Source organism: Pseudenterobacter timonensis (genome assembly GCF_900021175.1).
Classification (GTDB): Bacteria; Pseudomonadota; Gammaproteobacteria; order Enterobacterales; family Enterobacteriaceae; genus Enterobacter; species Enterobacter timonensis.
In genome coordinates this window covers 454,311-569,653 of sequence record NZ_FCOP01000013.1, presented here as the reverse complement: position 1 = coordinate 569,653, position 115,343 = coordinate 454,311, and the positions used below count along the sequence as shown (strand labels likewise).

Here is a 115,343-nt window from a genome sequence, read left to right as displayed (position 1 = left end):
AGCCCTCAATTCGCGACGTCTCCTTCGACCTGCATAAAGGCGAGATCCTCGGTATTGCCGGGCTGGTGGGGGCCAAACGTACCGATATCGTTGAGACGCTGTTTGGTATCCGCGAGAAGTCGCAGGGCACCATTACGCTGCACGGCAAAAAAATAAATAACCATAACGCCAACGAAGCCATTAATAACGGCTTTGCACTGGTGACGGAAGAGCGTCGTTCCACCGGGATTTACGCCTATCTGGATATTAACTTTAACTCGTTAATCTCCAATATCCGGAACTACAAAAATAAAATCGGCCTGCTGGATAATTCCCGCATGAAAAGCGATACCCAGTGGGTAATTGACTCCATGCGCGTGAAAACGCCTGGCCACCGCACGCAAATAGGTTCACTTTCGGGAGGGAATCAGCAGAAGGTCATTATCGGCCGCTGGTTATTAACCCAGCCGGAAATTCTGATGCTCGATGAACCGACGCGCGGTATCGACGTGGGGGCAAAATTCGAGATTTACCAGCTGATTGCCGAGCTGGCTAAGAAGAACAAAGGGATCATTATTATTTCATCCGAAATGCCGGAACTGTTAGGGATCACAGATCGTATTCTGGTGATGAGCAATGGCCTCGTCGCTGGAATTGTTGACACCAAAACGACAACGCAAAACGAAATTTTGCGTCTTGCGTCTTTGCACCTTTAAGATCAGGGGCTCCTCATGAGTGCGTTGAATAAAAAAAGTTTTCTCACTTATCTGAAAGAAGGCGGTATTTACGTTGTTCTTTTAGTCTTGCTGGCTATTATTATTTTCCAGGACCCCACTTTCTTAAGTCTGCTGAACTTAAGTAACATTCTGACACAGTCTTCGGTGCGTATTATTATCGCGCTCGGCGTGGCGGGACTTATCGTCACTCAGGGGACAGACCTCTCCGCCGGGCGTCAGGTTGGCCTGGCGGCGGTGGTGGCGGCCACGCTGCTGCAGTCGATGGAGAACGCCAACAAGGTCTTTCCGGAGATGGCGACCATGCCGATTGCGCTGGTGATCCTTATCGTGTGCGCCATTGGCGCGGTGATCGGCCTGATTAACGGCATCATCATCGCCTACCTCAACGTGACGCCTTTTATCACCACTCTGGGCACGATGATCATCGTCTACGGTATCAACTCCCTGTACTACGATTTTGTGGGGGCGTCGCCTATTTCAGGCTTTGACAGCGGCTTCTCGACCTTTACGCAGGGGTTTGTGGCGCTAGGGAGCTTCCGCCTCTCCTATATTACCTTCTACGCCCTCATTGCCGTGGCGTTTGTCTGGGTGCTGTGGAACAAAACCCGCTTCGGGAAAAACATTTTCGCCATCGGCGGTAATCCGGAAGCGGCGAAGGTCTCGGGCGTGAACGTGGCGTTGAACCTGCTGATGATCTATGCCCTGTCTGGCGTGTTTTACGCCTTTGGCGGGATGCTGGAAGCGGGACGCATCGGATCGGCAACCAACAACCTCGGCTTTATGTACGAACTGGATGCGATTGCGGCCTGCGTGGTGGGCGGCGTCTCCTTCAGCGGCGGCGTGGGGACGGTGCTGGGCGTAGTGACCGGTGTGATTATCTTTACCGTCATCAACTACGGTCTGACCTATATCGGCGTTAACCCGTACTGGCAGTACATCATCAAGGGCGCCATTATTATTTTCGCAGTGGCGCTGGATTCCCTGAAGTACGCGCGCAAGAAATAAGCGCAACAATAAAAAACCCGCAGCGATGCGGGTTTTTTTGTCTTTGCAGTTTATGGCTGCGGTGGCAGAAGCGCCCGGTGGCGCTGCGCTTACCGGGCCTACAAAACCGTACCGTAGGCCGGATAAGGCGAAGCCGCCATCCGGCGGATGTTTATCCACTCCACAGGACGGATAAGGCGAAGCCGCGATCCGGCAGAGGTTATCTCTTTTTCTGCAGCTCAAGCAGCTGCTCTGGCGTCACCGCCGGATAGCCCTGGGCGTTCTCCGGCACCTCCTGCAACGCCGGGATCGGCACCAGCGGGCCCAGGAAACGCGGCTCGCGTTTAAAAAGATAAAGGTCGGCCAGTGCTCCGAAGCGGGCGCCGAACTCACGTACGCGGACGCTCAACATATCTTTCGGCGAAGGCACCGCATAACACTGGGCCTGAATCCCCATGTGCAGGGCGATAAACAGCGCTCGCTCGCAGTGAAAACGCTGGGTGATGATAATAAAATCGTTCGTATCAAACACTTTACGGGTACGCACAATGGAGTCCAGGGTACGAAAACCGGCGTAATCGAGCACAATGTCCGCCGGGTCGACGCCGCCCGCGATCAGATCCTTACGCATCGTCACCGGCTCGTTATAGCTCTGCTGGGCGTTATCCCCGCTCAGCAGCAGGTAATTAACCTTGCCGCTGTTATAGGCGTTGAGGGCGCCCTGAATGCGGTAACGATAATACTGATTGATCACCCCGGTGCGGTAATATTTCGCGGTACCGAGTACCACCCCCACCTGACGGTAGGGAAGATCCTGCAAATCGTCGAAAATATAGGGGGCGGTTTTCCAGCTCATCCAGCGGTCGAGGCCAAGCACCGTTAACAGCAGTATGCCGAACAGGACAGACAGGCTGTAAAACAGACGCTTTAACATGAAGTTGACTCGTACCAAAGATGAAATTTCACTCAGGCTACTTTACCCGTTCGTTAATCGCAAGAAACGGCGGTTCGATTGCCGGGAAATTCATCGACAGGCACGGGCCGTGGGGCCCGCACCAGACTATCAGGCGAGGAGAATACGGTCGAAGCGGTCGCAGCCCAGCGCGCGCAGAGTGGCGGCGGTCGCGTCCCACTGGATAAGCGGGGCGTCGGCTTTTTCGGCCAGAATAGCGCGCTGGATATCGGGGTAGTCGTAGCCGTTTAAGCTCAGCAGGTTCAGCGCCCCCTGCAGCGGCGGCAGCGTCGGGTTGAACGCGGCATTTTCGGCGTAGCTGCCGGTAAAGATGCGCCCGTCGCGACATTCCAGCGCCACGCCGCTCGGCGACTGGCTGTAAGGGGTATGGCTGGCGTTCGCCGCGTTGACTGCCGCCTGCGCCAGCGCGTCGCCGGTCGGAGTAAAGCCGTGGTGCTGCTCATCCATCAGCAGGGTTTTGATCTCTAAATCTTTAGGCCCAAAGGCATCAGGCAGATAGTCGCGCAGGGTGTGGGGCGCACGGCCCGGCAGGTTAATGCGCAGCTCCAGCCCGCTGTTCAGCTCGTTCATAAACTGGCGGCAGTGGCCGCAGGGGGTGTAGTTGACGGTAATGGCGCTAAGCCCTTTTTCACCGCGCAGCCAGGCGTGGCTGATAGCGCTCTGCTCGGCGTGAACCGTCTGCTGCATGGTGGCGCCGAGAAACTCCATATTGCCGCCGAAGTACCAGGTTCCGCTGATGCCGCGGGCAATGGCGCCCACGTTAAAATGGGAAAGATCGGCGCGGGCGCAGGCGGCGGCCAGCGGCAGCAGGGCGAAAGCCAGCGCGTCTTCGTCCAGCCCGGTTGCTTCTTTAAGCGTCGCGACCTGCGCGGCCGTCAGCAGGGCGGGGAAATGGGTATCCGCCAGAATCGGGGCAAGGGCTGACTGCAAATTTTCGGCAAGCCCGGCAAAGGCAGTATGAAAACGTGGATGCATGGCGTTATCTCCAGGATTAATGGATCGGTAGTGTACGGAGCCGCCTGGCCTTTATATGTGATCCAAGTCTAATTATGTATGCAACTTATGAAATCGCAATGAAAATTGCGCGACGCATCGCAAATTTTAGCCCACTACGGCAAGGATCACCGGGAAGAGAAACGGCGCCACCAGCGAGGTAATAATCCCGCAGATCACCAGCGCCAGCGAGCTGAACGCCCCCTCCTGATAGTCCATCTCCGCGCAACGCGCCGTACCGAGGGCGTGGGACGCGGTGCCCATCGCCAGGCCGCGCGCCGCTTTGGTGCGAATTTTCATCAGATTCAGCAGGGTATGGCCAAAGACGGCGCCGAGGATCCCCACAAAAATCACGCATACCGCGCTGATGGCCGGGATGCCGCCGATGCTGCCGCCCACCGCCATGGCGATCGGCGTGGTGACCGATTTTGGCAAGATCGAGGCGGCGATCTGCGGCGATGCCCCCATCAGCAACGCCACCGAGGTGCCGGTGACCATCGCCACGACGCTACCGACGAAGCAGATGGTGATGATCGATTTCCAGCGGGCGCGGATCTGGTGCAACTGCTCATAGAGCGGGTAGGCCAGCGCCACCACCGCAGGCTGCAGCAGGTCGTTGAGGATTTTGCTGCCGGCGAAATAGCGCTCATAGGGGATGCCGGTGAAGAGCAGAAACGGGATAATAACCACCATCGCCACCAGCAAAGGGTTAAGCAGCGGCATCTTAAACCGCGCAGCGAGCTTGCGGGCCGCGAAAAAGACCGCCAGGGTGAGGGGCAGGGACCACCAGATATTGGCCATCATTTTTTAGCTCCTTTCTGACCGATAACGTTGCGCTCGCCGTGTACCAGATCCGAACTCCAGCTCACCACCAGAAAGACCACCAGCGTGCTGATGGCGCAGGAGACCACAATTGGCCCGAACTGCGCTTTCAGCACCGCATAATATTGCATTACTCCCACCCCAATCGGCACAAACAGCAGCGCCATATAGCGGATCAGCACAAAGCAGCCCGGATTTACCCATTTGGCTGGCAGGATTTGCAGCGCCAGCAGCACGAAGAGGATCAGCATGCCGATGATACTGCCAGGAATAGTGATCGGTAGCAGGGAAGAGAGGAAAATGCCGGCATAAAGGCAGGCGTAAATAAGCACGAATGCACGCAGGTATTGCCAGATGATATTCAGTGATTTGAGCATGGTATTCACCTCTGGTGGAATGCATTCATCATACAATTAAGACTTAAAATGTGCTACCGATCACATCATGAATTCTAAGCATACCTGATATAGATAAGCGGAACGTCGGTTATCTGGCGACTCTTCGCTGAACAATTTACTCCCCGGCCTGGGCAGGGTGAGAGAGATAGTAAAGAAAGCGACTCAGCGCCAGCGAAGGGCTGTCCGTTTTGCGCCAGAATACGCCGACGCTCCCTTTCTGCTCAATGCGCGGCAGCGCCAGAATCGAAAGCTGCCCCTGGCGGGCGTAACGCCCCGCCAGGCGTAAAGAAAGGATAGAGATCATATCGCTGCTTTGCAGGAGGTTGACGCTGACGTTCATGGAGGCCGATTCGATGGTATTCTCCGGCAGCTTCACGCCGTTCTCCACCAGCGCGTTGTCGATACTCTGGCGAATCGGCGTCCCGGTGGGCCAGACGATCCAGCGCCAGGGGGCAAGATCGTTCCAGGTCAGGCGGCTGCGGCAGGCCAGCGGATGATCGGTGCGCGCCACAAAGCAGACCGGCTCGGTGTAGAGCACCTCATAGTTGAGCGGCAGCTCCAGCGCCCGGCCGCCGATACGCCCGACCACCACATCCACCGCCCCGGACTGCAAATCGTGCAGCAGCGGCGTCATTACCTTCTCTTCGATATTCAGGTGCAGCGTCGGCATCTCAGCCAGCAGGGGGAAGATGGCCTGGGAGACGCAGTCGGTGGCCACCGGAGAGCAGCCGATCTTCAGACTGCCGACCAGTCCGCCCTGTTTAAAACGCTCCATCTCAAACTGCGAACGCTCGATATCGTTGATCAGTCGCTGCGCGTGTTGCAGCAGCAGCTTGCCCCCCTCCGAAACGCGCAGCCCCTTGCTGTGCCGCTCAAAGAGCGTAAGGCCCAGCTCCTCTTCAAACTGGGTAAGCCATTTCGACAGCGCGGGTTGGGTGATATGCATCCTCTTCGCCACCAGGGTCAGATTTCCCTGTTCTCCCAGCGCCACCAGCATCTTCAGATGATGCAGCTTCAGTTTCTGCGTCCAGTCCGCCATTTGGCATAACCTCCAGGTTATGGATGTGCATGAAAAGCCATTGTACAACTCATTTCACATGTCACAAGATGGCAACATAACAGCATAAAAAGAAACATCTTACCCTGAGCCGTTCTGGCGCAAGCGTGAACGGAAATGTGGATAACCTGCACATACCGAGGCCCTCCCTATGATGCAACGACGTGAACTACAGGCGCTTATCGACGTCGCCCCCATCGGCGCGATGCAGTGGCGCGTCATCATCTGTTGTTTTCTGGTGGTGATGCTGGATGGTTTTGATACCGCGGCGATTGGCTTTATCGCGCCCGCAATCCGGGAAAACTGGCAGCTCAGCGCAGGCGAACTGGCGCCGCTCTTTGGCGCAGGCCTGCTGGGTTTAACCGCCGGGGCGCTGCTCTGCGGCCCGCTCTCCGACAGGCTGGGGCGCAAGCGGGTGATTGAGTGGTGCGTGGCGCTGTTTGGACTCTTTAGCCTGCTGTCGGCCTTCTCTCCAAATCTGGAAACCCTCATCGTTCTGCGCTTTCTGACCGGCCTGGGGCTCGGCGGCGCGATGCCGAATACCATTACCATGACCTCAGAGTATCTGCCTTCCCGTCGTCGCGGCGCGCTGGTCACCCTGATGTTCTGCGGCTTTACCCTCGGCTCAGCGCTGGGTGGGATCGTCAGCGCCCAGCTGGTGCCGGTCATCGGCTGGCACGGCATTCTGGTGCTGGGCGGCGTCCTGCCGCTGGTGCTGTTTTTCGCGCTGCTGGCGGTGCTGCCGGAATCCCCCCGCTGGCTGGTACGTCGTCAGCGCCCGCAGACGGAGATACGCCGTACCGTGAGCGCCATGACGGGGGAAGGCTATGGCGAAACGGAGTTCTGGCTGGATGAACCGGCCGCCACTCAAAAAGGGAGTATCAGCCAGCTCTTTACCGGGCGTCAGCTTACCATCACGCTGATGCTGTGGGTGGTGTTCTTTATGAGCCTGCTTATCATCTATTTACTTTCGAGCTGGATGCCGACACTGCTGAACTATCGCGGTATCGACCTTCAGCACGCCTCCTGGGTCACCGCGGCGTTCCAGACAGGCGGCACGCTGGGCGCGCTGTTGCTCGGGGCGCTGATGGATAAATTCAACCCGTTCCGGGTGCTGGCGATAAGTTATGCGCTGGGCGCGGTCTGTATCGTGATGATTGGCCTGAGCGAAAACGGCCTGTGGCTGATGGCGGCGGCGATTTTTGGCACCGGCATCGGCATCAGCGGCTCGCAGGTAGGGCTTAACGCGCTGACCGCCACCCTCTATCCCACGCAAAGCCGCGCCACCGGCGTGAGCTGGTCAAACGCCATTGGCCGCTGCGGCGCCATCGTCGGCTCTCTCTCCGGCGGCATAATGATGGCGATGAACTTCTCATTCGACACCCTCTTTTTTGTCATTGCCGTACCGGCCGCCATCAGCGCCGTCATGCTGGCGCTACTCACCCTGGCCGTGCGTCATGTACCCGAATCGCTGCCCGTCACGGGCGCGGTGAAAAGTTAAGGAGAATAATAATGACCTCTGACGTAAAACACGATCGCCAGCAGTTCTATCAGCACATTGCCGGGCAAAACCTGACGCCGCTGTGGGAGTCGCTGCATCATCTGGTGCCGAAAACGCCGAACGCCAACTGCGCGCCCGCTTACTGGAACTATCAGGAAATACGCCCGCTGCTGCTGGAGAGCGGTACCCTGATCGGCGCGAAAGAGGCGGTACGCCGCGTGCTGGTGCTGGAAAACCCGGCTCTGCGCGGACAGTCATCCATTACCTCATCGCTCTACGCCGGTCTGCAACTGATCATGCCGGGCGAAGTGGCGCCGAGCCATCGCCATAACCAGTCGGCGCTGCGCTTTGTGGTGGAAGGGCAGGGCGCCTTTACCGCCGTTGACGGGGAGCGCACCCGGATGAGTCCGGGCGACTTTATCCTTACCCCGCAGTGGCGCTGGCACGACCACGGTAACCCGGGCGATGAGCCGGTAGTCTGGCTGGACGGCCTGGATCTGCCGCTGGTGAACTACCTCGGCTGCGGTTTCGCCGAAGATTATCCGGAGGAGCAGCAGCCGGTGACGCGCAAGGAGGGGGACTACCTGCCGCGCTACGCCGCCAACATGCTGCCGCTGCGCCATCAGGCCGGTAACTCCTCGCCGATTTTCAACTATCGCTACGACCGCAGCCGCGATGCGCTGCACGACCTGACCCGCATGGGCGAGGCCGACGAGTGGGACGGCTACAAGATGCGCTACGTCAACCCGGTTACCGGCGGCTACCCGATGCCCTCCATGGGCGCCTTCCTGCAGCTGCTGCCGAAAGGCTTCCATTCCCGCCAGGCGCGTACCACCGATAGCACCATCTACCACGTGGTGGAGGGGAGCGGCGAGGTGACCATCGGCAACCAGACCTTCAGCTTCAGCGCGAAAGATATTTTTGTGGTGCCGACCTGGCACAGCGTCTCTTTCCGCACGCCAGAAGAGAGCGTGTTATTTAGTTTTTCGGACCGGCCAGTCCAGGAAGCCCTGGGGCTGTTCCGTGAAGCGCGTTATTAATCAGGAGAAGAACAATGAGCAACTATGTATTTGAACCCCAGGCCCCGGTGGCGATTCCGGTCGCTGGCAGCGAGGAGCAGTTCCCGGTACGCCGCGTCTACTGTGTAGGCCGTAACTACGCCGCGCATGCCCGGGAGATGGGTTTTGACCCGGACCGCGAGCCGCCGTTCTTCTTCTGTAAGCCCGCCGACGCCGTGGTGCCGGTCGCCGCGGGCGAAACCCTGAACCTGCCTTACCCGGCGCAGACCGACAACTACCACTATGAGATCGAGCTGGTGGTCGCCATCGGTAAAAAAGGCAGCGACATCCCGCTGGAAGAGGCCCAGGAGTATATCTGGGGATATGCCACCGGTCTGGATATGACCCGCCGCGATCGCCAGATGGAGATGCGCCAGATGGGACGCCCGTGGGAGATCGGCAAAGCGTTCGACCTCTCCGCCCCGATTGCGCCGCTGCACAAGGTGGCCGACGTGCCGTCTCTCGACAAAGCCCCCATCTGGCTGCAGGTTGACGGCCAGGATCGCCAGCGCAGCGATATCGAACACCTCATCTGGGATGTGAAAGAGACCATCAGCTATCTCTCCGGCTTCTTCGAGCTTCAGCCAGGGGATCTGATCTTCACCGGCACGCCGGAGGGCGTTGGCGCGGTTGTGAAGGGCGAAACCATCACCGGTAACGTAGAGGGGTTAACCCCCATTTCGGTGAAAATTGTCTGAGGTGAGCGATGAAGCTGTACAGTTTTTTTAATAGTTCCGCCTCGTATCGCGTCCGCATCGCGCTGGCGCTGAAGGGCATTGACCATGAGACCGTGGGGGTCAACATCCGTATCGGCCAGCAAAATTCGCTGGAGTACCGGCGTCTCAATCCGGTGGGGCTGGTGCCTGCGCTGATCACCGATGAGGGCGACGCGCTGGGGCAGTCGCTGGCGATTACTGACTGGCTGGACAGACATTTTCCGCAGCCGCCGCTGCTGCCGACGAACGATCCGGAGCGTATGCGGGTGCTGGAGGTGGTCTACGCCATCTGTTGCGATATCCACCCCATCAACAATCTGCGGGTGTTGCGCTACCTCAGCGACGAGCTGAAGGTGAGCGAGGAGGAGAAAAATCGCTGGTACGCACACTGGATCCAGCAGGGGCTCAGCGCGGTGGAGCAGCTGCTGCGCCGCAGCGATGTCGGCCCGTTTTGTGTTGGCGCTACGCCAACGCTGGCGGACTGCTGCCTGGTGCCGCAGTGGGCGAACGCGCTGCGAATGGGCTGTGATTTGAGCGGCTATCCGCGCTGTAAAGCGGTCTATGAGGCCTGTATGGCGCTGCCTGCCTTTATCACCGCCGCCCCTGAAAACCAGCAGGATAAGATCCCGGCGTAAACGGAGAAGGAGAAAAATATGGCTAAAGTCACGCGGGCTATTATTGTCGGCGGCGGTATTGGCGGCGCGGCGACCGCGCTCTCCCTGGCCCGTCAGGGCATTCAGGTCATGCTGCTGGAGAAAGCGCACGAGATCGGCGAAATTGGCGCCGGGATCCAGCTGGGGCCGAACGCGTTTTCGGCGCTCGACAGCCTCGGGGTGGGCGACGTGGCCCGCCAGCGCGCGGTCTTTACCGATCACATCACCATGATGGACGCGGTGAACGGTGAAGAGGTGATTCGCATTGAAACGGGAGAGGCGTTCCGGGAGCACTTTGGCGGCCCCTATGCGGTGATCCATCGGGTGGATATTCATGCCACCGTCTGGGAAGCGGCCCTGCAGCACCCCGGGGTGAACTACTGCACCTCGACGCAGGTGGTGGATATCCGCCAGACCGACGACGAGGTCACCGTGTTTGACGACAAGGGCAACAGCTGGACCGCGGATATTCTGATCGGCTGCGACGGCGTGAAGTCGGTGGTGCGGCAAAGTCTGCTCGGCGATACCCCTCGCGTGACCGGCCACGTGGTCTACCGGGCGGTAGTGGAGCGGGAGGATATGCCGGACGATCTGCGAATCAACGCGCCGGTACTGTGGGCGGGGCCGCACTGTCACCTGGTTCACTATCCGCTGCGCGGCGGGAAACAGTACAACCTGGTGGTGACCTTTCACAGCCGTGAAAAGGAGGAGTGGGGCGTGCGCGACGGCAGTAAGGAAGAGGTACTCTCCTATTTTGAAGGCATTCACCCGCGCCCGCGCCAGATGCTGGATAAACCGACCTCCTGGCGGCGCTGGTCCACCGCCGACCGGGAGCCGGTCGGCAAGTGGGGCAACGATCGTATCACGCTGGTGGGCGACGCCGCGCATCCGGTAGCGCAGTATATGGCGCAGGGGGCCTGCATGGCGCTGGAAGATGCGGTTACGCTGGGCAAGGCGCTGACCGAGTGCGGCGGGGATGCGGCCAGCGCGTTTGCGCTCTATGAGTCGGTGCGGATCCCGCGCACGGCGCGTATCGTCTGGTCAACCCGCGAGATGGGGCGACTGTACCACGCGGCAGGGGTGGAGCGGCAGGTACGTAATCTGCTCTGGAAGGGGAAAACGCAGGCGGAGTTTTATCGCGGTATAGAGTGGTTGTACGGGTGGAAAGAGGATAATTGCCTGCAGCCGCGGTAGCCTGATTGCCGATGGCGTTGCGCGCGCATAGCCTTTGTAGGCCTGATAAGCGCAGCGCCATCAGGCGTTTTAGCGCACAAAGCCTTTGTAGGCCTGATAAGCGCAGCGCCATCAGGCGTTTTAGCGCACAAAGCCTTTGTAGGCCTGATAAGCGCAGCGCATCAGGCGTTTTAGCGCACATAAGCCTTTGTAGGCCTGATAAGCGCAGCGCATCAGGCGTTTTAGCGCACAAAGCCTTTGTAGGCCTGATAAGCGCAGCGCCATCAGGCGTTTTAACGCACATAGCCTTTGTAGGCCTGATAAGCGCAGCGCCATCAGGCGTTTTACCCTTCGCCGCCAGCCGCCCGCGTCTGGCAGTGGAAAGCTGCATGCAGAGGCGCTACCATAGCGCCTCTTTTTTTTCCGGGTAACGATATGCGTGTTTTACTGGCCCCGATGGAAGGCGTGCTTGACTCGCTGGTGCGCGAGCTGCTGACCGAGGTGAATGATTACGATCTCTGCGTCACCGAGTTTTTGCGGGTGGTCGATATGCTGCTGCCGGTAAAATCGTTCTACCGGCTCTGCCCGGAGCTTCACCGCCAGAGCCGCACCTCCTCCGGTACGCTGGTGCGTATACAGCTGCTCGGCCAGCATCCCCAGTGGCTGGCGGAAAACGCCGCCCGGGCGGTGGAGCTTGGTTCGTGGGGCGTGGATCTTAACTGCGGCTGCCCGTCGAAAATGGTCAACGGCAGCGGCGGCGGCGCCACGCTGCTGAAAGATCCCGACCTTATCTATCGCGGGGCGAAAGCGATGCGCGAAGCGGTGCCGGCTGAGCTGCCGGTCACGGTTAAGGTGCGTCTTGGCTGGGATAGCAGCGCGCGCCAGTTTGAAATTGCCGATGCCGTTCAGCAGGCGGGCGCCACGGAGCTGGTGGTGCACGGGCGCACCAAAGAAGACGGTTATAAAGCCGAGCGCATCAACTGGCAGGCGATTGGCGAGATCCGCAAACGTCTGACCATTCCGGTTATCGCCAACGGTGAAATCTGGGATTACGAGAGCGCGCAGGCCTGTATGCAGCAGACCGGCTGCGAGGCGGTGATGATTGGCCGCGGGGCGCTGAACGTGCCTAACCTCAGCCGGGTAATCAAATATAACGAACCCCGCATGCCTTGGCCGGAAGTCATGACCCTGCTGCAAAAATATACCCGGCTGGAGAAGCAGGGGGATACCGGCCTCTATCACGTGGCGCGCATTAAACAGTGGCTGAGTTATTTACGTAAAGAGTACAGCGAGGCGCTGACCCTTTTTCAGCAAATTCGTACTCTGCAAAGTTCGGCGGAAATTGCGCGGGTGATTGCGCAGTAACGTCAGCCGACCGCGCGGGCGCGCGGTCGGGTCCATCCTCAGAAAATCATCTTAAATACGCCGGTAACCACCAGCAGGCCGATCAGAAAGATAATTAAAATAACCCACAGTAAGATTTTCATTCCCTGCTCCGTTGCCAGTTGCACTTGTATAAAGAAAGTGTAGCAGCCTGACGGCAGGTAAAATCCATAAGCATTGTTAATACATCTAATTCACTAATTTATAACAAAAATATTTTTCTGATTGTGTGCAAGTATGACATTTTACGGATTGCCACGACTTCCTAAAAAAAAGTGCAACAGCAGGCGTATTTTGCGTTTTTCTTTTTGCCTGTGAATGCCGCTATGAAACGTTCCGCTTCTCTGCTTATTTGTCTTCCTCTCTCTTGTCTGCTTGTCGCTTGCGCGCCGGGGCACGATACGGCGCCGTCGCTCAGCAGGCAAGCTCCCGCCGCCCGAATCGACACCACGCTTATCACCCGCCAGTGGCCGAAAAACAGCTGGTGGAAAGATTTTCACGATCCGCAGCTCGACAGGCTGATCGACAAGGCGCTGGCGGACTCCCCGGACATGGCGATTGCCCGTCAGCGCATCGTGCTGGCGCAGGCGCAGGCGCAAATGGCGGAATCCGCAGACGGCCCGCGCCTCGATTTTTCAGGCGATGTGGAGCGGCAAAAGATGTCGGCTGAAGGGGTAATGGGTCCCTTCGCCCTTAACGATCCGGCTGCCGGCACCACCGGGCCGTGGTACACCAACGCCACCTTCGGCCTGACCGCCGGATGGGATCTGGATCTGTGGGGTAAAAACCGTGCCCTGGTTGAATCCCGGGTCGGGCGAGTGAATGCGCAAAAAGCGGAGATGGAGCAGGCCCGCCAGCTGCTGGCTACCAGCGTGGCACGTCTCTACTGGCAATGGCAGACCGAATCGGCCATCAGTAACCTGCTGACGAAGGTTAAGCAGGAGCAGCTGAACATTATCGGCGCCGACCGCGCGCTTTATCAGCACGGCATCACCTCCTCGGTGGAAGGGGTGGAAACCGACATCAACGCCAGCAAGACCGAGCAGCAGATTGCGGGCGTGCAAGGCAGAATGAAGGAGATCGAGGTCCGCCTGCAGGCGCTGACCAACTCGCCCTCCATTACCCTGACGCCGCACGCGCTGCCGAAGGTGGAGGCCTCGCTGCCCCCGACGCTGGGCTATGAGCTGCTGGCCCGCCGCCCGGATCTGCAGGAGGCGCGCTGGTACATTGAATCCTCTCTCAGCGAAGTCGACGCGGCAAAAGCGGCCTTCTATCCCGATGTCAACCTGATGGGCTTTTTGCAGCAGGATGCGCTGCACCTGAGCGATCTCTTCCGCTCGTCAGCCCAGCAGATGGGGGTGACCGCCGGCTTCTCCCTGCCGATTTTTGACAGTGGACGGCTGAACGCCAACCTCGATATCGCCCAGGCGCAAAGCAATCTGTCGGTGGCGAACTACAACAAAGCGGTGGTGGATGCGGTGAATGAAGTCGCCCACAGCGCCAGCCAGGTCGAGACGCTGATGCAAAAAAACCAGCATCAGCAGCAGGTGGAGTCCGATGCCGAACGGGTTGTGCAGCTGGCCCAGGCGCGCTTTAACGCCGGGATTATTGCCGGCTCCCGTCTGAGCGAAGCCAAAATCCCCTCCCTGGAGGAGCAGATCGCCGGGCTTACGCTGAAGGGGCAGTATGTGGACGCCACGCTACAGCTCACTTCCGCGCTGGGCGGCGGTTACCATCAGGGTTAAACCGCGGGCGTTATCTATACTTACCTCTTTGTACACTTCTGGAGGTAGGTATGGGAACAACGCAACGCGTGGCTATCGTCACGGCATCTGATTCAGGGATCGGCAAAACCACGGCGCTGATGCTGGCTGAACGCGGGTTTGATATCGGCGTCACCTGGCACAGCGACGAAGAGGGTGCGCAAAAGACCTGTCGCGAAATCGAAGCGCTGGGTCGCCGCGCCGAAGCCGTACAGCTCGATTTGAGCCATCTTCCCGACGGGGCGAAAGCGCTGGAGACGATTATCGCTCGTCTAGGGCGTCTCGACGTGCTGGTAAACAATGCGGGCGCCATGACCAAAGCCCCCTTCCTGGAGATGGACTTTGAGGCCTGGCGCTCGATCCTCACCGTGGATGTGGATGGCGCCTTTCTCTGCTCGCAAATTGCCGCCCGACAGATGGTAAAACAGGGCGAGGGCGGGCGGATTGTCAATATCACCTCGGTACATGAGCATACGCCGCTGCCGGAAGCCAGCGCCTATACGGCAGCCAAACATGCTTTAGGCGGCTTAACCAAATCGATGGCGCTTGAGCTTGTGAGTCACAAAATCCTCGTCAACGCCGTGGCGCCTGGCGCCATTGCCACTCCGATGAACGATATGAGCGAGAGCGAGGTGAAAGAGGGGTCGATGCCGAACATTCCGCTCGGCCGGCCGGGTTATACCCGGGAGATTGCGAGCCTCGTCGCCTGGCTGTGCGATTCCGATGCCAGCTACACCACCGGCCAGTCCTTTATCGTGGACGGCGGTTTTATGCTGGCGAATCCGCAGTTTAAGCCTGCGGAGTAACGGTTAGCCAAAGGGGGGGAGATCGCTTTAGCGGCGCTTCTCCCGCCTTTTTTCCCGGTACATAAACCCGAGCCGGATGCCCACCACGATCGCGACCGCCAGAATCACCCAGATCCAGTGTTTAAGGTGCTGATCCAGGCTGTGCAGCCAGGGACCGATCACCTCTCCGCCCGCGTACCCGATTGAGGTGAATATCAGCGCCCAGGCTAATGCCCCCACGATATTCAGCGGCAAAAAAATCTTCGGCGGCAGGCGGCTGGCGCCTATCAGCAGCGGCCCGATAATGCGAAAGCCGTACATAAAGCGAGTGCCGATCACAAACAGGTAAGGGTGGTTCTGGATAAGCCGCTGCGCGCGATGGATCTTTTTACGGTGCTTCTTGAAGCGGCCCAGCAGCCGGGAGCCGAAGCGCAGCCCCAGCAGATAGAGCACCTGATCGCCAATCATGCCGCCCAGCGCCACGGCGGCTACCACCAACGGAAAACGCAGCAGACCCTGATGGGCCGCCACGCCGCCAAGCAGGGTAATCGTTTCACCCTCGGCCATGCTGCCGACAACCAGCGCCGCATAGCCGTAATGCGCAATCAGACTGTTGATATCCATGGGGTAAACGTCGTCTCCCTGAAAAAACCAGCTTTAAGCATACACTCTCTCGTTCACGATGCGGGCAACTACAGAGGATTCCAGGCAACGCATTTTTGCGGCTGTACAAAAAATAATCTACAGCCTGCATTATACTTACCTCTGGTGCTAACCTCGCCGACAACAAGGGGGCTGTATGAACCATGTCTGGGGACTTTTCTCCCATCCCGATCGTGAAATGCGGGTCATCCGCAACGAAAACGAAACGGTCGCGCATCATTACACGCACCATGTCCTGTTGATGGCTGCGGTGCCGGTGATCTGCGCATTTATCGGTACGACGCAAATCGGCTGGGACTTTGGCGACGGCAACGTCGTCAGGCTCTCTCTCATGACGGGGCTGCTCTTTGGCGCCGCCTTCTATGGCCTGATGCTGGCCGGGGTGGCGGTGATGGGGCTGGTTATTCACTGGATGGCGCGCCGTTATCCGCAACGCCCGCCGCTCACCAACTGCATGGTTTTTGCGGGCTATGTGGCGACGCCGCTTTTTTTAAGTGGCATCGTGGCGCTCTGGCCGCTGGTGTGGCTCTGCGCACTGGCAGGGGCGGTGGCGCTCTTCTATACCGGCTATCTGCTCTTTATCGGTGTTCCCGCCTTTCTTAATATCAACAAAGAAGAGGGGCTCAATTTTTCCGGTCCCACCCTGGCGATTGGCGTCCTGTTACTGGAGGTGCTGCTGGCGCTGACGGTGATCCTCTGGGGCTACGGATACCACCTCTTTTGAGGAAAAAGCATTGCTGGCGTAAATGCCAGCAATGCAGCATTTCAACATGATTCTTCACTGGCGACATCCCGCCAGGCCCGCTATCATGCCTTAGCCAGCCTGTGTTTGCCCGTTAACGCAGGCAGCGTACGTCATCACGTGCATGAATAATTATCTGAAATCTCGCCATGCTCAAACTCCGCGTTTCACTACTTAGCCTTGCGCTGATTCTGGCTGTGCCCGTTGCCACGCCGGTACTGGCAAACACCGCTGCGGCTACCACCGCCACCCAGCCGGAAATCGCTTCCGGTAGCGCGATGATTGTCGATCTCAATACAAACAAGGTGATCTACGCCAGCCATCCCGATCTGGTGCGGCCGATCGCCTCCATTACCAAGCTGATGACCGCGATGGTGGTGCTGGATGCCCACCTGCCGCTGGACGAGACGCTGAAGGTGGATATCAGCCATACGCCGGAGATGAAAGGCGTATACTCCCGCGTGCGCCTTAACAGCGAGATCAGCCGTAAAAATATGCTGCTGCTGGCGCTGATGTCCTCGGAAAACCGCGCTGCCGCCAGCCTTGCCCACCACTATCCGGGCGGCTACGACGCCTTTATCCGCGCGATGAATGCCAAAGCGAAAGCGCTGGGTATGACTAACACCCATTTTGTTGAGCCGACGGGGCTGTCGATCCATAACGTCTCCACCGCCCGGGATTTAACCCGCCTGCTGATCGCCACCAAACAGTATCCGCTGATTGGCCAGCTCAGCACCACGCGGGAAGATATGGCGACCTTCTCCCATCCCGCCTATACGCTGCCGTTCCGTAACACCAACCATCTGGTTTACCGTAACAACTGGAATATTCAGCTGACCAAAACCGGCTTTACCAACGCCGCTGGCCACTGTCTGGTGATGCGGACCGTCTTTAACGGCAAGCCGGTGGCGCTGGTGGTGATGGATGCGTTCGGCAAATATACCCACTTCGCCGACGCCAGCCGTCTGCGGACATGGATTGAAACCGGGAAGGTGATGCCGGTGCCTGCGGCGGCGCTGAGCTATAAAAAGCAGAAAGCGGCGCAGATGGCGAGCGCGCAGACCGCGCAGAACGATTAAGCGATGATGGCCCGGCGGAAAACCGGGCCAGCGTTTATTCCGGCAACGTCCAGTCGCCCTCATTGAGGGGGCGCTGCATAATCAGCGTATCGCGCCAGTTTCCCTTCTTGTAGCCGACGCTTCTGAGCTGTCCGGCCACTTCAAATCCGTGCTTCTTATGCAGACGCAGCGAGCCGGGATTATTATGTCCGTCGCCAACTACCGCAATCAGCTGTCGCCACGGGCCCTCTTCACAGCGCGCGATCAGCGCAGAGAGCAGGGCGCTGCCAAAGCCACGCCCGGTGGTGCTGGCATCGACGTAAATCGACTCCTCCAGCGTAAAGCGGTAAGCCGGGCGGGGACGGTAATAAGAGGCGTAGCAATAACCCACCACCACGCCGCGGTAAAGCGCCACCAGCCACGGTAACCCTGCCTCAGTCACCTTCTCCATGCGCTGGCGCATTTCTTCGTCGGTAGGGGGAACCTCTTCGAACGAGGCGCGTCCGTTAAGAACATGCCAGGCGTAGATGGCTGCAATCGCGTGGACATCGTCAGGCTGCGCGTCGCGTACCTCGGTCTCGGACGCAGATAAAATATCAATGGCGGCCATGAGCTGCTTACTCCCAGAAAGAAAGGCCGGAGAGCGCTCTCTCCGGCGGGGTAAAGCTACTCTATTATGATTGTGGTAACGTTAACAATCATTTCAGTGCGGCTTTATCGTCTCTTCCATAGAGGGGGAGGTGGAGTCTGCTGAAGGCGCGTTTTCCTGCCAGTATTTCTTCTTCGTGGTTTTGCCGATGCCGGGGTTCATGCTGTTTGTCGGATCGTTTTCACGATAAAATTTCTTCAGCGTCTCCGGCGCTTCGTAGAGATGGCCGACGTTGTGCTCCGCCGGATATTGCGCGCCGCGCGCGCGCAGCAGCTCCAGCATCTCCTCTTTCAGCGCATGGGCATCCACCCCTTTTTTGACGATATAGTCCTGGTGGAAGACGTGGCACATAAAATGGCCGTAGTAGAGCTTATGCACCAGTTTGCTGTCGATCTCAGGCGGTAGCCGCTCAAACCAGTCGGTGTCGTTACGGCGCAGGGCGATATCCAGCGCCAGAATATCCTCCACCTCTTCGGAATGGACCGCCTGATAACGAATGGCGGCCCCCGCGGCGGCAAAGCGATGCAGGAAAGCTTTGCTCCCTTCTTCCGGCGTACAGGCGAAGAAATCCCCTTCGGCGGTTTTGAAAAATTCCGTCAGCCAGGTTTGCGCTTCCGCCACCCCGTCACCCGCCATCTTCAGCAGCAGGTGATGCTCGTAGCGGTCGCGCCAGCTCTTCATCCGTGAGGGAAGATGCGCCGGAAAGACATTGCCGATTTTCTGCATAAAGCGGTCGGTAAAGTGCGGCTTAAAGAGCGAGACTTTTTCCAGCATCGCATCGGTTCGCCCCTTCATGGTGAAGAAGAAAGGCATCTTGTCGGTGCCAAGCTTGTCGATCATCAGGAAGGTATCTTTCCCGTAGCGCTCGGCGATGTCGTAAATGTCCCGGTGCATATACTCGCCCGCTACCGGCAGGCTGGCGAACTGGCCGAGAATATGGCGGCGGATCTCGGTCAGTACCTCGGGCTGGTTGGTGCCGATGTAAAAGACCTGCTGATTTTTCTCCGCTACAAAGGTGTCGAGACGCACGGCAAAAACCGCCAGCTTGCCGGCACAGCCGGAAGATTCAAACAGGCGGTCCGGGTCGGCGTTATAGCGCGCGGGGGTATCGGCCTCAATGTCGCGCACCCGGGTGACATAGTCGCGATCGTGCGCCGGGCGGCCATCGTGCTGCACATCCTCGTCGCGCACCCGGTCATCATCCAGCTTGCTGAGGATCTGCTCCGGCGTTACCCCTAAGTCGATTCCCAGATGGTTCACCAGCTGAAGTTTGCCGTTCTCATCGATGCGGGCAAAGAGCGACATCTCGGTATAGGCCGGGCCGCGTTGTACCAGCGAGCCGCCGGAGTTATTGCAAATCCCGCCCACGACAGAGGCGCCGATGCAGGAAGAGCCGATCACCGAATGAGGCTCGCGACCCAGCGGCTTGAGCGCTTTTTCCAGCGAATAGAGGGTCGTGCCGGGATAAGCCAGCACCTGTTCGCCTTTATCCAGCAGGTGCAATTTATCGAGGCGCAGGGTGCTGATAATGACAATGTCGCGATCGTAGTCGTTCCCGTTTGGCGTGGAGCCTTCGGTAAGACCGGTGTTCGCGGCCTGCATCAAAATGATTTTGTCTGCGGCCACACAGGCGCCAAGAACGCGCCATAATTCCAGAAGCGTGCCGGGAAAGACCACCGCCAGCGCGTCGCCCTGGCCGGAACGGAAGCCCTTACGGTAGCGGGCGGTTTTGGCCGGGTCGGTGAGCAGGTGAGCATCGCCAACCAGGCGCGACAGTTCGCGAATGAAGAGATCGTTATTTTGCGTTCGAACAGAAGACATCTTCCACTCCTTGTGGTGGGGAAATTCTGTAAAGCATAGCGCGATTAAAGGTTAAGCGAACGCGTATTTATGAGAAAAATCAGAGTATAAACCTGCCCGCGTTGGGGTGTTTATGGCACACTGCGTTTTTCGCAAGCGTTGGCCGACGTTGCCGGCAGTTATTTGAGAGAGTAAAAACGACATGAAATGGCTATGTTCTTTAGGTGTCGCGGTGAGTCTGGCGCTACAGCCTGCTCTGGCTGACGAACGGACGGATGCGCATCCGTTAACGCCGCAGGCCCGTGACGCTTTTGTCAGCAAGCTGCTCAAGGAGATGACGGTCGATGAGAAGATCGGCCAGCTGCGCCTGATAAGCGTCGGTCCGGATAACCCGAAAGAGGCGATCCGCGAAATGATTAAAAAGGGTCAGGTAGGCGCCATTTTTAACACCGTCACCCGACCGGATATCCGCGTTATGCAGGATCAGGCGATGGCGCTAAGCCGCCTGAAGATCCCGCTCTTCTTCGCCTTCGACGTGGTACACGGCCAGCGGACCGTTTTCCCAATCAGTCTTGGCCTTGCCTCCTCCTTTAACCTTGACGCGGTGAAAACCGTCGGCAAAGTCTCCGCTTATGAGGCCGCGGATGATGGCCTGAATATGACCTGGGCGCCGATGGTCGATGTTTCGCGCGATCCGCGCTGGGGCCGCGCGTCGGAAGGCTTTGGCGAAGATACCTACCTGACCGCCATGATGGGTAAAACCATGGTCGAGGCGATGCAGGGCAAAAGCCCGGCGGATCGCTATTCCGTAATGACCAGCGTGAAGCACTTCGCCGCCTACGGCGCGGTGGAGGGGGGCAAGGAGTACAACACCGTCGACATGAGCTCCCAGCGGTTGTTTAACGACTATATGCCGCCCTACAAAGCGGCGCTGGATGCGGGCAGCGGCGGGGTGATGATCGCCCTGAACTCGCTTAACGGCACGCCGGCCGCCTCGGACCCCTGGCTGCTGAAAGATCTGCTGCGCGGCGAGTGGGGCTTTAAGGGGATCACCATCTCCGACCACGGCGCGATTAAAGAGCTAATTAAGCATGGCACCGCCGCCGACCCGGAAGATGCGGTTCGCGTAGCGGTGAAGTCCGGCGTGGATATGAGCATGGCGGACGAATATTACAGTAAATACCTGCCGGGCCTTATCAAGAGTGGCAAGGTGACGATGGCGGAGCTGGATGACGCCGCCCGCCACGTGCTGAACGTCAAATATGATATGGGGCTGTTTAACGATCCATACAGCCATCTGGGGCCGAAAGAGTCCGACCCGGTAGATACGAACGCCGAAAGCCGCCTGCACCGTAAAGAGGCGCGCGAGGTGGCCCGCGAAAGCCTGGTGCTGCTGAAAAACCGCCTCGATACCCTGCCGCTGAAAAAGAGCGGCACGGTGGCGGTGGTGGGGCCGCTGGCGGACAGCAAGCGCGACGTGATGGGTAGCTGGTCCGCCGCGGGCGTGATCGATCAGTCTGTAACCGTGCTTACCGGCATTAAAAATGCGATGGGTGAAAGCGGCAAGGTCATCTATGCCAAAGGGGCCAACGTTACCGACGATAAGGGCATTGTTGACTTCCTCAACCAGTACGAACCGGCGGTGCAGGTAGATGAACGCACTCCGCAGGCGATGATCGATGAAGCCGTAAACGCCGCGAAGCAGGCGGATGTAGTCGTGGCGGTTGTAGGGGAAGCGCAGGGGATGGCGCATGAGGCGTCGAGCCGTACCGATATCACCATTCCCCAGAGCCAGCGCAACCTGATTGCCGCCCTGAAAGCGACCGGCAAGCCGCTGGTGCTGGTGCTGATGAACGGACGTCCGCTGGCGCTGGTGAAAGAGGATCAGCAGGCTGACGCCATGCTGGAGACCTGGTTTGCCGGCACCGAAGGCGGTAACGCCATCGCCGACGTCCTGTTCGGGGATTACAATCCCTCCGGCAAGCTGCCGATCTCCTTCCCGCGTTCGGTAGGGCAGATCCCGGTCTACTACAGCCACCTTAACACCGGGCGTCCTTATAACGCCGATAAGCCGAACAAGTACACCTCCCGCTACTTCGACGAAGCCAATGGTCCGCTCTATCCCTTTGGCTATGGCCTGAGCTACACCACCTTTAAGGTCTCGCCGGTGAAGATGTCCGCCCCGTCGATGAAGCGTGACGGCAGCGTCACCGCCAGCGTGGAGGTGACCAATACCGGCAAGCGGGAAGGGGCGACGGTCATCCAGATGTATGTGCAGGATGTCACCGCCTCCATGAGCCGCCCGGTTAAGCAGCTGCGCGGCTTTGAGAAGATCGATCTCAAACCGGGTGAAACCAAAACCGTCAGCTTCCCGATTGATGTGAATGCCCTCAAGTTCTGGAACCAGCGGATGAAATACGATGCGGAACCGGGCAAATTCAATGTCTTTATCGGCCTCGATTCCGCCCGCGTTAACCAGGGCGAGTTCGAACTGCTGTAATCCCTCCCTTTTGCCCCCGCTTGTCGGGGGCAAATCTTTTCTTCACTAAAAAACCTCTCCTGCGGCTACGTTAATACGGCGATTTTCGACTACGCTTTTCACTCAAGCCTATGAAAAAGGCGGCAAAATAATGAGGAAAGCGTGATGACACTCTCAAAGGGGATGCTGGGTTCTGTGGCGCTGCTGGCGGCGCTCAGCCTGCCGTTGCTGGCAGCCGAGCCGGTAAAAGTGGGATCAAAAATTGATACGGAAGGGGCGCTGCTGGGGAATATCATCCTGCAGGTGCTGGAGAGCCACGGCGTTAAAACGGTAAATAAAGTGCAGCTTGGCACCACGCCGGTGGTGCGGGGGGCGATCACCTCCGGCGAGCTGGATATCTACCCGGAATATACCGGCAACGGCGCCTTTTTCTTCAAGCAGGAGAACGATGCGGCCTGGAAAAATGCGAAAGAGGGCTATGAGAAGGTGAAGAAGCTGGATGCGGAGCAGAACAAGCTTATCTGGCTTACTCCGGCCCCGGCTAACAACACCTGGACCATTGCCGTGCGCAAGGATCTGGCGGAAAAAGGCAAGCTCACCTCTCTGGCGGATCTGAGCCGTTACCTGAAAGAGAAGGGAGAATTTAAGCTTGCCGCCTCGGCGGAATTTATTGAGCGCCCGGATGCGCTGCCCGCCTTTGAAAAAGCCTATGACTTCAGCCTTGAGCAGAGCCAGCTGCTGTCGCTGGCAGGTGGCGATACGGCGGTGACCATCAAGGCCGCTGCCCAGCAGACCTCCGGCGTTAACGCGGCGATGGCCTACGGCACCGACGGCCCGGTGGCGGCCCTGGGGCTGCAAACGCTTACCGACCCGAAAGGGGTGCAGCCGATTTATGCGCCCGCGCCGGTGGTCCGCGAGGCGGTGCTGAAAGCGTATCCGCAACTGGACGAATGGCTGAAGCCGGTCTTCGAAAGCCTGGATGAAAAAACGCTCCAGCAGCTTAACGCCAGCATCGCGGTGGAAGGGCTGGATGCGAAAAAGGTGGCGGCAGACTATCTGAAGCAAAAAGGACTGGTGAAGTAACAGGACAGGGCTGTGCCGATAACATGTCATAACCGCGTGCTGATGCTGCTGGCGTTAGTGGCGCTGGCGGCCTGCGCGCTGCCGTTTGTGAATTTCGCCCCTAACCGGCTGGTTTCCGGCGAGGGGCGCGCGCTCTGGCAGGTGTGGTCGTTTGGCCTCGTCCCGATGGTGGCGGCGCTGGGGATTATCCTGGCGCTGTCGCTGCGGCGCGGGCGGCGGTCGCTTATCCTGACGCTTCTGGTGTGCGAACTGCTCTTTGCGCTGCTGACCTGGAGCGCCGGGCAGGCGGCCAGCCACCTCGCCAGCGTGGAGACGCCTCTCGCCCGCACCTCCATCGGCAGCGGCCTGTGGCTGTGGATGGCGCTCTGCCTGCTGGCCTGTAGCGACGCCATTCGCAGGCTGACCCGACACCCGCTGTGGCGCTGGCTACTGCATGCGCAGCTATGGATTTTACCGCTGGCGCTGCTCTTCAGCGGCGAGCTTAACCACCTCTCTCTGCTGAAGGAGTACGCGAATCGTCAGGAGATTTTTGACAACGCGCTGCTTCAGCATCTGACCATTCTCATCGGCACGCTGGTCCCGGCGCTGCTGATTGGCATTCCCGTTGGTCTCTGGTGTCACCGTCGTCCCTCCCGGCAGGGCGGGGTGTTTGCCGTGTTGAACGTTATCCAGACTATCCCTTCCGTGGCGCTGTTTGGCCTGCTGATCGCCCCTCTGGCGGGGCTGGTGAAGGCACTTCCGGCGCTCGCCTCGCTGGGGATCGCCGGGACAGGGTTGACGCCCGCGCTGATCGCGCTGGTGCTTTACGCCTTGCTGCCCCTGGCGCGCGGCGTCGTGGCCGGGCTGGATCAGGTTCCGGCGGATGTGCTGGAGAGCGCCAGCGCCATGGGCATGAGCGCGCGCCAGCGTTTTCTGCAGATCCAGCTGCCGCTCGCGCTGCCGCTGCTGTTGCGTAGCCTGCGCGTGGTGGCGGTCCAGACGGTGGGCATGGCGGTGATTGCGGCGCTGATTGGCGCAGGCGGATTCGGGGCGCTGGTCTTTCAGGGGCTACTCAGCAGCGCGCTGGATCTGGTGTTGCTGGGCGTTATCCCGACCATCGCCCTGGCGGTGGTGGTAGATGCCCTGTTTGCCCTGTGGCTGGCCCTGATTGAGGGGAAAAAAGATGATTGAGTTCCAGAACGTAAATAAAAGCTTTGCCGGGCAGCAGGCGGTCAGCGACCTGAATCTGCATTTTGCGGAAGGGGCCTTTTCAGTGCTGATTGGCACCTCCGGCTCCGGAAAATCGACCACCCTCAAGATGATCAACCGGCTGGTGGAGCATGACAGCGGCATGATCCGCTTCGCCGGGGAGGAGATCCGCAGCCTGCCGGTGCTGGAGCTGCGCCGCCGGATGGGTTACGCCATTCAGTCCATCGGCCTCTTTCCGCACTGGACGGTAGCGCAGAATATCGCCACCGTGCCGCAGCTGCAAAAATGGCGGCGGCAAAAAATCAGTGAGCGGGTGGAGGAGCTAATGGCGCTGCTGGGGCTGGACAGTACGCTGCGCGACCGCTACCCGCACCAGCTATCCGGCGGGCAGCAGCAGCGCGTGGGGGTGGCGCGGGCGCTGGCCGCCAATCCGCAGGTGCTGCTGATGGATGAGCCGTTCGGCGCGCTCGATCCGGTAACCCGCAGCGCGCTGCAAGCGGAGATGACCCGCATTCATCGCATTCTTGGTCGCACCATCGTGCTGGTAACGCACGACATCGACGAGGCGCTACGTCTGGCCGATCACCTGGTGCTGATGGATGGCGGCAGGGTGGTGCAGCAGGGAACTCCCCTGAGCCTGCTCACCGATCCGGCCAGTGATTTTGTCCGGGAATTTTTTGGCCGCAGCGAACTGGGCGTGCGCCTGCTCTCCCTGCGCAGCGTGGCGGACTGTATGCGCCCGACGCCGGGGCTGGCGCTGGGCGAGCCGCTGCAGGCGCAGATGAATCTGCGCGAGGCGCTCTCGCTTTTTGTCGCCCGCCGCTGCGAGATCCTGCCGGTGGTGGATGAGACAGGCGCGCCGTGCGGCACGCTCTATTTTCGCGATCTGCTGGAGAGGGAGGCGGCGCATGAAGTGGGTGCGTGATCCGCTCCTCTGGCTGGCTGCGCTGCTGGCGGCGCTGCTATGGCTGATGCCTCACAGCGGGCCGCTCTTCGCCGCGCTGTTTCCTGAACTGCCGCGCCCGGTCTATCAGCAGGAGAGCTTTATCAGCCTGATGCTGGCCCACTGCTGGCTGGTGGGGATATCCAGTCTTATCGCCGTGGTGCTGGGTGTGGGGGCGGGGATCGCCGTGACGCGCCCGGCTGGACGGGAGTTTCGCCCGCTGGTGGAGACCATCGCCGCCATCGGTCAGACATTTCCTCCCGTCGCGGTACTGGCAATTGCGGTGCCGGTCATCGGCTTTGGTCAGCAGCCCGCCGTTATCGCCCTGATCCTCTATGGCGTACTGCCGGTTTTACAGGCGACGCTGGCGGGGCTGGCGGCGGTGCCCGAAGCGGTGCTGAGCGTGTCGCAGGGAATGGGGATGAGCCGCACGCAGCGGCTGCTGCGCGTGGAGCTGCCGCTTGCCGCGCCGGTTATTATCGCGGGGATCCGCACTTCGGTGATCGTGAATATTGGTACGGCGACTATCGCCTCAACGGTGGGCGTCAGCACGCTCGGCACGCCGATTATTATCGGCCTGAGCGGCTTTAATACGGCCTATATTCTTCAGGGGGCACTGCTGGTGGCGCTGGCCGCCATCGTTGTGGATCGCGCCTTCGAGCGGCTGGCGCGCTTTATCAGCCGACACCGCCACGAACGATAAAAGAGTAGCCCGCCAGCATAACGCCGCCGATGCCGCCGATAGCCATACAGGCGAAAAGAATAATGACGGCGATTTTGCTTGTTTTCATCATGTGCTCCTGTTGTTAACTGAATAATTATACGGTGAAGCACACCTGTTAATGAACCATTAAATGCGGGATTGGCCGAGCGGATAGACCGCATAGCCATGCTGGCGCCACTCGTTGAGGGACTGCTGCTGGGCGGGAGTGGGGAGATCGCCGCACCAGACCAGCAGCGTCTGGCCTTCAAACAGCTCCGGTCGCAGCTGCGCCAGCGAGTGAGCCAGCACGTCAACCCGCCATCCCTGCTGGGCGGCGATCCACGCCTCCAGCCACAGGCGGGTGGTGTCGTGAACGTTCCATCCCACCACCAGCGCATCCTTGCCGCCGCGTTTGCGCGCCGAGGCGAGGCATACGGAGATATAGTTAATCAGCACGCCGTCGAGCATGCTTAAGAGGGTCTGTAAGGTGGTTTGCTGACTTTGCAGGCGGCGGCGCAGCGGAATAAAGAGATGGACAATGAGCGTCTGCGCGGGGTGATCCCGACCCTGCTCATGGAGCCACCCCCGCAGACGTTGCAGATTGCCCGCCTGCAGCAAGCGCAGCAGGAACTCCTGCTGTTCGCGCCATTCGCTGTGGCTTTCCGCCCCTTCCTGGCTCAGGAGCATTTTGACTTTGCTCACCTGCACGCCGTTGTCGATCCAGCTTTTGATCTCCCGGATGCGATCGATGTCCGCCTCGTTAAACAGGCGATGGCCGCCGTCGGTGCGCTGCGGCTTAAGCAGGTCATAGCGACGCTGCCATGCCCGCAGCGTGACCGGATTAATATCACAGAGCAATGCCACTTCACCTATCGTGTACAGCGCCATCTCCGCCCCCAGGCTTACGCATACCCAGAATAACTGTAGACGCGGATCGACGAACCAGGAAGAATTGTCCGTTTGTCGGCATAAAACCCGGAGCGGGGCAATTTGTGGCGAAACGGTGTGATCCCCGGCACGATTTTTACGTTTTTTGCAATGCTTCAAAGAAAGTGAAGAGGCATCAGTGTATGTTACGCGCTTTAAGCAGGTGCGGTTTGCGGGTATGTACGAATTTAATCTGGTGTTGCTGCTGCTTCAGCAGATGTGCGTGTTTCTGGTTATCGCCTGGCTGATGAGCAAAACGCGACTTTTTATCCCGCTGATGCAGGTCACCGTGCGCCTGCCGCACAAGCTGTTGTGCTACGTCACCTTCTCCATCTTCTGCATTCTCGGCACCTATTTCGGGCTGCATATCGAAGACTCCATCGCCAATACCCGCGCCATTGGCGCCGTCATGGGCGGGCTGCTGGGCGGCCCGGTCGTCGGCGGGCTGGTGGGGCTCACCGGCGGATTGCACCGTTACTCCATGGGCGGCATGACTGCATTGAGCTGTATGGTCTCCACCATCGTGGAGGGGCTGCTGGGCGGGCTGGTTCACAGCTATCTGATCCGCCGCGGCAGGCCGGATAACGTGTTTAATCCCCTCACCGCCGGGGCGATCACCTTCGTCGCCGAGCTGGTGCAGATGCTCATCATTCTGCTTATCGCCCGTCCCTTCGACGATGCGCTGCATCTGGTGAGGAATATCGCCACCCCGATGGTGGTAACCAATACCGTCGGCGCGGCGCTCTTTATGCGTATCCTGCTCGACAAGCGGGCCATGTTTGAAAAATATACCTCCGCCTTCTCCGCCACCGCGCTGAAGGTGGCTGCCTCCACGGAGGGGATCCTGCGCCAGGGGTTTAACGAAGAGAACAGCATGAAGGTGGCGCAGGTGCTCTGGCAGGAGCTGGATATCGGCGCGGTGGCGATCACCGATCGCGAAAAGCTGCTGGCTTTTACCGGCACCGGTGACGATCACCATCTGCCGGGCAAGCCGATCTCGTCGGCCTATACGCTTCGCGCGATAGAGACCGGCGAAGTGGTCTACGCCGACGGCAACGAAGTGCCCTATCGCTGCTCGCTCCATCCCCAGTGCAAGCTCGGCTCGACGTTGGTTATTCCCCTGCGCGGGGAGAACCAGCGGGTGATGGGCACTATCAAGCTCTATGAGCCAAAAAACCGGCTCTTCAGCTCTATCAACCGTACCCTGGGGGAGGGAATCGCGCAGCTGCTCTCGGCGCAGATCCTCGCCGGGCAGTATGAGCGGCAGAAGGCGCTACTCACTCAGTCGGAGATCAAGCTGCTGCACGCCCAGGTCAATCCCCATTTTCTCTTTAACGCGCTCAATACCCTGAAAGCGGTGATCCGCCGCGACAGCGAGCAGGCCACCCAGCTGGTGCAATTTCTCTCTACATTCTTTCGCAAGAACCTGAAGCGTCCTTCGGAGATTGTCACCCTGGCTGACGAGATTGAGCATGTGAACGCCTATCTGCAAATAGAAAAGGCGCGTTTTCAGTCGCGCCTGCATGTGTCGCTGTTCGTTCCGGACGAGCTGGCTTACCAGCGGCTGCCCGCCTTTACCCTGCAGCCGATTGTGGAGAACGCCATCAAGCATGGCACTTCTCAGCTGCTGGGCAGGGGGGAGATCGCCATTACCGCCAGCTGTTTTAATCACCATCTGGTACTGGACGTGGAGGACAACGCTGGCCTTTACCAGCCCGACGCGCAGTCGGGCGGGCTCGGGATGAGCCTGGTGGATAAACGGCTGCGCGCCCGTTTCGGCGACGACTGCGGCATTGCCGTGATTTGCGAGCCGGACCGCTTCACCCGCATTACCCTACGACTGCCCATGGAGGAAAACGGATGTTAAAAGTGCTGATAGTGGATGATGAGCCATTGGCGCGGGAAAACCTGCGGGTGCTGCTGGCGGAACACCCTGAGATAGAGATTGTCGGAGAGTGCGCCAATGCAATTGAAGCGATCGGCGCGGTGCATAAGCTGCGCCCGGATGTGCTCTTTCTGGATATCCAGATGCCGCGTATCAGCGGTCTGGAGATGGTGGGGATGCTCGACCCGGCGCACCGCCCCTATATCGTCTTTCTGACCGCTTTTGACGAGTATGCGGTGAAAGCGTTTGAAGAGCATGCGTTTGACTATCTCTTAAAGCCGATTGAAGAGAAACGGCTGGAGAAAACTCTCGCCCGTCTGCGCCACGAGCGCAGCGCGCAGGATGTGACGCGGCTGCCGGAGCACCAGCAGCCGCTGAAATTTATCCCGTGCACCGGACACAGCCGCATCTATCTGCTGCAGATGGATGACGTGGCGTTTGTCAGCAGCCGTCTGAGCGGCGTCTTTGTCACCAGCGCAGAGGGGAGTGAAGGGTTTACCGAGCTGACCCTGCGCACGCTGGAGAGCCGGACGCCGCTGCTGCGCTGCCATCGTCAGTACCTGGTGAATATGGCGCATCTGAAGGAGATCCGTCTGGAAGAGAATGGCCAGGCGGAGCTGGTACTGCGCGCAGGACAGACGGTGCCGGTCAGCCGCCGCTACCTGAAGAGCCTGAAAGAGGCGATTGGGCTGTAAAACTGGTACACTGCGCGCTATTGCATTACTCGATCATAAGGCTCTCATGCTTAGTAACGATATTCTCCGCAGCCTGCGCTATACGCTGAAGGCAAATAACAACGATATGGTGCGCATCCTTGCCCTGGCGGGCATGGAATCCACCTCCGCCGGGTTCGACACCTGGATGACCAAAGAGGATGAGGAGGGCTTCGTGCGCTGCCCGGATATCATCCTGTCGGGCTTCCTGAACGGCCTTATCTACGACAAACGCGGCAAGGATGAGTCCGCGCCCGAGCTGGCGCTGGAGCGTCGCGTTAACAACAACACGGTGCTGAAAAAGCTGCGTATCGCCTTTTCCCTGAAAACCGACGACATTCAGGCCATCATGACGGAGCAGAAGTATCGCGTCTCGATGCCGGAGATCACCGCCATGATGCGCGCGCCGGATCATAAAAACTACCGCGAGTGTGGCGATCAGTTTATGCGCAATTTCCTGCGCGGGCTGACCCACCGGGTGCATAACGCGAAATCGTGATGGTTTTGCCGGGGGGCGGCTTCGCCTTACCCGGCCTGCAAAACCGCAGGCCCGCGCAAGCGTAGCGGTGCCGGGCAAAAAAAAAGCCGGATTTCAAATCCGGCTTTTTCGTTTATTTCACCTGCTGGCCTGGCTTCGCCCCTTCGTCAGGGCTTAACAGGAAGATATCTTTCCCGCCCGGGCCTGCGGCCATCACCATCCCCTCGGAGATGCCGAAGCGCATTTTACGCGGCGCCAGGTTCGCCACCATCACCGTCAGACGGCCAACCAATACCTGCGGATCGGGATACGCAGAACGAATACCGGAGAAGACGTTACGCTTCTCGCCGCCCAGATCCAGCGTCAGACGCAGCAGCTTGTCGGAACCTTCCACAAACTCCGCGTTTTCAATCAGCGCCACGCGCAGGTCGACTTTAGCGAAATCATCAAACGTGATGGTTTCCTGGATCGGGTCATCGGCCAGCGGGCCGGTAACCGGCGCGGCGGCGGCTTTTACTTCTTCTTTTGAGGCTTCCACGAGGGCATCTACCTGTTTCATATCGATACGGTTATACAAGGCTTTAAAGGCGTTCACCTTATGACCGAGCAGCGGCTGCGCGATGGCATTCCAGCTCAGTTCGGTATTTAAAAACGCTTCGGCGCGAGCGGCAAGTTGCGGCAGAACCGGCTTCAGGTAGGTCATCAGCACGCGGAACAGGTTGATGCCCATGGAGCAGATAGCCTGCAGATCCGCGTCGCGGCCTTCCTGTTTAGCGACAACCCACGGCGCCTGCTCGTCCACATAGCGGTTAGCCAGATCCGCCAGCGCCATAATTTCGCGCACCGCTTTACCAAACTCGCGCGCTTCCCACGCTTCACCGATGGTCTCTGCCGCGTCGGTAAAGGTTTTATAGAGCTGCGGGTCAGCCAGATCCGCGGCCAGCATGCCGTCGAAACGTTTAGTGATAAAGCCCGCGTTCCGCGACGCCAGGTTCACCACTTTGTTGACGATATCCGCGTTTACGCGCTGTACGAAATCTTCCAGGTTAAGGTCGATATCGTCGATGCGCGAAGAGAGTTTCGCGGTGTAGTAGTAGCGCAGGCTGTCGGCGTCAAAATGGTTCAGCCAGGTGCTGGCCTTAATAAACGTGCCGCGGGATTTGGACATCTTCGCGCCGTTTACCGTCACGTAGCCGTGGACGAAGAGGTTGGTCGGCTTGCGGAAGTTGCTGCCTTCCAGCATCGCTGGCCAGAACAGGCTGTGGAAGTAGACGATATCTTTGCCGATAAAATGGTAGAGCTCGGCGGTGGAATCTTTCTTCCAGTATTCATCGAAGCTTGTGGTGTCGCCGCGCTTGTCGCACAGGTTCCTGAAGGAGCCCATGTAGCCGATCGGCGCATCCAGCCAGACGTAGAAATATTTGCCCGGCGCGTTCGGAATTTCAAAGCCGAAGTAGGGCGCATCGCGGGAGATATCCCACTGCTGCAGGCCGGATTCAAACCACTCCTGCATCTTGTTCGCCACCTGCTCCTGCAGCGCGCCGCTGCGGGTCCACGCCTGCAGCATTTCGCTGAACGACGGCAGGTCGAAGAAAAAGTGTTCGGAATCACGCATCACCGGCGTGGCGCCGGAGACTACCGATTTCGGCTCGATAAGCTCGGTCGGGCTGTAGGTCGCGCCGCACACTTCGCAGTTATCGCCATACTGGTCCGGAGATTTACACTTCGGACAGGTACCTTTCACGAAACGATCCGGCAGGAACATCCCTTTTTCCGGATCGTAGAGCTGAGAGATGGTACGGTTTTTAATAAAGCCGTTCTCTTTCAGACGGGTGTAGATCAGCCCGGCCAGCTCGCGGTTCTCGTCGCTGTGCGTGGAGTGATAGTTATCGTAGCTGATGTCAAAACCGGCAAAATCGGTCTGATGCTCCTGACTCATTTCAGCGATCATCTGCTCCGGCGTGATGCCTAGCTGCTGCGCTTTCAGCATGATCGGCGTGCCGTGGGCATCGTCAGCGCAGATGAAGTTCACCTCGTGGCCGCGCATTCGCTGGTAACGGACCCAGACATCAGCCTGGATATGCTCCAGCATGTGGCCGAGGTGGATGGAGCCGTTAGCGTACGGCAGGGCGCACGTCACCAGAATTTTCTTCGCGACTTGAGTCATAGTGAGTATTACTTCTTTTAACAGTGAAAAGGGGGTTTGATGTTACCCGAAAGGGAATATCTACGCCAAGTGATAAGGGCATTAATCCATAAATGAATAATTACTGTCTCTGGGGTAAACTGGATAGTTACCAGGTCTTTTAGAACAACGACAAAGGAGTCGGGATGAGTTCGCAATCCCAGGCCAAATCCCCGGAGGCCTTACGGGCCATAGTTGCCGGGACGCTGGCTAATTTTCAGCACCCCACCCTGAAGCACAATCTCACCACCCTCAAGGCGCTGCACCACGTGGCGTGGCTGGATGAGACGCTTCATATTGAACTGCAGATGCCGTTCGTCTGGAAGAACGCCTTCGAGGTGTTAAAAGAGCAGTGCAGCGCCGAGCTGCTGCGCATTACCGGCGCAAAGGCGATCGACTGGAAGCTGTCGCACAATATCGCCACGCTGAAGCGGGTGAAAAACCAGCCGGGCGTGAACGGCGTGAAAAACATTATCGCCGTCAGCTCCGGCAAGGGCGGGGTAGGTAAATCCTCTACCGCAGTAAACCTGGCGCTGGCGCTCGCCGCTGAAGGGGCGAAGGTTGGCATTCTGGACGCCGATATTTACGGTCCTTCCGTGCCGGCTATGCTTGGCGCGGAAAATCAGCGGCCCACCTCGCCGGACGGCACCCACATGGCGCCGATTATGGCGCACGGGCTGGCGACCAACTCCATCGGCTATCTGGTAACCGACGATAACGCCATGGTATGGCGCGGCCCGATGGCCAGCAAGGCGCTGCTGCAGATGCTGCAGGAGACGCTCTGGCCGGATCTCGACTACCTGGTACTGGACATGCCGCCGGGCACCGGTGATATCCAGCTGACGCTGGCGCAAAATATTCCGGTAACGGGGGCGGTCGTGGTGACCACGCCGCAGGATATTGCGCTGATCGACGCCAAAAAAGGGATCGTGATGTTCGAGAAGGTCGAGGTGCCGGTACTTGGCATCGTCGAAAATATGAGCATGCATATCTGCAGCAACTGCGGCCACCACGAGCCGATCTTCGGCACCGGCGGGGCTGAGAAGCTGGCCGAGCAGTATCACACCCAGCTTCTGGGCCAGATGCCGCTGCATATTACGCTGCGCGAAGATCTGGATGCCGGTAAGCCGACCGTCGTGAGCCGCCCGGCAAGCGAATTTGCGGAGATTTATCGTCAGCTGGCGGGACGCGTGGCGGCGCAGCTTTACTGGCAGGGCGAAGTGATCCCGGGTGAGATTGCGTTTCGCGCGGTATAAGTTTATTGCGCCACATTGCCGGGAGGCGGCTGCGCCTGCCCGGCCTACAGACTGCGATGTTGTAGGCCAGTGGCGCCGCGCCATCCGGCGTTAACGCAACCGGTAATGCATCAGATAATACTCTCCCTCAGGAGAGTCGCCCGTCGCCTCTATGTGCCAGCCGTGGCGCTGGTAAAAGGCCGTCGCCTGCTCGTTTCTTACCAGGCACTTCAGCGCCCCCGTACTGGTAAACGTCCTTTGCACCTGCTCCAGCAATAAACCGCCCACCCCCTGGCGCTGGTGCTGCGGATCGACAAAGAGGTTGTGCAGAAAATTATCCTGCGGGCTGACGGAAGCAAACCCCACGCGTTCGCCTGCCTGCTCCGCCACCCAGATCTGCTCGTTGAGCGTGGCCGCATCAAAGTCCTCCAGCTGCCAGCCGCTGCCATCCAGCCACGGCCAGGCCTGCCGGCGCGCATGCAGATAGAGGGTACGCAGAAAAGGGCGATCGCTCTCCCGCCAGGGACGAACCTCGACGCGCTTAACGGTGATAGAAGATATCTCCGTTGTACACTTTAAGGATTTTGCCGTCCGTATTGTTAATCAGGACGTAGTTTTCACCCATATAGGTCCAGTGCGTGCCTGCGTCAGGCGCAGGGAGATTACGCAGCTGATACTGCTTGATGGTGTACTCCGGGGTCTGGTAGATCGCCGGGGCGGTATCGCCAATCTTAAATTTCGTAAAATCGGCGATAAACTCTTGTTCTTCATAAGCCTGGATGCCTGAAGGGGCCGCGGCCGGCTGGGGAGCAGCCTTCGCCGCGCCCGTCAGAGCCAAAAACATACCCAGAAGCAGCAATTTACGCTTAGCCATTTTTTCTCCGGTTAACTTATAGCTTACTGATGCTATTGCCCGCTGCCTTTCCAGCGCGGCAAAAACCTTATCTTATTTGCCTGCGCGACGCGCGTTTAAGAAAAAATGTAACAAAAGTGATCAAAAAATCCCACCCTCAGGTCCATTAATTATTTTTCTGATGAATACATGCTTTGCTTTTTACTTATAGGATTAATTAATAACTTAATATTTTCCTAAAAAGTTCCGGCAATCCCTTTTTCTCTCTTTAGAAACATGATTTTTACATTCCCAGGGTTTACAATTTCTCGCCGAGAAAATATGCGTTAATTTAATTATTTTAAATGTCTGCTTTGCCTGTGGCTAATTGTAAGGAAACCCTGATTATCAGCGTTTATATATAACCATTTAGAATTTTTATTTCTTAACTATTTGAATGTATTGTTTTTTAAAGAGTTCCCGGCGTCGCCATCTGTACGGGTGACTATGATATTAATGACAGAAGTCTATAATGAAAAAAATAGTAAATCTCCTCGCGATTTTTTTAATTACCACTCAGATTAGCGGGTGCGTAATTATGCCTGGGCAACATCTGACCACGTCAGGCAAAAAAGTAATAAGCACCGATGATAAAGATTATGATCTGGATAAACGCGTCGACGTTTATCCCGTAACCCCTTCTTTGATTGAACGCATGCGATCCGCGCCAGCTAAATCTCAGGATAATCCTAAACTCGACGAGCAGCTGAAGCAGTGGGAATACCGTATCGGTGTGGGCGATATTTTGAACATCACCGTGTGGGATCATCCGGAGCTGACCACGCCTGCGGGCCAGTATCGCAGCGCCAGCGATACCGGCAACTGGGTCGATGCCCGGGGTAACCTTTTTTATCCCTATATCGGCAAGCTGCACGTCGCAGGGAAAACCACCCCTGAGGTGCGCGACATGATCGCCTCCCGTCTGGAGCGGGTCATTGAAAGCCCGCAGGTCGACGTCAGCGTGGCCGCTTTCCGTTCACAAAAAGCGTACGTCACGGGCGAAGTGGTTAAATCGGGTCAGCAGCCGATCACCAACATTCCGCTTACGGTAATGGACGCCATCAACGCGGCGGGGGGCCTCTCCACCGACGCCGACTGGCGAAACGTGGTGTTGACACATAAGGGAAAAGATACCCGCCTCTCCCTCTATGCCCTGATGCAGCATGGCGATCTGACGCAAAACCGGCTGCTTTATCCTGGCGATATTCTGTTTATTCCCCGTAACGACGCGCTGAAGGTGTTTGTGATGGGCGAAGTGGTTAAGCAGAGCACGCTGAAGATGGATCGTAGCGGGATGACGCTGGCCGAGGCGCTCGGCAGCGCGGGCGGGCTGAACCAGAATATGGCCGACGCGACGGGCATATTCGTGATCCGCTCGGTGCAGAAAAAGGCACCTTCTGAAAAAATCGCCGCCATCTATCAGCTTGACGCGAAAGATGCCTCGGCGATGGTGCTGGGCACCGAATTTCAGCTTCAGCCCTACGATATCGTCTATGTCACCACCGCGCCGCTGTCGCGCTGGAACCGGGTCATCTCCCAGCTCGTGCCGACGATCGCCGGTGTACATGACCTTACCGAAACGGTTCGCTATATCCGCTCGTGGCCGCAATGACGTTTGGCTCAATCCTGGTGGTCTGCACCGGCAACGTTTGCCGCTCGCCCATAGGGGAGCGCCTGTTGCGTCAGGCTCTGCCACAGATGCGCGTCGCCTCGGCGGGCCTCGCCGCTCTGGTGGGGCAACCGGCAGACGCGCTTGCCAGGCGGGTGGCCGAACTGAATGGCGTGTCGCTGGAAGGGCACGTGGCGCGCCGGCTGACAGCGCAGGTTTTACAGGAATATGAACTGATTCTGGTGATGGAGCTGGCGCACCTGGATCATATTTCGCGCATAGCGCCTGCCTGCCGGGGCAAGGCGCTGCTGTTTGGCCAGTGGCTGGCGCGGCGGGAAATCCCCGATCCGTATCGTAAGAGCGTTGACGCGTTTGAACATGTATTCGCCCTGCTTGGCAGCGCGAGTCAGGAATGGGCTCAGAGATTGAGCCGCTAAGGAGCAGGCACCTATGTCTTCATATATTACAGATGGCTATGGCGCTTCCGCGAGCGAAGAGAACGAGCTGGATCTGGCTCGTCTGCTCGGAGAAGCAATCGATCATCGCGTGATGATTCTGGTTTTTACCCTATTATTTACCCTTGCTGCGGGGTTATACGTTATTTTTGCCACCCCGGTATACCGGGCCGATGCGCTGATACAGGTAGAGAGCAAGAAGGATTCTAGCCCCTGGCAGACGCTGGAGAAGCTGGCGCCCGATCTCACTCCGGATGCCGAGCCGGAGATGCTGCTGCTGAAGTCGCGCATGATCCTCGGCAAAACGGTGGATGAACTCAGACTTAACTACCGCGTCCGCCAGCGCTATCTGCCGGTGGTCGGCCCTCTCTGGGCGAAGATTGCCGGTAAGAAGCCCGCCTCGTTAACGCTCGGCATGTTACAGCTTCCCGGCTCGCAGGATGAGCTGCTTATTACCGTGCTCGATAGCACCCATTTTCGCGTGGAAGGGGCGGGGATCCATGCGCAGGGTGAGACGGGCAAGCCGCTCTACCAGGCGGGCGTGACGCTTGAGGTGAAAAGCATAGAGGCCGCTCCCGGCGACCAGTTTTTCCTCAGCAAGCAGACCCGGCTCGAGGCCATCAACGCGCTCAACACCGCTTTAACCGTAACGGAGCTGGCCAAGCAAAGCGGCATGCTCAGCCTGACGCTTATCGGCACCCATCCCGAAAAGATGGAGAAGACGCTGAACCACATTGCGGAAAACTATCTCCAGCAAAATATCAGGCGTCAGGCGGAACAGGATGCCCGAAGCCTGGCATTTTTGCAGCGTCAGCTTCCGCAGGTGCAGCGTGAGCTGGAGACGGCTGAAGAACGCCTTAACGACTATCGTAAGCAGCGCGACTCCGTGGATCTTTCCCTGGAAGCGAAATCGCTGCTGGAGCAGATGGTCAATGTGGAAAATCAGCTCAACGAACTGACCTTCCGCGAGGCGGAGGTGTCGCAGCACTTTAAGAAAGATCACCCCACCTTCCGGGCACTGCTCGAAAAACGCCAGACCCTGGAGGCGGAGAAAGAGAAGCTGAACAAGCGCATCACCACCATGCCGACCACGCAGCAGCATATCCTGCGTCTGAGCCGCGACGTCGATTCAGGACGCGTGATCTATCAGCAGTTACTGACCCGCCAGCAGGAGCTGAATATTTCCCGTTCCAGCACCATTGGCAACGTGCGGATCATTGACGCCGCGGTGACGCAGCCGGAGGCGATCAAACCTAAAAAGATGCTGATTATGGTGCTTGGCGTGCTCTCGGGGCTGATTTTTTCGACAGGGATCGTGATGGTACGCCTCGCCCTGAGGCGCGGCATTGACGGTTCCGATGCGCTGGAAGCGCAGGGCTTTGAGGTCATGGCGACGCTGCCGCGTTCCCCCTGGCTGTGGAAACAGACTCGCCTGCACGGGATAAACCTCTGGTATGGGCGTAACAAGCACATCATAAAAAATGTGCCGTTCCTGCCGGTGGACAAGCCTCTCGATCTTTTTGTGGAAGCGGTTCGCGGGCTGCGCGCCAGCCTCCACTTTACCCTGATGGAGGCGGAGAACCGTATTATTATGATTTCGGGCCCCACGCAGGACTGTGGAAAAACCCTGGTCAGCACTTCGCTGGCGAGCGTCGTTGCCCAGGCGGGAAAGCGGGTGCTCTTTATCGACGCGGACATGCGCAAAGGCTATGTCCACCATATCTTCAGCCTGCCGAACACGCACGGGCTGGCACAGGTGCTGGCGGGTAGCCGTCACTGTGAAGAGGTCGTACAGCGCTACGAGGCGGGGGGGATCGATGTGATCACCTGCGGTGAAGTAGAGGGTAATCCCTCTGAGCTGCTGATGAGGGAGGCTTTTCAGCAACTGATGGAGTGGGCCAATGCCCGTTATGATATGGTCGTTGTGGATACGCCGCCGATCCTGGCCGTCTCCGACTCGCTGCTGGTCGGGCGGGCAGCCGCTTCCACGCTGCTGGTGGCGCGTTTTGGCATGAACACCGCCAAAGAGATGCAGGTTTGTCTCAAACGACTCCAGCAGGTGGGCGTCGCGGTGAAAGGGGCCATTCTGAATGATATCGTCCATTCATCCGCCTCTTATTACCGCACCGGCTATCGTCACGCTTATGACTACGGGTACGCAGACGAAAAGCCGAGGGATAAAACGTAACCTCCCTTCGGCGTTATTCTCAGGCAAAAAAAAGCCCCTCATCTGAGGGGCTTTTAACTGAGAAACTTACTTCGCCAGAATCTCTTCTGCGGTACGTTCCACCAGCGACAGCAGGACTTTGATATCGTCCAGCGTTACGGTCGGGTTCAGCAGCGTCAGCTTCAGACAGGTCAACCCGTTGTGCTCGGTCACGCCCACGTTGGCACGGCCCGACTCCAGCAGCGCATCGCCCGTTTTCTGGTTCAACAGCGCCACATCCGCATCGCTCATCGCCGATTGCGGACGGAAGCGGAACAGCACGCTCGCCAGCTGCGGCTGCATCACCAGCTCCAGCGCGCTCTGCGTCTGTACATAGTCAGCCACCTGCCGAGAGAGCGTTACGCCGTGATCGATGATCGCCGCGTACTGCTCCTGACCCAGCGCTTCCAGGCTCATCCACAGCTTCAGCGCGTCGAAACGACGGGTGGTCTGCAGAGATTTGGAGACCAGGTTAGGCACGCCCGCTTCTTCGTCGAACTCAGAGTTCAGGTAAGCAGCCTGATAGCGCATCAGCTCATAGTGGCGCGCCTCTTTCAGCAGGAAAGCACCGCAGCTGATGGTCTGGAAGAACTGCTTGTGGAAGTCCAGCGTCACGGAGTCCACCAGTTCGATACCGTCCAGGTAGTGACGATACTGCTCAGACATCAGCAGCGCGCCGCCCCAGGCCGCATCCACGTGAACCCAGATATTCTGCTTCGCCGCCAGTTCAGCAATCGCGCGGAGCGGATCGATAGCGCCCGCATCGGTTGTGCCCGCGGTCGCGACAATCGCCAGGATCTGTTCGCCGTTGGCGTTGCACTGGGCGATTTTCGCTTCCAGATCGCGCAGATCCATCCGGCAATGCTCGTCGGTTTTCACCTGGAGCACGGACTGGTAACCCAGCCCCATCAGCGCCATGTTCTTCTGCACGGAGAAGTGGGCATTTTCGGAGCAGAGCACGCGAATTTTACGCAGATCGCCTGTCAGGCCATCCTGCTGAACCGAGTGGCCCTGGCGCGCAAAGAATGCGTCGCGCGCCAGCATCAGGCCCATCAGGTTGCTCTGGGTGCCGCCGCTGGTAAAGACGCCCGCGTCGCCAGCCTGGTAGCCCACGCGGCTACGCAGCCATTCGATAAGTTTGATCTCAATAATGGTGGCCGACGGGCTCTGGTCCCAGGAGTCCATACTTTGGTTGGTGGCGTTAATCAGCACTTCCGCGGCCTGGCTTACCACCAGGCTCGGGCAGTGCAGGTGCGCCACGCACTGCGGATGGTGTACGGAGAGACTGTCTTTCAGGAAGTACTCTACCGCGCGCGCAATCGCCTCTTCGTTGCCAAGCCCTTTCTGGCTGAAGTTCAGAGAGATGGTGTCGCGCAGTTCGGCGACCGTTTTCCCCTGATACATCTCAGACTGCTGCAGCCACTGCATTACCGCCTGGCTGCTCTGCTCGATCGCCTGCTTATAGGCTTCGATGCTCTGCGCCGAGGAGGATAAAATTGGGTTTGATTCCGACATCTTAAAACAACTCCGGTTATACCGGGCGAACGCCCGCGGCAAGCAGCGCCTGCTCAAATTTATCCAGGAATACCTTCAGATCCTGATCGCTGATCAGCAGGGAAGGCAGCAGGCGCAGAACGATACCGTTACGGCCGCCACGCTCCAGGATCAGGCCCGCTTCAAAGCATTTCTTCTGCAGCAGGGCAGAGAGTTCGCCGTCGCCCGGGAAGCAGCCCATATGGTCTGCCGCTTCGTTCGGCTTAACGATCTCAATACCGATCATCAGGCCCAGACCACGAACGTGGCCAATTACCGGATAGCGCTTCTTCATTTCATTGAGCTGCGCTTTCAGCCATTCACCCTGGACCGCCACTTTATCGGCAATTTTTTGCTCTTTCAGGATCTGCAGAGTGGTCAGGCCGCTCGCCATCGCCAGCTGGTTGCCGCGGAAAGTACCGGTGTGGTGGCCCGGCGCCCAGGCGTCGAACTTTTTCTTAATGCCGAGTACTGCCAGCGGCAGACCGCCACCAACCGCTTTGGACATAACGATGATGTCCGGCTCGATGCCTGCGTGTTCGAACGCGAAGAATTTACCGGTACGCGCGAAGCCCGCCTGAACTTCATCCAGAATCAGCAGAATGCCGTGCTCTTGGGTGACTTTGCGGATGCGCTGCAGCCACTCAACCGGTGCCGGGTTCACGCCGCCTTCGCCCTGAACGGCTTCCAGAATGACCGCCGCAGGTTTACGTACGCCGCTTTCCACGTCGTTGATCAGGTTTTCGAAGTAGTAGCTCAGCGCCTTCACGCCCGCTTCGCCGCCGATACCCAGCGGGCAGCGGTACTCGTGCGGATAAGGCATGAACTGCACTTCCGGCATCATGTTATCCACCGCTTCTTTCGGCGACAGGTTGCCGGTCACGGAGAGCGCGCCGTGGGTCATGCCGTGGTAGCCGCCGGAGAAGCTGATAATGCTGCTGCGGCCGGTCGCTTTTTTCGCCAGCTTCAGTGCCGCTTCAACGGCGTCCGCACCGGACGGGCCGGTAAACTGCAGGCAGTATTCTTTACCCTGGCCCGGCAGCAGAGAGAGCAGGTATTCTGAGAACGCGTCTTTGAGCGGCGTCGTCAGATCCAGGGTATGTAACGGCAAGCCGCTGGTAATGACATTTTGGATGCTTTGCAGCACGTCAGGATGGTTATGGCCAAGCGCAAGGGTGCCTGCGCCTGCCAGACAGTCCAGATACTCTTTATTATCAGCATCGGTGATCCACACGCCATTCGCTTTAGTAATCGCTAAAGGCAGCTTGCGCGGGTAACTCCTGACGTTTGATTCAAACTCGGCCTGACGGGCCAGGTAGGTTTCGTTGCTTTTGCGGGCATCTGCGGTGTCAATACGGACTTTATCCGTCATCATATCACTCCCACAACCGCGGCTTCGCTATGCGCCACGATTGAATAAATAGTAAGTAAAAAGGTTGGCCTGTAAAAAAACGCCGCCAATATAGAGCCTTTTGATGTCAGGCTCAATGGTTAATTTACTCCCTGTTTTGCCTGAAAAAGCCCGGGGATAGCACCACCCGGCAGCAAGGGGGTGGTGACCCTTATTAAATGCATTAAAAACAAGAAGTTAGATTGTGTATTCTGTGAGTGTAAATCTGCGACAGAGAGTGTTACAAATCGTGCTTTCTCAGGGATAAAAACGGGGAGCGCACATTTTGCTTAATAGCGCGTTTCTCTTATCTACATGCGTGTAACATTTTTGACGCGCAGGTAAACGAAGCGGGAATAGATTTTAATGGAGGAAATAATTTAGCGTTGCCTGGTGTGTGTTATTACCGCTGCGTTAAAAAGCCCCGCCAGAAGGCGGGGCGGGCAGTTATTGTTTTACCTGCATAATACCGTTATCTCTGGAGTGGGCTTTCGTCCAGGAGGCGCTTTGAATATTTTCATCATCAAGCGAAACCGAGAGGATATAGCCCGCGCCGCTGATTTCATAATAGTGAGCATTAAAACGCTTCACTTTGGCTTTTTTACCGTTGATGGTGGCAGTGAAAAAGCCGTTGGAGAGCTTCGCTTTGATGCCGGGGGCGGTCAGCGTGGCTTCCCGCATCGGATCGGCCACGTGGGCGGCCTGCGCTTTTTGCACAGGATAAAGCGCCTGCGCGTTTTCCATCGCCTGCTTTTCTGCCGCCGCGTTAATGGTGGCCTGGCGGTTTTGTTCAGAGATATAGCACGCATCGCGGCTCACCCCCTGCGCCTGACATGCGGCCATTCTTTCAGCAGGGGAAGAACAGCCGGCCAGAACAGTGGCGGCCATGACTATCATCATTACTTTATTCATTTCGTTATCTTTTTATTAAAGGTTTACTGGGCAAATAAATTGCTCTCAGGCTTATTTGCCGGGATTATTACGACGACTTCAGTTGATACAGCTTACGTTCATTAATACGAAATAGATATAACCGATAAAAAAGCCGGTAAATATCAATGCCGCAGAGACGAATACTGAGTAAAATATACGTTTGGCCATAAGCCTTAAGGTGTTGAACGTGACGATAGGGTGTCGTCAGAATCCAATACCAACCCCCGCGCCCATAGCAAAATCATTATTGGTGGAATCGCTGATGCCCGCCTTGATAATGGTGTTTTCGCTGGCATGGAACGAGGCGCCTACGCTGACCGCCTGCTCATCTTTAAACGCGCCTGCGCCAGCTGACAGCATAAATTTTTGACCTGCCTGCACCTGCGGCATAGAGGCGATAGCGATGGCAGAGGCAACCCCGCCGCGCGCTTCCTGCTTATTACCATCAACTTCGTCTTTCAGGGACTGGAAGCGGTTGTTGTTCGCCGCCTGCGCCTGGCTGATAAACTGCTTCGCCGCTTGCAGATCCTGCGCCTGGACCTGAGTTTTATCGTTTACCGTTTTGATGCTTTGCGTATTGGCGTTAACCTGGCCGATAGTGGTGCTATCGATTTCTTTCTTGTGTATAACTGTAGTTACACCGTTTGCGCCAGCATCACCTTTATCACCTGTATCACCTTTATCACCTTTGACAGAATCACCCTTGTCACCCTTGTCACCCTTGTCACCCTTGTCACCCTTGTCGCCTTTAACAGAGTCTCCTGTATCACCTTTCAGCCCCGGCAAACCTTGTGGGCCTTGTGCCCCATCTTTAGGCTTAGGCTGATTCTCAAGGGAGGCAAGACGGCGGTCCTGTTTGTCATCAGTCATGGCCTGATCTTTTTTATCATCCGCGTAAACCATCTGGCTGACTTTACCTGCAACGTCAGATTTGACCGCCTGAATATCCTGTTGGCGGGCAGCCGTTTCTTTTTGCAGATCGGCGCTATTCTGGTCCGCCTTCGTATTAGCCGTCGCTGCATCCATTTTTGCGCTTCCGGCTGTATTCAGCGCAGCGCTCGCTTCCTGCAGGGCGCTATCAGCTTTGCCATCGGCTTTGTCCGCCGTCTCCTGCGCATGCTGCGCCTGATCCGCAAGCGCGCTCTTCGCGTTTTGCAGATCGCTATTTACCATGATGACTGCATCTTTGGTAAGGTTAAGATCGGCTTCTGCGCTGGTGATGCGCTGCGTATTACCGTTGATATGCTGGTTTTGTATACGATCGTTATCAATACGACCTGTACTTTCCGCATCCAGATCGCCGCGCAAGTTAGAAATATCGAGCGTGTTACCACCCACATCATTTTTAATATCGTTAATCGCTGTCGTCGTAGCGGTAATAGCATCGATATTATCCTGCACCTGCTTATGGGTATTAATCAGCAAGGTTTCTTGCCCTTCCTGATAGACCTGATCGTAAGCCGCAGGAGCCGCTTTCGCACCATTCACTGACACCGTCGTTACAACGCTCATCACCAGCACGGCTACCGCTGATCTCTTCATGCTTTTCATTCTTACACTCTCAATAAAAGTAATGTTTCATAGAAAGCGCTTATCCATCAGCGGCTTTCGGGGGGCATCAGCCCGTTACGGATCTCTTTTTTTATGCCGGGAAAGGGCGCTTAAGAGATATTTATCTCTAATAAAGAAACAAATGTTTCGGGTGGCAACTATCCCGGAAGGCAACCTTTAAAGTTTTGACGTAGATCACATAAAGCACGGATAGCTAAAACGTTACGCGCCGTGAGATGTGAGCTTAATTTCATATGAAAATTATATTTGTGAATGAAGCTTTAGGGCATTCTGTATAAAAAGGTGGAGCGGGAGATGAAACGGGCGGCGCCGCTAACCCGTTCGTCTTGCGCCCGGTAGCCTGCCACACTTCCCCGACGCGCCGCCTTTCCCGTTTACAAGGCTTTTCGCGGGCATTACTATGCCGGTCGGGGAGTAGTGAGAAACATTATTCCCATGATGTAAATGACTCGGGGTGCCCTTCTTTGTGAAGGCTGAGAAATACCCGTATTACCTGATCTGGATAATGCCAGCGTAGTCCTGGCGATTATCTAAGATATAAATCAAAGACTTGCACGGTTTTTTCTCTTCATTTTGTTATGTTGTCACTCACAGAGACAAACAAAATGGCACACACATCTATCAATCACACCATCATCCGTAACGGGATCTACTACGTCAGCTTTCGCCTGTCGGGTCATAAATATTTCCGTCGGTCGTTAGAGACAGATAGCCACAGCCACGCGCAACTCTTGATGTCATTTGCTTCTCCAGCCATTCCCTTAGTCAAACGTGGAACCATTCACCCGGATCAGTTTGGTCAACGTCTTTCAGATTTCAGTAACCGCTTAAAGCAGCAGAGTGAACACTGGCTGGTTCAACAATTCCTCAATAATGAGCAGAGCAATATTCAGCCGATGGTTGCTCAGGAATACCGAAAGACTGTTACCCCGGCAGCAGTTACTAAGCCACAAAAGCAAGATGAGCCAAAAGAAGTGCTAACGCTGGCTGGCGCGTGGAACATGTACAAAAAGGAGAAGGCTCAGAACTGGACGAAGGCAATTTCACAGGCCAATGAGCGCTTTATGGAAGTCCTGTTCATTGTCCTTGGCGCATCAACCGATGTAACGACCATCACAAAACAAGATATCAAGCAGGTGATGGAAGTTGTTGAAAACTTGCCTAAGCGTGTTGTGCAGCCTTATCGGTCGATGACTGTTCAGCAACTAATCGAGTGTGATGATGTACCGCCTGAAGATTTGGTTGGCGCAGAGTCAATCCATAAGCATCTGAAGATCTACAAATCGCTGTTCAAAACCTTCCTGACTGACAATAAAGATATTCTGGAGAAGTCTCCGACTGATGGCGTTGTTGCTGCGCCATCTAAGGCGAGGTTTGGCGCATATAGTGCAGCAGAAATGAAAAAATTTGTTGGTTGGGCGCTCAAGCAGCCTGACGGCTGGGAGAAGTGGATCACCTTGTTGTTGGCATACACCGGAGCCAGAAGGGGAGAGATCGCCAAACTGGAGAAATCACAGATCAAGTATGACGAGGACAGCCAGCGGCATTATCTCCTGATAGCAGAAGGAGGGCAGGGCAAAACCGAGAATGCAACGCGACAAGTTGCGATCCACCCCAAACTGATCGAGTGGGGTTTCCTAGATTTTGTTAATCGTCAGTGGAAAGAGAAAATCTTCTCTCCTGTGTCGGGTAAGAACATGCCGAAGATCGGCAAAGTTTTAGCAGATGTCCGCGATCAGCTTGGTATTCCGTACCTTGATGATTATGGGCAGCGGCGCTTGGTGCATAGCTTCCGGCATACTATGATTTCAACCTGTTTAGCTGGCTGGGTTGGCAACTTGGCGCACTTGCAACAAGTGGTAGGCCACGAGAAAAGCGGTTCAGGGATCACTAGGCGGTATCTTCATACGTTCCCGCTATCCACGGTTTGTTATGTAATTGACGGCTTATGCTGGTGATCCTTATCAGTCCGACAATGGGCTAACCGTTTGCCATTGCTTGGATTTTATCCTAGTTATAAAATTAATCTACTTTCCGAACCGGCTAAATTTTACTGGATATGAGCGATAAAAGGGGCTTTATGTGAAGGATTTTCTGCAAGCAACAAAGCATGATTTTCTGGACAAATTATATACAGTGATTCGTCCAGCAGAACCTATCGATGCCAGTGAATTTCTATTTGGCCGTAGTGACCAAGTGGATATGCTGGAAATGGCATTACATGCACCTGGTCGCCATGCATTTATTTTTGGTGATCGTGGGGTGGGGAAGTCATCGTTAGCCCATACGGTGGCTTACAATATGCAGGAACAGAACGATCCTATCTTGGTAAGTTGTGTGGCGGAGTCTACTCTTGCAGGCATAATTGCTGATGCTTTTCGTGATGCGGTAGAACGAATGGATGCTCGCAAGAAAGCAGAGTTTACCGCCAGTGTATCTATAGGTGTTGGTGCTACATGGGTTAAGCTTGAACACAAATTCCATAAACAGCAAGAAACTGTAGAGATCAACGATGTATCTTCGGCTGTCTATGCTTTGGGTCTTCTAACAAAAATTCACTCTGATGCACCCTACATCGTTATTGACGAGTTTGATCAAATTTCATCACTTGAAGAAAAAGAGAAATTTGGTTCACTCTTAAAACAGCTTGGTGACAGAAAAAGCCCGGTCAAAATCATATTTACAGGTATTGGTCAATCATTGCACGAACTCTTGGGCGGTCATGCTTCTAGTTCCAGACAAATCCAAGAAATGAAACTTGAACCATTATCTTGGAGCGGTCGATATGCCATAATTGACAGGGCATTTAATGAATTTGGTCTAAAAGTGCCAGACGATGTCCGATTCAGAATTGCTGGTCTCAGTGATGGATACCCTCACTATATTCACCTGATTTGCGAAAAAATGCTTATCAAGGCGTATCAAGATGGGACAACAGAAATAACATTTCCAATGTTTTTAAGTGGTTTGAAGGATGCTGTAAGTTCCGTTGCGGAATTTTTGAAGAAAGACTATAACTTGGCTACAGAAGGAAGAAGTCCTGATGTTGCTTATGTACTATGGTCAATTGCTGACTCGGCGGATATGCAACGTAAGAAAAGCGATATTCTTATCTCATATATTGATGTCATTGACCAATTATCTTGGAAAGGCCTTATTGCAAATAATAATCCAGATGAAAGTAAATTTGGCCGTATCCTGACTTGTTTAGGTAAGCAAGAATATGGTGAGATAGTTATATCCGCATTTGGAGATAAGAGAAGAGGTTTTTATAAATTCAAAGAAAGTATGGTTCGTGGATATGTGAAAATGCATGCGGAAATGCGTTCAATTAAACTTGATTTTGAACGTAACTTTACCAGTAATGAGCCTACAGTTAAAGCGAGGCTGAACACCCGCCCTCGTAAGAATATCTCCCAAGTAGAGCAAGAAGTTGAATGGGAAGAAAGGCAGAAAGAATCTCAGAAGGGTAAAGAAACGAATTTGTTGAAAGCATTGAGTACTGAATACGCGAAGCGCTCACGAAAATAACACGTTCAATCTTTTTCATTATCGCTTGTGTCAAAAGTTTTGGCATAAGCGCATTTTCCTTTGGTTACGTAGGTAAACAGATAAATGCTGTTTTCGTAAGTACAAAGCCTCCTCCCGCCCTTTAATACTTGTTCGTCGGGGTTGCTCATGGTGATTTTTCCTGCATGAGCCGTCAGCGGCAGCAGTGCCACAACACATAGTAAAACTTTCTTCATAGTTGCACCCTCAATAATCGATTGCCTGGAATACGTCTTCAACATCCTTATCCATGATCCCACAATACGCCAGCGTGACCGCCTGCGATGAATGCCCGAACAGCTTCGTGAGCGTCGGCAGACTTACCCCACGTTTTATGGCGTGATAGCCAAGGTTCTTGCGTGGACTGTGCGCCGCAATGTGCAAATTGAGCATATCCCCGGCTTCTTTGAATTTGGCTGAGACCGTCACCCGGCTGATCGGTTTTCCTTTGGCCCGGTTGCTGTCCACTTCGAACAGGTATTCATGACCAGGATTATCAGCACGGCGTTGTGCTACCAGTTCAAGCGCTTTCGCTGTCAGCATGATAGATCGAGTCTTCCCGGTCTTCTGTTCTTTCAGGTTCAGCACATTCCCCTCAAGGTAATTAAAATCTGCATAACGTAACCTGAGAGCGTCACCCACTCGCGCCGCTGTCTGGTTCAGGAACACCCACAAATCACCGTAAATGGGATTGCTGTTATGCTGGCGTAGAAGCTTTTCAACCTCTGCAATCTTCTCTTTGTCTCTGACTGGATCAACTCGTTTCATTCTATCTCCTTCGTTATCTCTTGCCCCCGTGGGGGTTAGCCTCTGGCTAATCGCTTTGCGACTCTCGTTATGTAAGTTACAGTGTTAATATTGATCATAAATTGATCTTTGTAAATGATTTTTTATATATGGTTTAACCCCTCCCGCCCAGAGGGGAATGGAAGATGGGGCTACTCTTCAGATTGTTGTGTCGGAAAATATCCCGGCGCATGGGCTGTGGTGTTAGACCGTCGCTCTGCCCGTGTCAATAAAAATGAAACATCTTTTCATAATATCGCGAGGTAGCACTTTACGCACACAACAGGATGAATAGAACGTGAATAAATTATGCATAAAACAATCTGCTTGTGTCTCTTTGGCATTCATTCACAACACAACTTATATAAATCAATGGCTTGCTAAATTACACTTTTACATTGTGTAAGTTAGATTGCTGGAACACAGACACCCGATGTTGAACAACAGGCCATACAACCAGCAGCACCAGGTGATATTCTCTTGGCCTAAGCGTCATTGCTCCGTACCTTTTCCACACTATTGTAAACTTCCCCACCAACAGCCCCGTATGCTCCACCAGAAGCGCTACAGCGCGTCATCTCCACGCAATAGTAAACTGACATACCAATAATCCACGACATCCCACAGCGCGATACAGGAGCCACCAGAGGACATCTGTTTTGGTTTTTTATGTTTTTTTATTTTTTGTGAAAAGGTGGTTCAGAAAGGTGATTATGCTTAGCCCCATACCCACCAACAGATTTAACGCACCCAGCACTGGAGCGGCTTCGTTATGTAATACATACCATAGCGCTCATACAGACAGTCTCTTGATTTGTACGTATTGTGACCAAAATAGAATAATTAACTGCGAATTATAGAGTATTTAAGGTGTATTTAAGTTCATTTGTGTACAGGATAACCAAGGTTGGAGATCATCCACCAAATTTTGACAGAAAACAAGTATAGTATTGCCAATCTCCAGCCAGCGCGGAGAATGGTCGGTGATTTCAGATGAAAGTGGGGGGAGGGAGATGATAATGCCTCTGGTCGCACGGCGAGCCATTAGTAAAACCTTAACAAACCATGTCGGAATTTCAGACATAAACCACTGAAGAAAGGTAAGCGGTGTTGGGGGCTTGGCTTGATGCTCAATATTGCGTACCACTGAAGAAAGGTAAGCGGTTATCCACTGAAGAAAGGTAAGTGGTAAGACGTATTTCACCACTAAAGAAAGTTCAGTGTACTAAAACATATGTTAACTTCGTTAACTCTTTTACTAACACATCCTTTTGACTAAATCATTAAAACCAAGGTCAACACCTTAAGGTCAAAGACAAATTGAACATGCGTTCAATTGTTGGTGCTGTTAAAGGAGTGATGCTTCTGTATCGCTCTGCTCTGAATGGCTCCGCCTCTTCAGGATCTGTGTGGTAAGAAGCTCACCTTCGCTGACGTGAAACAGCCACGCCACCTCGTGAGTTTCTAACCCTCCATAGCCCATCACAACTACCTCCAGTTGCTGTTCTGTGTGTCGGGTGACCCAATGGCTCTGCCAGCATGTGTGTGGAAGTTCAATGTGAACGGAGGCATGGGCGACAGGAGCTTATAAATGCGACGATCAACTGAGGGCGGCGCGAGCATTCATTGTTACCATTCATTAACGGCCTTGTAGCGCTCTGTGATTCGGTGGCGATGCCATGATGCACAGAGCATCACCGCACAGCGGCCTTGTATCACGTTCTGAACGCTTTTCTCCTGTTGTTGGTGTCGTTGTACCGCTTCGCTTGCATCGTTGAATCTGGAGCCTCTGAGGGCGTTTTATGATACATGGGTTGACAAATGGATCGATATCGTGTAGGGTTTCGAAATCACATAGCACACATTCACTTTGAATGCAATAAATAACTTGACAAAAAGTGTGATTTATGACATAATGTAATAATAAAGTTAGAAATTAATATTAATTGACCACAGGAGACTAAATGGCAAAAGACGCACTGTTTGATTTTCGAACTGCAACCGCATCTGAGATCGTCGCCGCGATCGATAACAAAACCACTTCCCTTGTAAATCTTCGCTCGTTCCGTACCCGTGTTGGTGGCTCTAAAAAGGCCGACAAGCTCTACCCCGCGACACGCGAGGCGATGAATATTATCAAAGGTCTGCGCCAGCAGGCTAAGAATGCGAAGATCATTAACGACATTCTAAAACCGTACTCTGCTGAATTGGCGAAAGGGCGTGATGTTATGGAGATCATCCAACCTGTGCTAACGGCGTACCGCCTTTATTACGCTTCCTACGGTATCGGGCTGATGAACGATCAGGTCCTCCTGCTCAAAATGATTGAGGCGGGTGGTGAACTCGAGGAAATCACCGGGCGAACTATTCCGGATCTGATAACCCCAGCAGCATAACCACACCCAGTATTACCCGCTGGCGCAAGCCACCATATGAATTAGCCGAAAACACGGCCCTTTACCCCTGATCGCCACCATGATCGCAGGGGCGCACCCATACATCCTTTTGAGAGGGAATTTTGAGATGAAACTGTCATTAGACGATGAAACATATGCAATTTTACGTGAAGAGTCGGACCGCCTCGGGATGCCGGTTCCCAGAATGATCCGCAACATGTGCCAGAACCTGGCGAAACACATACAGAAACGCGATAACCAATCACAGACGAACCCACAGGGGATTAATAATGAGCAAGCCAAAAACTGATACTTACGATGTCATTTATTCCCGCATTCGCCGAATAACTAAACTACGCACAGCGGAAGGTGATATTCGATTCACTGCCACGATGAAATTGATTTATGCGTACATCTGGACGTTTCAGGAGAATAAGAATCGTGGAAATGATGATCCGATACATACCAACACCAACGTTATCGCGTGGGAGGTGGGTGTATCAGAAAAGGCTGCGATCGATGCTCTTAAAGCTCTGGATGCTGCAAAAGTGGTTATAAAACGGACTGCAAAAGTGCGTGGTAACGTTAACTCAAGTAATTATACGGCGATCCCCCCTGCGTCTGTTGCTGTTCTGGGGATTACCCCACCACATCCGGACGAATCAAAATCCAAGCTTAAGGAGAAAAAAGCAGCAGAGCCAACAAACGAGGAGAAAAAAGGCGATGACGAATCTGATCAGGGCAATGCTGGAAAACGAGACGGTGTATCTGACGTTTATAGCGATCAGCATGATGATATTTCCGCTAATGATGCGGTGAACGAACGGTACTATGCCGATCTTGATACCCTCAACAACTGGGTAGAAGGTTACGACGATGAAGGATTTATGGCCTATGGTGCGATGTGGGGGATAGCAAAACCTGGTGCGATAACGGATCTGATAAAGAGCCATATAAGAAAAATCCAGAGCGATGGATACAAAGGATCGAGGTCAGCCGCTAACGATGAACCGTCAGGCGCTGATGCCATTTACAAACAGCAGCAGGCACAGAGAGCAGCCGCAGCAAAACAGGGTGCTAATGCACAGCCAACCCAAGCCTGGGATGAAAACCAACCGTTTTAACATTTGGAGGAATAATTGTGTGAAAACGTTAGCGGTGAACTGACCGCAGATGATGAACAAAAACTATCACGCCTTTTCTCCATCCTGGAGAATCCAACATACAAAACCCGGTCCAATCCTTCCGACCTGGAAACACAACGTAAAGCCCGTTTGCTATTGAATCGTGGGTTTTCACTGCAAATTGTCGCAAATACACTAGATCTTCCGTTTGCTGAAGTCTGGCGGCTCGCACGTCAAAAACCGGCGGTGACTTGGGCGATGATGACACCGACAACCCGGACAGAATTTATCCGTGAAATGTGGGGGAGTAGGATGCATCCTGAGCAGATCCGTAAGCGTTGCGATGGTCTGTCATACGTCAGCCTGAGATATTACCTGCATAACGCCGGGATCACTGACTCTGAAATGTTGGGTTACTACCCAGACGTGTTCGCGAATATCTGCAAACTGCCGACAGTGAAGAAGAAGCGCACTAAGCGTAAATCCAAATAATCCCACATCGGGAGCCAATGAACTTTGATTACATCTTTTTCCTGCCTTGGGGCTGGGTGGCGCTTCGTCACGTCCTGATCGGCGGGATTATCCTACTCTGGAGATACTATAAAAATGACCACAATAAAAGACCGGATTTTCGCCGCCATGCACGGCATGACACCGGAGGAATACGAACTCCAAAAAGCGCGGGACAATCTGAAGAGCGTTACCGATAACTTTCTGGATCAACATCCGGAGTTGCTCAAATCAGCCCCGGCTGAAACACCCACGGATAAACGGGGCGAAGCCCTCTCGCCAATGCGAGACACCTCTGGTGCTAAACAACGGATCTCTAAATCGCTGGGTGCTGATAGTCGTCCGGTTGTCTCACATACCACTGACCACATTGATCCTGAAATGCTGGCGAAGGCTAAAGCAGCGGCTGCTGCACTCGCAAAATCCGATCCTGATCGTTACGGCAATATCATCAAGCAGCAGGGGGTATGATGAGTGGGACCAATAAGATTGTTACCAGCACCGTTAATGAAATCTCGTGGATCACAGACGATGCCTCATATCAAAAGGCCAAAAAGAAGATAATTTCGCTTAAGGCAGCTCACGAGAAACCAGCTAAAGCGCTGGAGAAGGCCCAGAAGCGGACCGCTCAGAGTGAAGGCAAAGCAGCACTAGCCGCAGCGAAAGCCCAGACTGCAAGGCTTCGACAGGCTGAACAATTATCAAAACAGCAACAGAAACAAGCTCAGATTCAAGCCAAAATGGAACGGGATGCAGTTGCTCATGCCAATAAAATGACCTCATTACAGGCTCGCCAGCTATCTCAACAGGAACAGGCCGCGCGACAGAACTCCCGATTAGCGGCTATATCTGCAAAAGTGCAGGCCGCAGCCAGATCACGAGCGATGACCTACAACCCAAACATGGGCGGTCAACATTACGATCCCGGTCTTGTTTCTCGCCAGACTGAAGCAATGAACTGTGGTCACGGCGCTGTTGCTGCTGACATCGCAGCCACCAAAAGGGCTATGGCCTTAGAAGAAAAGCGCCAGCGTGAGAAAGAGGCCAGTCTTAAACGCCAGAGCACTGCATACGATACTCTGCGCCGTGCCAGTTTAACTATTAGTCATATCGAAGGAGCTAGCCTGGCTGACAAGATGAAAGCTGTGCAGGCAATCAAAGAGGCTACCAAGGGATACTCCGAGCAGCGTTATACCATCGCAGAAATGCGCCATGAACTTGCTAAAGCGACTCTGGAAACTAGGCGGCAGGCACGTATTAACCGTCAGATGATTAAGGATCGAGCTAAAGCAGAGCGAGCAGGGCGCATTAATGCTCAACGTCTGACCCGTGAACGTAGCGAACGTGGCTATGGTGGCCTTGCTGCCACTGGTGTAATTGCAGGTGGTTCCCTGATTGGCTCAATGGGGGTTGCTCGTGTTGGTCAGACCCTACAAGGAAGCCTTGAGCGTTCTCAAGATGTGAAAAAACTCCAGCAGTACGGGATCAGCAACCTTGAGTTTGCAGCACTTCAGGATTTATCAATGAGCCGTGTTGGTTACTCACTGAGTGCTGATAAGCTGGCTGACCTCAACAAGGACACGACCGAAAAGGCCGGGGAATTGCTGAATACTGGCTCTTTCAAACGTAACAAGAAAACAGGACAGGTGAATTTCAGCGGTGGTGGCGAGTTCGCAGATATTATCAACAATGTGCTGACCTCCACCAACGGCAACCAGAAGGTAGCCCAGAAGGTGATCGGAGAACTCCAGAAGCTGGATTTTCCGACCTTCATCACTTACCTGAAACAGTTGCAGAAAACTTTCAAATGGACGGATAACCAAACCCGGCACTTAGCCGAAGCTGTGAATGATGGCTCAGTTTTCCTTGATGTTTTCAATGATGAAGGGCAGGGACTTATTGATCGAATGAAGAAGCTTTCAACGGAAGGATGGTCTCTTTCTGAGGCACAACAAGCCAACCTCGATAAGCTGGCTGCATTATCGACGGAGTACAGCAGGGTACAGACCAGTCTTGCAGATCATTTTTCTGCCTCATTCGTTCAGGGTTTGGGAGAATATGCAGCCAATACTGACAATCTACGTCAGAATATGACGGGCCTTATCAGCATTACTGACAGCCTTGGTATTGCTCTTGGAGAACTCACTACTAACATTCTCTCATTCGCAGGGCGAGTCGGTGAAGAACTCAAGAAAGGCGCAACACTGCCGGATGCAGTTTACAACACAGTTGTAAATGACTCTGCGAATAGCACCGCCGATTGGATTAAGGAAAAGACTGGGTTTGACCCGCGCAGCATCGGTCAAACGCTTAAGCAGATTTACCCGTGGCTGGATAGTGGCAAACAGAGCAATATCGGCTCAGGCACAGCCTGGGATGGAGTATCATTAAACGTTCCCGGCCTAAGCTACCAGACACTACAACCGCAGCAGCCAACATTCACCGTCCCAACAATCGACAGTTTGGCGAAGCAACAACCGATCCCTGTCAGTGTTACCGGGCAGGCGAACATTAATCAGCAGATGGACGTCTTTGTACATGATGACAAAATTGCTGGATTGGTGGACACCAAAATCCGAGAGAACAACCAGGCTCAGAACAACCTGATTCTGGGGATTGCTCAATGATGAAACAGAAGGCGGCGAATCTGCCGCTATTATATCAATTTTGTCGAGAAGTCAATTTTTTTCCGTCAAATTTGCCAAGTATTTGTTGCAATTGATATAATCACGTGATAAAATAATATGCATAGGGAAATACTACAGCCAATTGTCTTCCCTTTCTCCTTACGATATTAAAGTGCCTGTGTGAACACCGTGCGGGCCTTTTCTAAATACAGCCAATATCCGCACTCTCACGGGAAGGTTTTCGCCGACCGCTGGTTGTATTCAGAAAAGAAAGATTCGCCTGTGGCACCCGTGGACGGGTTTAAAACTCTGTTTTAAATCGCGCTGCGATGTTATAGGGCGTACAAAGTCTGGGCCTAAGGTCTGGATTGCCATTAAATCCGGCGCTCTCCTCGTCGGTCATCTCGCCATGATGCAAACTGGCTCAGGTGTTCAGCGTTTGAGGCTCCTTACCTCTTGGATGGCGCTGATCACCTCCTCATTCCTACCAGTGAAATTCACACCGGACCTCTCTCTGTCCGGTCACTTTTTTCATCGGAACAATTCGAAAGGCTGGCCCTGTTGCCGTTTACGGCTCAAGCAGGCGCTGGCCTTTTGTTTACATAGCTATGTGAAATTTAACGGGAGTTAATTATATGAAAATGGGAACAACTGAACGTTCTTACAATGACGTGATCGCGTATGCAGCCGATCCGAATTTTGACCGCAAGACTATTACTGTCGATCTAGCTGTAGAAGTCCAGCCGGGTAGTTGCATTACCAGCGCTGGGGCTGCTTATGTCTCTGGTGATGACTGTCTGCTGGTTCTGAGCCACCACAGGGCAGAAGATGCTGCTCATATCATCGTTGCTGATCGCGGGATTTACATCAAACAAGACACCATCACCGCTGTTATGGGCGCTACCGCTGGCGCTAATGCTATTGCCGCACTCACCAACACGGGCGCTATCCGTACAAGCGCACCGGACGCAGAATAATAATAAGGAGAAGACAACATGGGACTATCAACCAATTTCAGCTACGCGGATTACACCAACACCTTTGTTAACATGGATGCAAAGAACACTTTGCTTTCCACGCTTAACGTTTTCAGTGATCGTCAGACTTCTGCAAGTCCGAAGGTGAGCCTCGACATTATTGATGAAGTCGCTCAGAAGGTGGCAAGCTCTGTTAACCGTTACGGCTCTGAGTGGTCCAGCATTCCTAAGCGTAGCGCCAGCAATCACCTGATTGAGGCCCCGTTATACGCATATCAGGACCGTATCACGGCGGCAGACGTGCAACCATACAGGAAACCAAATTCAGACCTGCAAATGTCTGTAATGGATGCGGTCACCTCATCAGCTATCGCAATGCATGATAAATACATGCGTACCAAAGAGAAAATTTTTGCTGATGCACTCTTCCGAAATACTGTCGAAGCGACCTACACCCAGCAGCCGATCATTTCCTGGGAAGATGAATTTGGATACCAACAGGCAACCGGAACGATCAAAACCAGCGTTAGCTCTGGTGACCCACTTCGCAGCCTCGATGATGCAGTAACCGCTGCTAAAGTGCGCATGGGTGGCCTTGCTGGTCAGCTTGATGGATTTATCCTGTTTGCAGGTAGCAATGTTTTTCGCGGCATCAAGTATCACCCTGATGTTCGTCAGAATGTTCAGTTCGGTGTGCTTGATCGTGATGTGTTGTTTAACAAAGAAGTGCTTCCGGCATTCTCAACATTCATCATTGAAAATGTTCGAGTGGTGGAGGTCACGGATCAGGCACTATACGGAATTGGTCCGGATGAATCCTTCCTGGTTCCGCGCTTTAGCAAACCGCTGTCCTCTGATATTGCTCTGCCTTTCGGTTATGTAGCAACGGCTACCAGCCGCAATCTTGATCTGGCATTTGCTGATCCGGTTGATTTCCGTATCTGGAGCGTACAGGACAAGTTTAAGAACGTGGAGCTATTTGCAGAAAGCTCTATCTTGCCTGTTGTGTACCGTCCGGATTTCATTACACGACTGGCGAACGACGCAGCGTAAGATAGCAGATTTTGGGGGCGCATTGCCCCCGCTGCTGGCGAGGCAAAGGAAAGGAGATATACGGATACCCGTTACCGGGTTTGCCTGTGGCAAATCTCCAAAGGAGATACATATGAAATTAGCTTTGATCGGTACTGGTAACATGCCGCTGATGCAGTGGATCTTAGATGGCAAGGGCGATGATGCGATTATCAACATGTCAGCGCTGGCGCGTCGGCTCGGCTGTAGTCGTTCCAGCCTACTTGACCGCATTCAAAACCACGGATTCGACAGTGCAGTAAGGTACTACCTCAGCGAACAGCGACAACGAAAACTGAAAACATAAGAGCCGGGTTAATCCCGGCTTTTTTATGTGTTGGTGTTCGATTTTATTTACGAAAATTAACATGATAGATAGTATGCCATATGAATTGTGATACCCCTGCATCTTAGAGAGATAACATGAAAAGATTACTAGTGTTAGATGGTTTTATTTTTTCCTTTTTTTCAATGACTGCTATGGCTTCACCTGAAGCCGAATCGCAAGTTGCTCTAGCGAAAAATCAACTCGCTGAAGCCTTTATAAAAGGTGGATTACTTACTGACTCATTTACAGAGAAGGCTCGTAATAATCCTCAAGCAGCAGGCCAGGAAATTGCCAATAGTATGGCGCAAAATATTGATAGTTTGGTTGTTCAAGGGATCAATAATGGGGAAAGCTGTGAATCAATTTCCAATCGGATATCTCAAGGGATGACAAAGGCTATGGAGCAAGGTCAAGCGGATCACCCGATTTCTCCGGCAGCAAAAAAAGCAGCAGCTAAAGTCCCACTGGCTGCTGCAAACTATGCAAGTGCCCAATGTGCATATCTACTTGAGTAAATAAGAACACTGATTTCGTCTCAATGAGGCTGGGGCAACCCGGCCTTTTTTGTTTCTGAAGAAAATTGCCTGTCACTCATTCTGCCACTCAAACTGTCACACATGGCCCAAAAGGGCCACTTTTGCCGTTTACAAGACTTCCCGCTGGCATTACTATCCTGATCAGGGATTAATGAGGAGCATTAATCGCAAGCTTTTGATTTTGTTTTAAATGACTCGGGGTGCCCTTCTTTGTGAAGGCTGAGAAATACCCGTATTACCTGATCTGGATAATGCCAGCGTAGGGAAGTCAGATAACCTTCGCAGGCTATCGCTTCTTCACGCAGGGCAGGAGCGAAACCATGCAGCCTGACCTTTCTACTATACCCTCCTTACAACGTCTGCGAACCCGTTCGCCGCTCGTTCACTGTATGACCAATGATGTGGTGCAGACCTTCACCGCCAACGTTCTGCTGGCGCTGGGCGCTTCGCCCGCGATGGTGATTGACGCCGAAGAAGCGCCGGAGTTTGCCGCTATCGCCGATGCGCTGCTGATTAATGTCGGCACGCTCACCGAATCCCGGGCGCAGGCGATGCGCGGGGCGATTGAACGTGCCGTGGCAGCGAATAAGCCCTGGACCCTCGATCCGGTGGCGGTGGGGGCCCTGTCGCTTCGCACCCGGTTTTGCCAGCAGATCCTCTCCCTGCAACCCGCGGTGATACGCGGTAACGCCTCTGAGATCCTGGCGCTGGCTGGCGTCAACAAAGGGGGGCGCGGCGTGGATGCCACCGATACCGCCGACAGCGCGCTGCCGGGCGCCCGAGCGCTGGCACGTCAGAGCGGGGCGATTGTCGCTATTACGGGGGAAGTAGATTATGTCACCGACGGCGAGCGTACCTGTTCTGTTCCCGGCGGCGATCCGCTAATGACCCGGGTGGTGGGCACCGGCTGCGCGCTCTCGGCGGTAGTGGCAGCCTGCACGACCCTCCCGGGCGATCGGCTGGAGAATGTCGCGGCGGCCTGCGGGATAATGAAACGGGCGGGCGCGCAGGCGGCCTCGCAAAGCGCAGGGCCGGGCAGTTTTGTCGCCGCGTTTATAGATGCGCTCTGGCGGGAGGGGCGGGCATGAAGCGAATAAACGCCTTAACCATTGCCGGCACCGATCCCAGCGGCGGCGCGGGTATTCAGGCCGATTTGAAAACCTTCTCCGCGCTGGAAGCCTACGGCTGCTCCGTCATTACCGCGCTGGTGGCGCAAAATACCCGGGGTGTGCAGTCGGTTTACCATATCGACCCCGGCTTCGTGGCGGCACAGCTGGAGTCGGTTTTCAGCGATGTCCGAATCGATACCACCAAGATTGGCATGCTGGCCGGGGCGGAGATTGTGGAGACGGTGGCGGAACAGCTGGCGCGCTATCAGGTGCGAAACGTCGTGCTGGATACGGTGATGCTGGCGAAAAGCGGCGATCCGCTGCTCTCGCCGTCGGCGGTCGACACCCTGCGCAGACGTCTGCTGCCGCAGGTCTCTATTATTACCCCCAATCTCCCGGAGGCTGCGGCGCTGCTTGCGGCACCGCATGCGCAAAACGAAAAGGAGATGAAAGAGCAGGGCAGGGCGCTACTGGCAATGGGCTGTGAGGCGGTGCTGATAAAGGGCGGCCATCTGCAGGATAACGAAAGCCCCGACTGGCTCTTTACCCGCGAGGGCGAACAGCGTTTTACCGCGCCGCGCGTAAAGACCCGCCATACCCACGGTACGGGCTGTACCCTCTCGGCGGCGCTGGCGGCGCTGCGCCCGCGTCACAGCAGCTGGGCTGATACCGTACAGGCGGCGAAAAGCTGGCTCACCGCCGCGCTGGCGCAGGCGGATACCCTGGAGGTCGGGCATGGCATCGGCCCGGTGCACCATTTTCATGCCTGGTGGTAAAGCGCTAAAAAGTTGAAAGGAGTCAGCAGAATGTGCTGAATAAATGGGCTATCGGTGGAAAATCTGTCAGGTCGGTACCAGGCTTAGACGTTGTCCCGGCAAGGGCAATGGGCGCTGCCCGTTCGAGAAAGAGCCCTTCCTGGAGACATTCTCAGTCTGCCTGCGGCAATGCAGGAGATCACACGTACCGACGCAAGTCGGAACTTACGGGAGTATCGCTATGACAGATATTGCGCAGTTGCTTGGCAAAGACGCCGAAAGCCTTTTACAGCATCGTTGTATGACCATTCCGGCCGATCAACTCTATCTGCCGGGCCACGACTACGTCGACCGGGTGATGGTGGATAACAACCGGCCACCCGCTGTGTTGCGGAACATGCAGACGCTCTACAACACAGGACGCCTTGCCGGGACGGGCTACCTCTCCATCTTACCCGTCGACCAGGGCGTGGAGCACTCGGCTGGCGCCTCCTTTGCGGCGAACCCGCTCTATTTTGATCCGAAGAATATTGTGGAACTGGCGATCGAGGCGGGATGTAACTGCGTGGCCTCCACCTATGGCGTACTGGCTTCCGTTTCTCGTCGCTACGCCCACCGCATTCCGTTCCTCGTCAAGCTCAACCACAACGAAACCCTGAGTTATCCCACTGAATATGACCAGACGCTCTACGCCAGCGTAGAGCAGGCGTTCAACATGGGGGCCGTTGCGGTGGGGGCGACTATCTACTTTGGTTCTGAACAGTCGCGCCGCCAGATCGAGGAGATCTCCGCCGCATTCGAACGCGCCCACGAGCTGGGCATGGTGACGGTGCTGTGGGCCTACCTGCGCAACTCCGCCTTTAAAAAGGATGGCACCGATTACCATGTCTCCGCCGATCTCACCGGCCAGGCTAACCATCTGGCGGCAACCATCGGCGCAGATATCGTTAAGCAGAAGATGGCCGAGAATAACGGCGGCTATAAGGCGGTGAACTTCGGCTATACCGACGATCGCGTCTACAGCAAGCTGACCAGCGATAACCCTATCGATCTGGTGCGCTACCAGCTGGCTAACTGCTATATGGGTCGCGCCGGGCTTATCAACTCCGGCGGCGCGTCAGGCGGCGACACCGACCTGACCGATGCGGTCCGTACGGCGGTCATCAACAAACGTGCGGGCGGCATGGGGCTAATTCTTGGTCGCAAGGCGTTTAAAAAGTCGATGGCGGATGGGGTGAAGCTGATCAATGCCGTTCAGGATGTCTATCTGGACAGTAAAGTCACCATCGCGTAAAAGCGCGCAAATAAAGGCTGGCCGGGTGGCGCTATGCTTACCCGGCCTGAGGCCCCTTCACCCGGCAGACATTATTTCAGCAGCGGGCAGTCCGGCGGCAGCCGACACGCCAGCGCGCCCGGAAGCAGATCGATGCGGAAATGCTCCCCGCTCAGCGGCTCTCCGTCCAGGTTAAAAGTCATGCCGTGCGGCGCTTTGATCTCAAACCAGGCTGAAACCCCGTCCATGATGTTGGGGCTCTCTTCTGGTTTCGTCAGAGTCGTGAAGAGGGCGGGCAGCAGCTCTTCTCCGGTGAAGATCCGCAGCTGTAACAGACCATCATTAATCAGCGCGTCCGGGCAGAGCTGCTGACCGCCGCCGGCCTGTCGTCCGTTGCCGATGCCGATCACCAGGGCGTCGCCCTGCCAGTGAAAGTTATCCCCGGTAATTTCGCAGCGGTCTGGCTTGAGGGTATCCATGCGCATCAGACCGTGCAGCAGATAGGAGACGCCGCCCAGCGCCGCCTTGAGTTTTTCCGGCGTTTCGCTGGTGATGCGGGTGCCGAATCCGCCGGTCGCCATATTGATAAAACAGGTCTCATCGTTGACCCGGGCGATATCCACCGCCACCGCTTTACCGGCAATTGCCAGCTGCAGCGCCTTGTCGAGATCGTCGGGAATGCCGACACTGGTGGCAAAATCATTCGCCGTGCCCAGCGGCAGAAGGCCCAGCGCCGGACGGCGCGGGTGGTTCAGGCTCACCAGGGCGCTGGCGATCTCGTTGACGGTGCCGTCGCCGCCGCCAGCAATCACGGTCTCGACCCCCAGCCGGCACGCCTCATCAATATATCGCGCCGCGTCCCCTTTTTCCCAGGTTACGCGGACATGGATCTGTACGCCGTCATTACGTAGCTGTGTAATCGCTTCGCGCAACAAATCGTTGCCCGCGCTCTTGCCATTAAGAATGAGTAAACTATCTGGATAGGCTGCCATCCGTTTCGCTCCTGTTTTTGTTCTATCAAAAAGTGTATCGCAGCCGGAGAAAAAACGGGTAAGAACTGGATGAAAGGGAAAAAATAAGCCTGCGTAAGGGAGATACGCAGGCTAAGGAGGTGGTTCCTGGTACAACTCGCATTTATGGGTTATGTTTTTCAGCAGGCGGATAATACCCGCATTGAACGAAGCGGTATGTGATCGGTTTCTAAGAATCTTCCCATACCGCAAAAATCCCTGCCGCGAACTATTTCCCGTGTGGATTACGGGTGCTTTCCCCATTGAAATTACGCATCAGCAGCGCATATTCCAGCGCCATTCCTTCCGGAACCGGCAGCCAGACGGTGTGGCCGTCGCCAGGCGCTACGGAGACCGCCTCACCCTTACCGTTTTCCATATGCTCCAGCGTAAAGTTCACGTTGCCCTGCGGGGTCATCAGCTCCAGGCTGTCGCCCTGCATAAACTTATTCTTCACCGCCACGGCGGCAAGGGGGCCTTTACGTTCGCCGGTGAACTCCCCGACAAACTGCTGGCGCTCGGAGACGGAGTAACCGTACTCGTAGTTCTGATAATCGTCATGGGTATGACGGCGCAGGAAACCTTCGGTATAGCCGCGGTGCGCCAGCCCTTCCAGCGTCTCAAGCAGGCTGGTGTCGAACGGCTTACCGGCTGCCGCGTCGTCGATCGCCTTGCGATAGACCTGCGCGGTGCGGGCGCAATAGTAGAACGACTTGGTGCGGCCTTCGATCTTCAGGGAGTGGACGCCCATCTGCGTCAGTCGCTCCACGTGTGCAATGGCGCGCAGATCTTTGGAGTTCATGATATAGGTGCCGTGCTCATCCTCGAAGGCGGTCATGTATTCGCCCGGACGCTGCGCCTCTTCGATCATAAAGACCTTGTCGGTTGGCGCGCCGATACCGAGGGTCGGCTCGACGTTTTGTACCGGAATCGGTTCATATTTATGCACGATATTGCCGACATCGTCCTCTTTGCCTTCCTGGACGTTATATTCCCAGCGGCAGGCGTTGGTGCAGGTGCCCTGGTTCGGGTCGCGTTTATTGATGTAACCGGAGAGCAGGCAGCGGCCGGAGTAGGCCATGCAGAGCGCGCCGTGAACGAAGATCTCAATCTCCATATCCGGCACCTGAGCGCGGATCTCGGCAATCTCCTCCAGGGACAGCTCGCGGGAGAGGATCACGCGGGTCAGCCCCATCTGTTTCCAGAATTTCACCGTCGCCCAGTTCACCGCGTTGGCCTGCACAGAGAGATGAATATCCATCTGCGGGAAGTGCTCGCGAACCAGCATGATTAAACCGGGATCGGACATGATCAGCGCGTCCGGCCCCATATCCACCACCGGCTGGAGATCGCGAATAAAGGTTTTCAGCTTGGCGTTGTGCGGCGCGATATTAACCACCACGTAGAATTTCTTGCCGAGCGCATGGGCTTCGTTAATGCCGAGCTGAAGATTCTCGTGGTTAAATTCGTTGTTGCGTACGCGCAGGGAGTAGCGCGGCTGGCCCGCATAGACCGCGTCGGCGCCATAGGCGAAAGCGTAACGCATATTTTTCAGCGTTCCCGCAGGGGAGAGAAGTTCCGGTTTAAACATGTTTTTACTCGTTCTGATGACAGGTCAGATCCGCGCGCACCAGGTGCCGCGGCAGGGGGAGATCCCTTACTTTAAGGGCGGGCATTGTAGCGCTGCGGGGCGGGCAGGTAAAGCGCGGCGCTTTGCCTTGCCCCTCACCCTGGCCCTCTCCCCAGAGGGGAGAGGGGAGTGAATGGTGCTCAACGTTGGGCAGCGGACCGGTTTTCTCCTCGTTAAGGCAGCGGACCGGTTTTCCCCCTCTCCCCTTTGGGGTGTACAGTCCGGGGTGAGGGGAGTAAATGGCGCTCAACGTTAGGGCAGCGGACCGATTTTCCCCCTCTCCCCTTTGGGGAGAGGGCAGGGGTGAGGGGAGTGAATGGTGCTCAACGTTGGGGCAGCGGACCGGTTTTCTCCTTGTTAGGGCAGAGGACCGGTTTTCCCCCTCTCCCCTCTGGGGTGTACAGTCCGGGGACATGGTAGACAGATGTTCGGGGACATGGTGAACACTTTTTAACATCCCTTACCCATGGTGATCGACTTTTTCTTCAGGTCGATCACCCCCACTTTCGTGCTGTACCACCAGACTTCATAACAGCCGTCCTCCTGCGTTTCCTTCAGCCCCACACGCTCTCCCCTGAAGGCCTTGCCTGCGTTCAGACTGAGACCCTTTATGCTCAGCTTCCCGCTGATATCCACCTTCCTCACCATCACCCCTTCGTCATATTCCGGCGGCATGACGGTGGCGCTGTACTGACGGGCGGACGGCTGATAGCGCGAGGCCGGCACCGCCATACCCAGCGCCTCGTGCGGACGCTCAAGGTTATAGACAGCCCGCCACTGGTCGAACGCCCGCTGCAGCCCGCTGCTGTCGGCGAACCATCTTCCCTGCAGGAGTTCCGCCTTCAGGCTGCGGTGAAAACGCTCCAGCTTGCCCTGGGTCTGTGGATGATAAGGCCGGGAGTGACCGACACGGATACCCAGACGCATCAGCCACAGCTCCGGCCCCGTCCAGCTGCCGGTGGTGTCGCCCCACGGCGCGCCGTTGTCCATGGTCATCCGGTCCGGCAGACCGTAGTGTTCAAAGACCCTGACGAGCTGCCGCTGTACGGTCTCACGCCGTTCATCCCCGCAGTGCGCCAGACACAGGGAGAACCGGGAGTGGTCGTCCAGCAGGGTGAGCGGATGGCAGCGGCCGCCGCCAAAGGGAAAATGGCCCTTGAAATCCATCTGCCAGAGCCGGTTCGGGGCGGAGTGTTCGAAGCGGCCGGTAGCCGGTATGCCGGGAGGCATACCGGGCAGCAGGCCGTGACGGGCCATCAGGCTGTGAACGGTGCTGAAGGCGGGCATGGGATGCCCGCGGTCCTCCAGCCAGCGCTTAATCTTGCGCGCGCCCCAGCGTTCATGGCGGGCATGGGCCATACGCAGCAGGTCAGTGATGCCGTCCGGTGAACGGTTCGGGGAGTGATGCGGCGTGCGCGGCCGGTCCTGAAGCCCGGCTGCGCCGTCTTCAGCCCAGCGGCGAAGCCACTTGTAGCCGGTGGCCGGTGAAATGCCGTAGTGGCGGCAGAGTGAACGGATGTTCGCCCCGTCCTGCGAGGCGAACAAAACAAACTCAGTACGTAATGACATGGTATCTCTCGCATCCCAGGGCATAAGCGGCTCCATAAACGGGTTCTTATGCCTCAGTTGTAAGTGTCTACCATGTCTCCGAACAAGTGTTCACTATGTCCCCGGACTGTACATGGGGAGAGGGCAGGGGTGAGGGGACATCAAATCACCCGATCCGGCAGGCGTCCGCCTCCCAGCGATATCCCACCCCGTAGACCGCGCGGATAAACGACTGATCGGCGTCAAGCGCCTCCAGCTTGCGACGCAGATTTTTGATATGGCTGTCGATGGTGCGGTCGGTTACCACGCGATAGTCGTCATAAAGATGGTTAAGCAGCTGTTCGCGGGAGAAGACCTTTCCCGGCTCGTGGGAGAGCGTTTTCAACAGACGGAACTCGGCGGGGGTAAGATCCAGCGCCTTGCCGCGCCAGGTAGCCTGAAAGCGGCTTTCATCCACCACCAGCGGGCTTTCGGCATCCAGCGCCTGCAGCTCACGCTGCGGGCGGCAGCGGCGCAGAATGGTTTTCACGCGCGCCACCACCTCCCGGGGGCTGTAGGGTTTGCAGATATAATCATCCGCGCCAATTTCCAGCCCCAGCAGGCGGTCGATCTCCTCGATTTTCGCGGTCACCATCACGATGGGCACCTCCGAGAAGCGGCGGATCTCCCGGCAGAGGGTCAGGCCGTCGGTGCCGGGGAGCATCAGGTCAAGGAGGATCAGATCCGGCGGCGTCTGGCGCACGTAAGAGAGCACCTTATCACCATGACTGATAAGGGTCGGGGCATAGCTTGCCGCCCGCAGATAATCAATCAGCAACTGCCCAAGCTTAGGCTCGTCCTCCACAATCAGGATGCGTGGCGTATTTTGGTCAATGGGTAACTCAGTCATACTTCTCTCGATAAATCGCGTAACAGCGGTAACTCTACTGTAATGCTAACCCCGCCAAAAGGCGAATGAGCGGCGCGGATGGTGCCGCCGTGCGCCTCCACGATATTCAGGCAGATCGCCAGCCCCAGGCCGGAGCCGCCGCTGGCGCGGTTGCGGGAGCCTTCGGTGCGGTAGAAGCGCTCAAACAGCTTCTCCAGCTGCTCCTCTTTCACTCCCGGCGCCGAGTCGGCGAAGGTCAGCATAAAGCGCGAGCCCGCCTGCTTTCCGGAAATATGCAGCGCGCCACCGCCGTCGGTATAGCGCAGGCTGTTCTCCAGCAGATTATTGAAGAGCTGCATCAGGCGATCGCGATCGCCAAAGACCGTCGCGCGGTCCGGCAGCGAAAGGACAATATTCAGATTGCGGCTGGCGAACCGCTCGCGGAAGGCGCCGCTGGCCATCTCCAGCAGCGTGATGAGATCCACCGGCGCTTTCTGGTAGGCGAGCGCCCCTTCGTCGGACATGGAGAGCTGATGGAGATCGTCCACCAGCTTGGTCAGCGTGCCTACCTCCGCCTGCAGGGAGGCGACGGAGTCGGGGGTAAACTGGCGCACGCCGTCCTGGATCGCCTCCAGCTCGCCACGCAGCACCGCCAGCGGCGTGCGCAGCTCGTGGGAAATATCGGCCATAAAGTCGCGGCGCATCTGCTGGTTCTTCTCCAGCGTGCTGGCAAGCTGGTTAAAATCCTGCGCCAGCCTGCCCAGTTCATCCTGACTGCGGGTATCTACCCGGGTGGTAAAATCGCCCGCCGCCAGCCTGTGCGTCCCCTCCACTAGTCGTTTTACCGGGGCCAGCAGGCCGCGCGCCAGCGGGAAGGTGGCCAGCGCCGCCAGCAGGGTGGAGAGCGCGACAATAAGCCAGCTGGTCTGACGCTGCTGGCGGTCAAAGTTAATGTCGGTGTTACGCGTCAGCCGCTCGACGGGAGAGGCGATAACCCAGCCCACCGGCGCGCCCCGGACGGTTATAGCCCGTCTTGTGCCATCCGGCGGCACTGGCGCACGGGGGCCAACCAGCACCCGCATATCCTGGTCGATCACCCAGAACTGGGTGCGCCAGCCGTGGGGCGGCATATTGGCGCCGGGGCGATCGTCGTCGCCGTCATGCTCCAGCGAGCGCAGGATCTGAAAGACAAAACGGTCGTTATTGCGTAAAAAACGCCAGTCGCCGTGCAGGGCGTACTGCTCCGCCAGCGCGTCGCTCAGCCCCTGTAACCGCTGCTCGTTGCCATGTTTGATGTAGTCGATAAAACCGCGCTCAAAGCTCATGCGCACCGCCCAGTGCATGGTGATTAACAGCACGATGCAGGTAGCAAAGATAGCCAGAAACAGCTTGCCGGTGATCCCGGGGCGCCAGAACTTCATTATTCTCTCCTTCTGCGTCGGCTGATGACGACGTTCTTGCTGTTGTCATTCGGCACCCGGGCAAAAATCAGGGCGGGCAGGGCGATAATCAGCGCCATGCTGAGATAGGTGTAGAGGAATACCTGGTGGGCGACGGGGCTGTCGGCACCCAGATGATGCTGCCCGTAGAGACCGAGCAGCAGGCCGGCGATAGTCACCCCGATACTCATGGAGAGCTGCATGATCATCGACAGCAGGCTGTTGCCGCTGCTGGCCAGCTCGTCCGGGAGATCTTTAAGCGTCAGGGTGTTCATGGAGGAGAAGCGCATGGAGTTAATGCACCCCTGCAGAAAGAGCACCAGCGGCAGGATGTAATACCACCCCAGCAGCGCCACGCTCACAAAGAGCAGGCTCACCAGCGCCAGCCCAAGGGTGCTTGCCACCAGCACGCGGCGATAGCCAAAGCGGTTTACCACCTGCACCACGATACGCTTCATCCCCATGCTGCCCAGCACCATGGGGATCATCATCAGCCCGGCGTGAAAAGGGGAAAAACCCAGCCCAATCTGTAAAAAGACCGGCGTCATAAAGGGCAACATGCCGCTGCCGATGCGCCCGGCGAAGCTGCCGGTGAGCCCCAGCCGGAAGGTGGCGGTTTTAAACAGATCCAGGCTGAAGAGGGCGCGCGGGTTGCCGCGGGCGTGGCGGATATACCACAGAATGGCGATAACGCCGACCGCCACCAGCGCCGCGAGGCTCAGGGTGGAGATCCCCAGCCCCTTCTGCCCGTCGAGGGCGAGCGTGAGGGTCGCCATACCCGCCGCCAGCAGCAGGAAGCCGGACATGTCGAAGCGTCGGGTCTGCATTTTATAGTTAGGCATCAGGCAGAGCGTGGCGATGGCCCCCACGATCCCCACCGGCAAATTAATTAAGAAGATCCAGTGCCAGGAGGCGTACTCCACCAGAATCCCCCCCAACGCCGGGCCGAGCAGCGGCCCGACCTGGCCTGGCAGCGTAACGAAGGTCATCGCCGCCATATACTGCTCCCGCGGCACGATCTTCATTACCGTCAGCCTGCCGACCGGCACCATCATCGCCCCGCCAACCCCCTGCAGCACGCGCGCCATCACCAGCCCGTTCAGGGTGTCGGCCTGGGCGCAAAAGAGCGAGCCGAGGGTGAACAGCACGATGGCGGTGAAAAAGATGTTTCGCACGCCAACCCGGTCCGCCAGCCAGCCGCTGGCAGGCAGCATTACCGCCACCGTCAGCACGTAGGAGACGATAACCATATGCATATGCAGCGGACTCTCCCCGAGGCTTGCGGCCATGGAGGGGAGGGCGGTGTTAACGATGGTTGTATCCAGCGATTGCATAAAAAAGCCGAAGGCGACAATCCATAGCTGCCAGCGAACGTTAGAGGGGAGATCGGTCATTTACTCTGTCACCGTATGTCTGTTTTTCCGCGAAAAACGCAATCGCAGACGGTCAAAGAAGAGATAGACCACCGGCGTAGTGTAGAGCGTCAGCAGCTGGCTCACCACCAGCCCGCCAACAATCGTTATACCCAGCGGCTGGCGCAGTTCGGAGCCGTCGCCGCCCGAGATCACCAGCGGCAGCGCGCCAAACAGCGCCGCCAGCGTGGTCATCATAATCGGGCGAAAACGCAGCAGGCAGGCCTGGAATATCGCCTCCTGCGGGCTGAGATTGCCGTTGCGCTGCGCCTCAAGGGCGAAATCGACCATCATGATCGCGTTTTTCTTCACAATCCCTATTAATAGCATGATTCCGATGAGCGCGATGAGGCTAAAGGGCGCTCCGAACAGTTCCAGCGCCAGCAGCGCGCCCACCCCCGCGGAAGGGAGGGTGGAGAGGATGGTCAGCGGGTGGACATAGCTCTCATAGAGTACGCCCAGCACGATATAGACCGTGGCGATGGCGGCCAGTATCAGGATCACCTGGGAGTTCATCGTCTCCTGGAAAACCTGCGCGGTGCCGGCAAAGCTGCCGCGCACGCTGGAGGGAACGCCAAGCTGGGTCATGGCGCGGACGATGGCGTCGCTCGCCTCGGACAACGAGGTGCCGGTGGGCAGGTTAAAGGAGATGGTCGAAGCGGCCGACAGCCCCTGATGGTTGACCGACAGCGGCGCGTTGGCGGGCTGCCAGCTGGCAAAATAGGAGAGCGGAATCGCCTTGCCGTCGCTGTTGATCACAAACATCTTCTCCAGTGCGCTGATATCCTGGGTGTAACGCGGATCGACCTCCATCACCACTTTGTACTGGTTCAGTGGCTGATAGATGGTGGAGATCTGTCGCTGGCCGAAGGCGTTATTCAGCAGGCTGTTAGCCGCCTCGACGTCGATGCCGAGCCGCGCCATGGTTTCGCGATCGTAGATCAGGTCCATCTCCGCGCCATTATCCTGTTGATCGGAGTTGACGTCCGCCAGCTGCGGCAGGGCCGCCAGCGCCTTGCGGATCTTCGGCTCCCATTCACGCAGCGCCGCCAGATCGTCGGAGAGCAGGGTGTACTGGTAGCTGGCGTTCGACTGGCGGCCGCCAACGCGGATATCCTGAACGGCCATCAGAAAGAGATTCGCCCCCGGCTCTTTCGCAAGCTTCCCGCGCAGGCGGTCGATCACCTGCTGGGCGGTTTCGTTACGCTCGCCGCGCGGCTTGAGGGTGATAAACATCATGCCGCTGTTGACCCGCGAGCCGCCGGTAAAGCCGGTGACGTTATCCACCGCCTTATCCTCGCGAATGATCTTCATAAAGTCCTGCAGCTTGCCGCGCATCGCCTGGAAAGAGATGCTCTGGTCCGCCTGGATCCCCCCCATCAGCACGCCGGTATCCTGCTCCGGGAAGAAGGTTTTCGGAATGGTGATGTAGAGCCAGACGTTGAGCGCGATGGTGGCGAGCAGCACCACCCCCACAAGCCGGGTGTGGTTTAAGACCCATTTCAGCGATCGGCCATAGCCCGCCTGCAGCCGCATCAGCAGCCGTCCGAACCCTCTGGCGCGCGGCTGCGAGCGGGGTGTGCTGCGTTTAAGCATCCAGCCGCACATCATTGGAGTGAGGGTCAGGGAGATGAGCAGCGAAATGCCGATCGCCACCGACAGCGTGACGGCAAATTCGCGCAGCAGACGGCCCGGCAGCCCCTCCATCAGCAGCAGCGGCAGAAAGACCGCCACCAGCGAGAGGCTCATGGAGAGCACCGTAAAGCCCACCTCCCGCGAGCCCTGCAGCGCCGCCTGCAACGGTTTCATCCCCGCCTCCAGGTGGCGGGAGATATTCTCCAGCACCACGATGGCGTCATCCACCACAAAGCCGGTGGCGATGGTCAGCGCCATTAACGAGAGGTTGTTGAGGCTAAAGCCGCAGAGGTACATGGCGGCGAAGGTACCGATCAGCGACACCGGCACCGCCACCGCTGGAATAAGCGTCGCGCGTCCGGAGCGCAGGAAGAGGAACACCACCAGGATCACCAGCGCCACCGAGATCACCAGCGTCTGCTCCACCTCCTCCAGCGAGGCGCGAATCGTGGGGGAGCGATCCTGGGCGATTTGCAGATCGATAGCCGCCGGAATGGTCTCCTGCAGCTCCGGCAGACGGTCGCGGATGCTGTTTACCGTCTGGATAATATTGGCTTCCGGCAGCTTGCGGATCATCAGCAAAATGGCCGGTTTCGCGTTGGTCATCCCCGCGTTGCGCACATCCTGCACCGAGTCGGTGACCGTAGCCACGTCGCTCAGCCGCACCGCCGCGCCGTTGTTGTAGTGAATGATTAACGGCTGATATTCGGCGGCGGTTTTTAGCTCGTCGTTGGTCTGGATCTGCCAGCGGTGGCTGGTATCCTCCACCGCCCCCTGCGGCCTGCGCACGTTGGCGTTGCTGATGGTGGTGCGCACGTCGTCCAGCGAGACGCCCTGATTGAACAGCGCCTGCGGGTTAAGCCCCACGCGTACGGCAGGAAGCGAGCTGCCGCCCACGTCCACATCGCCCACGCCGTCAATCTGGGCGATGGTTTGCGCCAGCTGGGTGGAGGCGAAATCGTACAGCTCGCCCTGGGAGTAGGTGTCCGAGGTGAGCGTTAAGATCATGATCGGCGCGTCGGAGGGGTTGGCCTTGCGGTAGGTCGGACGGCTCGGCATACCGCTTGGCAGCAGGCTCTGGGCGGCGTTGATCGCCGCCTGCACGTCGCGCGCCGCGCCGTTGATGTCGCGGTCGAAATTAAACTCCAGAATGATGCGTGTGCTGCCGAGCGAGCTGCTGGAGGTCATCTCATTAACCCCCGCAATCCGCCCGAGAGAGCGCTCCAGCGGGGTTGCCACCGACGAGGCCATGGTCTCCGGCGAGGCGCCGGGCAGCGAAGCGCTGACCATGATCACCGGAAAATCGACCTGCGGCAGCGGGGCCACCGGCAGCAGCCGGAAGCCGAGCACGCCGCAGAGGGTAATGGCGAGCGAAATCAGGATCGTCGCCACCGGGCGGTAGATGAAGAGGGCGAAAAACTTCATTACGCCTCCTCTTCACGCTTCGGGAAGCGGGCCTTCATCTTCAGCGCCAGGCTGTCAAACAGCAGGTAGATAACGGGCGTGGTAAAGAGCGTCAGCACCTGGCTAACCAGCAGTCCGCCCACCATGCCGATGCCGAGCGGGCGGCGTAATTCCGCGCCGACGCCGGTACTGAGCATCAGCGGGAGGGCGCCAAGCAGCGCCGCCAGCGTGGTCATCAGGATCGGGCGAAAACGCAGCAGACAGGCCTGGTAGATCGCCTCGCGTGGCGCCATTCCCTGCTCGCGCTCGGCGGCCAGCGCAAAGTCGATCATCATGATGGCGTTTTTCTTGACGATGCCGATCAGCAGGATAATACCGATAATGGCGATCACATCCAGCTCGCTGCCGGCGAGCATCAGCGCCAGCAGCGCGCCCACCCCCGCCGTCGGCAGGGTGGAGAGGATGGTAATGGGGTGAATAAAGCTCTCGTAGAGCACCCCGAGCACGATATACATCGCCACCACCGCCGCGACAATCAGCCAGACGGTGCTGCCGAGCGCCGCCTGGAAGGCCAGCGTGCTCCCCTGGAACTGGGTCTGAATATCGGACGGGAAGCCGAGCGTTTTCTCGGTGTTCTGGATAGCCTCCACCGCCTCGCCCAGTGAATAGCCCTCCGGCACGTTAAACGAGATGGTGGTGGAAGGGAACTGATCGAGGTGGTTCACCGACAGGGGGGTAAAGCGCTCCTCCACTTTAGCGATAGCGCTCAGCGGTACGATGCCGCCGTCGCTGCTGGTGAGGCGAATGGAGTCCAGCGCCGCGAGCCCTGGCGTCTGGTCGGTATTGTGCTCCAGCACCACGCGGTACTGGTTCGCCTGGGTGTAGATGGTGGAGATCAGCCGCTGGCCGAAGGCGTTATAAAGCGCGTTATCCACGTCCGCCATGGTGATCCCCAGCCGGCTGGCGGTATCGCGGTTGACGTTAACGTAGGCGGCCAGCCCCTTGTCCTGCCAGTCGCTGCTGACGTCGGAAAGCTGCGGCAGCGCCTGGAGCTTCTCCATTAGCGGCGGCACCCAGGTGCTGAGCGCGTCAAGGCTGGTGGCCTGCAGGGTAAACTGATACTGGGTGCGGCTCACCGTGGTATCAATGGTGAGATCCTGCGTCGGCTGGAGATAAAGCGCCACGCCGGGCACCTTCGCCACCGCGTTCTGAAGCCGCTCAATCACGGTGTTGACCCGGTCGTCGCGGTCATCCAGTGGCTTAAGGTTAATCTGCAAACGGGCGCTGTTCAGCGCCGGGTTAGTGCCGTCCACGCCGACAAAGGCGGTCAGGCTCTCTACCGCCGGATCTTTTAAGATGATATCGGAGATCACCTGCTGGCGCTGGGCCATGCTGGCAAACGAGGTGGACTGCGGCGCCTGCAGGGTACCCTGGATAATGCCGTTATCCTGCACCGGGAAAAACCCTTTCGGGATGAAGATCCAGAGCATCACGCTTAAGGCCAGCGTCCCCAGCGCCACGCCGAGCGTCGCCCACGGGTGGTTAAGCACCTTCGCCAGCAAACGCCCGTAACCGGCGATGATCCGCTCGAACATTCGCTCGGAAGCGAGTGAAAAACGGTTCTGCTTGCGTAGCGACTCGTGGCTTAGCATGCGGGCGCACATCATCGGCGTCAGGGTCAGCGAGACCACGGCGGAGATAAGGATCGCCACCGCCAGCGTCACCGCAAATTCGCGGAACAGACGGCCAACGATATCGCCCATAAACAGCAGGGGGATCAGCACCGCAATCAGCGAGAAAGTCAGGGAGATAATGGTAAAGCCGATCTCGCCCGCCCCTTTCAGCGCGGCGGCGAGCGGTTTCTCCCCTTTTTCGATATAGCGGGAGATGTTCTCGATCACCACGATGGCGTCATCCACCACAAAGCCGGTGGCGATGGTGAGCGCCATCAGGGTCAGGTTATTGATCGAAAAATCGAGGAAGACCATCACCGCAAAGGTGCCCACCAGCGAGAGCGGCACCGCCACGGCGGGGATAATGGTCGCCGGAACGTTGCGCAGGAAGAGGTAGATGATCATCACCACCAGCGCGATCGCCAGCATCAGCTCGAACTGGGTGTCGCTGACCGAGGCGCGGATATTAGTGGTGCGATCGGAGAGCACCTTCACGCTCACCGATTTCGGCAGGCTTTCGATTAACTGCGGCAGCATGGCGCGAATGCTGTCGGCGGTATCGATGATATTGGCCCCCGGCTGACGCTGCACGTTCATCACAATCGCCTGCTGCTTATTGGCCCACGCGCCGAGCCAGCTATTTTCCGCCCCCTGCTCAACGGTGGCCACATCCCCCAGACGCACCGGCGCGCCGTTCTGATAAGCGACCACCAGCTGGCGGTACTCGTCGGCGGACTGCATCTGGTCGTTGGCGGAGAGGGTCACCGCGCGGGTCGGGCCGTCGAGCGAACCTTTGGCGGAGTTGACGTTGGCGTTGCTGATGGCGCTGCGAATGGTTTCGCTGGTTAAGCCCAGCGCGGCAATCGCCTGGGCGTTAAGCTTCACGCGCACCGCCGGACGCTGGCCGCCGGATAAGGTCACCAGACCGACGCCGGAGACCTGTGAAATTTTCTGCGCCACGCGGGTCTCCACCATATCTTCGACCTGAGTCATCGGCATGGCGGAGGAGGTGACGGCAAGCGTCATAATCGGCGGATCGGCCGGGTTGACCTTGCTGTAGACCGGCGGGTTCGGCAGGTCGGAGGGGAGCAGGTTGGTGGCGGCGTTGATCGCGGCCTGCACCTCCTGCTCGGCCACGTCCAGCGGCAGGGTGAGCTGGAACTGCAGCGTGACCACCGACGCGCCGCCGGAACTTTGCGACGACATCTGTTTCAGGCCGGACATCTGGCCGAACTGCCGCTCCAGCGGGGCGGTAATGGCAGAAGTGACCACGTCGGGGCTGGCGCCCGGGTAGAGGGTCACCACCTGGATGGTGGGATAATCGACTTCCGGCAGCGCCGACACGGGAAGAAACCGATAGCCGATAATCCCGGCCAGCAAAATCGCCACCATCAGCAGCGTTGTAGCGACGGGGCGCATAATGAACAGGCGTGACGGCCCGCCTGTGGCGCGGGGAGGCATCACCTGCATCAGGATTTCGCTCCACGTTGCGGCTTCTCTGCGGCGGCGCTCTGCGCTTCCACCACTTCGACTTTCGCCCCTTCGGTCAGGCGATCGATACCGTCCGTTACCACGCGATCGCCCGCGGAGAGCCCGGCGCTAATCACGACCGTCTGGCTGTTCTGAATGCCGGTGGTGACCAGGTGTTTGCTGACCTTGTTATCGTCGTTCAGCACCCAGACAAAGTTGCCGTCGTTACCCATCTGCAGGGCGGCGGCGGGGATCACCACCGCGTTCTCTTCAGTGGCGACCAGCATCCGGGCGTTAACGAACTGGTTAGGGAAAAGGGCGTCATCCTGGTTGTTAAAACGCGCCTTCAGCTTAATGGTGCCGGTGGTGGTATCGATCTGGTTATCGAGACTCAGCAGCGTGCCGTCGCTGAGCTTGTTTTTGTTGGCGCGATCCCAGGCTTCCACCGTCAGCGGCGTGCCTGCCTTCTTCGCCTGCATGATAGTGGCGATATCGCTCTCCGGCAGGGTAAAGACCAGGTCGATAGGGTGGGTCTGGGTGATCACCACGATGCCAGTGGTGTCGCCGCTCGCGATCTGGTTGCCGATATCGACCTGCTTCAGGCCGACGCGCCCGTCGATGGGGGCGGTGATGCGGCTCCAGTCAAGCTGCAGCTGGGCGCTGGCGACGGCGGCTTCATCCGCCTTGATGGTGCCCTGGGACTCGCTCACCAGCGACTGCTGGGTATCCAGCTCCTGGCGGGAGACCAGATTGGTTTTCACCAGCTGTTGATAGCGGGCCAGATCCCGGCGCGCGTTAGCCAGCGTCGCTTTATCTTTTGCCAGCTGTCCCTGCGCCTGGGCGAGAGCAACCTTAAACTGGCTCGGGTCGATTTCCGCCAGCAGATCCCCCGCTTTGACCTGCTGCCCTTCCTGGAAGTGGATGGCCATCAGTTGGCCGTCGACGCGGCTGCGCACCGTGACGGTGTTGGCGGCGGTAATGGTGCCAAGCCCGGTGAGATAACGAGGAACAGACTGGGTGATAGCGGTGGCGGCCTGCACCGGTGCGAGCGCGCCGCCGCGCATCCCTGGACGCCCGCCGCCGGCCGGACGCTGTGGATTGCTGGCGCCTGCGGGCGCCGATGAACCGGAAGTGTGACTGTGCCAGTACCAGGCGGCGGCAAATACCACCACAATGAGACCTGCTGCAATTGCCCAGCGGGATTTATGACTGCCTTTCATCGTTATATGTTCTCATCCTGAAAATACTTCGGGGGAATGATACTAGTTTAGTAAGTCATTGAAGGAGAAAAATGGAGGAAATATGAAACACCGTCGGGAATTGTCTGAATGGCAGAGGGTGCCATAAAAAACGCCGGGTGGCGGATACAACAGCAAGAGCCCAAACCGTAGGCCGGGTAAGGCGGAGCCGCCACCCGGCACAACATCACGAGGTAAACACCACCTGCGCCCAGCGGGCCAGCCCGGCGGTGACCGAGCCGAAATCGTCGCCGCCCGCGACGGGGATGCCCGGTAATTTCTGCGCCAGCGCCTGCCTGATCAACGGCGAGCGGGCGCTGCCCCCGGTCAGGTAGATCACATCCGGCTGCGTGTTGCCGCTTTCAAGCGCCAGCTCAACCTGCTCCAGAATGCGCTGCAGCGGCTGCGCCAGCGCGATTTCAAGGCTCTCCTGCGTCAGGGCGGTGGCAAGCCCCTCGCTGATAAAGGGCAGCCCGACATCAAACACGGGGGCGTTGGACAGCGCGATTTTACTCTCCTCGGCGCTCCGCACCACGCGATAGCTCAGACGCTGGCGCCAGAGCTTCAGCAGCAGCTCGACCTTATCCGCCTCCCGGGCATCCCGCACCAGATCGTTCAGCAGACGACCGTTCGCCGCGCTGTAAAAATCACTCTGGGCCGGTACGTCGTTTATCGCCACCGCGTTCCACCAGGGCAGGATCGGCAGGGCGATCCCTTTCTCCGTTTGTCCCCCCATTCCCAGCAGCGGCATCAGGCTCTTGAACGCCAGGGCGATATCAAGATCGTTCCCGCCGATGCGACAGCCGCTGTGCCCCAGCAGGCTCTGCTCGCGGTCGCGGCGGGCATGCCACTGCGGCCCCATCAGCAGTAACGAACAGTCCGTAGTTCCGCCACCGATATCCACGACCAGAACGCGTTGCTCCTGTTGCAGCGTCGCTTCGAAATCGAGCCCGGCGGCGATCGGTTCGTACTGGAACACCACGTCGTTAAAGCCCGCCCGGTGCGCCGCGCGCTCCAGGATCCCCTGCGCCTGGTGGTTGGCCTCGTCGCCGCCCAGCCCCTGGAAGTTGATGGGGCGGCCAATCACCGCCTGGTTAATCGTCTCGCTCACCTGCGTCTGCGCCTGCTGGCGGATATGCAGCATCATGGCGCAGACCAGATCCTCAAACAGCGCCACCTGCTGCGGCTTCAGGCCGCTGGCGCCGAGGAACGATTTTGGCGACTTAACGAAGTAGACCTCTTCCGGGTCATCCACGTACTGTGCAAGCGAGGCAAGCCCGAACTGCACGCTGGCGGGGGTCACCTCGATATCCTCGTCACGGTTATAGTTCACCGCCCGGCGCAGCAGCGCCCGGGTCTCTTCCCCCGACGCCTCCACCTGATGGTGGCGATAGAGCCACTCGCTCACCGCCTCACGCGTGGGGGCGCAAAGCATCGACGGCAGCAGCGTACCGCCGTTCTCCATCTTCAGCAGTCGTGGAGTACCGTTCTCCATTACCGCAACGGAACAGTTTGCCGTTCCATAATCAAAGCCAATAAACACTGCCGTCGTCCCCATGCCGTTGAGAAAGGGCGAGACTTTAGCGAAATGGCGCGTTAACGACAACTCTGAATATCTCAGCAAGGCGAGATTCTCCTGTGCGGGTTATGCTGAATAAAACCCTGAAAGGAGCCGTAATGTATACCCTGAACTGGCAGCCGCCTTATGACTGGCAATGGATGTTGAGCTTTCTCGCCGCCCGTGCGGTGGAGGGCATTGAGACCGTGACCGGGGACTATTACGAGCGCAGCCTGGAGCTGGACGGGCATCGCGGCCTGTTTCGCGCCACGCCGGATGTCGATCGTCATCAGCTGAAGGTCACCCTGAGCGAGGGGCTGCAGCCGGTGGCGCAAGCCTGTCTGGCCCGCGTGGAGCGCCTCTTCGATCTGCGCTGCGACCCGCAGCAGGTTGCGGCGGCGCTGGGGGAGCTGGGGGCGGCGCGACCGGGACTGCGTCTGCCGGGCTCGGTGGAGGCCTGGGAACAGGGGGTGAGGGCGATCCTCGGTCAGCTGGTGAGCGTGGCGATGGCCGCCAGGCTCACCTCCCGCGTGGTGGCGCGCTATGGCGAGCCGCTGGCCACCTGCCCTGGCTACCGCTGTTTCCCTCAGGCGTCGGTACTGGCGGAGGCTGACCCGCTGGTGCTGAAAGGGCTTGGGATGCCGGTGCGACGCGCCGAGGCGTTAATTCATCTGGCGCGCGCCGTAATGGAAGGGCGGTTTCCCCTCACGCCGCCCGAGGATGTGGAGGCGGGGATGAAGGCGCTGCAGCAGCAGCCCGGCATTGGGCGCTGGACCGCCAGCTACTTTGCGCTGCGCGGCTGGCAGGCTAAAAATGTCTTTTTGCCGGATGATTACCTGATTAAGCAGCGTTTCGCCGGGATGACCCCTGCGCAGATCCGCCGCTACGCCGAACGCTGGCAGCCCTGGCGATCCTACGCCCTGCTGCATATCTGGTATACCGACGGCTGGCAGCCTAATTAATGCCAAAGTAGCTGGTGCTCAATAAGAGCTCCAGCGGCTGCGGCGCGCCGATGGCGTCGCCGTAGATAAAATCGATGCCGATCCCGGAAAGGGTATCCATCAACAGCGGCGCGTCGCTCGGTCCGGCGATGGTTTTCATCCCCAGACGCTGGGCGTTGCCCTGAATAATGGTCACCATCATCTCATCCATCAGGTTGGCGTGGACGTTTTTCACCAGCTCCCGATCCAGCATCAGGTAGTCGGCAGCGCCGGGCTTAAGCTGGTTGAAGAGATCCATATTGCCCCCCACGTCGCTTAAGATTATCCGGCAGCCCGCCTGACGCAGCTTCTGCAGCCCTTCCTGCACCGCAGCCTCCTGCCGTTCCGTCACCTGCGACGGGATCACCAGATGCAGCAGCCGTCCCGGCAGGGGACTTATTTCCAGCAGCGCCAGCAGCTCATCCATCAGCGTGGCGCTGACCAGCCCCTCGGCGGAAAGCGGCAGCGCCACCCCCATGCCTTTGCTCGCCACCTGCGTCGCGCAGCAACGGAAGAACTCCTGGAAGAGACGACGATCGAGCGCGTGCAGCAGTTCCGGCTCCGCCAGACCGGCGCGGAAGGCATGCTCTTCTACCTTCTCGCCCTGGCTGGTCCAGAGCTGCAGGGAGATAAGCCAGAAGCTACTGCTCTCCGGGATCCGCGGCGAGGCGACGCTGCGGGCCACCATCACCAGCGGGTTCTCTTTGATCATGTGCCACTGTTCGTCCAGCGGCAGGGTGTTACGCGTCGCGTGCATCCGCTCCTGCTGCGGCTCGTAAACCGTCACCACGCCGCGTCCGCTGTTTTTCGAAGCGTAGCAGGCGATATCGGCCTGCGACATGACCTCCGCCGCCTGCAGGTTGCGGTCATTAATCAGCGTGATCCCGGCGCTGGCGCCGATCCGGTGCAGCCGCCCCTCCCACATAAAGTGGTAATCATTGATGGCATTAATAATGCGCCCGGCGATATAGCGCGCGCTCTCCACGTTGCAGTCCGGCAGCAGCAGGCCAAATTCATCGCCGCCGAGACGCGCCAGCACGTCGCTTGAGCGCAGCAGGCTGAGCATCAGGGAGGCGAGCTCCCGCAGCAGGGCGTCGCCCGCCGCGTGGCCGGCGGTGTCGTTCACCGCCTTAAAGCGGTCGAGATCGATAAAGACCAGCGCGTGATGCTGGTGGGTCTCCTGCACGTTCTGCAGCAGGCGTTTAAGCTGAGTCTCAAAGCTGACGCGATTTGCCAGATGGGTGAGGGCGTCGTGCGACGCGCTGTAGCTCAGCTGACGCAACATTTTGCGCGACTCCGTCACATCCTGGATCACCAGCACAAAGCCGATATTGTGACCATCAAGGGTGCTGAGGGGGGTAATGCTGTAGTGAATGTCGTAGATGCCGCCGCCGCGGCAATGGAGCACCAGATCCTGCTCGATATCGGCGCGCGACATATCGCCGCTGTGAATATTTTCCAGCAGCGGGCCGTTGTCGCTGAAGGTGATGCGCAGCACGCTGAGAAGCGGCTGGCTTAGCGCCTGCTCCTGCGTCCAGCCGCTCATCTTCTCCGCCACCGGGTTCATAAAGGTGATGTTCATGTCGACGTCGGTGCAGAGCACCGCCTCTCCGATAGAGTCGAGCGTGATATGCAGACGCTCCTTCTCCTGGAAAAGCGCTTCGTTAAGCTGTTTGACCTCCGTCATATCCATATTGATACCGAGCAGGCGCTCCACTTCGCCCTGCTTGTTCAGCACCCGGTTCGCAAGCGCGCGGATATGGCGCACCCCCTCTTTGACGCGGATACGGAACTCCAGCTTCAGCGGCGCTCTGGCCGCCAGCGAATCGCGCACCGTCTGTTCCGCCTGCGCACGATCTTCCGGCAGCACGCATTCGTACCAGAGTTGCCAGGTCGGTTTCGTATGCGCCGGGATCTCATACAGCTCAAACATCCGCTGGTCCCAGCTGATCACGTCTGGTTCGAGATCCCACTCCCAGATGCCGATGCCGCCTGCTTCGTTAGCGAGCGTAATACGCTCCATCAGCCGCTTGTTGAGCCACTCGGTATGTTTAAGATCGTTAATGTCCTCTATCTGGGCGATAAAGTAGAGGGGCGAGCCGTCGGTGTGACGCACCACCGAAACTGCCAGCAGCGCCCAGACCACCTCGCCGCTGCGGTTGTAGTAGCGTTTCTCGATGGAGTAGCTGTTAATTTCGCCACGCACAAGCCGCTCAAGATTATCCATATCGCTGTGCAGATCTTCCGGCCAGGTGAGCTGCTGGAAGGTTAACGACTGTAGCTCCGACTGGCTGTAGCCAAGAAAATGGCAGAGCGCTTTATTGGCCTGCAGCCAGTGGCCGTCGATCCCCACCAGCGCCATGCCGATGGCGGAGTACTCCATGGCGTTGCGAAACCGCTCTTCGCTTTCGGTGATATGTTTACGCTCGGCGCGAAAGGCGTACATCACCATCGTCATCACATTGGCCGGCAGCAGCATCATCAGAAAGGGCAGCCATGGCGCGTTGATCATCGCGGTGGCGCTCTGTGGCAACATCGGGGCGGGATTGCGCGCCATCATCAGCGACACCATCATGGTGGTCACCAGAAAAACTAAAAACGCCTCCAGCCGGGGCAGCCGTACCGCGCTCCACATCAGCAATACGATGACGCAGGTAAAAGGCCAGGGCAGCCAGGTAATCGCCACCCAGCAGAGCACCAGCGTGACCGCCATCGTCAGGAGCGTCTCCAGCAGCAGGCGGGGATCGCGGTGCTTCAGCAGGTAGTGCGGCTTATAGAGCAGGCCGAGCGGCACCAGCGCCAGCGCGCCGATCGCCTCCGACAGAACCCAGACCAGAAACTGGCGCAGCGGCTCAGGGTGGGGGATCAGAAAGTGGATAAGCGTGCCGCCCAGCAGCGGGGGGATCAGGGCGCCGCCCACCGCCAGACGCAGCCAGTCCGCCAGATTTTGCAGCGGGTTATACCAGGGCAGCAGCTTGCGCAGCAGTAGCGCACCCACGCAGGCTTCAATGGCGTTGACGACGGTATAGGTCAGATTAATCGACTCCCAGGTGTTGAGCATCCAGGAGGCGAAAATATTACCAAACGAGCAGGCAAGGGCGATGCCCGGCCACATTTTGCCGGCGTGGCGGTAAAAGGCGACCATCATAATGGCGGTCGGGAACCAGAGCGGCGCTAAATAAGTTCCGGCATGCGTTAATTCGAGTGAGAAAAGGGTAAAGATAAAGGCGACCAGACCAAGAGTGACAAGCCGAAGTAGAGGAGCAGGGGGGGTAACCAAAACGCGCTGGTATTGTTTATTCATTACCGCTTTTTCCAGGGACGCCATGCCACAGGAGCCAGGTCCAGACGAATTAAATTTTGAGTTTGGATTATGCTAGTACAAACAATTTACAATTCCTATGCTGACTGCTCATAATTTGACACCATAAAGTTATTAATTAGTTAGCGCAGGGAAATTTTACGGTTAATGGTGGAAAGTTGAGCGGGAAAATTTCGCTCAGGGAAAATAGCCCGCTGGAAGCGGTCTCGCATTACCTGCGCATTCGACTGGTATCAGGCAGACGAAATCCCTATAATTGCCGCGTTTGACGCCGAGGCGTCTCCCTTTCTTCACTCCAGGTTAATCAGGTCGCTAAATTTATGACTGATAAGTCTCATCAGTGCGTCATTATAGGCATTGCCGGCGCATCCGCTTCAGGTAAAAGTCTTATTGCCAGTACGCTCTACCGCGAACTGCGCGAACAGGTTGGTGATGAGCACATCGGCGTAATTCCCGAAGACAGCTACTATAAAGACCAATCCCATCTTTCGATGGAAGAACGCGTTAAAACCAACTACGACCATCCTAACGCGATGGATCACAGCCTGCTGTTCCAGCATCTGGAAGCGCTAAAGAGCGGCAAAGCGATTGAACTGCCGGTTTACAGCTACGTTGAACATACCCGTACGCAAGAAACCGTGCGCATTGAGCCGAAAAAAGTCATTATTCTGGAAGGGATCCTGCTGCTCACCGACGCCCGCCTCAGGGAGTCGATGCACTTCTCCATTTTCGTGGATACGCCGCTCGACATCTGCCTGATGCGCCGTATCAAGCGCGACGTCAACGAGCGCGGCCGCTCTATGGATTCGGTGATGGCGCAGTACCAGAAAACGGTACGTCCGATGTTCCTGCAATTTATCGAACCGTCCAAACAGTATGCCGACATTATCGTGCCGCGCGGGGGGAAAAACCGCATCGCTATCGATATCCTGAAGGCGAAGATCAGTCAGTTTTTTGAATAAACCGCCCGAATTGTGTACCGTTCAAAGGTAACCGTTTGCCCTGCGCGCCTCCTGCAGCAGGGCATGATGCACGAAAGGAGAAAGTGCCATGCGTCTTTGTGACCGAGATATAGAAGCCTGGCTGGATGAAGGCCGCCTCTCTATTACGCCGCGGCCTCCCGTGGAGCGTATTAACGGCGTCACCGTTGACGTGCGTCTGGGGAACAAATTCCGTACCTTTAGCGGCCACACCGCGCCGTTTATCGATCTGAGCGGACCGAAAGACGAAGTCAGCGCCGCGCTGGATCGGGTGATGAGCGACGAAATCGTGATTGAGGATGGCGACGCCTTTTATCTCCATCCGGGCGAGCTGGCGCTGGCGGTCACCTTTGAGTCGGTGACCCTGCCTGCCGATCTGGTGGGCTGGCTCGACGGGCGCTCCTCCCTGGCGCGCCTGGGGCTAATGGTTCACGTCACCGCTCACCGTATCGATCCGGGCTGGTCAGGCCGTATCGTGCTGGAGTTCTTTAATGCGGGTAAACTGCCGCTGGCGCTGCGACCGGGCATGATGATCGGCGCGCTCAGCTTTGAGCCGCTGACCGGCCCGGCAGAACGACCTTATAATCGCCGCCAGGATGCGAAATATCGCGATCAGCAGGGTGCGGTGGCCAGCCGTATTGATAAAGACTGAGCGTAAGGCCGGTCCACTGAGGATGCCATGAGAAGAGTTCTGACAACGCTGATGATCTTGCTGGTGGTGCTGGTTGCTGGCCTTTCCGCGTTGGTGCTGCTGGTTAACCCGAACGATTTTCGCGCCTATATGGTGCGTCAGGTCGAAGCGCGCAGCGGGTATGAACTGAAGCTGGAAGGGCCGCTGCGCTGGCATGTCTGGCCGCAGCTCAGCATTCTTTCCGGTCGGATGTCGTTAACCGCCCCTGGGGCCTCGGCGCCGCTGGTGAGCGCCGACAACATGCGGCTGGACGTTGCGCTCTGGCCGCTGTTGTCGCATCAGCTCCAGGTGCAGCAGGTAATGCTCAAAGGGGCGGTGATTCAGCTGACACCGCAGACCGAGGCCGTTCGCGACAAGACCGCGCCGGTGGTGCCGCACGAGAACACCCTGCCGGATGCGCCTGAGGATGCGGGCTGGTCTTTTGATATCGGCAGCCTGAAGGTGGCTGATAGCCTGCTGGTCTTTCAGCATGAGGATGACGAGCAGGTGACGGTGCGCAACATCAACCTGCAAATGGACCAGGATGAACGTCACCGGGCCGCGGTGGAGTTTTCCGGGCGGGTGAACCGCAACCAGCGCGACATGAACATCACCATGAAGGCGAACGTCGACGCCTCCGATTATCCGCACCGGCTGACGGCAGATATCCAGCAGCTTGGCTGGACCCTTTCCGGCGCGGATCTGCCTGCGCAGGGGATTACCGGACAGGGAACGCTGCAGGCGGTCTGGCTTGAAGAGCAGAAGCAGCTTCAGCTCAACAATCTGCAGCTCCAGGCCAACGACAGCAAGCTGCAGGGGCAGGCGAACGTTATTCTTGACGAGGCGCCGAAGTGGGTCTTTGACCTGCAGTTTGACAAGCTCAACCTCGAAAATCTGCTCGCGCCGCAGGGCGATGCTGCCCCGCAGAGCAGAGCGGCGCAGACGGGGCAGGCGGCGAGACAGACGCGCCCGGTCATCTCCTCGGCGGTTGACCAGCCGGAATATAACGGTCTGCGCGGCTTTACCGCCGACATCAGGCTGAAGGCCAACAGCTTGCGCTGGCGCGGGATGGACTTTACCCAGGTCAACGCGCAGATGCTGAACCATGAGGGGCTGTTAACCATCACCGAGCTGAGCGGTCAGCTGGGCGACGGACGCCTTTCGCTGCCGGGCTCGCTGGATGTGCGCAAAGAGACCGCCAAAGCGGAGTTTCAGCCGCGGCTGGATAACGTTGAGATTGGCACTATCCTGAAGGCATTTAACTACCCTATCTCCCTGACCGGTCACCTGACGATGGCGGGGGATTTCTCCGGTAGCCGGATTGACGCCGACGCTTTCCGCCGCAGCTGGCAGGGGCAGGCGAAGGTCTCGCTAACCGGCACCCGCATGGAGGGGCTTAACTTCCAGCAACTGGTGCAGCAGGCGGTGGAGCGCAGCACCAGCGTCAAGGGGAGCGAGAGCTTTGATAACGCGACGCGTCTGGATCGCTTTACCAGCGATCTGACCCTCGACGATGGGCAGCTGACGCTGAACGCGATGGAAGGGGAGTCGTCCATGCTCGCGCTGACCGGCAGCGGTACGCTGGATCTGGTGCAGGAGAGCGCCGACACACACTTTAACGTGCGGGTGCTCGACGGCTGGGAAGGCGAAGGGAAGCTAGTGGATTTCCTGAAGGAGACGCCGATTCCCCTGCGCGTCTACGGCAAATGGCAGGCGCTGAACTACAACCTGCAGGTGGACCAGGTGCTGCGTAAACAGCTTCAGGGCGAGGCGAAGCGTCGTCTCAACGACTGGGCGGATAAGAACAAAGATTCGCAGAATGGCAAGGATGTGAAGAAGTTTTTGGATAAGCTTTAAGTCTGATTGCCCCTCACCCCGACCCTCTCCCCATAGGGGAGAGGGGAAAAGAGTGCCAGAGTTTTACGACCTGAGGGAAAAGCGAGTCGTGTCATATCTCCAGACAGCGCACCGGACAGTCCCCTCTCCCCAGAGGGGAGAGGGGGAAAGAGTGCCAGAGTTTTACGCCCTGAAGGGTAAAGCGAGCCGTGCCATATCTTCAAACAGCGCACCGGACAGTTCCCTCTCCCCTTTGGGGAGAGGGGGAACGAGTGCCAGAGTTTTACGACCTGAAGGGAAAAGCGAGTCGTGCCATATCTTCAAACAGCGCGCCGGACAGTCCCCTCTCCCCAAAGGGGAAATAGTGCCAGAGTTTTACGCCCTGAAGGGAAAAGCGAGTCGTGCCATATCTCCAGACAGTGCACCGGACAATCCCCTCTCCCCTTTGGGGAGAGGGTTAGGGTGAGGGGAAACCCGCCCAACCTACCGCTTCCCTACACCTCGTAATCCAGCGTCTCCTCTTTATGCAACGGAATCAACTGCACCTTCTGGACGCGGTGGCTCTCCACCTGCAGGGTTTTCAGCAGGTAGTCGCCCACCGTCACCTCTTCGCCCGGCTTCGGTATACGCTGCAGATACTCCATCAGCAGGCCCGCGATGGTGTGATATTCACGGCGTTCATCCAGCGGCAGCGGGACAAACTGCACCAGATCCTCCAGCGGCATATGCCCGTTGGCGGTCCAGGAGCCATCGGCGTTTTTCTGTATATCGTGCCGCGCGTCAATCTCATCCACTTCGTTGGGCAGATTCCCGGCGATGGTCTCCATGACGTCGCTGAGCGTCACCAGCCCTTCAACGGAACCAAATTCGTCCACCACAAAAGCGAAGTGGGTGCGGGCATTACGGAACTGCTCCAGCGCAGAGAGCAGCGGCAGTCCTTCAGGGAAAACCAGCGGCTGGCGCACCAGCACCTGTAGATCAAGCGGCTCGCCGCGAAGCTGCTGGTCAAGCAGATCGATAATATGCACCACGCCCACCATATCGTCAGACTCCTCGCCGCCGGTCACCACGATGCGGGTATGCTGGTTTTTGTCCAGCAGGGCGCGCACCTGCGCTTCTGGCGCGTTCAGGTCGATATGCTCAATGTCGTGACGCGAGGTCATAATGCTGCTGACGGTGCGCTGGTTCAGGTTCAGCACCCGCTCGATCATCAGCCGCTCCTGGCTGTTAAATATCTGGCTATCGTCATGATCGGCCAGCAGAGAGGCGGACTGGGCATCCAGCTCCGCATCCTCTTTCCTGCCGCTTAAGAGGCGCATCACCGTTTCGGCGGTGCGCTGGCGCAGCGTCTGGTTTGCCGAAAGGAAGCGGCGGCGATTAAAGATCGCCAGCTGGTTCAGCGCTTCGATTATCACCGAGAAGCCAATCGCGGCGTACAGGTAGCCCTTCGGAATATGAAAGCCAAATCCCTCCGCCACCAGGCTAAAGCCGATCATCAGCAGGAAACTGAGACAGAGGATCACGATAGTGGGATGGCTGTTGACAAAGCGCGTCAGCGACTTGCTCGCCATCACCATCAGGGAGATAGCGATAATCACCGCAGCCATCATGACCGCCAGATGATCCACCATCCCGACGGCGGTTATCACGGAATCGAGCGAAAAGACCGCGTCCAGCACCACGATTTGCGCCACCACGGCCCAGAACTTTGCCCCCCGGCGCTGGGTCGGGTTTTCGCTGTCTTTCCCCTCCAGCCGTTCGTTAAGCTCCACCGTTGCTTTAAACAGCAGGAAAAACCCGCCGATGAGCATAATCAGATCGCGGGCGCTAAAGCTCAGGCCGCGCACGGTGAAGAGGGGCGTCGTTAGCGTTACCAGCCAGGAGATCGAGGCGAGCAGCAGCAGGCGCATCCCCATCGCCAGCAGCAGCCCCGTTACCCGGGCGCGGTCGCGCTGGGCCGGAGGAAGCTTTTCGGCGAGGATAGCAATAAAGACGAGGTTATCGATACCGAGCACTAACTCGATGACGACAAGCGTCACCAGCCCGGCCCAGATTGATGGATCGGCAATCCATTCCATAGCGTAAGCAATACCTTCTGTTATATGACTAATGTCACACTTTGATCATGGATAAAGCTGGAGCAAATTTCAATGCCAGCCCGGAATTTCTCTTGCAGAACATAATAATAATAGCTGGTCAAATAACCTTATTATTTCCAGGTGGTATCATCATCATTAAAAAGAATGACGCGGATAAATTTCACAGAGCTGTTTTCTTTCCGGTTAATTGTCAATATAAAGAAAATCCTAAAACCAAAGAAATTTGCTCTTAATATTATTCTTAAAAGCAAAACTTCGGACAGTTGTCTCCTTGCCTGCTATTAGGTTAGCTGCAACAATTCTTCCAGCATCAAATGTTAAAACTTTTTGCTGCTATTTTTCATCTGGCCAACAGGGCTGAAATTCTTTCTCAGCCGGGCAATTAATTTGCCTGATATAAACCTGCGCGGCCATGTCTGAGAGGGTGTTTATCCATAAGATATTGTTAAGACAGTGGATTGGTAACTGAAAGCCAAGGGCGGTAGCGTGCCTGAAAGCGTGAGAATCAGCCTCGATTATTCTGTCAATAGCCAATGGATGAATAAGCATTTTTTAGGACTGATGCCAGTTATATTTCAAAAAGATTAACTGCATCGTGAATCTCTTCTGCAAGTACGCTTATTTAAATTGCACAGGATAATTACTCTGCCAAAGTGATAAATAATCAATGATGAAATCCAAAATGAAATTGATGCCATTATTGGTGTCTGTGACCTTGATGAGTGGTTGCACGGTCTTTCCCGGCAGCAATATGTCAACCATCGGCAAAGATGTGATAAAGCAACAGGATGCGGATTTCGACCTTGACCGCATGGTGAATGTCTATCCCTTAACCCCGCGCCTCGTCGAACAATTACGGCCTCGTCCTAACGTTGCGCAGCCGAATGTGTCGCTGGATCAGGAGATCTCCACCTATCAGTACCGCGTTGGGCCGGGTGATGTGATTAACGTTACCGTGTGGGATCACCCGGAGCTGACGACGCCAGCCGGTCAGTACCGTAGCTCAAGTGATACCGGCAACTGGGTCCAGCCGGACGGCACCATGTTCTACCCCTATGTCGGCAAAGTCCGCGTCGTAGGCAAGACTCTGGCGGAAATTCGTAGTGATATTACCGGCCGTTTAGCGCAGTACATCGCTGACCCGCAGGTGGACGTTAATATCGCCGCGTTCCGCTCGCAGAAAGCCTATATCTCCGGCCAGGTGAATAAATCGGGCCAGCAGGCGATCACCAACGTGCCGCTGACGGTGCTGGATGCGATTAACGCCGCGGGCGGCCTGACGGAAGATGCCGACTGGCGCAACGTGGTGCTCACCCATGACGGAAAAGAGGAGCGTATTTCGCTACAGGCGCTGATGCAAAACGGCGATCTGAGCCAGAACCGCCTGCTCTACCCGGGCGACATTCTCTACGTGCCGCGTAATGACGATCTGAAAGTGTTCGTGATGGGCGAGGTGAAAAAGCAGAGCACGCTCAAGATGGACTTCAGCGGCATGACGCTCACCGAAGCGCTGGGCAACGCCGAAGGTATCGATCTGACCTCCTCCAACGCCAGCGGCATCTTTGTTATCCGTCCGCTGAAAGGCAAGGGGACCGACGGCAAGATCGCCAATATCTACCAGCTTGATATGTCCGACGCGACCTCGCTGGTGATGGCGACCGAGTTCCGCCTGCAGCCTTACGACGTGGTTTATGTCACCACCGCACCGGTTGCCCGCTGGAACCGTCTGATCAACCAGTTGCTGCCAACCATCAGTGGCGTTCGCTACATGACGGACACGGCAAGCGACCTTCACACCTGGTAATGCGCGATGTTTAACAAAATTCTGGTGGTCTGTGTGGGGAATATTTGCCGTTCCCCTACGGCAGAAAGACTGCTCAAACAGTATCTGCCCGCTCTGACGGTGGAATCCGCCGGGCTGGGAGCACTGGTGGGCAAATGTGCCGACCAGCGGGCGACGGAGGTTGCCACCGCGCACGACCTCTCGCTGGACGGGCATTGCGCCCGTCAGATAACCGCCCGCCTGTGCCGCGAATATGATCTGATCCTCACGATGGAAAAACGCCATATCCACGCGCTCTGTGAGATTGCTCCCGAGATGCGCGGCAAGGTGATGCTGTTTGGTCACTGGGATAACGAATGTGAGATCCCCGATCCCTATCGCAAAAGCCGCGAGGCGTTTGAAGCGGTTTACACCTTACTCGATCGGTCTGCCCAACAGTGGGCGCAGGCACTGAAAGCTCAGCAGGGATAACAATGACAGAAAAGACAAAACCTTCTGCCGCCCCGATGTCGGGCAGTGATGAAATTGATATCGGCCGCCTGATTGGCACCGTCGTCGAGGCTAAATGGTGGGTGCTGGGCATTACCGCCCTGTTTGCGGTCTGCGCCTTCATCTATACCCTTTTCGCCACGCCAATCTACAGCGCCGACGCGCTGGTGCAGATTGAACAGGATACCGGTAATTCGCTGGTGCAGGATATCGGCTCGGCGCTTTCCAATAAGCCGCCCGCATCGGAAGCAGAAATACAGCTGATTCAGTCGCGTCTGGTGCTGGGCAAAACCGTTGACGATCTCGACCTCGATATCTCCGTGACCAAAAATACCTTCCCGATTTTCGGGGCGGGCTGGGATCGGCTGATGGGCCGTCAGAACGACACGGTGAAGGTCACCACCTTTAACCTGCCGAAAGGCTCGGGCGACACGGTCTTTACCCTGACGGTGCTGGGGCCGAAACAGTATCAGCTCACCAGCGACGCCGGGTTTGACGCCCGCGGCGAGGTAGGTCAGCCGCTGCGTAAAGCGGGCGTGGAGATGATGGTCAGCGCCATTCACGCGCAGGAAGGGAGCGAGTTTACCGTCACTAAGTTCTCCACCCTGGGGATGATCAACAACCTGCAAAACAACCTGACCGTAACGGAAAACGGCAAAGATACCGGCGTGCTGAGCCTCACCTTTACCGGTGAAGACCGGGATCAGATCCGCGACATCCTCAACAGCATTACCCGCAACTACCTTGAGCAGAACGTGGCGCGCAAGTCGGAAGAGGCGGGCAAAAGCCTGGCTTTTCTCGCGAAGCAGCTGCCGGAAGTGCGCGCGCATCTGGATGACGCCGAGAACAAGCTGAACGCCTACCGTCAGGATAAGGATTCGGTGGATCTGCCGCTGGAGGCCAAATCGGTGCTCGACTCGATGGTCAACATCGACACCCAGCTCAACGAGCTGACCTTTAAAGAGGCGGAGATCTCCAAACTCTATACCAAACGCCACCCGGCTTACCGCACCCTGATGGAAAAACGCCAGGCGCTGGAGGAGGAGAAGGCGAAGCTGAACAACCGCGTGACCGCGATGCCGAAGACCCAGCAGGAGATCCTGCGGTTGACCCGCGACGTGGAGTCGGGCCAGCAGGTCTATATGCAGCTGCTGAATAAACAGCAGGAGCTGAAGATCACCGAAGCGAGCACCGTAGGCGACGTACGTATCGTCGACCCGGCTATCGCCCAGCCGGGCGTGCTGAAGCCGAAGAAAATGCTGATTATTTTGGGCAGCATTATTCTCGGCCTGATGCTCTCTATTGTGGGCGTACTGTTGCGATCGCTCTTTAACCGCGGTATCGAAAGCCCGCAGGCGCTGGAAGAGCATGGCATCAGCGTTTATGCCAGCATCCCGCTCTCTGAGTGGCAAAAATCGCGTGACAGCGTCAAGACCATCAAAGGGGTCAAACGCTACAAGCAGAGCCAGCTGCTGGCGGTGGGTAATCCGACCGACCTGGCGATCGAGGCGATTCGCAGCCTGCGCACCAGCCTCCACTTCGCCATGATGCAGGCTAAGAACAATGTGCTGATGATGACCGGGGTCAGCCCCTCCATCGGTAAAACCTTTGTCTGCGCCAACCTTGCTGCGGTGATAAGCCAGACCAACAAGCGGGTGCTGCTCATCGACTGCGATATGCGCAAAGGCTACACCCACGAGCTGCTGGGGACCAACAACGTCAACGGCCTCTCTGAGATCCTGCTGGGCAAAGGAGAGATTGCCCAGTGCGCTAAGCCGACCTCCATCACCAACTTTGACCTCGTGCCGCGCGGCCAGGTGCCGCCGAACCCGTCAGAGCTGCTGATGAGCCAACGCTTCACCCAGCTGGTGGAGTGGGCCAGTAAAAACTACGACCTGGTACTGATCGATACCCCGCCGATCCTGGCGGTGACCGATGCGGCGATTGTCGGCCGTCATGCGGGCACCACCCTGATGGTGGCGCGTTACGCGGTCAACACGCTTAAAGAGGTGGAGACCAGCCTCAACCGCTTCGAGCAGAACGGCATCGAGGTGAAAGGGGTGATCCTTAACTCCATCTTCCGCCGCGCGACCGGGTACCAGGATTACGGGTATTACGAGTACGAATATAAGTCTGACAGTAAGTAAATTATTTCCCCTCACCCTAACCCTCTCCCCAAAGGGGAGAGGGGACGGTCCGGCGCGGTTTCACCCTCTATCCACAGGGAGAGGGGACGGTCCGGCGCGGTTTCATCCTCTTCCCGCAGGGAGGAGGGGACGGTCCGGCGCGGTTTCACCCTCGCCCCAAAGGGGAGAGGGGACAATCCGGCGCGGTTTTCACCCTCTGCCCAAAGGGGAGAGGGGACAGTCCGGCGCGGTTTTCACCCTCTCCCCTCTGGGGAGAGGGCTGGGGTGAGGGGCAAAACAGCCATTCGGGGAAAAAAATGACCACACAACGGCCTTTAATTTCTGTCTATATGCCAACATGGAACCGGCAGCAGCTGGCGATCCGCGCGATTAAATCCGTGCTGCGCCAGGACTACGATAACTGGGAATTGATCATCGTGGACGACTGCTCCTCTTCTTATGAGCAGCTGGCGCAGTTTGTCGCCGGGCTGAACGATCCGCGCGTGAGCTATACCCGTAACGCCATTAACTCTGGCGCCTGCGCGGTACGTAATCAGGCCATTATGCAGGCGCGGGGGGAGTATCTTACCGGCATCGATGATGATGATGAGTGGACGCCAAACCGCCTGTCGGTCTTTCTCTCGCACCAGGCGCAACTGGTCACCCACGCCTTTTTATACGCCAACGACTATGTCTGCCAGGGGGAGGTCTACTCCCAGCCGGCGAGCCTGCCGCTTTACCCCAAGTCGCCGTACTCCCGTCGGCTTTTCTACAAGCGCAACATCATCGGCAACCAGGTCTTTACCTGGGCCTGGCGCTTTAAGGAGTGTCTGTTCGACACCGAGCTGAAGGCGGCGCAGGACTACGACATCTTCCTGCGGATGGTGGTGGAGTATGGCGAGCCGTGGAAGGTGGAAGAGGCGACGCAGATCCTGCACATCAACCACGGGGAGATGCAGATCACCTCGTCGCCGAAGAAGTTTTCCGGCTATTTCCATTTTTACCGCAAGCACAAGGACAAATTCGACCGGGCGAGCCGCAAGTATCAGCTCTTTACCCTCTACCAGATCCGCAACAAGCGCATGAACTGGCGCACGCTGGTCACGCTCTTTTCGGTACGTAACACCAAGCGTCTGGCTGACGGGCTGCGGGGGAAATAATGCTGCTGGAAGATTGTCGCGCAAACAGCTGGAGCCTGCGCCCGTGCTGCATGGTTCTGGCCTACCGGATCGCGCATTTTTGCTCCGTCTGGCGCAAAAAAAACGTACTGAATAATCTCTGGGCCGCGCCGGTGCTGGTGCTCTACCGCCTGATAACCGAGTGTCTTTTTGGCTATGAGATCCAGGCCGCCGCCACCATTGGCCGCCGCTTCACCATCCATCACGGTTACGCCGTGGTGATCAATAAATGCGTGGTGGCCGGGGATGATTTTACCATCCGTCACGGCGTCACCATTGGCAACCGCGGGCCGGAGAGTCTGGCCTGCCCGGTGATTGGCAACAACGTCGAGCTGGGCGCAAACGTGGTGATGATTGGCGATATCACGGTAGGCAATAACGTCACCGTGGGGGCAGGAAGCGTGGTGCTGGACAGCATTCCCGATAACGCGCTGGTGGTGGGGGAAAAGGCCCGCGTGAAGGTGATCAAATGAATATTCTGCAATTTAACGTCCGCCTCGCAGAGGGCGGCGCGGCAGGCGTGGCGCTGGATCTGCACCAGCGGGCGCTGCAAAAAGGGTTGTCGTCGCGTTTTGTTTACGGCTACGGCAAGGGTGGCAAAAAAAGCGTCAGCCATGATAACTATCCGCAGGTGATTAAACAGACGCCGCGCCTGACCTCTATGGCCAATATTGCGCTGTTCCGTCTCTTCAACCGCGATCTGTTCGGCAACCTGAAAAATCTCTGTCGCACCGTCACCCGCAGCGCCGGGCCGGTGGTGCTGCACTTTCACGTGCTGCACAGCTACTGGTTAAACCTGGAAGAGGTGGTGGCGTTCTGTAAAAAGGTGAAAGCCCTTAAGCCGGAGACCACTTTCGTCTGGACCCTGCACGACCACTGGAGCGTCACCGGACGCTGCGCTTTTACCGACGGCTGCGAAGGGTGGAAAACGGAGTGCCGGAAGTGCCCGACGCTCGATAACTATCCGCCGGTTAAGGTGGACAGGGCGCATAGCCTTGTGGCGGGCAAGCGCCAGCTCTTTCGCGAGATGCTCGCCCTGGGCTGCCATTTTATCTCCCCCAGCCAGCATGTGGCCGATGCGTTTAACAGCCTCTACGGAGCCGGGTGCTGCCACATCATCAATAATGGTATCGACGTGGCGACGGAAGCGATCCTTGCCGAGCTGACGCCGGTGACTGAGCCCGCAGGCAGGCCGAAAATCGCCGTGGTCGCGCACGATTTGCGCTACGACGGTAAAACCAACCAGCAGCTGGTGCGCGACATGATGGCGCTCGGCGAGCAAATTGAGTTGCACACCTTCGGCAAATTCTCTCCGTTTGAGGGGCCGAACGTGGTGAACCACGGCTTTGAAACCGATAAGCGCAAGCTGATGAGCGCCCTTAACGGGATGGACGCGCTGGTCTTTAGCTCCCGGGTGGATAACTATCCGCTGATTCTGTGCGAGGCGCTCTCCATCGGCGTGCCGGTGCTCGCCACCCACAGCGACGCGGCGCGGGAAGTGCTGGAAAAATCCGGGGGCGAAACGTTCAACGAGCAGCAGGTGCTGGCGCTGGTGCAACTGCCGAAGGCCGAGATCGCGCAGGCCGTATTTGGCACCAGCCTGGAATCGTTCCGCAGCCGCAGCCGCCGGGCCTATAGCGGTCAACAGATGCTGGAGGAGTATGTCTCGTTCTATCAGAATCTGTAGTTATCTGCTGCTGCCGCTTATCTACCTGCTGGTCAACGTCAAACTGGCACAGCTGGGCGAAAGCTTCCCGATAACTATTGTGACCTTCCTGCCGGTGCTGCTTCTGCTCTATGTGGATAAGATCAGCGTTAAAAAACTGATGATTGCGCTGGGCATGGGGGCAGGGCTGACGGCGTTTAACTATGTGTTTGGTCTCTCGCTGGACGCCAGCAAGTATGTTACCTCCACCATGCTCTTCGTCTATATCGTGATCATTATTGGCATGGTATGGAGTATTCGTTTTAAAACTATATCGCCACACAATTATAAGAAAATCCTTAGGTTCTTTTATATTGTGGTTGCGTTAATTGTCATGCTGGCCGCGATGGAAATGGCGCAAATTATTTTGACCGGCGGCAGCAGCCTGATGGAGACAATTTCGAAATATCTGATTTACAGTAACAGCTATGTTCTGAATTTCATTAAGTTCGGCGGAAAACGTACCACCGCGCTCTATTTCGAACCGGCATTTTTTGCTCTGGCGTTAATCTCAATTTGGCTCAGCATCAAACAGTTTGGTATCAAAACGCCGAAGACAGATGCTATGATTCTTGCAGGAATCGTTCTGTCAGGTTCGTTTTCAGGAGTAATGACATTTATCCTGTTTTATCTTCTGGAGTGGGCTTTTCAGTATCTGAACCGGGAGGCTATTAAGAAAAAGCTGCCGCTGGCGATTATCTCATTAACCCTGTTTTTAGTGGGCGTAATTTTTGCGTTTCCTTATATTGCCGAGCGTCTCGGTGATTTAGGAACGGAAGGCTCGTCATCCTATTATCGTATTATCGGGCCGCTGGCAATGGTGGGTCACTCTTTAACCCATGTTGATGGTGTAGTCAGATTTGGCTCACTTTATGAATATGTCGCATCATTCGGAATCTTTAACGGTGCGGATGTGGGTAAAACAATAGACAATGGACTGTATCTGCTCATTATTTATTTTTCCTGGTTCGCTGTGATATTGACCCTGTGGTACATGTTTAAAGTGGTCAAAATGATGATCAACGCGTTTGGTGATAATCAGAATTTTCGCGTTCAGCTTTATCTTTTTACGCCGGTGTCGCTGTTTTTTACCGGTTCAATATTTAGCCCGGAATATGCGTTCTTAATTGTATGTCCGTTTATTTTGCGCAAGGCGCTTAATATTACGAACAGATGACGAGGTGATTTATGTTTCTTAGCGTCATTACTGTCGCCTTTCGTAACTACGAAGGGGTGGTAAAAACCTGGCGCTCGCTGCGCCATCTGGCACGCGATCCCAGCCTCACGTTTGAATGGATCGTAGTGGATGGCGGCTCCGACGACGGTACGGCGGAATTTCTCGAAAAACTGAACGGGGAGTTCAACTTACGTTATATCAGCGAAAAGGACAGAGGCATCTACGACGCCATGAATAAAGGGATCGACATGGCCCAGGGGCGCTATGCCATCTTCCTCAATTCCGGGGATGTGTTTCATGAAGATGTGGCGCTGTTTGCCCGTAAGCTGTCGCGCCAGAAGGAAGAGGCGATGGTTACCGGCGATGCGCTGCTCGATTTCGGTAATGGTCATAAGGTGAGCCGTAACGCCAAGCCCGGTTGGTATATTTACCACAGCCTGCCGGCGAGCCATCAGGCTATTTTCTTTCCGACCGCCGGGCTTAAGAAACACCCTTACGATCTGCAGTTTAAGGTGTCGTCCGATTATGCGCTGGCGGCCAGTCTCTATAAAGCGGGTTATCCGTTTCGCCGAATTAAAGGGCTGGTTTCTGAATTTTCCATGGGCGGCGTGTCAACTTCCAATAATCTGGAATTATGTCAGGATGCCCGCAAAGTCCAGCGCCAGATTTTGCGTGTGCCAGGATTCTGGGCGGAATTATCCTATTTATTTCGCCTGAAAACGACCGGTAAAACGAAAGCCTTATATAACAAAGCCTGAATATAAGGACGCATTATGCAGCAGCTTGATGGATTTTCCGTGCCGAAAGGTTTTCGCGGCGCCAGTGGAATTAAAGTACAAATCTGGTGGGCGGTACAGGCTACATTATTCGCCTGGTCGCCACAGGTGCTCTATCGCTGGCGGGCTTTTCTGTTACGTTTGTTCGGCGCAAAAATCGGAAAAAACGTAGTGATTCGCCCGTCGGTAAAAATTACCTACCCCTGGAAATTAACTCTCGGGGATTACGCCTGGGTGGGGGATGACGCGGTGTTATATACCCTCGGGGAAATTACCATTGGCGCCCATGCCGTGGTGTCGCAGAAATGTTATCTCTGCACCGGCAGTCACGATTTTATGAGCCAGCATTTTGATATTAACGCCACCCCTATTGTGATTGGCGAAAAATGCTGGCTGGCGACAGATGTTTTTGTGGCGCCTGGCGTCACGATTGGCGACGGCACCGTAGTAGGCGCCCGCAGCAGCGTTTTTAAGTCGCTACCGGCAAATAAGATTTGCCGTGGCAATCCCGCAGTGGTGATACGCGAACGCGTAGAAGCTGAATAAATTTGATAAGTACAGAGGAATATAAACATGTCTAAAGTCGCTCTCATCACCGGCGTTACCGGGCAGGATGGTTCTTACCTGGCAGAGCTCCTGCTAGAGAAAGGGTATGAAGTGCACGGTATCAAGCGTCGTGCCTCGTCGTTCAACACCGAGCGCGTGGATCACATCTACCAGGATCCGCATGCCGCTAACCCGAAATTTCATCTGCACTACGGCGATCTGACCGATACCTCGAACCTGACCCGTATCCTGCAGGAAGTGCAGCCGGATGAGGTCTATAACCTGGGGGCGATGAGCCACGTTGCGGTCTCCTTCGAATCGCCGGAATATACCGCCGACGTTGACGCCATGGGTACCCTGCGCCTGCTGGAGGCGATTCGCTTCCTGGGTCTTGAAAAGAAAACCCGCTTCTACCAGGCCTCCACCTCAGAGCTGTACGGTCTGGTGCAGGAGATCCCGCAGAAAGAGACTACGCCGTTCTACCCGCGCTCTCCGTACGCTGTGGCCAAACTCTACGCCTACTGGATCACCGTTAACTACCGTGAATCCTACGGCATGTACGCCTGTAACGGCATCCTCTTTAACCACGAATCCCCGCGTCGCGGCGAAACCTTCGTGACCCGCAAAATCACCCGCGCGATCGCCAACATCGCTCAGGGCCTGGAGAAAACCCTTCACCTCGGCAACATGGACTCCCTGCGCGACTGGGGCCACGCCAAAGACTACGTGAAGATGCAGTGGATGATGCTGCAGCAGGAGCAGCCGGAAGATTTCGTTATCGCCACCGGCGTGCAGTACTCCGTGCGTCAGTTTGTAGAGATGGCGGCGGCTCAGCTCGGCATTAAGCTGCGCTTTGAAGGCACCGGCGTAGAAGAGAAGGGCATTGTTGTCTCCGTGACCGGTCATGACGCCCCGGGCGTACAGCCAGGCGACGTGATTGTGGAAGTCGACCCGCGTTACTTCCGTCCTGCGGAAGTGGAAACCCTGCTGGGCGACCCGACCAAAGCGCACGAAAAACTGGGCTGGAAGCCGGAAACCACGCTGCAGGAGATGGTCTCTGAGATGGTCGCCAAGGATCTCGAAGCGGCGAAGAAACACTCCCTGCTCAAGTCTCACGGCTATGAGGTCGCCATCGCGCTGGAGTCTTAAGAATGAGCAAACAACGTATCTTTGTTGCCGGCCATCGCGGAATGGTCGGCTCCGCGATTGTACGCCAGCTCGAACAGCGCGGCGATGTGGAGCTGGTGCTGCGCACCCGTGACGAACTGAATCTGCTGAACAGCCGCGCGGTAGAAGCGTTTTTCGCCAGCGAGCGCATCGATCAGGTCTATCTGGCGGCGGCGAAGGTGGGTGGCATTGTCGCTAACAACACTTATCCGGCGGATTTCATCTACGAGAACATGATGATCGAGAGCAACATCATTCACGCCGCGCATCTGCACAACGTGAATAAGCTGCTCTTTCTCGGCTCCTCGTGCATCTACCCGAAGCTGGCCAAACAGCCGATCGCGGAAAGCGAGCTGCTGCAGGGAACTCTGGAGGCGACCAACGAGCCGTACGCCATCGCCAAAATTGCCGGGATCAAGCTGTGCGAGTCCTATAACCGCCAGTATGGTCGCGACTACCGTTCGGTGATGCCTACCAATCTCTACGGGCCGCACGACAATTTCCACCCGAGCAACTCCCATGTGATCCCGGCGCTGCTGCGTCGCTTCCACGAGGCGACCGCCGACAACGCCGCGGACGTGGTGGTCTGGGGCAGCGGTACGCCGATGCGTGAGTTTCTGCATGTGGATGATATGGCTGCGGCCAGTATTCACGTGATGGAGCTGGACCGTGAGGTGTGGCAGGAGAATACCGAGCCGATGCTGTCGCACATCAACGTCGGCACCGGCGTGGACTGCACCATTCGCGAGCTGGCGCAGACTATCGCGAAAGTGGTGGGCTATAAAGGCCGCGTGGTCTTTGACGCCACCAAACCGGACGGCACGCCGCGCAAGCTGCTGGATGTCACCCGTCTGCATCAGCTTGGCTGGTATCACGAGGTCTCGCTTGAGCAGGGGCTGGCAAGCACATACCAGTGGTTCCTGGAAAACCAGCACCGCTTCCGGGGGTAACCATGTTTTTAAGTCAGGAAGATTTTGCCACGGTAGTACGCTCGACCCCGCTGATCTCCATCGATTTGATCGTGGAGAACGAACGGGGCGAGTACCTGCTCGGTAAACGCACCAACCGTCCTGCGCAGGGCTTCTGGTTTGTGCCGGGCGGACGCGTACAAAAGGATGAGACGCTTGCCGATGCGTTCGCGCGCCTCACCGGAGCGGAGCTGGGGCTGAGCCTGCCGCTTACGGCAGGGCAGTTTTACGGCGTCTGGCAGCACTTCTATGACGATAACTTTTCCGGCACCGGGTTCACCACCCACTACGTGGTGCTTGGTTTTCGCCTGAAGGTCAGCCAGGCCGACCTGCGTCTGCCCGACGCTCAGCATGACGATTACCGCTGGCTGACGCCCGCCGCGCTGCTGGCGAGCGACAATGTCCATGACAACAGCCGCGCCTATTTTCTCTCTGAGCGTCAGGCGGTGGGGTTATGAAGATACTGGTGTATGGCATTAACTACTCGCCGGAGCTTACTGGGATCGGCAAATACACCGGCGAAATGGTGGAGTGGATGGCAAGCCAGGGGCACGAGGTGCGGGTCATTACGGCCCCGCCTTACTACCCGGAATGGAAGGTGGGCGAGCGCTATTCCAGCTGGCGCTACCGCCGGGAAGAGGGCAACGCCACCGTCTGGCGCTGCCCGCTTTATGTGCCGAAACAGCCTTCAACGCTGAAACGTTTAATTCATCTTGGCAGCTTCGCCCTCAGCAGCTTTTTCCCGCTGATGGCGCAGCGCCGCTGGAAGCCGGACCGCATTATCGGCGTGGTGCCGACGCTCTTTTGCACGCCGGGAATACGTCTGCTCGGCAAACTTTCCGGCGCCCGCACCCTGCTGCACATCCAGGATTATGAAGTGGACGCCATGCTCGGTCTGGGTATGGCGGGGAAAGGCAAGGGCGGCAAAGTCGCGAAGCTCGCCGGCGCCTTTGAGCGCAGCGGCCTGCATAACGTCGACTATGTCTCCACCATCTCCCGCTCGATGATGAATAAAGCGCAGGAGAAGGGGGTAGCGGCGGAAAAGGTGATCTTTTTCCCCAACTGGTCTGAAGTGGCGCGCTTTCGTGACGTGGCCGCCAGCGACGTGTCGGCGCTACGCACCAAGCTGGGGCTGCCCGCCTCGCAAAAAATCATCCTCTATTCGGGGAACATCGGGGAAAAGCAGGGGCTGGAAAACGTCATCGAGGCGGCCACCCAGCTTCGCAACCACGACTGGATGTTTGTCATTGTCGGGCAGGGGGGCGGTAAGGCGCGACTGGAGAAGATGGTGGCTGAACGCCGTCTGACCAATGTGAAATTTTTCCCGCTTCAGCCCTACGAGACGCTGCCCGTCCTGCTGAAGATGGGCGACTGCCATCTGGTGGTCCAGAAACGCGGCGCGGCGGATGCGGTTCTGCCTTCCAAATTGACCAATATTCTGGCCGTGGGCGGTAACGCGGTGATCACCGCCGAGCCTGAGACGGAATTAGGCCAGCTCTGCCAGAACTGGCCGGGTATTGGCGTCTGCGTCGAGCCGGAATCGGTATCGGCGCTGGTCGCGGGCATTGAACAGGCGCTTGCCATGCCAAAGGAGAACACGGTGGCACGTGAGTATGCCGAACGCACGCTCGAGAAAGAGAATGTGCTTAGCCAATTTATTGCAGATATACGGGGATGAATCATGAGTCATAGCAAACTTTTTCCGGTCGTGATGGCTGGCGGCTCTGGCAGCCGGTTGTGGCCGCTCTCCCGCGTGCTCTATCCCAAACAGTTCCTCTGCCTGAAAGGGGATCTCACCATGCTGCAAACGACGGTCTGCCGTCTGAACGGCGTGGAGTGTGAAAGCCCGGTGGTGATCTGTAACGAACAGCACCGCTTTATCGTTGCCGAGCAGCTGCGCCAGCTCAACAAACTCACGGAAAATATCATTCTGGAGCCTGCCGGACGTAACACCGCCCCGGCCATCGCCCTCGCGGCGCTGGCGGCGAAACGGGCCAGCCCGCAGAGCGATCCCCTGATGCTGGTGCTGGCGGCGGATCATGTCATCCAGCAGGAAGAGGCTTTCCGTGACGCGGTCCATGCCGCCATTCCTTATGCCGAGAGCGGCAAGCTGGTCACCTTCGGCATCGTGCCGGATCTGCCGGAAACCGGCTACGGCTATATTCGCCGCGGCGAAGTAACTCCGGGCGAGGGCGACAGCGTCGCCTTCGACGTGGCGCAGTTTGTGGAAAAACCGAATCTGGAGACCGCCCAGGCCTACGTGGCGAGCGGCGAATACTACTGGAACAGCGGCATGTTCCTCTTCCGCGCCGGACGCTATCTGGAGGAGCTGAAGAAATATCGCCCCGATATCCTCAGCGCCTGTGAAAAGGCGATGAGCACCGTCGACCCGGATCTCGACTTTATCCGCGTGGATGAGGAGGCGTTCCTCGCCTGTCCGGAAGAGTCCATCGACTACGCGGTGATGGAGCGTACGGCGGATGCGGTGGTGGTGCCGATGGATGCCGGCTGGAGCGACGTCGGCTCCTGGTCCTCCCTGTGGGAGATCAGCGCCCATACGCCCGAGGGCAACGTGCATCACGGGGATGTTATCAGCCACAAAACGGAAAACAGCTACGTCTACGCGGAATCGGGGCTGGTGACCACCGTCGGGGTAAAGGATCTGGTGGTGGTGCAGACCAAAGACGCGGTGCTGATCGCCGATCGCAACGCCGTGCAGGACGTCAAAAAAGTGGTGGAGCAGATTAAGGCTGATGGCCGCCACGAGCACCACATCCACCGGGAGGTCTACCGCCCGTGGGGGAAATATGACTCCATCGACGCCGGCGACCGTTATCAGGTGAAACGCATCACCGTGAAGCCGGGCGAGGGGTTGTCGGTGCAGATGCATCACCACCGCGCCGAACACTGGGTGGTAGTGGCGGGGACCGCCAGAGTGACCATCGACGGCGAGGTGAAGCTGCTGGGCGAGAATGAGTCCATCTACATTCCGCTGGGGGCGACCCACTGCCTGGAAAACCCCGGCAAAATTCCGCTCGACCTGATCGAGGTGCGCTCCGGCTCCTATCTGGAAGAGGACGATATCGTCCGCTTCGAGGATCGCTACGGGCGGGTGTAGCACTCCGAATCATGCCCGGTGGCGCTGCGCTGACCGGGCCTGCGAATGACAAAAAATAAATTTGGCCATTAAGTGGCAGGGCTAACTGTTGCCTGAAGAAGGGTAAAAACATGACAAAATTAACCTGTTTCAAAGCCTACGATATCCGCGGCAGACTGGGCGAAGAGCTGAACGAAGAGATTGCGTGGCGCATTGGCCGCGCCTACGGCGAATATTTAAAGCCGAAAACCATCGTGCTGGGCGGCGACGTGCGCCTCACCAGCGAATCCCTCAAGCTGGCGCTGGCGAAAGGGCTGCAGGACGCGGGCGTGGATGTGCTTGATATTGGCCTTTCCGGCACCGAAGAGATTTACTTTGCCACCTTCCATCTGGGCGTGGACGGCGGTATCGAAGTGACCGCCAGCCATAACCCGATGGACTACAACGGCATGAAGCTGGTGCGCAGGGGCGCGCGTCCCATCAGCGGCGACACCGGCCTGCGCGACGTGCAGCGCCTGGCGGAAGCCAACGACTTCCCGCCGGTGAACGAGGCGACACGCGGCAGCTACACCCGCATCGACCCGCGCAGCGACTATATCGACCACCTGCTCGGCTATATCAACGTGGCGAACCTCAAACCCCTGAAGCTGGTCATTAACTCCGGCAACGGCGCGGCGGGCCCGGTGGTGGATGCGCTGGAAGCACGCTTTAAGGCGCTGAAGGTGCCGGTGACCTTTATCAAGGTGCACAACACCCCGGACGGCAGCTTCCCGAACGGCATTCCCAACCCGCTGCTGCCGGAGTGTCGCGACGACACCCGTAACGCGGTCATCGAACACGGCGCCGATATGGGTATCGCCTTTGACGGCGACTTTGACCGCTGCTTCCTCTTCGATGAAAAAGGGCAGTTCATCGAGGGCTACTACATCGTCGGTCTGCTGGCGCAGGCGTTCCTGGAGAAAAATCCGGGGGCGAAAATCATCCATGACCCGCGCCTCTCCTGGAACACGGTTGATGTGGTGACAGCGGCAGGCGGCACGCCGGTGATGTCGAAAACCGGGCATGCGTTTATCAAGGAGCGCATGCGCGAAGAGGATGCCATCTACGGCGGCGAGATGAGCGCCCACCACTATTTCCGCGACTTCGCCTACTGCGACAGCGGCATGATCCCGTGGCTGCTGGTGACCGAGCTGCTCTGCGTGAAGGGGAAAACCCTGGGCGAACTGGTGGCGGACCGGATGGCGGCCTATCCGGCGAGCGGGGAGATCAACAGCAAGCTCGCGGCTCCCGCAGAGGCGATTGCCCGGGTGGAGCACCACTTCGCCCTGCACGCGCTGGAGATCGACCGCACCGACGGCATCAGCATGACCTTCCCCCAGTGGCGTTTCAACCTGCGCTCCTCCAACACCGAGCCGGTGGTGCGCCTGAACGTGGAGTCCCGCGGCGATGTGTCGCTCATGGAAGCGCGAACGAAGGACATTCTGGCGCTGTTGAATCAGTAACGTTTACCCCTCACCCCGGCCCTCTCCCTACAGGAGAGGGTGTCAAAGTTCCCTCTCCCCTCTGGAGAGAGGGTTAGGGTGAGGGGAATAATAAAACAGGAACAACGATGACAAATCTAAAAAAGCGCGAGCGAGCCAAAACGAATGCATCGTTAATCTCTATGGTGCAGCGTTTTTCTGATATCACCATCATGTTCGGTGGACTATGGGTGGTGTGTCAGGTCAGCGGGCTGCCGTTCTTATATATGCACCTGCTGATGGCACTCCTCACGCTGGTGGTGTTCCAGATGCTGGGCGGGATGACCGATTTTTATCGCTCCTGGCGCGGCGTTAAAATCTCGACTGAACTGCTGCTGCTGTTACAGAACTGGACCTTAAGCCTGATCTTTAGCGCCGGGCTGATGGCGTTTAATAACGACTTTGATAATCCTTTTATCACCTGGTTTAGCTGGTATCTGCTGACCAGCGTGGGAATGGTGGTCTGCCGCTCCCTGATTCGTTTTGGCGCGGGCTGGCTGCGCAATCGTGGCTATAACACGCGCCGCGTGGCGGTGGCGGGCGATCTGCCGGTCGGCGGCGTTCTGCTGGAGAGCTTCCGTAAGGAGCCATGGCTGGGCTACGAGGTGGTAGGGATTTACCATGACGCCAAACCTGGCGGCGTAACGGCGGACTGGGCGGGGAATTACGAACAGCTCGTCGAGGATGCCAAAGCCGGGAAGATCCATAACGTCTATATCGCCATGTCAATGCGCGACGAAGCCTGCATCAGAAAGCTGGTGCGCGAGCTGGCGGATACCACCTGTTCCGTGATCCTGATCCCCGATGTCTTTACCTTTAATATCCTGCACTCGCGCGTGGAAGAAGTGAACGGCGTGCCGGTGGTGCCGCTCTACGACACGCCGCTGTCGGGCACTAACCGCGTACTGAAGCGTATCGAAGATATCGTTCTCTCTTCGCTCATCCTGCTGCTCATCTCCCCGGTTCTCTGCTGCATTGCGCTGGCGGTAAAACTGAGTTCGCCGGGCCCGGTCATCTTCCGCCAGACCCGCTACGGTATGGACGGCAAGCCGATTATGGTGTGGAAGTTCCGTTCCATGAAGGTGATGGAGAACGACAAGGTCGTGACCCAGGCGACGCAGAACGATCCCCGCGTAACCCGGGTGGGGAACTTCCTGCGCCGCACCTCCCTTGACGAGCTGCCGCAGTTTATCAACGTGCTGACCGGCGGAATGTCTATCGTCGGGCCGCGCCCGCACGCGGTGGCGCATAACGAGCAGTATCGCGCCCTGATTGAAGGTTACATGCTGCGCCACAAGGTGAAGCCGGGCATTACCGGCTGGGCGCAGATCAACGGCTGGCGCGGGGAGACCGACACCCTGGAGAAAATGGAAAAACGCATTGAGTTCGATCTGGAGTACATCCGCGAGTGGAGCGTCTGGTTCGATATCAAGATCGTCTTTCTGACCATTTTCAAAGGCTTCGTCAATAAAGCGGCGTACTAAGATGAGCTTACGAGAAAAAACCATCAGCGGCGCCAAATGGTCGGCGATGGCGACCATCATTATTATCGGGCTTGGACTGGTGCAGATGACGGTGCTGGCGCGCATCATCGATAACCACCAGTTCGGCCTGCTGACCGTCTCGCTGGTGATTATCGCGCTGGCCGATACCCTGTCGGACTTTGGCATCGCTAACTCCATTATCCAGCGAAAAGAGATCAGCCATCTGGAGCTGACCACCCTCTACTGGCTCAACGTCGGGCTGGGGATAGTGGTCTTTGCCGCGGTCTTTCTGCTGGCGGGCGTCATTGCCGGCGTATTGCATAACCCGGACCTGGCGCCGCTTATCCGCACGCTCTCCTTTGCCTTTGTGGTGATCCCCCACGGGCAGCAGTTCCGCGCGCTGATGCAAAAGGAGCTGGAATTTAACAAGATCGGCATGATTGAAACCAGCGCGGTGCTGGCAGGCTTCACCTTTACCGTGATCAGCGCCCATTTCTGGCCGCTGGCGATGACCGCCATTCTGGGTTATCTGGTCAACTCCGCCGTGCGCACGCTGCTCTTTGGCTACTTTGGCCGCAAAATCTACCGTCCCGGCCTGCATTTTTCGCTGGCGTCGGTCTCCTCCAACCTGCGCTTTGGCGCATGGCTCACCGCCGACAGCCTGATCAACTACGTTAACACCAACCTCTCCACGCTGGTGCTGGCGCGCATCCTCGGCGCCAGCGTCGCGGGCGGGTATAACCTCGCCTACAACGTGGCGGTGGTGCCGCCGATGAAGCTTAACCCGATCATTACCCGCGTGCTCTTCCCGGCGTTCGCCAAGATTCAGGACGACACGGAAAAGCTGCGGGTCAACTTCTACAAGCTGCTCTCGGTGGTGGGGATTATTAACTTTCCGGCGCTGCTAGGACTGATGGTGGTCTCGAATAACTTTGTGCCGCTGGTCTTTGGCGAGAAGTGGACCGGGATTGTACCGATCCTGCAGCTGCTCTGCGTCGTCGGGCTGCTGCGCTCGGTGGGCAACCCCATCGGCTCGCTGCTGATGGCGAAAGCGCGCGTTGATATCAGCTTTAAGTTCAACGTCTTTAAAACGTTTCTGTTTGTACCGGCGATTATCGTCGGCGGCCACCTGGCGGGAGCCATTGGCGTAACGCTCGGCTTCCTGGCGGTGCAGATCGTCAATACCGTGCTGAGCTATTTCGTGATGATAAAGCCGGTGCTGGGCTCCAGCTACCGGCAGTACATCCTGAGCCTCTGGCTGCCGTTCTGGCTCTCTATTCCTACGCTGGTTGCAAGCTATGGCCTGGGCGTGGCGCTGAAGGGCCAGATGGCGCTGGGGACGCTGCTGGCGGTACAGATTGCCGCCGGAGCGCTGGCCTTTGCGCTGATGATTGTGCTGTCGCGCAACGCGCTGGTGGTGGAGATGAAACGTCAGTTTTGCCGTAGCGAGAAGATGAAAACGCTGCTGCGGGCAGGGTGAGTGGGTTGACCCCTCACCCTAACCCTCTCCCCAAAGGGGAGAGGGGACTGTTCCGTGCACGCTGAAAGCCCCGGATACGCCCCACCGGAGTGGGGGGCATTTCAGGGCGCGGTGCTTATGCAGGGCTTGCGCTTCCTACTCACCCCGGCGGGGAGAGGGGGCATTTCAGGGTGCGGTGCTTATACAGGGCGCGCGCTTCCCCCTCTCCCCTCCGGGGAGAGGGCTGGGGTGAGGGGCGGCAGCGAGCAACATACAATTTTATGAGGTCATTATGAAATTACTGATTTTGGGCAACCACACCTGCGGTAACCGTGGCGACAGCGCCATTCTGCGCGGGTTATTGGATGCCATTAACACCCTGCGGCCTGAGACTGACGTTGATGTGATGAGTCGCTATCCGGTGAGCTCTTCCTGGCTGCTGAACCGCCCGGTGATGGGCGATCCGCTCTACGGCCAGATGAAGCAGCACAACAGCGCCGCCGGCGTGATGGGGCGCGTGAAAAAGGTGCTGCGCCGCCGCTATCAGCATCAGGTGCTGCTCTCCCGTGTCACCGACACCGGCCGACTGCGCAATATCGCCATCGCCCAGGGCTTTACCGATTTTGTCCGTCTGCTGTCGGGCTATGACGCCATTATTCAGGTGGGCGGTTCGTTCTTCGTGGATCTCTACGGCGTGCCGCAGTTTGAACATGCCCTCTGCACCTTTATGGCCAAAAAGCCGCTCTTTATGATTGGCCACAGCGTCGGCCCGTTCCAGGATCCGCAGTTTAACCAGCTGGCGAACTACGTCTTCGGCCACTGCGACGCGCTGATCCTCCGTGAATCGGTCAGCCTGGAGATGATGAAGCGCAGCGAGATCGACACCCGTAAAGTGGAGCACGGCGTTGATACCGCCTGGCTGGTGGATCATCAGCACGACCATTTCCAGCCGAGCTACGCCGTCCAGCACTGGCTTGACGTGGCGGGCAGGCAGAAAACCGTCGCCATTACCCTGCGTGAACTGGCACCCTTCGATAAACGGCTGGGCACCACCCAGGCGGCCTATGAAAAAGCTTTTGCAGGGGTGGTGAACCGCGTGCTTGATGCTGGCTACCAGGTGCTGGCGCTCTCCACCTGTACCGGTATCGACAGTTACAACAAAGATGACCGGATGGTGGCGCTCAACCTGCGCCAGCACGTCAGCGATCCGTCGCGCTATCACGTGGTAATGGATGAGCTTAACGATCTGGAGATGGGCAAGCTGCTCGCCGCCTGTGACCTGACGGTGGGGACCCGCCTGCACTCGGCAATCATCTCCATGAACTTCGGCACCCCCGCTATCGCCATTAACTACGAACACAAGTCGGCGGGCATTATGCAGCAGCTCGGCATGCCGGAGATGGCGGTGGATATTCGTCATCTGCTGGACGGTTCGCTGGAGGCGATGGTCGCCGATACGCTCGGCCAGCTTCCCGCCATCAACACCCGGCTGGCGCAGGCGGTGAGCGCCGAGCGCGCCAACGGCCTGGAGATGGTGAAATCCGTGCTGGCGCGTATCGGGGAGGGGAAATGAAGGTCGGTTTCTTCTTGCTGAAATTTCCGCTCTCGTCTGAAACCTTTGTGCTTAATCAGATCACCGCTTTTATCGACATGGGATATGAGGTGGAGATTGTCGCCCTGCAAAAGGGCGATACGCAGAACACCCATGCGGCATGGACGCAGTACGGGCTGGAGGCCAAAACGCGCTGGCTGCAGGATGAGCCGCCGGGCAAGCTCAACAAGCTGCGCCATCGCGCCGGGCAGACGCTGCTGGGGCTGCACCGCCCGGCGACCTGGCGGGCGCTGAACGTTGCCCGCTATGGCGATGAATCGCGTAACCTCATCCTTTCTTCTATCTGTGGCCAGACGGCAAAACCGTATCGCGCCGACGTCTTTATCGCCCATTTCGGCCCGGCCGGCGTGACGGCCGCCAAGCTGCGCGAGCTGGGGGTGCTGGAGGGTAAGATCGCCACCATCTTCCACGGCATCGACATCTCCAGCCGCGAGGTGCTTCACCACTACACCCCGGAGTATCAGCAGTTGTTCCGCCGGGGCGACATGATGCTGCCTATCAGCGAACTCTGGGCCGGTCGCCTGAAAAATATGGGCTGCCCGGCGGATAAAATTACCGTCTCACGTATGGGCGTGGATATGGCGCGCTTTACCCAGCGGCCGGTCAAAGCGCCCGGTAAGCCGCTGCAGATCATCTCCGTAGCCCGTCTGACCGAGAAAAAAGGGCTACACGTGGCGATCGAGGCGTGCCGACAGATGAAGGCCAGCGGCGTCGACTTCCGCTACCGCATTCTGGGGATGGGGCCGTGGGAGCGACGTCTGCGCACGCTCATCGAGCAGTACCAGCTGGAAGGCTATGTGGAGATGCCGGGCTTTAAACCGAGCCACGAGGTCAAAGCGATGCTGGATGAGGCGGATGTCTTCCTCCTGCCGTCGGTGACCGGAACAGACGGCGACATGGAGGGGATACCCGTGGCGCTGATGGAGGCGATGGCGGTGGGGATCCCGGTGGTCTCCACGGTTCACAGCGGCATTCCTGAGCTTATCGACCCGGGCCGCTCCGGCTGGCTGGTACCGGAGAATGACGCTGCCGCGCTGGCGGAGTGTCTGGCCGCATTCAGCGATATTCCTCCGCAGGCGCTGGCACCGGTCCTGCAGAACGCCCGGCAAAAAGTCGAGGCCGAGTTTAATCAGCAGGTGATCAACCGACAGCTGGCGAGCCTGCTGCAAACGCTTTAACCGCGAGGTTGTATGCTAAAAAAGATTTCCCGACGCACCTTTGTCTCCGCCTTTTCCCTGCTGGCGGCCACGCCGCTGCTTAAGCCCGGGCTGGCTCGGGCGGCGGGCGGCACGGTTAACATTCGCCAGTATAACAACCGCGACTGGATCGCCGCCTTTAAACAGGCTTTTACCGAAGGCGATACGGTGGTGGTGCCCGCCGACCTGACCTGTAAAAACATCAACGCCGCTATCTTTATTCCGGCGGGCAAAACGCTGCTCATCCGCGGCGCGCTGACCGGCAACGGGCGCGGACGCTTTGTGTTGCAGGATGGCAGTAAAGTGGTAGGGGAAGGGGCAGGGCGGATGGAGAATATCACCCTCGACGTGCGCGGCTCCGACTGCGTGATCCAGGGACTGGCGATGAGCGGCTACGGGCCGGTTACCCAGATCTACATCGGCGGCAAAAAGCCACGGGTGATGCGTAACCTCCTCATCGACAACATTCGCGTCAGCAAGGCCAACTACGCCATTCTGCGCCAGGGATTCCATAACCAGGTGGACGGGGCGCGCATCACCAACAGCCACTTCAGCCACCTGCAGGGGGATGCGATAGAGTGGAACGTGGCGATCAACGACCATAATATCCTTATCTCCGACCACGTTATCGACAACATCAACTGCACCAACGGCAAAATCAACTGGGGGATCGGCATCGGACTGGCCGGGAGCACCTACGACAACGACTATCCGGAGCATCAGGCGGTTAAAAATTTCGTGGTGGCAAACATCACCGGCAGCAACTGCCGCCAGCTGGTGCATGTGGAAAACGGTAAGCATTTTGTCATCCGAAACGTCAAAGCCAAAAACATTACCCCGGAGTTCAGTAAAAAAGCGGGAATTGATAACGCCACGGTGGCTATTTATGGATGTGATAATTTCGTCATAGATAATATTGATATGGTTAATAGCGCCGGCATGCTGATTGGCTACGGCGTAATCAAAGGGAATTATCTCTCCATCCCGCAAAACTTTAAGCTCAACGATATCCGCATGGACAACCGCCAGCTTCCCTACACGCTGCGCGGCATCCAGATCTCCTCAGGCAATGCCACCTCCTTTGTGGCGATCACCAACGTGGAGATGCAGCGTGCGACGCTGGAGCTGCACAACAAGCCACAGCATCTCTTTTTGCGGAATATCAACGTGATGCAGGAGGCCAAAACCGGCCCGGCACTGAAGATGCACTTCGACCTGCGCAAGGATGTGCGCGGCAAGTTTATGGCGAAAGAGGAGACGCTCCTCTCCCTGGCAAACATCAAAGCAGTGAATGAAAAAGGGCAGAGTTCGGTGGATATCGACCGGGTGGATCAGCAGGTGGTGAATACGGAACGGTTGAATTTTGCGCTGCCACACCGATAAGCCGGGGCTATTTTGGGATAAATCCCGGAAAAGCATCGCGAATGATTCAGATAAGAACTACTTTTATTGGTGGGGCAAATAGGTAATATCAGACGTGCAAACAAGGCAAAACATGCTGGCGAAAATGGCTTTAAGCGCTATAATTCGTCAACCATTTTAAGGTGGAAGAAATAATGATTAATTTGAAAGCAGTCATTCCGGTAGCGGGTCTGGGCATGCATATGCTGCCTGCCACGAAAGCGATTCCTAAAGAGATGCTACCGATCGTTGACAAGCCGATGATCCAGTACATCGTCGACGAGATTGTTGCTGCAGGGATCAAAGAAATCGTACTGGTTACCCACTCTTCCAAGAACGCGGTAGAGAACCATTTCGACACCTCTTATGAACTCGAAGCTTTGCTGGAGCAGCGCGTTAAGCGCCAGCTGCTGGCTGAAGTGCAGTCTATCTGTCCGCCAGGCGTCACCATCATGAACGTGCGCCAGGCGCAGCCGCTGGGGCTGGGCCACTCTATCCTTTGCGCGCGTCCGGTGGTAGGGGATAACCCGTTTGTGGTTGTTCTGCCCGATATCATTCTGGACAACGCCTCCGCTGACCCGCTGCGCTACAATCTGGCAGCAATGCTGGCCCGCTTTAAAGAAACCGGCCGCAGCCAGGTGCTGGCGAAACGCATGAAAGGCGATCTCTCCGAGTACTCCGTTATCAAAACCAAAGAGCCGCTGGACAGCGAAGGGAAGGTCAGCCGTATCGTAGAGTTCATCGAAAAACCGGATCAGCCGCAGACACTTGAATCTGATCTGATGGCCGTAGGTCGCTACGTGCTGAACGCCGATATCTGGGCCGAGCTGGAAAAAACAGAGCCGGGCGCCTGGGGCCGTATCCAGCTGACCGATGCTATCGCCGAACTGGCGAAGAAGCAGTCGGTTGATGCGATGCTGATGACCGGTGACAGCTACGACTGCGGTAAGAAGATGGGCTACATGCAGGCGTTTGTGAACTATGGGCTGCGCAACCTGAAGGAAGGGGCGAAGTTCAGGGAGAGTATTGAGAAGCTGCTGGCTGATAGTTAAGCCAGCCTGCCCTTTCTCAGTCGTACCCAATCTGACGGCAACCACTGTTTCGTTCATTGTAAAATGGATGAGCTCTGGTTGCCGCTTTGCGTTAAAAGCTAGTTATTTCAACTTGTTATGTGCCTCTTTTTTGCGCTACCCGTCGCAGATTTTCACTTGTTTCTTATATCAATTAAGACGACAATTGACGCCTGTTTGTAGTGGCTGAATGGGCTTTGCATCTATAGCCTAAACGCTGTTTTTACATTTCCAGAGAAGTCAGTCCACTGGTAGCTGTCGAGCCAGGGGCGGTAGCGTGCATAATTTCTAATCCGCGAAATTAACGTCTAACCGGGCTGCAATATCTCGCTATATTTTACGGACGGAATAAATAACGTGAAAATTCTTGTTACGGGCGGTGCCGGCTTTATCGGCTCAGCAGTTGTACGACATATTATTAATAATACTCAGGATGAAGTGGTTAATGTCGATAAATTAACTTACGCCGGTAATCTTGAGTCACTTGCGGAAGTGAGTAATAACGAACGCTATGCCTTCGAGCAAGCCGACATCTGTGACAAAGCGGCAATGGAGCGTATTTTTGCTACACACCAGCCGGATGCGGTGATGCATCTGGCGGCAGAGAGCCACGTTGACCGTTCTATCACCGGGCCTGCAGCTTTTATTGAAACCAATATTGTCGGCACCTATGTTCTGCTTGAAGCGGCGCGTGGTTACTGGTCATCTCTGGACAATACTGCGAAAGCCGCGTTCCGTTTTCACCATATCTCGACTGACGAAGTTTACGGCGATCTGCCGCACCCGGATGAGCAACCTGGTGAGCTACCGCTGTTTACTGAAACAACGGCTTATGCGCCAAGTAGCCCCTATTCAGCCTCCAAGGCATCCAGCGATCATCTGGTGCGCGCCTGGCTGCGAACCTACGGATTCCCGACCATAGTAACCAACTGCTCTAATAATTACGGTCCGTATCATTTCCCGGAAAAACTGATCCCGCTGGTGATCCTGAATGCGCTGGATGGTAAATCGTTGCCGATTTATGGCAAAGGTGACCAGATTCGTGACTGGTTATATGTGGAAGATCACGCACGCGCATTGTATACCGTTGTTACTCAGGGCAAACCTGGAGAGACGTATAATATCGGCGGCCATAACGAGAAGAAAAATCTTGATGTCGTGCTTACTATTTGTGACTTGCTGGATGAAATAGTCCCTAAAGATGGTTCTTATCGCGATCAGATCACCTATGTTTCCGACCGCCCAGGCCATGACCGCCGTTATGCGATTGATGCCCATAAAATTGGTGTTGAACTTGGCTGGAAGCCAGAAGAGACCTTTGAAAGCGGGATTCGCAAGACTGTTGAATGGTATCTCAGCAACCAAGAGTGGGTGAATAACGTTAAAAGCGGTGCCTATAAAAGTTGGATCGAGCAGAATTATGGAGAGCGCAAGTAATGAATATTCTTCTGTTCGGTAAAACAGGGCAGGTGGGTTGGGAACTCCAACGCGCACTCGCACCCTTAGGTAATCTGATTGCGCTTGATGTGCATTCTCAAGAGTACTGTGGTGATTTCAGCGACCCGGAAGGGATTGCTGAGACGGTTCGTAATATTAAACCTGACGTTATCGTCAACGCCGCCGCACACACTGCAGTGGATAAAGCAGAATCAGAGCCAGAGTTTGCCCAGCTACTTAATGCCACAAGCGTTGAAGCTATCGCTAAAGAAGCTGCGCAAATCGGCGCCTGGGTTGTTCATTATTCCACGGATTATGTCTTCCCGGGTGATGGCGAAACCCCCTGGAGTGAGACGGATGCGACGGCACCGCTGAATGTGTATGGCCAGACCAAGCTTGATGGCGAAAAAGCCCTGCAGGAGCATTGCCCTAAGCATTTGATATTCCGTACCAGCTGGGTATATGCGGGGAAAGGCAATAATTTCGCTAAAACCATGCTGCGCCTGGCTAAAGAACGCAAAGAACTGTCCGTCATTAATGATCAAGTGGGTGCCCCAACAGGCGCTGAGCTGTTAGCCGATTGTACCGCCCACGCCATTCGTGTCGCGATGGTGAAACCAGACGTTGCCGGGCTTTATCATCTGGTTGCCTCTGAGACGACAACCTGGTACGACTATGCGGCGTTGGTATTTGACGAAGCCAAAAAGGCAGGCGTTGAGTTGGCTATTGAAAAGCTGAATGCTGTACCAACTACTGCATATCCAACGCCTGCGCGTCGCCCGCACAACTCACGCTTAAATACCGGGAAGTTCCAGCAGAACTTCAACCTGGTCTTGCCCGCATGGCAGGTTGGTGTGAAACGTATGCTTGCTGAGCTTTTCACGGCGCAATCCATTTAATCATTTAAAAATGCCCGTTTACGGGCATTTCGTGTTTATAGAGAAATTATAATGGCTACACGTAAAGGTATTATTCTTGCCGGTGGATCCGGTACTCGTCTCTATCCTGTGACCATCGCGGTAAGTAAGCAACTACTGCCAATT

Annotated in this window: 100 protein-coding genes and 1 riboswitch (2 of these 101 cut by a window edge); of the genes, 66 read left to right on the top strand and 34 right to left on the bottom strand. The window is 56.9% G+C overall.

Annotated elements, in window-relative coordinates; genetic code table 11:
- Positions 1–695, top strand: partial view of a galactose/methyl galactoside ABC transporter ATP-binding protein MglA gene (gene mglA, locus BN3796_RS18075; protein ID WP_061709735.1) — the end only. It extends 826 nt beyond the left edge of the window; 695 of the gene's 1,521 nt are visible here — the last part of the coding sequence; its start codon lies off the left edge, out of view; it ends in the stop codon at positions 693–695.
- A 15-nt stretch (positions 696–710) separates the two neighbouring features.
- The gene (mglC, locus tag BN3796_RS18070) at positions 711–1,721 is read left to right on the top strand and encodes a galactose/methyl galactoside ABC transporter permease MglC (protein ID WP_061709734.1); all 1,011 of its coding nucleotides are present in this window, start codon (positions 711–713) and stop codon (positions 1,719–1,721) included.
- A gap of 199 nt (positions 1,722–1,920) precedes the next feature.
- On the opposite strand, the gene sanA is transcribed toward mglC, so the two are convergent.
- The 5 genes from sanA to BN3796_RS18045 all read right to left on the bottom strand — a co-directional run bounded on the left by sanA (position 1,921) and on the right by BN3796_RS18045 (position 5,925).
- The gene (gene sanA, locus BN3796_RS18065; protein ID WP_061709733.1) at positions 1,921–2,634 is read right to left on the bottom strand and encodes an outer membrane permeability protein SanA; all 714 of its coding nucleotides are present in this window, start codon (positions 2,632–2,634) and stop codon (positions 1,921–1,923) included.
- A 129-nt stretch (positions 2,635–2,763) separates the two neighbouring features.
- Positions 2,764–3,648: a cytidine deaminase gene (cdd, locus tag BN3796_RS18060; RefSeq protein WP_061709732.1), complete on the bottom strand. Its 885-nt coding sequence runs from the start codon at positions 3,646–3,648 to the stop codon at positions 2,764–2,766.
- A 126-nt stretch (positions 3,649–3,774) separates the two neighbouring features.
- Entirely contained in the window at positions 3,775–4,470 is a 696-nt protein-coding gene (locus BN3796_RS18055; RefSeq protein ID WP_061709731.1) for a CidB/LrgB family autolysis modulator, read from the bottom strand.
- Entirely contained in the window at positions 4,467–4,865 is a 399-nt protein-coding gene (locus tag BN3796_RS18050; protein WP_061709730.1) for a CidA/LrgA family protein, read from the bottom strand. Before BN3796_RS18050 ends, BN3796_RS18055 begins: the two co-directional genes overlap by 4 nt.
- 136 nt (positions 4,866–5,001) lie before the next feature.
- Positions 5,002–5,925 carry a LysR substrate-binding domain-containing protein gene (locus tag BN3796_RS18045; RefSeq protein WP_061709729.1) on the bottom strand — a complete coding sequence of 308 codons (924 nt, stop codon included), beginning with the start codon at positions 5,923–5,925 and terminating at the stop codon, positions 5,002–5,004.
- Between the two features lie 169 nt (positions 5,926–6,094).
- Between BN3796_RS18045 and mhbT the strand changes: the two genes are divergently transcribed.
- Genes mhbT through BN3796_RS18020 form a run of 5 tightly spaced genes read left to right on the top strand, consistent with a single transcriptional unit; the run spans position 6,095 to position 11,065 of the window.
- Positions 6,095–7,444: a 3-hydroxybenzoate transporter MhbT gene (gene mhbT, locus BN3796_RS18040; RefSeq protein WP_061709728.1), complete on the top strand. Its 1,350-nt coding sequence runs from the start codon at positions 6,095–6,097 to the stop codon at positions 7,442–7,444.
- 11 nt (positions 7,445–7,455) lie between these two features.
- Positions 7,456–8,484, top strand: coding sequence for a gentisate 1,2-dioxygenase (gene gtdA / locus BN3796_RS18035; RefSeq protein WP_061709727.1), 1,029 nt, complete (start codon positions 7,456–7,458; stop codon positions 8,482–8,484).
- Between the two features lie 14 nt (positions 8,485–8,498).
- Complete coding sequence (locus tag BN3796_RS18030; RefSeq protein ID WP_061709726.1) at positions 8,499–9,200, top strand: fumarylacetoacetate hydrolase family protein; 702 nt, start codon at positions 8,499–8,501, stop codon at positions 9,198–9,200.
- An 8-nt stretch (positions 9,201–9,208) separates the two neighbouring features.
- Positions 9,209–9,853 (top strand): maleylacetoacetate isomerase, encoded by a 645-nt coding sequence (gene maiA, locus BN3796_RS18025; protein ID WP_061709725.1) that lies wholly within the window; start codon positions 9,209–9,211, stop codon positions 9,851–9,853.
- An 18-nt stretch (positions 9,854–9,871) separates the two neighbouring features.
- The gene (locus BN3796_RS18020) at positions 9,872–11,065 is read left to right on the top strand and encodes a 3-hydroxybenzoate 6-monooxygenase (RefSeq protein WP_061709724.1); all 1,194 of its coding nucleotides are present in this window, start codon (positions 9,872–9,874) and stop codon (positions 11,063–11,065) included.
- Between the two features lie 120 nt (positions 11,066–11,185).
- Here the strand turns inward: BN3796_RS18020 and BN3796_RS20795 are convergent, their stop codons facing one another.
- A complete protein-coding gene (locus tag BN3796_RS20795) occupies positions 11,186–11,380 on the bottom strand; it encodes a hypothetical protein (RefSeq protein WP_155848013.1) in 195 nt (64 codons plus the stop codon).
- Positions 11,381–11,479: 99 nt separating this feature from the next.
- Between BN3796_RS20795 and dusC the strand changes: the two genes are divergently transcribed.
- Positions 11,480–12,409: a tRNA dihydrouridine(16) synthase DusC gene (gene dusC / locus BN3796_RS18015; protein WP_061709723.1), complete on the top strand. Its 930-nt coding sequence runs from the start codon at positions 11,480–11,482 to the stop codon at positions 12,407–12,409.
- 38 nt (positions 12,410–12,447) lie between these two features.
- Here dusC and yohP read toward each other — a convergent pair whose 3' ends face one another.
- A complete protein-coding gene (gene yohP / locus BN3796_RS21265; protein WP_015572324.1) occupies positions 12,448–12,531 on the bottom strand; it encodes a small membrane protein YohP in 84 nt (27 codons plus the stop codon).
- A 222-nt stretch (positions 12,532–12,753) separates the two neighbouring features.
- Here yohP and mdtQ point away from each other — a divergent pair, with 222 nt between their 5' ends.
- Together mdtQ and BN3796_RS18005 are read left to right on the top strand one after the other, a co-directional pair.
- Complete coding sequence (mdtQ, locus tag BN3796_RS18010; RefSeq protein ID WP_061710058.1) at positions 12,754–14,172, top strand: multidrug resistance outer membrane protein MdtQ; 1,419 nt, start codon at positions 12,754–12,756, stop codon at positions 14,170–14,172.
- Positions 14,173–14,222: 50 nt separating this feature from the next.
- Entirely contained in the window at positions 14,223–14,996 is a 774-nt protein-coding gene (locus tag BN3796_RS18005; RefSeq protein WP_061709722.1) for an SDR family oxidoreductase, read from the top strand.
- A gap of 27 nt (positions 14,997–15,023) precedes the next feature.
- Here BN3796_RS18005 and BN3796_RS18000 read toward each other — a convergent pair whose 3' ends face one another.
- Complete coding sequence (locus BN3796_RS18000; protein WP_061709721.1) at positions 15,024–15,599, bottom strand: DedA family protein; 576 nt, start codon at positions 15,597–15,599, stop codon at positions 15,024–15,026.
- A 175-nt stretch (positions 15,600–15,774) separates the two neighbouring features.
- On the opposite strand from BN3796_RS18000, the gene BN3796_RS17995 reads away from it, so the two are divergent.
- Together BN3796_RS17995 and pbpG are read left to right on the top strand one after the other, a co-directional pair.
- Positions 15,775–16,362: a Yip1 family protein gene (locus BN3796_RS17995; protein ID WP_061709720.1), complete on the top strand. Its 588-nt coding sequence runs from the start codon at positions 15,775–15,777 to the stop codon at positions 16,360–16,362.
- Positions 16,363–16,529: 167 nt separating this feature from the next.
- The gene (gene pbpG, locus BN3796_RS17990; protein ID WP_061709719.1) at positions 16,530–17,459 is read left to right on the top strand and encodes a D-alanyl-D-alanine endopeptidase; all 930 of its coding nucleotides are present in this window, start codon (positions 16,530–16,532) and stop codon (positions 17,457–17,459) included.
- A gap of 34 nt (positions 17,460–17,493) precedes the next feature.
- On the opposite strand, the gene BN3796_RS17985 is transcribed toward pbpG, so the two are convergent.
- Together BN3796_RS17985 and dld are read right to left on the bottom strand one after the other, a co-directional pair.
- Positions 17,494–18,048, bottom strand: a complete 555-nt coding sequence (locus BN3796_RS17985) for a GNAT family N-acetyltransferase (RefSeq protein WP_061709718.1) — start codon at positions 18,046–18,048, stop codon at positions 17,494–17,496.
- A 93-nt stretch (positions 18,049–18,141) separates the two neighbouring features.
- Positions 18,142–19,908: a D-lactate dehydrogenase gene (gene dld, locus BN3796_RS17980; protein ID WP_061709717.1), complete on the bottom strand. Its 1,767-nt coding sequence runs from the start codon at positions 19,906–19,908 to the stop codon at positions 18,142–18,144.
- A 181-nt stretch (positions 19,909–20,089) separates the two neighbouring features.
- On the opposite strand from dld, the gene bglX reads away from it, so the two are divergent.
- From bglX to BN3796_RS17955, 5 genes are all read left to right on the top strand, one after another.
- The gene (bglX, locus tag BN3796_RS17975; protein WP_061709716.1) at positions 20,090–22,387 is read left to right on the top strand and encodes a beta-glucosidase BglX; all 2,298 of its coding nucleotides are present in this window, start codon (positions 20,090–20,092) and stop codon (positions 22,385–22,387) included.
- Between the two features lie 144 nt (positions 22,388–22,531).
- Positions 22,532–23,449 carry a glycine betaine ABC transporter substrate-binding protein OsmF gene (gene osmF, locus BN3796_RS17970; protein ID WP_061709715.1) on the top strand — a complete coding sequence of 306 codons (918 nt, stop codon included), beginning with the start codon at positions 22,532–22,534 and terminating at the stop codon, positions 23,447–23,449.
- A 12-nt stretch (positions 23,450–23,461) separates the two neighbouring features.
- Positions 23,462–24,619: an ABC transporter permease gene (locus tag BN3796_RS17965; protein ID WP_061709714.1), complete on the top strand. Its 1,158-nt coding sequence runs from the start codon at positions 23,462–23,464 to the stop codon at positions 24,617–24,619.
- Positions 24,612–25,562 carry an ABC transporter ATP-binding protein gene (locus BN3796_RS17960; protein ID WP_061709713.1) on the top strand — a complete coding sequence of 317 codons (951 nt, stop codon included), beginning with the start codon at positions 24,612–24,614 and terminating at the stop codon, positions 25,560–25,562. Before BN3796_RS17965 ends, BN3796_RS17960 begins: the two co-directional genes overlap by 8 nt.
- Positions 25,546–26,283: an ABC transporter permease gene (locus tag BN3796_RS17955; RefSeq protein WP_061709712.1), complete on the top strand. Its 738-nt coding sequence runs from the start codon at positions 25,546–25,548 to the stop codon at positions 26,281–26,283. Before BN3796_RS17960 ends, BN3796_RS17955 begins: the two co-directional genes overlap by 17 nt.
- Here the strand turns inward: BN3796_RS17955 and BN3796_RS20420 are convergent.
- On the bottom strand, positions 26,258–26,371 hold the full coding sequence (locus tag BN3796_RS20420) for a protein YohO (RefSeq protein ID WP_073885276.1): 114 nt from the start codon (positions 26,369–26,371) through the stop codon (positions 26,258–26,260). The two genes, BN3796_RS17955 and BN3796_RS20420, sit on opposite strands and share 26 nt — an antisense overlap.
- A 59-nt stretch (positions 26,372–26,430) precedes the next feature.
- Positions 26,431–27,171, bottom strand: coding sequence for an HTH-type transcriptional regulator MlrA (gene mlrA / locus BN3796_RS17950; protein WP_061709711.1), 741 nt, complete (start codon positions 27,169–27,171; stop codon positions 26,431–26,433).
- Between the two features lie 217 nt (positions 27,172–27,388).
- Here mlrA and BN3796_RS17945 point away from each other — a divergent pair, with 217 nt between their 5' ends.
- Genes BN3796_RS17945 through BN3796_RS17935 form a run of 3 tightly spaced genes read left to right on the top strand, consistent with a single transcriptional unit; the run spans position 27,389 to position 30,307 of the window.
- On the top strand, positions 27,389–29,077 hold the full coding sequence (locus BN3796_RS17945; RefSeq protein WP_061710057.1) for a sensor histidine kinase: 1,689 nt from the start codon (positions 27,389–27,391) through the stop codon (positions 29,075–29,077).
- A complete protein-coding gene (btsR, locus tag BN3796_RS17940) occupies positions 29,071–29,790 on the top strand; it encodes a two-component system response regulator BtsR (protein ID WP_061709710.1) in 720 nt (239 codons plus the stop codon). The genes BN3796_RS17945 and btsR overlap by 7 nt, the downstream gene beginning before the upstream one ends.
- Positions 29,791–29,836: 46 nt before the next feature.
- Positions 29,837–30,307 (top strand): YehS family protein, encoded by a 471-nt coding sequence (locus BN3796_RS17935; RefSeq protein ID WP_061709709.1) that lies wholly within the window; start codon positions 29,837–29,839, stop codon positions 30,305–30,307.
- A gap of 112 nt (positions 30,308–30,419) precedes the next feature.
- Here BN3796_RS17935 and metG read toward each other — a convergent pair whose 3' ends face one another.
- On the bottom strand, positions 30,420–32,453 hold the full coding sequence (gene metG, locus BN3796_RS17930) for a methionine--tRNA ligase (protein ID WP_061709708.1): 2,034 nt from the start codon (positions 32,451–32,453) through the stop codon (positions 30,420–30,422).
- A 164-nt stretch (positions 32,454–32,617) separates the two neighbouring features.
- Between metG and apbC the strand changes: the two genes are divergently transcribed.
- Entirely contained in the window at positions 32,618–33,727 is a 1,110-nt protein-coding gene (gene apbC / locus BN3796_RS17925; RefSeq protein ID WP_061709707.1) for an iron-sulfur cluster carrier protein ApbC, read from the top strand.
- Between the two features lie 90 nt (positions 33,728–33,817).
- Here apbC and BN3796_RS17920 read toward each other — a convergent pair whose 3' ends face one another.
- Positions 33,818–34,303 carry a GNAT family N-acetyltransferase gene (locus BN3796_RS17920; RefSeq protein ID WP_061709706.1) on the bottom strand — a complete coding sequence of 162 codons (486 nt, stop codon included), beginning with the start codon at positions 34,301–34,303 and terminating at the stop codon, positions 33,818–33,820.
- Positions 34,248–34,580: an RcnB family protein gene (locus BN3796_RS17915; RefSeq protein ID WP_061709705.1), complete on the bottom strand. Its 333-nt coding sequence runs from the start codon at positions 34,578–34,580 to the stop codon at positions 34,248–34,250. The genes BN3796_RS17920 and BN3796_RS17915 overlap by 56 nt, the downstream gene beginning before the upstream one ends.
- 490 nt (positions 34,581–35,070) lie before the next feature.
- Here BN3796_RS17915 and BN3796_RS17910 point away from each other — a divergent pair, with 490 nt between their 5' ends.
- The 3 genes from BN3796_RS17910 to BN3796_RS17900 are packed head-to-tail and all read left to right on the top strand — an operon-like array spanning position 35,071 to position 38,850.
- Complete coding sequence (locus tag BN3796_RS17910) at positions 35,071–36,210, top strand: polysaccharide export protein (RefSeq protein WP_061709704.1); 1,140 nt, start codon at positions 35,071–35,073, stop codon at positions 36,208–36,210.
- Positions 36,198–36,644, top strand: a complete 447-nt coding sequence (locus BN3796_RS17905) for an arsenate reductase/protein-tyrosine-phosphatase family protein (RefSeq protein ID WP_061709703.1) — start codon at positions 36,198–36,200, stop codon at positions 36,642–36,644. The genes BN3796_RS17910 and BN3796_RS17905 overlap by 13 nt, the downstream gene beginning before the upstream one ends.
- Before the next feature lie 13 nt (positions 36,645–36,657).
- Positions 36,658–38,850: a polysaccharide biosynthesis tyrosine autokinase gene (locus BN3796_RS17900; RefSeq protein WP_061709702.1), complete on the top strand. Its 2,193-nt coding sequence runs from the start codon at positions 36,658–36,660 to the stop codon at positions 38,848–38,850.
- Between the two features lie 66 nt (positions 38,851–38,916).
- Here the strand turns inward: BN3796_RS17900 and BN3796_RS17895 are convergent, their stop codons facing one another.
- The 4 genes from BN3796_RS17895 to BN3796_RS17880 all read right to left on the bottom strand — a co-directional run bounded on the left by BN3796_RS17895 (position 38,917) and on the right by BN3796_RS17880 (position 44,266).
- Positions 38,917–40,383, bottom strand: a complete 1,467-nt coding sequence (locus tag BN3796_RS17895) for a pyridoxal phosphate-dependent decarboxylase family protein (RefSeq protein ID WP_061709701.1) — start codon at positions 40,381–40,383, stop codon at positions 38,917–38,919.
- Positions 40,384–40,399: 16 nt separating this feature from the next.
- Positions 40,400–41,776, bottom strand: a complete 1,377-nt coding sequence (locus tag BN3796_RS17890) for a diaminobutyrate--2-oxoglutarate transaminase (protein WP_061709700.1) — start codon at positions 41,774–41,776, stop codon at positions 40,400–40,402.
- A gap of 462 nt (positions 41,777–42,238) precedes the next feature.
- Positions 42,239–42,703 carry a hypothetical protein gene (locus BN3796_RS17885; RefSeq protein WP_061709699.1) on the bottom strand — a complete coding sequence of 155 codons (465 nt, stop codon included), beginning with the start codon at positions 42,701–42,703 and terminating at the stop codon, positions 42,239–42,241.
- Between the two features lie 225 nt (positions 42,704–42,928).
- The gene (locus BN3796_RS17880; protein WP_061709698.1) at positions 42,929–44,266 is read right to left on the bottom strand and encodes a YadA C-terminal domain-containing protein; all 1,338 of its coding nucleotides are present in this window, start codon (positions 44,264–44,266) and stop codon (positions 42,929–42,931) included.
- Positions 44,267–44,901: 635 nt separating this feature from the next.
- On the opposite strand from BN3796_RS17880, the gene BN3796_RS17875 reads away from it, so the two are divergent.
- Both BN3796_RS17875 and BN3796_RS17870 read left to right on the top strand, forming a co-directional pair.
- Positions 44,902–46,254, top strand: a complete 1,353-nt coding sequence (locus BN3796_RS17875; RefSeq protein WP_061710056.1) for a site-specific integrase — start codon at positions 44,902–44,904, stop codon at positions 46,252–46,254.
- Positions 46,255–46,378: 124 nt separating this feature from the next.
- A complete protein-coding gene (locus BN3796_RS17870; RefSeq protein ID WP_061709697.1) occupies positions 46,379–47,827 on the top strand; it encodes an AAA family ATPase in 1,449 nt (482 codons plus the stop codon).
- A gap of 5 nt (positions 47,828–47,832) precedes the next feature.
- Here BN3796_RS17870 and BN3796_RS17865 read toward each other — a convergent pair whose 3' ends face one another.
- Both BN3796_RS17865 and BN3796_RS17860 read right to left on the bottom strand, forming a co-directional pair.
- On the bottom strand, positions 47,833–48,042 hold the full coding sequence (locus BN3796_RS17865; protein WP_061709696.1) for a hypothetical protein: 210 nt from the start codon (positions 48,040–48,042) through the stop codon (positions 47,833–47,835).
- A 10-nt stretch (positions 48,043–48,052) separates the two neighbouring features.
- On the bottom strand, positions 48,053–48,613 hold the full coding sequence (locus BN3796_RS17860) for a tyrosine-type recombinase/integrase (protein WP_061709695.1): 561 nt from the start codon (positions 48,611–48,613) through the stop codon (positions 48,053–48,055).
- Between the two features lie 1,982 nt (positions 48,614–50,595).
- On the opposite strand from BN3796_RS17860, the gene BN3796_RS17855 reads away from it, so the two are divergent.
- From BN3796_RS17855 to fbaB, 12 genes are all read left to right on the top strand, one after another.
- Positions 50,596–51,027 (top strand): hypothetical protein, encoded by a 432-nt coding sequence (locus tag BN3796_RS17855; RefSeq protein ID WP_061709694.1) that lies wholly within the window; start codon positions 50,596–50,598, stop codon positions 51,025–51,027.
- A gap of 290 nt (positions 51,028–51,317) precedes the next feature.
- Positions 51,318–52,151, top strand: a complete 834-nt coding sequence (locus BN3796_RS17845) for a hypothetical protein (protein WP_061709692.1) — start codon at positions 51,318–51,320, stop codon at positions 52,149–52,151.
- 15 nt (positions 52,152–52,166) lie between these two features.
- Entirely contained in the window at positions 52,167–52,643 is a 477-nt protein-coding gene (locus tag BN3796_RS17840; protein WP_061709691.1) for a hypothetical protein, read from the top strand.
- 114 nt (positions 52,644–52,757) lie between these two features.
- On the top strand, positions 52,758–53,132 hold the full coding sequence (locus BN3796_RS17835) for a hypothetical protein (RefSeq protein WP_061709690.1): 375 nt from the start codon (positions 52,758–52,760) through the stop codon (positions 53,130–53,132).
- On the top strand, positions 53,129–55,288 hold the full coding sequence (locus BN3796_RS17830) for a chemotaxis protein (protein ID WP_238379244.1): 2,160 nt from the start codon (positions 53,129–53,131) through the stop codon (positions 55,286–55,288). The genes BN3796_RS17835 and BN3796_RS17830 overlap by 4 nt, the downstream gene beginning before the upstream one ends.
- Before the next feature lie 635 nt (positions 55,289–55,923).
- The gene (locus BN3796_RS17825) at positions 55,924–56,265 is read left to right on the top strand and encodes a hypothetical protein (RefSeq protein ID WP_061709688.1); all 342 of its coding nucleotides are present in this window, start codon (positions 55,924–55,926) and stop codon (positions 56,263–56,265) included.
- An 18-nt stretch (positions 56,266–56,283) separates the two neighbouring features.
- A complete protein-coding gene (locus tag BN3796_RS17820) occupies positions 56,284–57,318 on the top strand; it encodes a major capsid protein (RefSeq protein WP_061709687.1) in 1,035 nt (344 codons plus the stop codon).
- A 112-nt stretch (positions 57,319–57,430) separates the two neighbouring features.
- Positions 57,431–57,643, top strand: a complete 213-nt coding sequence (locus BN3796_RS17815; protein ID WP_048994112.1) for a hypothetical protein — start codon at positions 57,431–57,433, stop codon at positions 57,641–57,643.
- Between the two features lie 116 nt (positions 57,644–57,759).
- Positions 57,760–58,179: a hypothetical protein gene (locus BN3796_RS17810; RefSeq protein ID WP_061709686.1), complete on the top strand. Its 420-nt coding sequence runs from the start codon at positions 57,760–57,762 to the stop codon at positions 58,177–58,179.
- Between the two features lie 207 nt (positions 58,180–58,386).
- A riboswitch (TPP riboswitch) is annotated at positions 58,387–58,483 on the top strand.
- Between the two features lie 37 nt (positions 58,484–58,520).
- Positions 58,521–59,288, top strand: a complete 768-nt coding sequence (gene thiM, locus BN3796_RS17805; RefSeq protein WP_061709685.1) for a hydroxyethylthiazole kinase — start codon at positions 58,521–58,523, stop codon at positions 59,286–59,288.
- Positions 59,285–60,085, top strand: a complete 801-nt coding sequence (gene thiD, locus BN3796_RS17800; protein WP_061709684.1) for a bifunctional hydroxymethylpyrimidine kinase/phosphomethylpyrimidine kinase — start codon at positions 59,285–59,287, stop codon at positions 60,083–60,085. Before thiM ends, thiD begins: the two co-directional genes overlap by 4 nt.
- A gap of 220 nt (positions 60,086–60,305) precedes the next feature.
- Entirely contained in the window at positions 60,306–61,358 is a 1,053-nt protein-coding gene (gene fbaB, locus BN3796_RS17795; protein WP_061709683.1) for a class I fructose-bisphosphate aldolase, read from the top strand.
- Between the two features lie 71 nt (positions 61,359–61,429).
- Here fbaB and yegS read toward each other — a convergent pair whose 3' ends face one another.
- The 10 genes from yegS to yegD form a co-directional block, all read right to left on the bottom strand.
- Positions 61,430–62,329: a lipid kinase YegS gene (yegS, locus tag BN3796_RS17790; RefSeq protein WP_061709682.1), complete on the bottom strand. Its 900-nt coding sequence runs from the start codon at positions 62,327–62,329 to the stop codon at positions 61,430–61,432.
- Between the two features lie 247 nt (positions 62,330–62,576).
- Complete coding sequence (gene trhP, locus BN3796_RS17785; RefSeq protein WP_061709681.1) at positions 62,577–63,938, bottom strand: prephenate-dependent tRNA uridine(34) hydroxylase TrhP; 1,362 nt, start codon at positions 63,936–63,938, stop codon at positions 62,577–62,579.
- Between the two features lie 489 nt (positions 63,939–64,427).
- Positions 64,428–65,570, bottom strand: a complete 1,143-nt coding sequence (locus BN3796_RS17780; protein WP_061706824.1) for an IS481 family transposase — start codon at positions 65,568–65,570, stop codon at positions 64,428–64,430.
- 121 nt (positions 65,571–65,691) lie between these two features.
- Positions 65,692–66,414, bottom strand: coding sequence for an envelope stress response regulator BaeR (gene baeR, locus BN3796_RS17775; protein ID WP_061709680.1), 723 nt, complete (start codon positions 66,412–66,414; stop codon positions 65,692–65,694).
- The gene (gene baeS / locus BN3796_RS17770; protein WP_061709679.1) at positions 66,411–67,814 is read right to left on the bottom strand and encodes an envelope stress sensor histidine kinase BaeS; all 1,404 of its coding nucleotides are present in this window, start codon (positions 67,812–67,814) and stop codon (positions 66,411–66,413) included. The genes baeR and baeS overlap by 4 nt, the downstream gene beginning before the upstream one ends.
- Positions 67,814–69,226: an MFS transporter gene (gene mdtD, locus BN3796_RS17765; protein WP_061709678.1), complete on the bottom strand. Its 1,413-nt coding sequence runs from the start codon at positions 69,224–69,226 to the stop codon at positions 67,814–67,816. The genes baeS and mdtD overlap by 1 nt, the downstream gene beginning before the upstream one ends.
- Entirely contained in the window at positions 69,227–72,304 is a 3,078-nt protein-coding gene (mdtC, locus tag BN3796_RS17760; RefSeq protein ID WP_061709677.1) for a multidrug efflux RND transporter permease subunit MdtC, read from the bottom strand. It abuts the gene before it with no gap.
- Entirely contained in the window at positions 72,304–75,426 is a 3,123-nt protein-coding gene (locus BN3796_RS17755; RefSeq protein ID WP_061709676.1) for an MdtB/MuxB family multidrug efflux RND transporter permease subunit, read from the bottom strand. Before BN3796_RS17755 ends, mdtC begins: the two co-directional genes overlap by 1 nt.
- A complete protein-coding gene (locus BN3796_RS17750; protein WP_061709675.1) occupies positions 75,426–76,646 on the bottom strand; it encodes an MdtA/MuxA family multidrug efflux RND transporter periplasmic adaptor subunit in 1,221 nt (406 codons plus the stop codon). Before BN3796_RS17750 ends, BN3796_RS17755 begins: the two co-directional genes overlap by 1 nt.
- 205 nt (positions 76,647–76,851) lie before the next feature.
- Complete coding sequence (gene yegD, locus BN3796_RS17745; RefSeq protein WP_061710054.1) at positions 76,852–78,207, bottom strand: molecular chaperone; 1,356 nt, start codon at positions 78,205–78,207, stop codon at positions 76,852–76,854.
- Between the two features lie 134 nt (positions 78,208–78,341).
- On the opposite strand from yegD, the gene alkA reads away from it, so the two are divergent.
- Complete coding sequence (gene alkA / locus BN3796_RS17740) at positions 78,342–79,184, top strand: DNA-3-methyladenine glycosylase 2 (protein ID WP_061709674.1); 843 nt, start codon at positions 78,342–78,344, stop codon at positions 79,182–79,184.
- Here the strand turns inward: alkA and BN3796_RS17735 are convergent.
- On the bottom strand, positions 79,177–82,506 hold the full coding sequence (locus BN3796_RS17735; RefSeq protein ID WP_061710055.1) for a diguanylate cyclase: 3,330 nt from the start codon (positions 82,504–82,506) through the stop codon (positions 79,177–79,179). The two genes, alkA and BN3796_RS17735, sit on opposite strands and share 8 nt — an antisense overlap.
- Before the next feature lie 338 nt (positions 82,507–82,844).
- On the opposite strand from BN3796_RS17735, the gene udk reads away from it, so the two are divergent.
- The 3 genes from udk to asmA all read left to right on the top strand — a co-directional run bounded on the left by udk (position 82,845) and on the right by asmA (position 86,031).
- Positions 82,845–83,486, top strand: a complete 642-nt coding sequence (udk, locus tag BN3796_RS17730) for a uridine kinase (protein ID WP_061709673.1) — start codon at positions 82,845–82,847, stop codon at positions 83,484–83,486.
- An 88-nt stretch (positions 83,487–83,574) separates the two neighbouring features.
- Positions 83,575–84,156, top strand: a complete 582-nt coding sequence (dcd, locus tag BN3796_RS17725) for a dCTP deaminase (protein ID WP_061709672.1) — start codon at positions 83,575–83,577, stop codon at positions 84,154–84,156.
- 27 nt (positions 84,157–84,183) lie between these two features.
- Entirely contained in the window at positions 84,184–86,031 is a 1,848-nt protein-coding gene (gene asmA / locus BN3796_RS17720) for an outer membrane assembly protein AsmA (protein ID WP_061709671.1), read from the top strand.
- A 473-nt stretch (positions 86,032–86,504) separates the two neighbouring features.
- Here the strand turns inward: asmA and BN3796_RS17715 are convergent, their stop codons facing one another.
- Positions 86,505–88,088, bottom strand: a complete 1,584-nt coding sequence (locus tag BN3796_RS17715) for a TerC family protein (protein WP_061709670.1) — start codon at positions 88,086–88,088, stop codon at positions 86,505–86,507.
- A 688-nt stretch (positions 88,089–88,776) separates the two neighbouring features.
- On the opposite strand from BN3796_RS17715, the gene BN3796_RS17710 reads away from it, so the two are divergent.
- Genes BN3796_RS17710 through wzc form a run of 3 tightly spaced genes read left to right on the top strand, consistent with a single transcriptional unit; the run spans position 88,777 to position 92,528 of the window.
- Complete coding sequence (locus BN3796_RS17710; RefSeq protein WP_061709669.1) at positions 88,777–89,913, top strand: polysaccharide export protein; 1,137 nt, start codon at positions 88,777–88,779, stop codon at positions 89,911–89,913.
- 6 nt (positions 89,914–89,919) lie between these two features.
- Positions 89,920–90,363: a low molecular weight protein-tyrosine-phosphatase Wzb gene (gene wzb / locus BN3796_RS17705; protein WP_061709668.1), complete on the top strand. Its 444-nt coding sequence runs from the start codon at positions 89,920–89,922 to the stop codon at positions 90,361–90,363.
- A gap of 2 nt (positions 90,364–90,365) precedes the next feature.
- The gene (gene wzc / locus BN3796_RS17700) at positions 90,366–92,528 is read left to right on the top strand and encodes a tyrosine-protein kinase Wzc (RefSeq protein ID WP_061709667.1); all 2,163 of its coding nucleotides are present in this window, start codon (positions 90,366–90,368) and stop codon (positions 92,526–92,528) included.
- Positions 92,529–92,539: 11 nt separating this feature from the next.
- Here wzc and BN3796_RS20790 read toward each other — a convergent pair whose 3' ends face one another.
- Entirely contained in the window at positions 92,540–92,677 is a 138-nt protein-coding gene (locus BN3796_RS20790) for a hypothetical protein (protein WP_155848012.1), read from the bottom strand.
- Positions 92,678–92,824: 147 nt separating this feature from the next.
- Here BN3796_RS20790 and wcaA point away from each other — a divergent pair, with 147 nt between their 5' ends.
- The 21 genes from wcaA to rfbA all read left to right on the top strand — a co-directional run.
- Positions 92,825–93,667 (top strand): colanic acid biosynthesis glycosyltransferase WcaA, encoded by an 843-nt coding sequence (wcaA, locus tag BN3796_RS17695; RefSeq protein WP_061709666.1) that lies wholly within the window; start codon positions 92,825–92,827, stop codon positions 93,665–93,667.
- Positions 93,668–93,669: 2 nt separating this feature from the next.
- Complete coding sequence (wcaB, locus tag BN3796_RS17690) at positions 93,670–94,158, top strand: colanic acid biosynthesis acetyltransferase WcaB (protein WP_148381826.1); 489 nt, start codon at positions 93,670–93,672, stop codon at positions 94,156–94,158.
- Complete coding sequence (wcaC, locus tag BN3796_RS17685) at positions 94,155–95,372, top strand: colanic acid biosynthesis glycosyltransferase WcaC (protein ID WP_061709664.1); 1,218 nt, start codon at positions 94,155–94,157, stop codon at positions 95,370–95,372. The genes wcaB and wcaC overlap by 4 nt, the downstream gene beginning before the upstream one ends.
- Entirely contained in the window at positions 95,347–96,567 is a 1,221-nt protein-coding gene (gene wcaD / locus BN3796_RS17680; protein WP_061709663.1) for a colanic acid polymerase WcaD, read from the top strand. Before wcaC ends, wcaD begins: the two co-directional genes overlap by 26 nt.
- An 11-nt stretch (positions 96,568–96,578) precedes the next feature.
- Positions 96,579–97,325 (top strand): colanic acid biosynthesis glycosyltransferase WcaE, encoded by a 747-nt coding sequence (gene wcaE, locus BN3796_RS17675; RefSeq protein WP_061709662.1) that lies wholly within the window; start codon positions 96,579–96,581, stop codon positions 97,323–97,325.
- Positions 97,326–97,340: 15 nt separating this feature from the next.
- The gene (gene wcaF, locus BN3796_RS17670) at positions 97,341–97,889 is read left to right on the top strand and encodes a colanic acid biosynthesis acetyltransferase WcaF (RefSeq protein ID WP_061709661.1); all 549 of its coding nucleotides are present in this window, start codon (positions 97,341–97,343) and stop codon (positions 97,887–97,889) included.
- Positions 97,890–97,916: 27 nt separating this feature from the next.
- Positions 97,917–99,038, top strand: a complete 1,122-nt coding sequence (gmd, locus tag BN3796_RS17665) for a GDP-mannose 4,6-dehydratase (protein ID WP_061709660.1) — start codon at positions 97,917–97,919, stop codon at positions 99,036–99,038.
- A 2-nt stretch (positions 99,039–99,040) separates the two neighbouring features.
- Entirely contained in the window at positions 99,041–100,006 is a 966-nt protein-coding gene (gene fcl / locus BN3796_RS17660; protein ID WP_061709659.1) for a GDP-L-fucose synthase, read from the top strand.
- Between the two features lie 2 nt (positions 100,007–100,008).
- Positions 100,009–100,482: a GDP-mannose mannosyl hydrolase gene (locus tag BN3796_RS17655; protein WP_061709658.1), complete on the top strand. Its 474-nt coding sequence runs from the start codon at positions 100,009–100,011 to the stop codon at positions 100,480–100,482.
- Positions 100,479–101,702 (top strand): colanic acid biosynthesis fucosyltransferase WcaI, encoded by a 1,224-nt coding sequence (wcaI, locus tag BN3796_RS17650; protein WP_061709657.1) that lies wholly within the window; start codon positions 100,479–100,481, stop codon positions 101,700–101,702. The genes BN3796_RS17655 and wcaI overlap by 4 nt, the downstream gene beginning before the upstream one ends.
- A 3-nt stretch (positions 101,703–101,705) precedes the next feature.
- The gene (gene cpsB, locus BN3796_RS17645) at positions 101,706–103,142 is read left to right on the top strand and encodes a mannose-1-phosphate guanyltransferase (RefSeq protein ID WP_061709656.1); all 1,437 of its coding nucleotides are present in this window, start codon (positions 101,706–101,708) and stop codon (positions 103,140–103,142) included.
- A gap of 110 nt (positions 103,143–103,252) precedes the next feature.
- Positions 103,253–104,623, top strand: a complete 1,371-nt coding sequence (cpsG, locus tag BN3796_RS17640; RefSeq protein WP_061709655.1) for a colanic acid biosynthesis phosphomannomutase CpsG — start codon at positions 103,253–103,255, stop codon at positions 104,621–104,623.
- A 107-nt stretch (positions 104,624–104,730) separates the two neighbouring features.
- The gene (gene wcaJ, locus BN3796_RS17635) at positions 104,731–106,125 is read left to right on the top strand and encodes an undecaprenyl-phosphate glucose phosphotransferase (RefSeq protein WP_061709654.1); all 1,395 of its coding nucleotides are present in this window, start codon (positions 104,731–104,733) and stop codon (positions 106,123–106,125) included.
- Between the two features lies 1 nt (position 106,126).
- Positions 106,127–107,605 (top strand): colanic acid undecaprenyl disphosphate flippase WzxC, encoded by a 1,479-nt coding sequence (gene wzxC, locus BN3796_RS17630; RefSeq protein WP_061709653.1) that lies wholly within the window; start codon positions 106,127–106,129, stop codon positions 107,603–107,605.
- A gap of 271 nt (positions 107,606–107,876) precedes the next feature.
- A complete protein-coding gene (gene wcaK / locus BN3796_RS17625) occupies positions 107,877–109,157 on the top strand; it encodes a colanic acid biosynthesis pyruvyl transferase WcaK (RefSeq protein WP_061709652.1) in 1,281 nt (426 codons plus the stop codon).
- A complete protein-coding gene (wcaL, locus tag BN3796_RS17620) occupies positions 109,154–110,374 on the top strand; it encodes a colanic acid biosynthesis glycosyltransferase WcaL (RefSeq protein WP_061709651.1) in 1,221 nt (406 codons plus the stop codon). Before wcaK ends, wcaL begins: the two co-directional genes overlap by 4 nt.
- Before the next feature lie 12 nt (positions 110,375–110,386).
- Complete coding sequence (wcaM, locus tag BN3796_RS17615; protein WP_061709650.1) at positions 110,387–111,775, top strand: colanic acid biosynthesis protein WcaM; 1,389 nt, start codon at positions 110,387–110,389, stop codon at positions 111,773–111,775.
- A gap of 173 nt (positions 111,776–111,948) precedes the next feature.
- Entirely contained in the window at positions 111,949–112,845 is an 897-nt protein-coding gene (gene galF, locus BN3796_RS17610; RefSeq protein ID WP_061709649.1) for a GalU regulator GalF, read from the top strand.
- Between the two features lie 375 nt (positions 112,846–113,220).
- A complete protein-coding gene (rfbB, locus tag BN3796_RS17605) occupies positions 113,221–114,300 on the top strand; it encodes a dTDP-glucose 4,6-dehydratase (RefSeq protein ID WP_061709648.1) in 1,080 nt (359 codons plus the stop codon).
- On the top strand, positions 114,300–115,199 hold the full coding sequence (gene rfbD / locus BN3796_RS17600) for a dTDP-4-dehydrorhamnose reductase (RefSeq protein WP_061709647.1): 900 nt from the start codon (positions 114,300–114,302) through the stop codon (positions 115,197–115,199). The genes rfbB and rfbD overlap by 1 nt, the downstream gene beginning before the upstream one ends.
- 51 nt (positions 115,200–115,250) lie before the next feature.
- Positions 115,251–115,343 carry the 5' portion of a glucose-1-phosphate thymidylyltransferase RfbA gene (gene rfbA, locus BN3796_RS17595; protein ID WP_061709646.1) on the top strand. 786 nt of this gene lie beyond the right edge of the window, so only the first 93 of its 879 coding nucleotides appear in the window; the start codon lies at positions 115,251–115,253; its stop codon lies beyond the right edge, outside the window.

Coding starts and splice junctions, on each gene's coding strand:
- apbC (WP_061709707.1), top strand. CDS start 32,618: ATGAGTTCGCAATCCCAGGCCAAATCCCCGGAGGCCTTACGGGCCATA.
- pbpG (WP_061709719.1), top strand. CDS start 16,530: ATGCTCAAACTCCGCGTTTCACTACTTAGCCTTGCGCTGATTCTGGCT.
- BN3796_RS17985 (WP_061709718.1), bottom strand. CDS start 18,048: ATGGCCGCCATTGATATTTTATCTGCGTCCGAGACCGAGGTACGCGAC.
- yohP (WP_015572324.1), bottom strand. CDS start 12,531: ATGAAAATCTTACTGTGGGTTATTTTAATTATCTTTCTGATCGGCCTG.
- BN3796_RS17880 (WP_061709698.1), bottom strand. CDS start 44,266: ATGAAGAGATCAGCGGTAGCCGTGCTGGTGATGAGCGTTGTAACGACG.
- mdtD (WP_061709678.1), bottom strand. CDS start 69,226: ATGACCGATCTCCCCTCTAACGTTCGCTGGCAGCTATGGATTGTCGCC.
- bglX (WP_061709716.1), top strand. CDS start 20,090: ATGAAATGGCTATGTTCTTTAGGTGTCGCGGTGAGTCTGGCGCTACAG.
- wcaK (WP_061709652.1), top strand. CDS start 107,877: ATGAAATTACTGATTTTGGGCAACCACACCTGCGGTAACCGTGGCGAC.
- gmd (WP_061709660.1), top strand. CDS start 97,917: ATGTCTAAAGTCGCTCTCATCACCGGCGTTACCGGGCAGGATGGTTCT.
- metG (WP_061709708.1), bottom strand. CDS start 32,453: ATGACTCAAGTCGCGAAGAAAATTCTGGTGACGTGCGCCCTGCCGTAC.
- dusC (WP_061709723.1), top strand. CDS start 11,480: ATGCGTGTTTTACTGGCCCCGATGGAAGGCGTGCTTGACTCGCTGGTG.
- cpsG (WP_061709655.1), top strand. CDS start 103,253: ATGACAAAATTAACCTGTTTCAAAGCCTACGATATCCGCGGCAGACTG.
- mdtQ (WP_061710058.1), top strand. CDS start 12,754: ATGAAACGTTCCGCTTCTCTGCTTATTTGTCTTCCTCTCTCTTGTCTG.
- BN3796_RS18005 (WP_061709722.1), top strand. CDS start 14,223: ATGGGAACAACGCAACGCGTGGCTATCGTCACGGCATCTGATTCAGGG.
- BN3796_RS17835 (WP_061709690.1), top strand. CDS start 52,758: ATGACCACAATAAAAGACCGGATTTTCGCCGCCATGCACGGCATGACA.
- BN3796_RS17910 (WP_061709704.1), top strand. CDS start 35,071: ATGAAAAAAATAGTAAATCTCCTCGCGATTTTTTTAATTACCACTCAG.
- gtdA (WP_061709727.1), top strand. CDS start 7,456: ATGACCTCTGACGTAAAACACGATCGCCAGCAGTTCTATCAGCACATT.
- sanA (WP_061709733.1), bottom strand. CDS start 2,634: ATGTTAAAGCGTCTGTTTTACAGCCTGTCTGTCCTGTTCGGCATACTG.
- BN3796_RS17855 (WP_061709694.1), top strand. CDS start 50,596: ATGGCAAAAGACGCACTGTTTGATTTTCGAACTGCAACCGCATCTGAG.
- wzxC (WP_061709653.1), top strand. CDS start 106,127: ATGAGCTTACGAGAAAAAACCATCAGCGGCGCCAAATGGTCGGCGATG.
- wzb (WP_061709668.1), top strand. CDS start 89,920: ATGTTTAACAAAATTCTGGTGGTCTGTGTGGGGAATATTTGCCGTTCC.
- btsR (WP_061709710.1), top strand. CDS start 29,071: ATGTTAAAAGTGCTGATAGTGGATGATGAGCCATTGGCGCGGGAAAAC.
- BN3796_RS17955 (WP_061709712.1), top strand. CDS start 25,546: ATGAAGTGGGTGCGTGATCCGCTCCTCTGGCTGGCTGCGCTGCTGGCG.
- BN3796_RS17825 (WP_061709688.1), top strand. CDS start 55,924: ATGAAAATGGGAACAACTGAACGTTCTTACAATGACGTGATCGCGTAT.
- mhbT (WP_061709728.1), top strand. CDS start 6,095: ATGATGCAACGACGTGAACTACAGGCGCTTATCGACGTCGCCCCCATC.
- wcaD (WP_061709663.1), top strand. CDS start 95,347: ATGTCTCGTTCTATCAGAATCTGTAGTTATCTGCTGCTGCCGCTTATC.
- BN3796_RS17780 (WP_061706824.1), bottom strand. CDS start 65,570: ATGCCCTGGGATGCGAGAGATACCATGTCATTACGTACTGAGTTTGTT.
- BN3796_RS17945 (WP_061710057.1), top strand. CDS start 27,389: ATGTACGAATTTAATCTGGTGTTGCTGCTGCTTCAGCAGATGTGCGTG.
- BN3796_RS17865 (WP_061709696.1), bottom strand. CDS start 48,042: ATGAAGAAAGTTTTACTATGTGTTGTGGCACTGCTGCCGCTGACGGCT.
- maiA (WP_061709725.1), top strand. CDS start 9,209: ATGAAGCTGTACAGTTTTTTTAATAGTTCCGCCTCGTATCGCGTCCGC.
- BN3796_RS18045 (WP_061709729.1), bottom strand. CDS start 5,925: ATGGCGGACTGGACGCAGAAACTGAAGCTGCATCATCTGAAGATGCTG.
- BN3796_RS17915 (WP_061709705.1), bottom strand. CDS start 34,580: ATGGCTAAGCGTAAATTGCTGCTTCTGGGTATGTTTTTGGCTCTGACG.
- BN3796_RS17935 (WP_061709709.1), top strand. CDS start 29,837: ATGCTTAGTAACGATATTCTCCGCAGCCTGCGCTATACGCTGAAGGCA.
- dcd (WP_061709672.1), top strand. CDS start 83,575: ATGCGTCTTTGTGACCGAGATATAGAAGCCTGGCTGGATGAAGGCCGC.
- osmF (WP_061709715.1), top strand. CDS start 22,532: ATGACACTCTCAAAGGGGATGCTGGGTTCTGTGGCGCTGCTGGCGGCG.
- udk (WP_061709673.1), top strand. CDS start 82,845: ATGACTGATAAGTCTCATCAGTGCGTCATTATAGGCATTGCCGGCGCA.
- BN3796_RS17900 (WP_061709702.1), top strand. CDS start 36,658: ATGTCTTCATATATTACAGATGGCTATGGCGCTTCCGCGAGCGAAGAG.
- fcl (WP_061709659.1), top strand. CDS start 99,041: ATGAGCAAACAACGTATCTTTGTTGCCGGCCATCGCGGAATGGTCGGC.
- wcaF (WP_061709661.1), top strand. CDS start 97,341: ATGCAGCAGCTTGATGGATTTTCCGTGCCGAAAGGTTTTCGCGGCGCC.
- wcaJ (WP_061709654.1), top strand. CDS start 104,731: ATGACAAATCTAAAAAAGCGCGAGCGAGCCAAAACGAATGCATCGTTA.
- baeR (WP_061709680.1), bottom strand. CDS start 66,414: ATGACTGAGTTACCCATTGACCAAAATACGCCACGCATCCTGATTGTG.
- BN3796_RS18000 (WP_061709721.1), bottom strand. CDS start 15,599: ATGGATATCAACAGTCTGATTGCGCATTACGGCTATGCGGCGCTGGTT.
- BN3796_RS18050 (WP_061709730.1), bottom strand. CDS start 4,865: ATGCTCAAATCACTGAATATCATCTGGCAATACCTGCGTGCATTCGTG.
- BN3796_RS17810 (WP_061709686.1), top strand. CDS start 57,760: ATGAAAAGATTACTAGTGTTAGATGGTTTTATTTTTTCCTTTTTTTCA.
- fbaB (WP_061709683.1), top strand. CDS start 60,306: ATGACAGATATTGCGCAGTTGCTTGGCAAAGACGCCGAAAGCCTTTTA.
- wcaI (WP_061709657.1), top strand. CDS start 100,479: ATGAAGATACTGGTGTATGGCATTAACTACTCGCCGGAGCTTACTGGG.
- BN3796_RS20795 (WP_155848013.1), bottom strand. CDS start 11,380: ATGGCGCTGCGCTTATCAGGCCTACAAAGGCTATGTGCGTTAAAACGC.
- thiM (WP_061709685.1), top strand. CDS start 58,521: ATGCAGCCTGACCTTTCTACTATACCCTCCTTACAACGTCTGCGAACC.
- trhP (WP_061709681.1), bottom strand. CDS start 63,938: ATGTTTAAACCGGAACTTCTCTCCCCTGCGGGAACGCTGAAAAATATG.
- BN3796_RS17895 (WP_061709701.1), bottom strand. CDS start 40,383: ATGTCGGAATCAAACCCAATTTTATCCTCCTCGGCGCAGAGCATCGAA.
- wcaL (WP_061709651.1), top strand. CDS start 109,154: ATGAAGGTCGGTTTCTTCTTGCTGAAATTTCCGCTCTCGTCTGAAACC.
- galF (WP_061709649.1), top strand. CDS start 111,949: ATGATTAATTTGAAAGCAGTCATTCCGGTAGCGGGTCTGGGCATGCAT.
- BN3796_RS17750 (WP_061709675.1), bottom strand. CDS start 76,646: ATGAAAGGCAGTCATAAATCCCGCTGGGCAATTGCAGCAGGTCTCATT.
- BN3796_RS18030 (WP_061709726.1), top strand. CDS start 8,499: ATGAGCAACTATGTATTTGAACCCCAGGCCCCGGTGGCGATTCCGGTC.
- wzc (WP_061709667.1), top strand. CDS start 90,366: ATGACAGAAAAGACAAAACCTTCTGCCGCCCCGATGTCGGGCAGTGAT.
- wcaE (WP_061709662.1), top strand. CDS start 96,579: ATGTTTCTTAGCGTCATTACTGTCGCCTTTCGTAACTACGAAGGGGTG.
- BN3796_RS17755 (WP_061709676.1), bottom strand. CDS start 75,426: ATGCAGGTGATGCCTCCCCGCGCCACAGGCGGGCCGTCACGCCTGTTC.
- BN3796_RS17815 (WP_048994112.1), top strand. CDS start 57,431: ATGAAATTAGCTTTGATCGGTACTGGTAACATGCCGCTGATGCAGTGG.
- wcaM (WP_061709650.1), top strand. CDS start 110,387: ATGCTAAAAAAGATTTCCCGACGCACCTTTGTCTCCGCCTTTTCCCTG.
- BN3796_RS17845 (WP_061709692.1), top strand. CDS start 51,318: ATGAGCAAGCCAAAAACTGATACTTACGATGTCATTTATTCCCGCATT.
- asmA (WP_061709671.1), top strand. CDS start 84,184: ATGAGAAGAGTTCTGACAACGCTGATGATCTTGCTGGTGGTGCTGGTT.
- wcaC (WP_061709664.1), top strand. CDS start 94,155: ATGAATATTCTGCAATTTAACGTCCGCCTCGCAGAGGGCGGCGCGGCA.
- thiD (WP_061709684.1), top strand. CDS start 59,285: ATGAAGCGAATAAACGCCTTAACCATTGCCGGCACCGATCCCAGCGGC.
- BN3796_RS18055 (WP_061709731.1), bottom strand. CDS start 4,470: ATGATGGCCAATATCTGGTGGTCCCTGCCCCTCACCCTGGCGGTCTTT.
- BN3796_RS20420 (WP_073885276.1), bottom strand. CDS start 26,371: ATGAAAACAAGCAAAATCGCCGTCATTATTCTTTTCGCCTGTATGGCT.
- BN3796_RS17715 (WP_061709670.1), bottom strand. CDS start 88,088: ATGGAATGGATTGCCGATCCATCAATCTGGGCCGGGCTGGTGACGCTT.
- BN3796_RS17960 (WP_061709713.1), top strand. CDS start 24,612: ATGATTGAGTTCCAGAACGTAAATAAAAGCTTTGCCGGGCAGCAGGCG.
- yegS (WP_061709682.1), bottom strand. CDS start 62,329: ATGGCAGCCTATCCAGATAGTTTACTCATTCTTAATGGCAAGAGCGCG.
- BN3796_RS17830 (WP_238379244.1), top strand. CDS start 53,129: ATGATGAGTGGGACCAATAAGATTGTTACCAGCACCGTTAATGAAATC.
- BN3796_RS17655 (WP_061709658.1), top strand. CDS start 100,009: ATGTTTTTAAGTCAGGAAGATTTTGCCACGGTAGTACGCTCGACCCCG.
- baeS (WP_061709679.1), bottom strand. CDS start 67,814: ATGAAGTTCTGGCGCCCCGGGATCACCGGCAAGCTGTTTCTGGCTATC.
- mdtC (WP_061709677.1), bottom strand. CDS start 72,304: ATGAAGTTTTTCGCCCTCTTCATCTACCGCCCGGTGGCGACGATCCTG.
- cdd (WP_061709732.1), bottom strand. CDS start 3,648: ATGCATCCACGTTTTCATACTGCCTTTGCCGGGCTTGCCGAAAATTTG.
- BN3796_RS17890 (WP_061709700.1), bottom strand. CDS start 41,776: ATGATGACGGATAAAGTCCGTATTGACACCGCAGATGCCCGCAAAAGC.
- BN3796_RS17995 (WP_061709720.1), top strand. CDS start 15,775: ATGAACCATGTCTGGGGACTTTTCTCCCATCCCGATCGTGAAATGCGG.
- BN3796_RS18020 (WP_061709724.1), top strand. CDS start 9,872: ATGGCTAAAGTCACGCGGGCTATTATTGTCGGCGGCGGTATTGGCGGC.
- BN3796_RS17875 (WP_061710056.1), top strand. CDS start 44,902: ATGGCACACACATCTATCAATCACACCATCATCCGTAACGGGATCTAC.
- cpsB (WP_061709656.1), top strand. CDS start 101,706: ATGAGTCATAGCAAACTTTTTCCGGTCGTGATGGCTGGCGGCTCTGGC.
- mlrA (WP_061709711.1), bottom strand. CDS start 27,171: ATGGCGCTGTACACGATAGGTGAAGTGGCATTGCTCTGTGATATTAAT.
- mglC (WP_061709734.1), top strand. CDS start 711: ATGAGTGCGTTGAATAAAAAAAGTTTTCTCACTTATCTGAAAGAAGGC.
- BN3796_RS17860 (WP_061709695.1), bottom strand. CDS start 48,613: ATGAAACGAGTTGATCCAGTCAGAGACAAAGAGAAGATTGCAGAGGTT.
- dld (WP_061709717.1), bottom strand. CDS start 19,908: ATGTCTTCTGTTCGAACGCAAAATAACGATCTCTTCATTCGCGAACTG.
- BN3796_RS17885 (WP_061709699.1), bottom strand. CDS start 42,703: ATGAATAAAGTAATGATGATAGTCATGGCCGCCACTGTTCTGGCCGGC.
- BN3796_RS17710 (WP_061709669.1), top strand. CDS start 88,777: ATGATGAAATCCAAAATGAAATTGATGCCATTATTGGTGTCTGTGACC.
- alkA (WP_061709674.1), top strand. CDS start 78,342: ATGTATACCCTGAACTGGCAGCCGCCTTATGACTGGCAATGGATGTTG.
- BN3796_RS17820 (WP_061709687.1), top strand. CDS start 56,284: ATGGGACTATCAACCAATTTCAGCTACGCGGATTACACCAACACCTTT.
- rfbD (WP_061709647.1), top strand. CDS start 114,300: ATGAATATTCTTCTGTTCGGTAAAACAGGGCAGGTGGGTTGGGAACTC.
- BN3796_RS17735 (WP_061710055.1), bottom strand. CDS start 82,506: ATGAATAAACAATACCAGCGCGTTTTGGTTACCCCCCCTGCTCCTCTA.
- wcaA (WP_061709666.1), top strand. CDS start 92,825: ATGACCACACAACGGCCTTTAATTTCTGTCTATATGCCAACATGGAAC.